At 61.1% G+C, this 112,481-nt stretch carries 105 protein-coding genes (1 of these 105 running past the window's edge); 44 read left to right on the top strand and 61 right to left on the bottom strand.

Annotated features, from left to right (window positions below):
- The 4 genes from BFQ03_RS11420 to BFQ03_RS11405 all read right to left on the bottom strand — a co-directional run.
- On the bottom strand, positions 1-187 hold the 5' portion of the coding sequence (locus tag BFQ03_RS11420; protein WP_032861341.1) for a putative quinol monooxygenase. Its footprint begins 125 nt before the window's first position; the window shows 187 of its 312 coding nt (coding positions 1-187); it begins with the start codon at positions 185-187; its stop codon lies off the left edge, out of view.
- A 127-nt stretch (positions 188-314) separates the two neighbouring features.
- Entirely contained in the window at positions 315-1,208 is an 894-nt protein-coding gene (locus BFQ03_RS11415; protein ID WP_083204833.1) for a glycine betaine ABC transporter substrate-binding protein, read from the bottom strand.
- Positions 1,209-1,242: 34 nt separating this feature from the next.
- Positions 1,243-2,124, bottom strand: coding sequence for a LysR family transcriptional regulator (locus BFQ03_RS11410; protein ID WP_065943121.1), 882 nt, complete (start codon positions 2,122-2,124; stop codon positions 1,243-1,245).
- Positions 2,125-2,159: 35 nt separating this feature from the next.
- Positions 2,160-3,332 (bottom strand): L-dopachrome tautomerase-related protein, encoded by a 1,173-nt coding sequence (locus BFQ03_RS11405; RefSeq protein ID WP_065943120.1) that lies wholly within the window; start codon positions 3,330-3,332, stop codon positions 2,160-2,162.
- 413 nt (positions 3,333-3,745) lie between these two features.
- Here BFQ03_RS11405 and BFQ03_RS11400 point away from each other — a divergent pair, with 413 nt between their 5' ends.
- Entirely contained in the window at positions 3,746-5,185 is a 1,440-nt protein-coding gene (locus BFQ03_RS11400; RefSeq protein ID WP_065943119.1) for an FAD/NAD(P)-binding protein, read from the top strand.
- On the opposite strand, the gene BFQ03_RS11395 is transcribed toward BFQ03_RS11400, so the two are convergent.
- From BFQ03_RS11395 to BFQ03_RS11380, 4 genes are read right to left on the bottom strand one after another with little or no spacing between them, the layout of a single operon-like run.
- Positions 5,182-6,450, bottom strand: coding sequence for an efflux RND transporter periplasmic adaptor subunit (locus tag BFQ03_RS11395; RefSeq protein WP_065943118.1), 1,269 nt, complete (start codon positions 6,448-6,450; stop codon positions 5,182-5,184). The genes BFQ03_RS11400 and BFQ03_RS11395 overlap by 4 nt on opposite strands.
- Positions 6,440-7,921 (bottom strand): TolC family protein, encoded by a 1,482-nt coding sequence (locus BFQ03_RS11390; protein WP_065943117.1) that lies wholly within the window; start codon positions 7,919-7,921, stop codon positions 6,440-6,442. The genes BFQ03_RS11395 and BFQ03_RS11390 overlap by 11 nt, the downstream gene beginning before the upstream one ends.
- The gene (locus BFQ03_RS11385) at positions 7,914-9,113 is read right to left on the bottom strand and encodes an ABC transporter permease (protein ID WP_065943116.1); all 1,200 of its coding nucleotides are present in this window, start codon (positions 9,111-9,113) and stop codon (positions 7,914-7,916) included. Before BFQ03_RS11385 ends, BFQ03_RS11390 begins: the two co-directional genes overlap by 8 nt.
- On the bottom strand, positions 9,110-9,817 hold the full coding sequence (locus BFQ03_RS11380) for an ABC transporter ATP-binding protein (RefSeq protein ID WP_032861329.1): 708 nt from the start codon (positions 9,815-9,817) through the stop codon (positions 9,110-9,112). The genes BFQ03_RS11385 and BFQ03_RS11380 overlap by 4 nt, the downstream gene beginning before the upstream one ends.
- A gap of 353 nt (positions 9,818-10,170) precedes the next feature.
- On the opposite strand from BFQ03_RS11380, the gene BFQ03_RS11375 reads away from it, so the two are divergent.
- Positions 10,171-10,926 (top strand): TetR/AcrR family transcriptional regulator, encoded by a 756-nt coding sequence (locus tag BFQ03_RS11375; RefSeq protein WP_032861327.1) that lies wholly within the window; start codon positions 10,171-10,173, stop codon positions 10,924-10,926.
- 202 nt (positions 10,927-11,128) lie between these two features.
- Here the strand turns inward: BFQ03_RS11375 and BFQ03_RS11370 are convergent, their stop codons facing one another.
- Positions 11,129-12,193 (bottom strand): FUSC family protein, encoded by a 1,065-nt coding sequence (locus BFQ03_RS11370; RefSeq protein ID WP_032861326.1) that lies wholly within the window; start codon positions 12,191-12,193, stop codon positions 11,129-11,131.
- 104 nt (positions 12,194-12,297) lie between these two features.
- Entirely contained in the window at positions 12,298-13,923 is a 1,626-nt protein-coding gene (locus BFQ03_RS11365) for an NADP-dependent glyceraldehyde-3-phosphate dehydrogenase (RefSeq protein ID WP_065943115.1), read from the bottom strand.
- Between the two features lie 140 nt (positions 13,924-14,063).
- Here BFQ03_RS11365 and BFQ03_RS11360 point away from each other — a divergent pair, with 140 nt between their 5' ends.
- Entirely contained in the window at positions 14,064-14,930 is an 867-nt protein-coding gene (locus tag BFQ03_RS11360) for a Dyp-type peroxidase (RefSeq protein ID WP_065943114.1), read from the top strand.
- Between the two features lie 38 nt (positions 14,931-14,968).
- On the opposite strand, the gene BFQ03_RS11355 is transcribed toward BFQ03_RS11360, so the two are convergent.
- Both BFQ03_RS11355 and BFQ03_RS11350 read right to left on the bottom strand, forming a co-directional pair.
- Complete coding sequence (locus BFQ03_RS11355) at positions 14,969-15,490, bottom strand: DUF3087 family protein (protein WP_065943113.1); 522 nt, start codon at positions 15,488-15,490, stop codon at positions 14,969-14,971.
- Between the two features lie 187 nt (positions 15,491-15,677).
- Entirely contained in the window at positions 15,678-15,920 is a 243-nt protein-coding gene (locus BFQ03_RS11350) for a DUF6555 family protein (protein WP_032861322.1), read from the bottom strand.
- A gap of 161 nt (positions 15,921-16,081) precedes the next feature.
- Here BFQ03_RS11350 and BFQ03_RS11345 point away from each other — a divergent pair, with 161 nt between their 5' ends.
- The 4 genes from BFQ03_RS11345 to BFQ03_RS11330 all read left to right on the top strand — a co-directional run bounded on the left by BFQ03_RS11345 (position 16,082) and on the right by BFQ03_RS11330 (position 20,115).
- A complete protein-coding gene (locus BFQ03_RS11345; protein WP_065943112.1) occupies positions 16,082-16,915 on the top strand; it encodes an arylamine N-acetyltransferase family protein in 834 nt (277 codons plus the stop codon).
- 145 nt (positions 16,916-17,060) lie between these two features.
- A complete protein-coding gene (locus BFQ03_RS11340) occupies positions 17,061-17,429 on the top strand; it encodes a c-type cytochrome (protein ID WP_032861319.1) in 369 nt (122 codons plus the stop codon).
- A 77-nt stretch (positions 17,430-17,506) separates the two neighbouring features.
- Positions 17,507-18,835, top strand: coding sequence for a D-arabinono-1,4-lactone oxidase (locus tag BFQ03_RS11335; protein ID WP_175403897.1), 1,329 nt, complete (start codon positions 17,507-17,509; stop codon positions 18,833-18,835).
- A 68-nt stretch (positions 18,836-18,903) separates the two neighbouring features.
- The gene (locus BFQ03_RS11330; RefSeq protein WP_162276355.1) at positions 18,904-20,115 is read left to right on the top strand and encodes a DSD1 family PLP-dependent enzyme; all 1,212 of its coding nucleotides are present in this window, start codon (positions 18,904-18,906) and stop codon (positions 20,113-20,115) included.
- Positions 20,116-20,227: 112 nt separating this feature from the next.
- On the opposite strand, the gene BFQ03_RS11325 is transcribed toward BFQ03_RS11330, so the two are convergent.
- Positions 20,228-21,166, bottom strand: coding sequence for a SphA family protein (locus BFQ03_RS11325; protein WP_065943109.1), 939 nt, complete (start codon positions 21,164-21,166; stop codon positions 20,228-20,230).
- Positions 21,167-21,383: 217 nt separating this feature from the next.
- Here BFQ03_RS11325 and BFQ03_RS11320 point away from each other — a divergent pair, with 217 nt between their 5' ends.
- On the top strand, positions 21,384-22,409 hold the full coding sequence (locus BFQ03_RS11320) for an AraC family transcriptional regulator (protein ID WP_065943108.1): 1,026 nt from the start codon (positions 21,384-21,386) through the stop codon (positions 22,407-22,409).
- Positions 22,410-22,508: 99 nt separating this feature from the next.
- Here BFQ03_RS11320 and BFQ03_RS11315 read toward each other — a convergent pair whose 3' ends face one another.
- Positions 22,509-22,847 carry a DUF6388 family protein gene (locus BFQ03_RS11315; protein ID WP_032861313.1) on the bottom strand — a complete coding sequence of 113 codons (339 nt, stop codon included), beginning with the start codon at positions 22,845-22,847 and terminating at the stop codon, positions 22,509-22,511.
- Positions 22,848-22,879: 32 nt separating this feature from the next.
- Positions 22,880-23,107 carry a hypothetical protein gene (locus BFQ03_RS11310; RefSeq protein ID WP_223232678.1) on the bottom strand — a complete coding sequence of 76 codons (228 nt, stop codon included), beginning with the start codon at positions 23,105-23,107 and terminating at the stop codon, positions 22,880-22,882.
- 408 nt (positions 23,108-23,515) lie between these two features.
- Here BFQ03_RS11310 and BFQ03_RS11305 point away from each other — a divergent pair, with 408 nt between their 5' ends.
- The 3 genes from BFQ03_RS11305 to BFQ03_RS11295 all read left to right on the top strand — a co-directional run bounded on the left by BFQ03_RS11305 (position 23,516) and on the right by BFQ03_RS11295 (position 28,398).
- Positions 23,516-25,618 (top strand): PTS sugar transporter subunit IIC/EAL domain-containing protein, encoded by a 2,103-nt coding sequence (locus tag BFQ03_RS11305; RefSeq protein ID WP_065943107.1) that lies wholly within the window; start codon positions 23,516-23,518, stop codon positions 25,616-25,618.
- 727 nt (positions 25,619-26,345) lie between these two features.
- The gene (gene praB, locus BFQ03_RS28985) at positions 26,346-26,855 is read left to right on the top strand and encodes an alkane oxidation protein activator PraB (RefSeq protein ID WP_082445623.1); all 510 of its coding nucleotides are present in this window, start codon (positions 26,346-26,348) and stop codon (positions 26,853-26,855) included.
- 100 nt (positions 26,856-26,955) lie between these two features.
- Complete coding sequence (locus BFQ03_RS11295) at positions 26,956-28,398, top strand: outer membrane protein transport protein (RefSeq protein ID WP_065943105.1); 1,443 nt, start codon at positions 26,956-26,958, stop codon at positions 28,396-28,398.
- Between the two features lie 44 nt (positions 28,399-28,442).
- Here BFQ03_RS11295 and BFQ03_RS11290 read toward each other — a convergent pair whose 3' ends face one another.
- The 11 genes from BFQ03_RS11290 to nirS all read right to left on the bottom strand — a co-directional run bounded on the left by BFQ03_RS11290 (position 28,443) and on the right by nirS (position 37,411).
- Positions 28,443-29,903: a cytochrome D1 domain-containing protein gene (locus BFQ03_RS11290; RefSeq protein WP_065943104.1), complete on the bottom strand. Its 1,461-nt coding sequence runs from the start codon at positions 29,901-29,903 to the stop codon at positions 28,443-28,445.
- Positions 29,900-30,733: a uroporphyrinogen-III C-methyltransferase gene (gene cobA, locus BFQ03_RS11285; protein WP_032861305.1), complete on the bottom strand. Its 834-nt coding sequence runs from the start codon at positions 30,731-30,733 to the stop codon at positions 29,900-29,902. Before cobA ends, BFQ03_RS11290 begins: the two co-directional genes overlap by 4 nt.
- A gap of 67 nt (positions 30,734-30,800) precedes the next feature.
- Positions 30,801-31,979, bottom strand: a complete 1,179-nt coding sequence (nirJ, locus tag BFQ03_RS11280) for a heme d1 biosynthesis radical SAM protein NirJ (protein ID WP_065943103.1) — start codon at positions 31,977-31,979, stop codon at positions 30,801-30,803.
- 96 nt (positions 31,980-32,075) lie between these two features.
- Positions 32,076-32,609, bottom strand: a complete 534-nt coding sequence (locus BFQ03_RS11275; RefSeq protein ID WP_065943102.1) for a siroheme decarboxylase subunit beta — start codon at positions 32,607-32,609, stop codon at positions 32,076-32,078.
- The gene (locus BFQ03_RS11270; protein WP_032861299.1) at positions 32,584-33,027 is read right to left on the bottom strand and encodes an Lrp/AsnC family transcriptional regulator; all 444 of its coding nucleotides are present in this window, start codon (positions 33,025-33,027) and stop codon (positions 32,584-32,586) included. The genes BFQ03_RS11275 and BFQ03_RS11270 overlap by 26 nt, the downstream gene beginning before the upstream one ends.
- On the bottom strand, positions 33,020-33,535 hold the full coding sequence (locus BFQ03_RS11265) for a siroheme decarboxylase subunit beta (RefSeq protein WP_065943101.1): 516 nt from the start codon (positions 33,533-33,535) through the stop codon (positions 33,020-33,022). Before BFQ03_RS11265 ends, BFQ03_RS11270 begins: the two co-directional genes overlap by 8 nt.
- Complete coding sequence (locus tag BFQ03_RS11260; protein WP_032861297.1) at positions 33,532-33,990, bottom strand: Lrp/AsnC family transcriptional regulator; 459 nt, start codon at positions 33,988-33,990, stop codon at positions 33,532-33,534. Before BFQ03_RS11260 ends, BFQ03_RS11265 begins: the two co-directional genes overlap by 4 nt.
- A gap of 1 nt (position 33,991) precedes the next feature.
- Complete coding sequence (locus BFQ03_RS11255; protein ID WP_032861295.1) at positions 33,992-35,164, bottom strand: cytochrome D1 domain-containing protein; 1,173 nt, start codon at positions 35,162-35,164, stop codon at positions 33,992-33,994.
- Entirely contained in the window at positions 35,161-35,487 is a 327-nt protein-coding gene (locus tag BFQ03_RS11250) for a c-type cytochrome (RefSeq protein ID WP_029291245.1), read from the bottom strand. Before BFQ03_RS11250 ends, BFQ03_RS11255 begins: the two co-directional genes overlap by 4 nt.
- Before the next feature lie 16 nt (positions 35,488-35,503).
- On the bottom strand, positions 35,504-35,818 hold the full coding sequence (locus BFQ03_RS11245) for a c-type cytochrome (RefSeq protein WP_032861294.1): 315 nt from the start codon (positions 35,816-35,818) through the stop codon (positions 35,504-35,506).
- Positions 35,819-35,842: 24 nt separating this feature from the next.
- Positions 35,843-37,411, bottom strand: coding sequence for a nitrite reductase (gene nirS, locus BFQ03_RS11240; RefSeq protein WP_223820038.1), 1,569 nt, complete (start codon positions 37,409-37,411; stop codon positions 35,843-35,845).
- A 303-nt stretch (positions 37,412-37,714) separates the two neighbouring features.
- On the opposite strand from nirS, the gene BFQ03_RS11230 reads away from it, so the two are divergent.
- From BFQ03_RS11230 to BFQ03_RS11220, 3 genes are read left to right on the top strand one after another with little or no spacing between them, the layout of a single operon-like run.
- The gene (locus BFQ03_RS11230) at positions 37,715-38,491 is read left to right on the top strand and encodes a CbbQ/NirQ/NorQ/GpvN family protein (protein ID WP_065943098.1); all 777 of its coding nucleotides are present in this window, start codon (positions 37,715-37,717) and stop codon (positions 38,489-38,491) included.
- Positions 38,475-39,041 carry a cytochrome c oxidase subunit 3 gene (locus BFQ03_RS11225; RefSeq protein ID WP_032861291.1) on the top strand — a complete coding sequence of 189 codons (567 nt, stop codon included), beginning with the start codon at positions 38,475-38,477 and terminating at the stop codon, positions 39,039-39,041. Before BFQ03_RS11230 ends, BFQ03_RS11225 begins: the two co-directional genes overlap by 17 nt.
- Before the next feature lie 20 nt (positions 39,042-39,061).
- Entirely contained in the window at positions 39,062-39,259 is a 198-nt protein-coding gene (locus tag BFQ03_RS11220; protein WP_275656696.1) for a cytochrome C oxidase subunit IV family protein, read from the top strand.
- A gap of 89 nt (positions 39,260-39,348) precedes the next feature.
- Here BFQ03_RS11220 and BFQ03_RS11215 read toward each other — a convergent pair whose 3' ends face one another.
- From BFQ03_RS11215 to BFQ03_RS11175, 9 genes are all read right to left on the bottom strand, one after another.
- The gene (locus tag BFQ03_RS11215; protein WP_065943097.1) at positions 39,349-40,671 is read right to left on the bottom strand and encodes a carbohydrate porin; all 1,323 of its coding nucleotides are present in this window, start codon (positions 40,669-40,671) and stop codon (positions 39,349-39,351) included.
- Positions 40,672-40,796: 125 nt separating this feature from the next.
- Positions 40,797-41,567: an L-rhamnose 1-dehydrogenase Lra1 gene (locus BFQ03_RS11210; protein WP_065943096.1), complete on the bottom strand. Its 771-nt coding sequence runs from the start codon at positions 41,565-41,567 to the stop codon at positions 40,797-40,799.
- 147 nt (positions 41,568-41,714) lie between these two features.
- Positions 41,715-42,773, bottom strand: a complete 1,059-nt coding sequence (gene rhaT, locus BFQ03_RS11205; protein WP_032861287.1) for an L-rhamnose/proton symporter RhaT — start codon at positions 42,771-42,773, stop codon at positions 41,715-41,717.
- A gap of 43 nt (positions 42,774-42,816) precedes the next feature.
- Positions 42,817-43,137, bottom strand: coding sequence for an L-rhamnose mutarotase (gene rhaM / locus BFQ03_RS11200; protein WP_174553283.1), 321 nt, complete (start codon positions 43,135-43,137; stop codon positions 42,817-42,819).
- Positions 43,137-44,021 (bottom strand): amidohydrolase family protein, encoded by an 885-nt coding sequence (locus tag BFQ03_RS11195; RefSeq protein ID WP_065943095.1) that lies wholly within the window; start codon positions 44,019-44,021, stop codon positions 43,137-43,139. Before BFQ03_RS11195 ends, rhaM begins: the two co-directional genes overlap by 1 nt.
- A 68-nt stretch (positions 44,022-44,089) precedes the next feature.
- Positions 44,090-45,523, bottom strand: coding sequence for an aldehyde dehydrogenase (aldA, locus tag BFQ03_RS11190; RefSeq protein WP_065943094.1), 1,434 nt, complete (start codon positions 45,521-45,523; stop codon positions 44,090-44,092).
- A 10-nt stretch (positions 45,524-45,533) separates the two neighbouring features.
- Positions 45,534-46,334, bottom strand: coding sequence for an aldolase/citrate lyase family protein (locus BFQ03_RS11185; protein ID WP_032861283.1), 801 nt, complete (start codon positions 46,332-46,334; stop codon positions 45,534-45,536).
- An 11-nt stretch (positions 46,335-46,345) separates the two neighbouring features.
- On the bottom strand, positions 46,346-47,530 hold the full coding sequence (gene rhmD / locus BFQ03_RS11180; protein WP_032861282.1) for an L-rhamnonate dehydratase: 1,185 nt from the start codon (positions 47,528-47,530) through the stop codon (positions 46,346-46,348).
- A gap of 16 nt (positions 47,531-47,546) precedes the next feature.
- Positions 47,547-48,842: an MFS transporter gene (locus BFQ03_RS11175; protein ID WP_032861281.1), complete on the bottom strand. Its 1,296-nt coding sequence runs from the start codon at positions 48,840-48,842 to the stop codon at positions 47,547-47,549.
- 122 nt (positions 48,843-48,964) lie between these two features.
- Between BFQ03_RS11175 and BFQ03_RS11170 the strand changes: the two genes are divergently transcribed.
- The 5 genes from BFQ03_RS11170 to BFQ03_RS11150 all read left to right on the top strand — a co-directional run bounded on the left by BFQ03_RS11170 (position 48,965) and on the right by BFQ03_RS11150 (position 54,385).
- Entirely contained in the window at positions 48,965-49,909 is a 945-nt protein-coding gene (locus tag BFQ03_RS11170; protein ID WP_032861280.1) for a LysR family transcriptional regulator, read from the top strand.
- Positions 49,910-50,016: 107 nt separating this feature from the next.
- Complete coding sequence (locus tag BFQ03_RS11165) at positions 50,017-50,535, top strand: sigma-70 family RNA polymerase sigma factor (protein ID WP_032861279.1); 519 nt, start codon at positions 50,017-50,019, stop codon at positions 50,533-50,535.
- Positions 50,532-51,467: a FecR domain-containing protein gene (locus BFQ03_RS11160; protein WP_065943093.1), complete on the top strand. Its 936-nt coding sequence runs from the start codon at positions 50,532-50,534 to the stop codon at positions 51,465-51,467. The genes BFQ03_RS11165 and BFQ03_RS11160 overlap by 4 nt, the downstream gene beginning before the upstream one ends.
- A 194-nt stretch (positions 51,468-51,661) precedes the next feature.
- The gene (locus BFQ03_RS11155) at positions 51,662-54,052 is read left to right on the top strand and encodes a TonB-dependent receptor (protein WP_065943092.1); all 2,391 of its coding nucleotides are present in this window, start codon (positions 51,662-51,664) and stop codon (positions 54,050-54,052) included.
- Between the two features lie 117 nt (positions 54,053-54,169).
- Positions 54,170-54,385: a TOBE domain-containing protein gene (locus BFQ03_RS11150; RefSeq protein WP_003173733.1), complete on the top strand. Its 216-nt coding sequence runs from the start codon at positions 54,170-54,172 to the stop codon at positions 54,383-54,385.
- 125 nt (positions 54,386-54,510) lie between these two features.
- Here the strand turns inward: BFQ03_RS11150 and BFQ03_RS11145 are convergent, their stop codons facing one another.
- From BFQ03_RS11145 to BFQ03_RS11135, 3 genes are read right to left on the bottom strand one after another with little or no spacing between them, the layout of a single operon-like run.
- The gene (locus BFQ03_RS11145; RefSeq protein ID WP_065943091.1) at positions 54,511-55,659 is read right to left on the bottom strand and encodes a MalY/PatB family protein; all 1,149 of its coding nucleotides are present in this window, start codon (positions 55,657-55,659) and stop codon (positions 54,511-54,513) included.
- A 49-nt stretch (positions 55,660-55,708) separates the two neighbouring features.
- Complete coding sequence (locus tag BFQ03_RS11140) at positions 55,709-56,389, bottom strand: Crp/Fnr family transcriptional regulator (RefSeq protein ID WP_065943090.1); 681 nt, start codon at positions 56,387-56,389, stop codon at positions 55,709-55,711.
- 47 nt (positions 56,390-56,436) lie between these two features.
- Complete coding sequence (locus BFQ03_RS11135; RefSeq protein WP_065943089.1) at positions 56,437-57,324, bottom strand: LysR family transcriptional regulator; 888 nt, start codon at positions 57,322-57,324, stop codon at positions 56,437-56,439.
- A gap of 113 nt (positions 57,325-57,437) precedes the next feature.
- Here BFQ03_RS11135 and BFQ03_RS11130 point away from each other — a divergent pair, with 113 nt between their 5' ends.
- A complete protein-coding gene (locus BFQ03_RS11130) occupies positions 57,438-58,298 on the top strand; it encodes a DMT family transporter (protein ID WP_050593390.1) in 861 nt (286 codons plus the stop codon).
- Positions 58,299-59,036: 738 nt separating this feature from the next.
- On the opposite strand, the gene narL is transcribed toward BFQ03_RS11130, so the two are convergent.
- Positions 59,037-59,684 (bottom strand): two-component system response regulator NarL, encoded by a 648-nt coding sequence (narL, locus tag BFQ03_RS11125; RefSeq protein ID WP_032861267.1) that lies wholly within the window; start codon positions 59,682-59,684, stop codon positions 59,037-59,039.
- A complete protein-coding gene (locus tag BFQ03_RS11120; RefSeq protein ID WP_032861266.1) occupies positions 59,681-61,486 on the bottom strand; it encodes a HAMP domain-containing protein in 1,806 nt (601 codons plus the stop codon). Before BFQ03_RS11120 ends, narL begins: the two co-directional genes overlap by 4 nt.
- Positions 61,487-61,796: 310 nt before the next feature.
- Between BFQ03_RS11120 and BFQ03_RS11115 the strand changes: the two genes are divergently transcribed.
- The 13 genes from BFQ03_RS11115 (at position 61,797) to BFQ03_RS11055 (ending at position 79,161) form a co-directional block, all read left to right on the top strand.
- Positions 61,797-63,062 (top strand): MFS transporter, encoded by a 1,266-nt coding sequence (locus BFQ03_RS11115; RefSeq protein ID WP_082445629.1) that lies wholly within the window; start codon positions 61,797-61,799, stop codon positions 63,060-63,062.
- Complete coding sequence (locus tag BFQ03_RS11110) at positions 63,059-64,456, top strand: NarK family nitrate/nitrite MFS transporter (RefSeq protein WP_065943088.1); 1,398 nt, start codon at positions 63,059-63,061, stop codon at positions 64,454-64,456. The genes BFQ03_RS11115 and BFQ03_RS11110 overlap by 4 nt, the downstream gene beginning before the upstream one ends.
- A 69-nt stretch (positions 64,457-64,525) precedes the next feature.
- Complete coding sequence (locus BFQ03_RS11105) at positions 64,526-68,299, top strand: nitrate reductase subunit alpha (protein ID WP_065943087.1); 3,774 nt, start codon at positions 64,526-64,528, stop codon at positions 68,297-68,299.
- A gap of 1 nt (position 68,300) precedes the next feature.
- Positions 68,301-69,839 (top strand): nitrate reductase subunit beta, encoded by a 1,539-nt coding sequence (narH, locus tag BFQ03_RS11100; RefSeq protein ID WP_032861258.1) that lies wholly within the window; start codon positions 68,301-68,303, stop codon positions 69,837-69,839.
- Between the two features lie 3 nt (positions 69,840-69,842).
- On the top strand, positions 69,843-70,598 hold the full coding sequence (gene narJ, locus BFQ03_RS11095) for a nitrate reductase molybdenum cofactor assembly chaperone (RefSeq protein WP_065943086.1): 756 nt from the start codon (positions 69,843-69,845) through the stop codon (positions 70,596-70,598).
- Complete coding sequence (narI, locus tag BFQ03_RS11090) at positions 70,591-71,268, top strand: respiratory nitrate reductase subunit gamma (protein ID WP_032861252.1); 678 nt, start codon at positions 70,591-70,593, stop codon at positions 71,266-71,268. The genes narJ and narI overlap by 8 nt, the downstream gene beginning before the upstream one ends.
- Before the next feature lie 10 nt (positions 71,269-71,278).
- The gene (locus BFQ03_RS11085; protein WP_065943085.1) at positions 71,279-72,190 is read left to right on the top strand and encodes a peptidylprolyl isomerase; all 912 of its coding nucleotides are present in this window, start codon (positions 71,279-71,281) and stop codon (positions 72,188-72,190) included.
- Between the two features lies 1 nt (position 72,191).
- Positions 72,192-73,178, top strand: a complete 987-nt coding sequence (moaA, locus tag BFQ03_RS11080; protein ID WP_065943084.1) for a GTP 3',8-cyclase MoaA — start codon at positions 72,192-72,194, stop codon at positions 73,176-73,178.
- Positions 73,179-73,311: 133 nt separating this feature from the next.
- The gene (locus BFQ03_RS11075; RefSeq protein ID WP_065943083.1) at positions 73,312-74,364 is read left to right on the top strand and encodes a PDDEXK nuclease domain-containing protein; all 1,053 of its coding nucleotides are present in this window, start codon (positions 73,312-73,314) and stop codon (positions 74,362-74,364) included.
- A gap of 96 nt (positions 74,365-74,460) precedes the next feature.
- On the top strand, positions 74,461-76,461 hold the full coding sequence (locus BFQ03_RS11070; protein ID WP_032861247.1) for a ribonucleoside triphosphate reductase: 2,001 nt from the start codon (positions 74,461-74,463) through the stop codon (positions 76,459-76,461).
- Between the two features lie 133 nt (positions 76,462-76,594).
- Positions 76,595-76,750, top strand: a complete 156-nt coding sequence (gene nrdD, locus BFQ03_RS11065; protein WP_038441552.1) for an anaerobic ribonucleoside-triphosphate reductase — start codon at positions 76,595-76,597, stop codon at positions 76,748-76,750.
- Positions 76,747-77,442 carry an anaerobic ribonucleoside-triphosphate reductase activating protein gene (locus BFQ03_RS11060; RefSeq protein ID WP_065943082.1) on the top strand — a complete coding sequence of 232 codons (696 nt, stop codon included), beginning with the start codon at positions 76,747-76,749 and terminating at the stop codon, positions 77,440-77,442. Before nrdD ends, BFQ03_RS11060 begins: the two co-directional genes overlap by 4 nt.
- A 99-nt stretch (positions 77,443-77,541) precedes the next feature.
- On the top strand, positions 77,542-79,161 hold the full coding sequence (locus BFQ03_RS11055; RefSeq protein ID WP_065943081.1) for a methyl-accepting chemotaxis protein: 1,620 nt from the start codon (positions 77,542-77,544) through the stop codon (positions 79,159-79,161).
- A 33-nt stretch (positions 79,162-79,194) separates the two neighbouring features.
- Here BFQ03_RS11055 and BFQ03_RS11050 read toward each other — a convergent pair whose 3' ends face one another.
- The 4 genes from BFQ03_RS11050 to BFQ03_RS11035 are packed head-to-tail and all read right to left on the bottom strand — an operon-like array spanning position 79,195 to position 82,267.
- Positions 79,195-80,520: a 4Fe-4S binding protein gene (locus tag BFQ03_RS11050; RefSeq protein WP_050593400.1), complete on the bottom strand. Its 1,326-nt coding sequence runs from the start codon at positions 80,518-80,520 to the stop codon at positions 79,195-79,197.
- 32 nt (positions 80,521-80,552) lie between these two features.
- Positions 80,553-81,395, bottom strand: coding sequence for an FTR1 family iron permease (locus BFQ03_RS11045; protein ID WP_065943080.1), 843 nt, complete (start codon positions 81,393-81,395; stop codon positions 80,553-80,555).
- Between the two features lie 17 nt (positions 81,396-81,412).
- Positions 81,413-81,736, bottom strand: coding sequence for a cupredoxin domain-containing protein (locus BFQ03_RS11040; RefSeq protein ID WP_032861236.1), 324 nt, complete (start codon positions 81,734-81,736; stop codon positions 81,413-81,415).
- The gene (locus BFQ03_RS11035) at positions 81,737-82,267 is read right to left on the bottom strand and encodes an iron transporter (RefSeq protein WP_032861235.1); all 531 of its coding nucleotides are present in this window, start codon (positions 82,265-82,267) and stop codon (positions 81,737-81,739) included. It abuts the gene before it with no gap.
- Between the two features lie 176 nt (positions 82,268-82,443).
- On the opposite strand from BFQ03_RS11035, the gene BFQ03_RS11030 reads away from it, so the two are divergent.
- On the top strand, positions 82,444-82,680 hold the full coding sequence (locus BFQ03_RS11030; RefSeq protein ID WP_065943079.1) for a DUF3079 domain-containing protein: 237 nt from the start codon (positions 82,444-82,446) through the stop codon (positions 82,678-82,680).
- A 202-nt stretch (positions 82,681-82,882) separates the two neighbouring features.
- Here BFQ03_RS11030 and BFQ03_RS11025 read toward each other — a convergent pair whose 3' ends face one another.
- A complete protein-coding gene (locus BFQ03_RS11025; RefSeq protein ID WP_065943078.1) occupies positions 82,883-83,767 on the bottom strand; it encodes an alpha/beta hydrolase in 885 nt (294 codons plus the stop codon).
- A gap of 98 nt (positions 83,768-83,865) precedes the next feature.
- Positions 83,866-85,023, bottom strand: coding sequence for a GGDEF domain-containing protein (locus BFQ03_RS11020; protein ID WP_065943077.1), 1,158 nt, complete (start codon positions 85,021-85,023; stop codon positions 83,866-83,868).
- 182 nt (positions 85,024-85,205) lie between these two features.
- On the opposite strand from BFQ03_RS11020, the gene BFQ03_RS11015 reads away from it, so the two are divergent.
- Together BFQ03_RS11015 and BFQ03_RS11010 are read left to right on the top strand one after the other, a co-directional pair.
- Entirely contained in the window at positions 85,206-85,802 is a 597-nt protein-coding gene (locus BFQ03_RS11015; RefSeq protein WP_065943076.1) for an NUDIX hydrolase, read from the top strand.
- A gap of 98 nt (positions 85,803-85,900) precedes the next feature.
- Positions 85,901-86,488 carry a LysE family translocator gene (locus BFQ03_RS11010; protein ID WP_032861230.1) on the top strand — a complete coding sequence of 196 codons (588 nt, stop codon included), beginning with the start codon at positions 85,901-85,903 and terminating at the stop codon, positions 86,486-86,488.
- 1 nt (position 86,489) lies between these two features.
- On the opposite strand, the gene BFQ03_RS11005 is transcribed toward BFQ03_RS11010, so the two are convergent.
- The 11 genes from BFQ03_RS11005 to gloB form a co-directional block, all read right to left on the bottom strand.
- Positions 86,490-87,311 (bottom strand): AraC family transcriptional regulator, encoded by an 822-nt coding sequence (locus BFQ03_RS11005; protein ID WP_065943075.1) that lies wholly within the window; start codon positions 87,309-87,311, stop codon positions 86,490-86,492.
- A gap of 91 nt (positions 87,312-87,402) precedes the next feature.
- On the bottom strand, positions 87,403-89,871 hold the full coding sequence (locus tag BFQ03_RS11000; protein WP_065943074.1) for a TonB-dependent siderophore receptor: 2,469 nt from the start codon (positions 89,869-89,871) through the stop codon (positions 87,403-87,405).
- Between the two features lie 92 nt (positions 89,872-89,963).
- Positions 89,964-90,932 (bottom strand): FecR domain-containing protein, encoded by a 969-nt coding sequence (locus tag BFQ03_RS10995; protein WP_065943073.1) that lies wholly within the window; start codon positions 90,930-90,932, stop codon positions 89,964-89,966.
- The gene (locus tag BFQ03_RS10990; protein WP_065943072.1) at positions 90,929-91,459 is read right to left on the bottom strand and encodes a sigma-70 family RNA polymerase sigma factor; all 531 of its coding nucleotides are present in this window, start codon (positions 91,457-91,459) and stop codon (positions 90,929-90,931) included. Before BFQ03_RS10990 ends, BFQ03_RS10995 begins: the two co-directional genes overlap by 4 nt.
- A 147-nt stretch (positions 91,460-91,606) precedes the next feature.
- Positions 91,607-93,229, bottom strand: coding sequence for an ABC transporter ATP-binding protein (locus BFQ03_RS10985; protein ID WP_065943071.1), 1,623 nt, complete (start codon positions 93,227-93,229; stop codon positions 91,607-91,609).
- 1 nt (position 93,230) lies between these two features.
- A complete protein-coding gene (locus BFQ03_RS10980; RefSeq protein ID WP_032861222.1) occupies positions 93,231-94,250 on the bottom strand; it encodes an ABC transporter permease in 1,020 nt (339 codons plus the stop codon).
- A gap of 1 nt (position 94,251) precedes the next feature.
- Complete coding sequence (locus BFQ03_RS10975) at positions 94,252-95,325, bottom strand: microcin C ABC transporter permease YejB (RefSeq protein ID WP_032861221.1); 1,074 nt, start codon at positions 95,323-95,325, stop codon at positions 94,252-94,254.
- A 2-nt stretch (positions 95,326-95,327) separates the two neighbouring features.
- On the bottom strand, positions 95,328-97,166 hold the full coding sequence (locus BFQ03_RS10970; RefSeq protein ID WP_032861220.1) for an extracellular solute-binding protein: 1,839 nt from the start codon (positions 97,164-97,166) through the stop codon (positions 95,328-95,330).
- Positions 97,163-98,992 (bottom strand): extracellular solute-binding protein, encoded by a 1,830-nt coding sequence (locus tag BFQ03_RS10965; protein ID WP_065943070.1) that lies wholly within the window; start codon positions 98,990-98,992, stop codon positions 97,163-97,165. Before BFQ03_RS10965 ends, BFQ03_RS10970 begins: the two co-directional genes overlap by 4 nt.
- 128 nt (positions 98,993-99,120) lie before the next feature.
- A complete protein-coding gene (locus tag BFQ03_RS10960; RefSeq protein WP_032861216.1) occupies positions 99,121-100,533 on the bottom strand; it encodes a lytic transglycosylase domain-containing protein in 1,413 nt (470 codons plus the stop codon).
- 98 nt (positions 100,534-100,631) lie between these two features.
- On the bottom strand, positions 100,632-101,399 hold the full coding sequence (gene gloB / locus BFQ03_RS10955; protein WP_032861214.1) for a hydroxyacylglutathione hydrolase: 768 nt from the start codon (positions 101,397-101,399) through the stop codon (positions 100,632-100,634).
- A gap of 65 nt (positions 101,400-101,464) precedes the next feature.
- Between gloB and BFQ03_RS10950 the strand changes: the two genes are divergently transcribed.
- Complete coding sequence (locus tag BFQ03_RS10950) at positions 101,465-102,223, top strand: class I SAM-dependent methyltransferase (protein ID WP_065943069.1); 759 nt, start codon at positions 101,465-101,467, stop codon at positions 102,221-102,223.
- 85 nt (positions 102,224-102,308) lie between these two features.
- Positions 102,309-102,761: a ribonuclease HI gene (rnhA, locus tag BFQ03_RS10945; RefSeq protein WP_010171667.1), complete on the top strand. Its 453-nt coding sequence runs from the start codon at positions 102,309-102,311 to the stop codon at positions 102,759-102,761.
- Positions 102,762-102,764: 3 nt separating this feature from the next.
- On the opposite strand, the gene BFQ03_RS10940 is transcribed toward rnhA, so the two are convergent.
- Positions 102,765-103,715: a glycerophosphodiester phosphodiesterase family protein gene (locus BFQ03_RS10940; RefSeq protein WP_065943068.1), complete on the bottom strand. Its 951-nt coding sequence runs from the start codon at positions 103,713-103,715 to the stop codon at positions 102,765-102,767.
- Positions 103,716-103,850: 135 nt separating this feature from the next.
- On the opposite strand from BFQ03_RS10940, the gene BFQ03_RS10935 reads away from it, so the two are divergent.
- The 3 genes from BFQ03_RS10935 (at position 103,851) to BFQ03_RS10925 (ending at position 106,688) form a co-directional block, all read left to right on the top strand.
- Positions 103,851-104,765 carry an AraC family transcriptional regulator gene (locus BFQ03_RS10935; RefSeq protein ID WP_065943067.1) on the top strand — a complete coding sequence of 305 codons (915 nt, stop codon included), beginning with the start codon at positions 103,851-103,853 and terminating at the stop codon, positions 104,763-104,765.
- Positions 104,766-104,906: 141 nt separating this feature from the next.
- Entirely contained in the window at positions 104,907-106,010 is a 1,104-nt protein-coding gene (locus BFQ03_RS10930; protein WP_065943066.1) for an NAD(P)-dependent alcohol dehydrogenase, read from the top strand.
- Between the two features lie 105 nt (positions 106,011-106,115).
- Positions 106,116-106,688 (top strand): nuclear transport factor 2 family protein, encoded by a 573-nt coding sequence (locus tag BFQ03_RS10925; RefSeq protein ID WP_139115675.1) that lies wholly within the window; start codon positions 106,116-106,118, stop codon positions 106,686-106,688.
- Positions 106,689-106,698: 10 nt separating this feature from the next.
- Here the strand turns inward: BFQ03_RS10925 and BFQ03_RS10920 are convergent, their stop codons facing one another.
- The gene (locus BFQ03_RS10920; RefSeq protein WP_065943065.1) at positions 106,699-107,004 is read right to left on the bottom strand and encodes a DUF2388 domain-containing protein; all 306 of its coding nucleotides are present in this window, start codon (positions 107,002-107,004) and stop codon (positions 106,699-106,701) included.
- Positions 107,005-107,207: 203 nt separating this feature from the next.
- Here BFQ03_RS10920 and dnaQ point away from each other — a divergent pair, with 203 nt between their 5' ends.
- The 3 genes from dnaQ to BFQ03_RS10905 all read left to right on the top strand — a co-directional run bounded on the left by dnaQ (position 107,208) and on the right by BFQ03_RS10905 (position 110,972).
- A complete protein-coding gene (dnaQ, locus tag BFQ03_RS10915) occupies positions 107,208-107,948 on the top strand; it encodes a DNA polymerase III subunit epsilon (RefSeq protein ID WP_175403896.1) in 741 nt (246 codons plus the stop codon).
- Between the two features lie 196 nt (positions 107,949-108,144).
- Complete coding sequence (locus BFQ03_RS10910; RefSeq protein ID WP_032861209.1) at positions 108,145-110,400, top strand: Orn/Lys/Arg family decarboxylase; 2,256 nt, start codon at positions 108,145-108,147, stop codon at positions 110,398-110,400.
- 8 nt (positions 110,401-110,408) lie between these two features.
- Complete coding sequence (locus BFQ03_RS10905; protein WP_032861208.1) at positions 110,409-110,972, top strand: GNAT family N-acetyltransferase; 564 nt, start codon at positions 110,409-110,411, stop codon at positions 110,970-110,972.
- Positions 110,973-111,050: 78 nt separating this feature from the next.
- Here BFQ03_RS10905 and BFQ03_RS10900 read toward each other — a convergent pair whose 3' ends face one another.
- Entirely contained in the window at positions 111,051-111,950 is a 900-nt protein-coding gene (locus BFQ03_RS10900) for a LysR substrate-binding domain-containing protein (protein ID WP_065943063.1), read from the bottom strand.
- A 92-nt stretch (positions 111,951-112,042) separates the two neighbouring features.
- Complete coding sequence (locus BFQ03_RS10895) at positions 112,043-112,267, bottom strand: hypothetical protein (RefSeq protein ID WP_065943062.1); 225 nt, start codon at positions 112,265-112,267, stop codon at positions 112,043-112,045.
- Between the last annotated feature and the right edge of the window lie 214 nt (positions 112,268-112,481).

The following is a 112,481-nucleotide window of genomic DNA, read 5'->3' as shown; positions in this document are numbered from 1 at the left end:
GGTCCTCGACGCTTTCCCATTGTTCGTTGAGGAAAAACTTGTCGGGGTTCTCTTCGTCCTGGTGCCACTGATAAACCACGGCCTTGTCATGCTGGCGTGTGAGCTTTTGCGAAACGGCGGCGACATCACGAAAGAATTCGGCCTGTTTGCCTGCTTTGATGGTGCCGCTGAACACTAGATAAAGCATGGTGGATTCCTCATTGGTGGGTCATTGCAGAAAGCCTGCAATACCAAGTTAATCCCCAGGAACACCGGCTTGTAGCCAGCCCGTGGCGAATTCAGAATTCGTCAAGTGCATCGAAAGACACGCCTGTTCAGGCCAGCGGCGCCAACCAGGCCCGCAACGTTTGCGGGTGTCTTGCCAGCCAGTCACTCGCCGCTTCGTCGGCCGACTGTTCGCCGCGATTGAAGGCGTCGTCGAGCTCGGCAACGATGGCGTTGGACAGGCGAATGTTGTCCAGTACCTGGATCTCGGCCGCCGTCAGCAGCGCCAGGCGATCCTCGCGAGCCAGTAGCACCGCGCGGTCGATGCTACCGAGCAAACCCTTGGGGTCCTTGAGGTCACGAATGCGGTAGCGGTGATGCAGGAACTGCGGATGCCACAGTGGCACGACGCCCCAATGCTGTTGGCGATACAGGGCTTCAAAGGCGTCAATGCAGTCATCCTGGGTGCCTGTGCGGAACTGATACCCGGCGCGGCTCAAACCGTACTCGTCCATGATCTTCAGCGAGAACCGGGTAATCCCGGCACCCGGCCCGATCCCCTGGATCAGCGGGTTCATCCGGGCGCGGACTTCGGGCTTGAGCAGGTCCTCGATGGAGGCCACTGCATGCTCGCTCACGTAGTCGGGCACCCCCCACAATGCATACGGTTGGTAATGCAGGCCCAGCTCGCGAGTGGGCGTCACCGCGTCGACCGTTTGCTTGTAGATCCCGTGGCTGAACGGAATCCAGGCCGAAGCAAGCATGTCGATCGTGCCTTCGCGCAAGCGCTTGAAGTTGTCTTCGTGCAGGGCATATTGGCGCTCCACGGTCAGGCCCATGTGTTGCATGACCTGGGCGACTACCGCAGCGGTTGCACGGTGGAACGACAGGTCAGTGACGCCCAGCCGCACAACGCGCGAACCGCTGGCGATGTTGGCCCGGGTGAAGTCTTGATGGGTCACAGAGACTTTTTTGCCCGGACGCCTTGGTGTGGTTTTACCCATGTTTTTTTCCTTCACAGTGATTGAACGGGGGAGGTCAGGCGTCGCCCTGGAATTCGGCGCTCATGAACTCGACAAAGGCGCGGGCCTTGGAGGAAATCAGGCGGGCGCTGGGGTAAATCGCCCAGATATCCCGCGTCTGCTCCAGGGTGTGGGACGGCATGATGTGCACCAGTGCGCCGCTGTCCAGCGCAGCCCTGGCGTTCCACAGGGAAATGGAGGCGATGCCCAGGCCATCGACAGCGGCAAGTCGTGCGCTTTCGCCGCAATTGACCCGCAGCGAGCCGCTGATCGCCGGGGCATCGGTGGACGGCGCGCCGATGAAGCGCCAGTGATCCTCATCGCCCAGCAGGATGCAGGCGTGCTTGATCAGGTCGGCGGGCACCACGGGCTCGCCATGGGCCTTGAGGTAAGCCGGCGCTGCACATAACACACGCTGGTCGCAGCCGATCCTGCGGGCCACCTGGGATGAGTCCTTGAGGGCCGCGATGCGGATCGCCACATCAATGCCAATCTCGGTCAGGTCCTGTAGTTCATCGGAGAGGATCAGGTCGATCTTCAGTTTTGGATTGGCGTGCAGGAATCGAGTAATCGCCGGCATCAGGCACATGCGTGTGAAGGAGCCGGGGGCCGAGACGCGCAGTATCCGCTTGGGCACATCCTCGCCCTTGACCGCCACGAAATAGGCTTCGTCCACGGCTGCCAGCACCCGGATCGCATGGGGCAGGAACACCGCGCCGTCTTCGGTCAGGCTGACCTGCCGGGTGGTGCGGTGCAGCAGGCGCATGCCCAGGTTTTCTTCAAGCTTGGCCAGTTTATGGCTGGCCACCGAGGGCGCCAGCCCCAGCTCCCTGCCGGCGGCGGTGATGTTGCCCAGCTCCGTTGAACGCATGAACAGTTTCAGCGCTTCGATGTTCATCGTGCAGCCTCGTCAGGGGGTGACTGAAACGATGTCTAGCGCGTGGGCGCGGGTGCGGCATCGATCTTCACCCGCAACAGGCTGTAGGGTTTCTGGCGCAAATCCTTGCCGGCGTGAAAGATGCCCTGGCGATGCAACTGGTTGGCCATGAAATACAGATAACCGTCGGGGCCGATCGACAAGGTGTCGGGCCAGAGCACACGCGGGTCGTGGACGATGGTCTGCCACTGCCCATCCGCCAGGCGTTTGCGCACGCTGTTGTGTTCGTAGTCGCCGGCATAGAGGGCACCGGCCGCATCGGCCTCAAGTCCATCGGAGGCGCCTTTTTCCCCAAGGTCCTGGACCGCCATGTCGAGCCGCGTTTCGCTGACCGAGGGATCACGCAGCAGCGCGGTCGGCACGGCATACAGGTGGCGGCTCGACAGTGGGCAGAAATATAAGGTCTGGCCGTCAGCCGACAGGGCGATGCCATCGGATGCCACCGAGAAAGGTCGGGTGCTGCCGTCGGCACCGCGCACCTTGAGGACCTGGCCTTCGACCTTGGGCACGAAGTGTGGGTCGACCGACGTCGAGACGGCACCACTGAGCCGGCGTATGGCCGTACCGCTGGCGATATCCATGACAATGATCGCCCCGGGGCCGGAGAGGGACGAGTCGGTGATGTAGATCACCCCCTCGTCGCCCACCCGAAAATCAAAGCGCATGTCGTTGACGTAGGTGCTGGGCAGCATGACGTTTTTCGGGAAGACCAGGGTCTTGACCACTTGATTGGTGGCCAGGTCGACGGCGACCAGCTTGGCGCCGCCAGGTGTCGGCGTCGAGAAGCCGGGTGCGGCGGTGTCCAGGATCCAGATGCGCCCGCGCCCATCAGCCACCACACTTTGCACACTGATAAAACCCTTGGCCGGGTCCTTTGGGTCGGCCTGGTTCATTGCCAGGTCAGGGTAGGGCACGACCTTGCCATCGCGCAGTTCACCGACGGTGAACGGGACTGCGTCGCCCCAACGTGGAAAGTTGACAAAAATGCGCCCGTTTTCGGCAACGCTGACGCCGGTGGGCATGGCGTCGTGGAAGGCGAACACCTGCTCGATGACGCCCAGGTTCTGCTCGCTGGGCAAGTTCGTCGGGGTGGCGGCCTGGGCGGCCTGGCTGCCGATGGCAATCGTCAAGGCAAGGGCAGACCAACTGAAAGGGTGTTTGAGGTGCATGGCAGGCTCCGGGCATCAGGTATGAATGCGTGATGCAATCCATGGTGTGCGTTCCCGGTAGGCGAAAAAAGCCACTAATGCCGCTAACAGTTTCATTGAAAACGATAAAATGCAGGGCGTTTGTGCCTTGATTTGCAACTGTTGGCCAGCCAACACTCAATCAACAGTTTGCTGGTTTATGGATGTGTGGAGTGTTCACGCGGCTATCTGAAGCTGAGGCGTTATTGGGCTTTTCAACCTTGGCGTAACTCCTGCAATGGACCAGGCCTGGCTATTTAACGAAAGAAACCGGCCACCAATCGCTCAGTGTCGATGCAAATTTTTCAGCCAGCGGAACCACCGCATGTGTCAGATACTGGGCGCGGGGCAACTGGCATGCTATTTATCCGGGTAAACGGTAAGGGCGTATTTTCATGAGTGAAACCGAACGCGGACAGGCGACTGGGGCCATTCGCAAGGCCGATGTGCTGATCATCGGTGGTGGCCTGAGCGGTACGATGCTGGCCGTGCAGTTGCTGCGTTTGCCGGGCGCCCGGCAGATTCTGCTGATCGAGCCGCGCGCAGAACTTGGGCGTGGCGAGGCCTATAGCGCGGTAGAGTTGGGGCACACCCTCAATGGCAATGCCGCGCGCATGAGTGTGGACCCGGACAATGCCGATGACTTGACCCACTGGTTGACCGAGTACATCGCCGCTGGCGGCTGGCCGGAATCGGACCAGCAACATGTGCCTGTCAGCGAGCTGTTCCCACCCCGGGGGATCTTTGGCCTGTACGCGCAACAGCGTCTGGCCCAGGCTCGGGCGGGATCGGCGTCAACGGTGGAGCATATTCGCGCCGAGGTCGTCGACGTGCAGGTGGAGCCGGCCGGTGTGCGCCTGACCCTGGATGACGGCCAACAACTGCACGGTGCCCAGGCCGTGCTGGCCACCGGCATGTTCCCGGCGGCGCGCACGCCACAAACCCAATCCAGTGGCTTGAATGCGGCGGCAGTGGACCCGTGGGATGTGCACGCCATGACGCAACTGGACCCCCAGTCGACTGTGCTGATCATCGGCTCCGGCCTGACCATGGTCGATGCCGTGGTGTCACTGGAGCAGGCTGGCCATCGCGGGCCGATCGAAATTTTTTCGCGCCATGGCCTGCTGCCCCATGTGCGCCGGCAACCACCGGCCTGGGTGGACTTTCTCGCTGAAGATCACAGCCTGCGCAGCCCGCTGCAATTACTGCGCGAAGTGCGCCGCCAATGCCAGAGCGCCCTGGCCCAGGGCATCGACTGGCAAGCGCCACTGGATACCGTACGTGCCCATATCGGCCGTTTATGGAGCCAGGCCAGCGAACGCCAGAAGCGCCAGTTCGTACGCCATGTACGGCCCTGGTGGGAGAGCCATCACCATCGCTCGCCACCCCTGAGCGCCGAGTTGGTAGCGCGGCTGCATGAGGAAGGGCGCCTGCGGATCCAGGCGGCATCGTTCCAGGGCCTTGAACCCACGGTAAACGGCGAAGTGACCCTGCGCCTGCGCCGTCGTGGCGAACAGCACACCACCCACGTCAGTGGCGCGGCGTTGATCAACTCCAGCGGGATCGAATATGACTGGCGCCGCGTGGCCCGGCCGTTGCCCCGGCAACTGCTGGCACGCGGCTTGATCAAGCCTGGGCCATTGGCCTTGGGGATTGCGACGGATGCATCGGGGGCGGTGCTGGACGAGCAGGGCGTGGTCAGTGAGCGGTTGTTTGCCATGGGCCCACCGCTGCGCGGCATGTGGTGGGAGAGTACGGCGGTGACGGATGTGGCGCTTCAAGCTAAAGCGTTGGCATCAACGTTAACGCTCCTACAAAAATGGATCTGCGTTTAATTTGGGGTCGCATCCATTTTTACGAAACCGGGCTTGAGCCCGAACACTTCCACGCCCTGCGCGGTGGACTGGCCGGTGGTGACCGTCACCCGTTCCACCGGCTTGTCCATCGCCGTCCGGTACTCCACGCTCATGGTCCCGGCATCCTGGCTGATCGCCTGGGCCGGCACGATGATCGCCTGCTCATTGTTATAGGTCACGATGGTCAGGCGGGCGCTCATGCCCAGGCGGACCCTTTGCAGCTGTTTCTCGGTCAATTTGGGAATGGACAGGGTCACCTGGAATTGCGCGCTGCCCTGGTTATCATTGGCGATCGCCAGGCCGCTGACCACACTGACTGAACCACTCAGGTGCTCGCCATCAAAACCGTCGCCCATGACCTCCACCGGCTGGCCCTGATGCAATTGGTTGATATCCAGTTCCGAGACTTTGGCGACGATCTTCAGGCGTTCGATATTGGCCAGCCCGAACAGCACCTGGCCCTGGCCGACCTTGCTCCCGGCCTGTACCGGTGGGTTGCTGTTACCGCCGCCCTGGGGGCTGTTGCTGCCTGGCGCGGGCACGACGATCCCGGAAAACGGTGCCTTGACCTCCTGGCCTTCGAGCAGTTTGCGCAGGGCCTCGTACTTGACCGTGGCATTGGTCAATTCCATGTCTGCAATCTGCCGGTACTCGCCCTTGCCCTGGTCCAGGGCCTGCTGCAGTTCGCTGCGGGCAGCGCTGAGGTCCAGTTGTTGCTGCTGGGCCTGTTGCTTGAGGTCGTCCAATTCATTGCGCGGGATGATGCCGCGCTTGAACAGGTTTTCGCTTTCAAGCAGTTTGCGCTGGGTGTTGTCAGCACTCATTTGCGAGGTGCGCAGGCTGCGCCGGGCGCGGCTGACGGTTGGGCCGGCGTCCCAGTCCTGCATTTCCTGCACGGTACGCCGGGCTTTGAGTTGTGTGGAGAGGGCTTCGCGCAGTTGCACTTCAAGGGTGGCAGGGTCCATGCGCAACAGGACCTGGCCAGCTTCGACCCGTTGGCCCTGTTCCACCAGGTTGGCTTGCACGTTGCCATCGAAGGGGGCCGTGAGGGTCATGGTGGTATCCGGTTCGATCTTGCCTACCAGACCGATCTGGTGCACCAGGGAGTCACTTTTCACCTCCAGCCATTGCTCGGCTGTGCCAGCCTGATCGGCGGCAGGCGTTGGTCGACTGAGCAGCGCGAATCCGGCAGCGCCCAGCAGTATCAGCAGTCCAGCGCCCAGCAGGGCTTTTCTAGTAGTCATTGAGGGCGATTTCCCAACTTTCCAAGGTCATGCCCAGCGTCAGGTCGAGCTGGGTCTGGGCATTCAAATAAGCAATCAGCGCATTGAGGCGGGAGTTTTCGGCACTGCGCAAGTCAGCTTCGAAACTCAGCACCTGGAAGTTGGTGGAGCGCCCGGCGCCAAGTTTTTCCCGCTCGATCTCGATCTTGCGCCGGGACAGTTCCACGGCCCGCTGGGCAATTTCATACTGGCGCCAGCGGGTGCCAAGGTCGCGCACCACGTTATTGACGCTGCGCTCCAGTTCCTGGCGCGCGTCGGTGATCAGGATGGCCTGGTTCTCCACATCGACCCGTGCGCGGACTTCAGCCTGTCGGGTACTGATATCGCCGATGGGAATACGCACCTGGACACCGGCATAACTGTCCCAACGCCGATTGCTGGTGCTGCCCGCGTCGTTATCCGTGTTGGCGCGGATCTGATTGGCCCCACCCACCAGATCGACCTGCCAGCGCCCGGAATCCTTGGCGATCACCAGGTTGAGATCAGCCTGCTGGCTGCCCAGCAGGGCCGCGAGGTATTCAGGTTGCTGGTTCTGCGCCAGGTTGAAGGCTTCGCGTTTGTCGATGTCCATGCGCGAGGCTTCCAGGGCTTCGGTGGCACGGATCGGTGTCGCCAGGTCCAGAGCCAGCAGGCGCAGCAACGACAGACGACTCATATCCAACTGGTTCTGGGCTTCCTCGACACTCAATTGCTGCGAGGCGATGTCGGCTTCGGTCTGGACGATTTCGAACTCGGCCATGCGCCCTGCATTGATCAACGCCTTGTTTACCTCCAGCAGGGTATTGGAACGCTTGAGCGCTTCCTGGGCGATGCTCAGTTGCTCCTGGGCCCGCAGCAATTCACGGTAGGTGGCGATGATCTGGCTGATGGTCTGTGCGACGTTGGCCTTGAGGTTCAAGCGGTTGGCCTGTTCGGAAAGACGCGACAAACGTAGCGGTGCAGTGGTGGCGTCCCAGCCGGCACCGCGCATCAGCGGCTGGATGACGGCCAGGTCCAGGCCGTCGCTGCGGTAGCGCCCGGCGCGGTTGGCATTGTTCAGTTGTTGGGTCCAGCCCATGCTCAGCCGGGTGCCGTATTCGCCAAGCAAGCTGGTGGTGGGTGCCAGGTTGGCATTCCGGGCGCGGTCGTCGCTGCCCTGGGTGGTGCGGTAGGCACTGTTGAGTACCAGCTTGGGGTTGAAGGCGTCTTCGGCCACCCGCAGGTCGAACTTCTGTGCCACCCGTTGCAGGTACGCGCTGCGAATCGCCGGGTTGTTGCGCAGGCCCAGGTACACCGCATCGCCCAGTGTCAGGGTGGTGAGTTGGGCATTGAGTGAGACACTGCGCTCATAGCCGCTGCGGGTGGTGGTCGGCGCCGAAGGGCGGATCACGATGTCGGCGGCCACACAGGGCAGGCTTGCCAGGGCGATCAGCAGCAGCAGGGGTTTATTCATCACGCAGGGCCTCCACTGGCTGCAAGCGTGACGCCGAAATGGCCGGGTAGATGCCGAAAAACAATCCCACCAACAACGTACTGCCCACGCCCAGGGGCAGGGCCGAGACGGCCAGGGAAAACTGCCAGCCCGATAGCCAGGCGTAGAGATAGGCTGCCCCCATGCCCATTACCGCGCCACACAGCGCGCCGACGGCGGTGAGGGTGACGGCTTCGAGCAGGAACAGGTTGCGGATATCCCGCTGGCGAGCACCCAGGGCCATGCGGATACCGATTTCCCGGCGGCGTTCCGAGACGTTCATCAGCATCACATTCATCACGCCGACCCCGCCGCCCACCAGGGAGATGGCCCCCAGGGCCAGCAATAGATAGGCGAATGTACGGCTTTGCCGGGTCATGCCGTCGATCATTTGCTGGGGGATCTGGATCTCGACGGTGTGGTCCATGAGTTGAGCGCTCAAGGCTTTGGTGGCATCGGATGCGATGCGCTCCATGTCCTGGCCTGGCGTCGCGCGCAGGACCACACTGCCGACCTGCGGCGAGGAATAGATACGGCGCATTCCCGCTGCGGGGATGAACAGTGACTCGTTGGTTTGCACTGGAATCAGCATCGAGCGCGGTTGGTTCTGCAGGATACCGATGATGAGGAACAGATAGTCGTTGACCCGTACCCGATCGCCCAGGCGTAACGGGTCACCGGGCATGCTCAACGCTTGGGCGATCTGATCGCCGACCACCGCGTAGGTTTCGCCGCTGTCGAACTCGGACAGGAAGCGACCTTCGCGCAGCGCCAGGCGCATGGCGTCCTTGAGGCCGGGGGTGCTGCCAATCAAGCCGGTGTTGGTGGTGCGACCATGAAAGACGACCGGCCCGCTAAACGAGGAAATCGCACCGATGTGGGCGATGCCTGGCACAGCCTGGCGTACGGCCTGCAGGTCCAGGGTGGTTGGCATCGGCACGGTGCTGTTGCCCTTGGGCGGGAACTGCGCCACCAGGGTATCGGTGCCCATGTCCTTGAAAATCATGGCTGCATCTTCGGCGGCGTTATGCCCGATATTGATCAGCGCGACCACCGATGAACTGCCGATGACGATCCCCAGCAAGGCCAGGATGGAGCGCTTGCCCAGGGTTCGCAGGCTGACAAACGCTTCGTGCAGCAACTGGCTCAGGCTCTGTTCGACCCGCAGGCTCATACGCACTGCGCCTCATGGACCACGCCATTGCGTACCAGGATCTGGCGATTCAGGCGTTCGGCGATATGCGGGTCGTGGGTGACGATGATCAACGTGACGCCTTGCTCGTGGTTCAGGGCCAGCAGCAGATCCATGATGTCCTGGGCGGTGTGGCTGTCGAGGTTGCCGGTGGGCTCGTCAGCCAGGATCACCGCCGGCGCGCCCACCAGGGCCCGGGCAATCGCCACCCGCTGGCGCTGGCCACCGGACAGGTCGGCGGGGCGATGATGGGCCCGTTCGGCCAGGCCTACCTGCTCCAGCATATGCAGGGCGCGCGCCACCGACTCCTGGCGCGATACGCCGCGATAACTCAGGGGCAGGGCGACATTGTCCAGGGCGCTGAGGCGTGGCAGCAGGTTGAAACTCTGGAAGACAAAGCCGATCTGCTGGTTGCGGATGGCGGCCAGTTGATCCGGCGTGGCGTTGAAAATGTCATGGCCGGCGAAGCGATAGGCGCCGCAGTCGGGCAGGTCCAGCAGGCCGAGGATATTGAGCAGGGTACTTTTGCCGGAACCGGAGGCGCCGAGGATGCCGCAGCTTTCTCCGCGTGCGATGGACAGGTTGACATCATTGAGAATGGCCAGGTGCTGTCCGGCCAATTGATAGCTTTTACCGATGCCTTGCAGAGAAATAAAGCCTGGGAGCGTTGGGGTATCTGTCATCATGACTACGCCTTGCGCTTTGGCAATCCGGCGCATCCTGAAAATATTTGTAACATCTTCAGGGCCTGCGGTGTGGCTGCCAACAGCTGGTTTTTATTCTTTTTTTAAAAACATTGTTTGAATAGTAACTGTGATCCAGCGGCTTCGCCAGCTACAGACATAGAGCGGTTTTTCCCGTGGCAGAGCCGATGCCAACCGCTGGAAAACGCCTGGGCCTACTCTTTGGAAACCGTTTAAAGGGCGACCAGCAATGCGTTTGGATAGTAGGGTGCAGTGTCACTGCTTGCTTTCGCGCACCCGCCCCGGTATAAAAAATCAAATTTTGTTTTAAAACATATTTCCCCCGTGGAACTTATATGGTCGCGAAGAAACTCAGCGCTCCAAATGTAACCAAGACTCGACTGCTGGATGCGACAGAGGCTCTTTTCATCAAGTACGGCTACGACGCCGTGTTGTTGCGGCAAATCACCGAGAAGGCTCAGGTCAACCTCGCCGCGGTAAATTATCATTTCGGGGACAAGGACTCCCTGATGAAAACATTACTGATGCAACGCCTGGAGCCGCTCAACGAGCAGCGCCTGGAGTTGCTTGCCCGCTGCGAGGCCGAGTCTGACGGCCCGCTCGATTGCGATACTTTGCTCGGTGTTCTGTTCGCCCCGGCCATGGGCCTGGAGCGCAGTGATCCGGCCAGCGGTGAAGGGCGCTCCTTCATCCGCTTCCTCGGCCGGGTCTACAGCGATACTTCGCCGTTCATCCAGGAATACCTCAAGGTCCACTACCAGCCGGTGTTCCAGCGCTTCTTCGAAGCCTTCGCCCTGGCGTTGCCCGACCTGCCGCGCAATGAGCTGGGGGTGCGTCTGCAATTTGCCCTGAAGGCGATTTCCGGGGTGATGGCGGGCACTGAACTGCGCCTGCTGATGAACTCCATGAGCCTGGGGCGCCCGGCCACGGACGCGGAAGTCATGGCCAAGCTGATCACACTGGTCTCGGCGGCCATTCGTGTGCCGCAGCAAAGCCCTGAAGCCGAAACCGCGCTGGCGCGGGTACTCGATACCCAGCGCGCAATTCGCGAACAGTCCACCATGCCGGCCAGCAGTAAAGCCGCGCGCTGATCCATTCAACACAAGCAAGTACGGGAGCAGGACAGCTCCCGTGCGGCTTATCAAATCGCGCGCAAAAAAAAGCCCGCTGGGGCGGCGGGCTTGATGTGCAACGTTTGTAACGGATGAGGCTTCACACTACGTCTGCGGATGTGAATAAATCGTGAAAAAAATGTAAGAGAAAATGTAGGAATACGTTTTTGTGTAAAAGGCTTCAGATCTTCCACGCCTTGGCGCTTTTCGCCAATCGTGCGTGCATCGCGTCGACATTGGCCGCCAACTGCGCGGTCAATAACCGATAGCCATCTAACGCGCTGTGCACGGGAGCTTCCAGGGCGGCTTGCGTAACCGGCACCGCCTGGCCGGGGCGCTCCAACCGCTGTGTGGCGCCTGATTGCAGGGCCCGCGCCATCCCGATCAGCTGCACGCGAATCTGCCGATGTTGTGTCTTGAGCGCCAACTGCACGCGCGCCATGGCCTGCTCATCCCGTGGATCAGGGCGGGTATTGCCAAGAATTTCCAGCGTGCTGATGCACAGGCGCAGATGCCGTTGGATCGCGTCCAGCTCGGTCATGGAGATCCGCACTTCCTTGGACACCGATGGCATCAGCGAACGCAATTGCAGCATCGCCGCATTCAGGCGATTGAGCAGCTTGAGATGCTCATCATCGGTAACCGACTGGCCGCTGATGATCCGGCTGTAGAGCGTGGCGCAATCACGCAGGGCGCTGGCCAGGTTATAGCGCCAGGAATACACCGCATACAGCGGCAGGGCGAAGGAAAACGCCAGGGCCAGGGCGATGCCGATCAAGATGTCGACGGTGCGCCACAGGCCGTCGGACAGTGGGTTGTCCCCGTGGCCGGCGACGATAAACACGGTGATCCCTGATAGCAGCGCGGTGTACCCACCCTTGCCGATGGCGTGATAGGAAAAGAAGCCGCATACCACTGACATCAACAGGTAGGTCAACAATGGTTGGCCGAGGTAAGCCTGCTGCGCCACCAGCAGCAGGCCAACGCTGGCACCGATCAGCGTGCCATAGGCCCGCTCCACGGCTTTCTTGCCGATATTGCCGTGATGCTGCAAGCCGCCAATCACTACCAGCATGGTCACCGACGCCCATTCACCGTGGGGCAGGTTGATACCGGTGGTCAGCAGAATGGTTGCGAGCAGGCCGATGGAAACCCGTATGGCGTGGATCAGCTTGGCGTGACGATAACGACGATAGGGATCGAGCAGTGGCCGCAACAGGCGGCGGGCGAAGGGCGGCAGATTCATCGGGATTAAGAGGGCCTCATCTGGATGTGGGAGCTGGCTTGCCTGCGATGACATCACCTGCACTGAGGTGCCTGCATCGCGGGCAAGCCCGCTCCCATAGGGGGTTAGAAAATATAGTCGGTGGTCAGGAAGCTCGACGCCCGGTCACGAATGATATCGCTGATCAGCGCCTTATTGCTGTCCTGGAACTTGGTTGCCACCAGGGTGCGGATTGAAAACACCCGCAAGGCGTCATGCACCGACAGTGTGCCCTCGGCCGAGTTCTTGCGGCCATTGAACGGGAACGTATCGGGGCCGCGCTGGCATTGGGCGTTGATGTTGATCCGGCCCACCTGGTTGGCGAAGGTGTCCACCAGGCGCCCGACCTGTGCCGGGTCGGTGCCGAAGATACTCAGTTGTTGGCCGAAATCCGATTCCAGGACGTAGTCGATCACCGTATCGAGGTCGCGGTAGGGCACGATGGGCACCACCGGGCCGAACTGTTCCTCGTGATACACACGCATCTGCGGGTTCACCGGGTACAGCACCGCCGGGTAGAAGAACGAGCCACGGCTGACACCGCCATTGGTGTTCACCACCCTGGCCCCGTGTTGCGCGGCATCGGCCACCAAGCCGTTGAGGTAGTCGACCTTGCCTATCTCCGGCAACGGTGTCAGCGATACACCGTCCTCCCAGGGCATGCCCGGTTTGAGGGTGGCGAGTTTGTGGTTGAACTTCTCGATGAAACGCTCGACCACGGCTTCATGCACAAACAGGATTTTCAGCGCGGTGCAGCGCTGGCCGTTGAAGGACAGCGAGCCGGTGACGGCTTCGTTGACCGCGTTATCCAGATCGACCTCCGGCAGTACAATGCCGGGATTTTTCGCATCCAGTCCCAGTGCTGCACGCAGGCGGTGTGGGCGCGGGTGCAGTTTTTTCAAATCACTGGCGGCCTTGTTGGTGCCGATAAACGCAAAAATATCCACCTTGCCGCTGGCCATCAGCGCACTGACCGTCTCACGGCCGCTGCCATAGATGACGTTGATGACACCGGCCGGGAAGCTGTCGCGGAAGGCCTCCAGTAATGGACGGATCAGCAGCACACCGAGCTTGGCGGGCTTGAACACCACGGTGTTGCCCATGATCAGGGCCGGGATCAGCGTGGTGAAGGTTTCATTGAGCGGGTAGTTGTAGGGGCCCATGCACAGCGCCACGCCCATGGGTACGCGGCGGATTTGCCCCAGGGTGTCCTGCTCCAGTTCAAAGCGGCTGGAGCGACGGTCCAGTTCCTTGAGGGCATTGATGGTGTCGGTGATGTAGTCGCAGGTGCGGTCGAATTCTTTCTGGGAGTCCTTGAGGTTCTTGCCGATTTCCCACATCAGCAGTTTCACCACGGCATCGCGCTGTTCGCGCATGCGCCGCAAAAACGCCTCGACGTGCTGGATACGCTCGACCACGCGCAGGGTTGGCCATTGGCCCTGGCCACGGTCATAGGCGCGCACTGCGGCGTCGAGGGCGAGCAGGGCGGTCTCGGCATCCAGCAGCGGCGTGCTGCCGATAATGACCGCCGTGTCGCCGTCAGCGCCCGCCAGTTGGACTGGGCTGCGGACCTGGGCCAAGGGGCCATCCCAGATATGCAATTGGCCGTCGACCAGGTAGTCGCGTTGCTCGATGGGGGCGGCGAGGCGAAATTGTTCGGGAATGTCATCGGCGGTGGGAAACAGATTGGCAAGCAGGTGATTGGTGGTCATGTCGCTACCCCTGGAGTGGTTGCACAGCTTGGGTCAGAGATTCCTCCATCCGAGGGCTCTGTTGCAAGGCTTACACGTATTTCCCTACGCACAGTGGGGCTGTGCCGGGTAAACTACGCGGCTTTCTTGAAGGAGTTCATATGAGTCAGTACCAGCCGGGCATTCTTGCCGCACCGGTGCCGTTGCAGGCACGCCATCTGTTTTTTACCGTCGAGTCCATCGACGCTGTGCCGGCAGCGCTCGACGCATTGGTGCAGTTGGTCGACTCGGCAGTGGTGGTGGGTTTGGGTGAGCCGCTGGTCAAGGCACTCGGCGCGCACATCGAAGGGCTGCGCAGCTTCCCGCATACCTCGGGGCCGGGCGCCAACAACCCATCGACCCAGCAGGCCTTATGGTGCTGGCTGCATGGCGAAGACCGGGGTGAATTGCTGCTGCGCAGCCGGGCCTTTGAAAAAGCCCTGGCGCCGGCATTTCGCCTGGTGCAGATGACGGAAGGTTTCCGCTACAAGACCGGCTTCGACCTGACCGACTACGAAGATGGCACCGAAAACCCCCACGACGATGCGGCAGTCGAAGCTGCAGTCGCAGGCAGCGGCGCCAGTTTTGCCGCGATCCAGCAATGGCAGCACGACCTGGACGGTTTCGCCGCCTTGCCGGCCCAGGAGCGCGACCACATCATCGGTCGTCGCCATGGCGATAACGAAGAACTGGACGACGCCCCCGAGTCCGCCCACGTCAAGCGCACCGCCCAGGAGAGCTTCAGCCCCGAAGCCTTTGTGGTGCGCCGCTCCATGCCTTGGGCGGAAAATGGCCAGGCGGGGTTAATGTTCCTCGCGTTCGGTCACTCTTTCGACGCCTTTGAGGCCCAATTGCGCCGCATGAGCGGCCTGGAAGACGGGATTGTCGATGGCCTGTACCGCATCAGTACGCCGTTGACCGGTGGCTACTACTGGTGCCCGCCGCTCAAGGATGGGCATCTGGACCTGAGCGCGATCGCCGCCGTCTGATCCCTCCTGTAGGAGTCCGCAAGCGGGCTCCTACAAGATCAACTGTCCTTCATGGCCTCCAGCCACGCCGGGTCCAAGCGCGTTTGCTCTGCCTTGATCCCCAGCGCCTTCATCTGCGCCTTATGTTGTTCGATCTCGCTGACCAGTTGCACCTGTGCGCTGGAATTGGCATCCAGGTCGTGCATCTGCGTCAGTCCCAAGTGATAGAACCGCAGCAGCTTCATCGCTGTCGGATCGTTGGCCTGTGCCCGCTCGGTCACCTTGTGCATGACGTTCGTCACCCGCATCAGGTTGCGCTTGAGCTGCCAGCCATAGATCGCCGGCGCCAGCCAGGCCTTTGACCAGAGCGGGCCACGCACCAGGGCAATGGTCAGCACGACGCCAGCCACCACACCACCGACATTAAAGCGAAAGTTGTCGCCGCCGGGCTCGCCAAACAGCATCACGGCCAGGCTCGACAGCAGCATGGCCAGGGCAATGAAGATGACTGCGACGATCAATGTGCTGCGGCGGGTCTGCTGACGATAGGTTTGCGGATCGACAGGTTTGATCTCAAACATGCGGGGGGCAGTCTCCATGAGCCAAGTAGGGGTATTGCGCGGGGCGGCATCTTCTCATGGTTTGTGGTTGGGCGTGGGAAAGTTGAACGATAGTGGTCGTGTATCCAGCGTAGGCGCTGGTTTGCCAGCGATGGGGCTCTTGAGTCCGGCGTATCCGCCGAGATCGTCATCGCCGGCAAGCCGGTTCCTACAGGTGCTTGGGTGCGATCCAGGTAACCTCGGTGATGCCGTACTTTTCCGCCCATGGACGGGTGGTTTTCTTGGTGCGCTCATGGCCAGGCCGGCCAATACGCCCGACGTGGGCCACCCCGGCGTCACAGCTGGCCCAGTGCCATGCTTCGGCGTTATTCATCACCTCCGCCCGCACCACAAAGGATTTGGGTTCGCCATGCAGCCTGTATTGGATGGTGTAGATCGTTGCCGTGCTCATATCGCCTCCCTGTTTTGATATGGAGTTGATGCAATCAGGCTCACAAAGGTTCAGAAAGTTTGTGCCGCATTCCTACGCTCGGTTGCTCCAGATCTGTATTGGCAGCGACCACGGTTAAGGGTATTAGTGAACCCCTTCGCCTCGCGTCCAAGGATCGCGCCATGTCCCAGGAATCTCCTCGCCTGACCCACAGCCGCCTGTACCTGCAACGCCTGGGGTATGACACCCCGCCAGCGGCCACGCTGGAGACCTTGGCGCAGTTGCAATTGCGCCATGTCACGACCTTCGCTTTCGAAAACCTCTCGGTTCTGTCGCGGCTGCCGGTGTCCCTTGATTTGGCCAGGATCGAGGAAAAAGTCCTGTTCGAGGGGCGGGGCGGTTATTGCTATGAACTGAACCAGATGTTCCTGGCGTTGTTGCAAGAGCTGGGCTTCGATGCGCGGGGAATCACTGGCCGGGTGGTGATAGGCGGGCCGCCTGATGCACACACCGCGCGCACCCATCGCCTGAGCCTGGTGACCCTTGAAGGTGTGCGCTACATCACCGATGTCGCATTTGGTGGCATGGTGCCGACCAGCCCCTTGCAACTGGACAATCAGGCGCCCCAGGCCACGACCCACGAACCCTACCGCCTGACCTTGAGCGAGGGTAGCTACACCCTGTGGGCCCAGGTTGCGCAAGAGTGGCGCGGGCTGTACGTGTTCGACCTGCAGTCGCAGTCGCATTTCGACTATGAAATCGGCAATTGGTATGTCTCGACTCATCCCGACTCACCGTTCATCCAACAGTTGAAAGTGGCGCTGATCGGGCCTGGCCTACGGCGCACGTTAAACAATGGCAACTACGCAGTTCATCATTTGGGCCGTGACAGCGACAAGCGCACGATCACGGATGTCGAGGAACTGTTGGCACTGCTGCAAGAATCGTTTGGCTTGCGCGTGCCCGAACACCCACAACTACGCCCGCGACTGGTGCAATTATTGGCCGATACCTGATGGAGCGGCTCCAGAACCTTCGATGAAAGGGCGGGCCCATCCTGTCCGCCCAAGCCCCCTTTGTGTCCCCCAATACCCTCAACGCCATGCCGCTGCTGACTTAGTGTGAACCCAGCTCTTCACACACAAAACAGAGAGGGTGGCTATGTGGTCTACGACCCCCCGCCGCATTGGTCTGTTGCTGGCCTTGCTCGGCCTGCTAGCAGCCTGTGACGACAAATCGCAACATCCCCCACAGCGTGCGGTAGTGAGCAACGCGATGCCTTCCGATCCGGCCCTGGCCCAGCTCTACGACAGCAGTTGCAAGCTCTGTCATGCCAACCCGGCCTCCGGTGCGCCGCTGACGGGTGATAGCCATGCCTGGAGCCCGCGTGTCGCACAGGGCGCGGACACGCTGCTGGACCATACCCTCAACGGCTACAACGGTATGCCGCCGATGGGCCTGTGCATGCAGTGCTCGCAGGAGCAGTTCCTGGGGCTGATCAGTTTCATGGCCGGTGTTCACATCCAATAAGAATAATGGGGTAGGTGATGGTGCTTTCACGCAGGCAACTGTTACAGCGCTCGGCCGTGGCCGGTGCGTTCATGGCAATGAGCAGTAACCCGGCACTGGCCCAGTTGGCCCGGGCGCCGCGGTTGATACCCTGGCGCAACTGGTCGGGGGCACAGAGTTGCCTGCCCCTTGAGCGGCTGGCACCCAAGGACCTGGGAGAGTTGGTGCAGGTCATTCGCCAGGCTCCGGGCAAGATACGCCCGGTGGGTTCGGGGCATTCGTTCAGTGCCTTGGTGCCGACAGATGGCACGTTACTGTCGCTGAGTTTTTTCAATGGGTTGCTCGACCATGATGCCAGCACCCTGCAAGCCACCTTCGCCGCTGGCACGCCCATGTCGCGCATGGGCCCGGCACTCAAGGCAATCGGCCAGGCGCTGCCGAACATGGCGGACATCGACTACCAGACCCTGGCGGGTGCCATCGCCACCTCGACCCATGGCACCGGGGTTGGGTTTACCTCGTATTCCGCCGGTGTCACTGGCCTGCAACTGGTCACGGCCCAGGGCGAGGTGCTGGACTGCGACGCCGAGCGTGAGCGCGAGCTGTTCAATGCGGCTCGGGTGTCACTGGGCGCGCTCGGGGTGACCACCCGGGTGCGTTTGCAAAACCGCGAACCTTACCGCCTGCGGGAGCGCCAATGGATCGCCAAGACTGAAGAGCTGCTGGAGGATGTGGCGAAAAACACGCGGGAGAACCAGCACTGGGAAATGCTGGTGGTGACGCATTCCGACTACGCCTTGTCCATCGCCCTCAACGAGACCAGCGACGCTCCAACCCCGCCGATCGACCCGGCAGAGGAGGGTGGCAATGAGTTTGTATCGATTATTGAAAACCTCGACAAATATGTCAGCGACTTTCCCGAAACGCGCCGTACGTTGCTCAACAGCCTGCGTTATTTCGCCAGTTTCCAGGAGCGTGTGGCGGAGTCGTTCGAAATCTACGCCAACGTGCGCAATGTGCGTTTCAACGAGATGGAGTATTCGGTGCCTGCTGAGCACGGCCCGGCCTGCCTGCGGGAAATCCTCAAGCTGATCCGCGACAAGGACCTGCGGACCTGGTTTCCCATCGAGTACCGCTACGTCAAGGCTGACGATATTCCCCTGAGCATGTTTGAAGGTCGCGACAGTTGCTCTATCTCGGTGCACCAGCACTACACCATGGATCATCACAATTTTTTTGCCGCCGTCGAGCCGATCTTCTGGAAATACGCCGGGCGGCCACACTGGGGCAAATTGCATACCCTCAACGCCCGCACGTTGCAGACCCTGTATCCGCGCTGGAATGAGTTCACTCGGGTGCGCCAGGCCCTGGATCCCGATGGCAAATTCCTCAATGCACACCTGTCATCTATCCTGGGAGTTGCCTGATGAATCGCAGAAACTTCATGGCCGGCACCCTGGGCGCCGGTGCCTTGCTGGTGGCGGGCGCGGCGTTGCTGCGCCCGACTGACCGGGGGTCGCCCTACAGTGAGTATTTTCGCCAGTTGAACCAGCAGCTCAAAGCCCATGGGCCGATGCGCCCGGTGCTGTTGGTCGACCTGGATTGCCTGGACCACAACATCGACATCGTGATGCAATCGGTCCGGCGGGGCGGCAAGCACCTGCGCCTGGTGGAAAAATCCCTGCCCGCACCGGGCTTGCTGGCCTACATTGCCAAGCGTGCGGGTACCCAACGTCTGATGTCTTTTCACCAACCCTTTCTCAACCACGACGCGCAGGTGTTTCAAGGCGCCGATATTCTGCTGGGCAAGCCGTTGCCGGTGCGTTCTGCCGAGCTGTTCTATCAACGCCACCAGGGGCCATTCGATCCTGCCCGGCAATTGCAATGGCTGCTGGACACGCCGCAGCGCCTGCAACAATACCTGGCGCTGGCCCAGGGGCTGGGGACACGGCTGCGGATCAATATCGAGCTGGATGTGGGCCTGCATCGCGGCGGTATCAGCGATAACGCGGTGCTGGGGCAGATGCTCGGGCTGATCCAGGCGCACCCGCAGCACCTGGAGTTTGCCGGCTTCATGGGCTATGACCCGTTTGTCGGCATGGGCGTGCCGGGCATCCTTGGCTCGCCCCAGGCGTTGTTCGATAAGGTCATGCTGCGTTACAACGCCTTTGTCGACTTCACCCGCCAGCAGTTTGCAGGCCTGTGGCATGACGGCCTGACACTCAATACGGCAGGCAGCCCCAGCTATCGGATACATGAGCAGGAGCAATTAAGCAGCGAAGTCTCGGTGGGCACAGCCATGCTCAAGCCCACGCATTACGATTTGCCATCCCTGGGCGAGCATGTGCCAGCGGCCTATATCGCTACGCCGGTCCTCAAAAGCACGGGGGCGGTCAATATTCCTGCACTGGACGACAAGTCCCGGCTGTTGTCCTGGTGGGATCGCAACCAGCGCGCCACGTTCTTTATCTATGGCGGTAACTGGATGGCCGAGTTCGAGTCACCCTCGGGGCTGCAAAGCAATGGGTTGTACGGCCGCAGCTCCAACCAGGAGATGGTCAATGGCTCGCCGCAGGTGGGCTTGAACGTCGACGACCAGGTGTTCTTGCGCCCGACCCAGACTGAGTCGGTGCTCCTGCAGTTTGGCGACCTGCTGGCGGTGCGTGACGGCAAAATTGTCGAAAGCTGGCCGGTATACACCGGATAACGTCACGCATCCCAGGCAGGAGCCGGCTTGCTGGCGATGACAGCCGTTAGAACACCGCAGGGTGTCAGGTACCCAACGTCATCGTTAACGGCCATCGCGGGCAAGCCCGCTCCTACAATGCAAACGGAATCGTCAGCTTGGCCCACAACATGTCGCCTTCCGGGCGGTTCTCGACATCAAACTCCTTGGCCCAACGGATCTCCCCGCTGGCGTACTTGAGAAAGGTGAAGTACACCGCAGGTCCAATCGCAAATACCTGGCCGCGTACCCCGTCGTCGACCGCTTCGCCGTAGATATTGGTGACGGTGCGTCCGTACTGCTTATCGTCAGTCGTCTGCTTGAGGTAGTAGCCATTGATGCCCAGGCTCACGTTGTCGGTCACTTTGTAGCTGGCCGAATAATCAAAGTGGAAAATCTGCCCGGAGCGGTAGTCCGTAGCGTGGTTTTCCTTGTTGAAACTGTAGGTGGTCTTGATCGACAGTTCCGTGCGCTCGTTTGGCAGCCACGTTGCCGAAACCAGCGGCTTGTAGGTGTAGAAGTTGTTGCTGGTGTTGGCCAGGCGTGAAGCATCGTATTCCCCAGTAGGCACCGTGATCTCCACGGCGGCGGCCAAGGTCAGGTTTTTGCCCATGTCCCACAGGATAATCGGCGCGATAGTTGTGTCACCCATGCTTTCACGTTGGTCAGACATGCCAAACAGCGCCACTTGTTGCTTGAGGTACGGCTGGGCGATGTAGCCGCCCAGCCGCCCGCCCAACACCCGCAACGGGCTCAGGTAGTCCAGGCGCGGAATGATCGCGTCCGAGCGGATCTTCACCTGTGGCACCTTGCCCCCGAGCGAGCTGATATCCAGCTTCGTGGCTTCATAGTGGTTGTAGTAGAGGTTGAAGGCGAACATGTGGTCCGGCAGGTGATCGACATCCAGTGGCAGGATGTAGAAGCCGTCGGTACCTGTACCGATATTGTCCACGCCGCCTTCTGTGGCCAGGGTCGACAGGCTGATAAGGGCCAGGGCAAGGGGGAAGGGGGCAAGCGCGCGGGTCGGGTTCATGTCTGGGCTCATTATTATTGTTAGAGGGCCGGCCCTCATTGGAGCCGTGCCCATAGAAATAAGCCCTTGGCGCCCCAGAGGGCAGGGTATTGGCGGCCACATAGGGGGGCTTTGCCGGACACTGTTCATTCAGAGTGCGGCGAAGCTTGCAAGCACCTATGATTATCAGGATGTTTCTAAAACAATAACCGGGCATAGAGTCGGGAATCGCAGATCCATGCACAGCAAAACCGTTGATCCACACTACGAATTGGCGCTGGTGTCACCGTTTCTCCTGCAAACCCTGGGGCAAGTCGTCGCACAAAAGGGCGCCAGTGCCGAGCATCTGTGCCGTGGCCTGGGGTTTACCCTGGCGGACCTGGACGATCCGGCACTGCGAATTTCCTATCGCCAGGCCGTGGCGATGATCCAGCGCGCACTCAAGGTCCTGCCTGACCAGGGGTTGGGCCTGTGTGTCGGCAATCAGAATGTGCTGGGCACCCTGGGCCTGCTGGGGCATGTCATCTCGTTGTGCAAGACCCTGCGCGATGCGTTTGCCGTGGGCGAGCGGCACCAACACACCTCCGGCGGTATCGCCACCTCACGGACCCATGAAAGCGCCCAGGAGGTCATGGTCGAGGTTGAATGTCTGTTGCCTTATGCCGAGGTTCAGGTGTTTGCCGCCGAGGAGTTCTTTGCCAGCCTCATGGTCTACGGCCGCACACTGGTGGGCAGCGAATTCAAGCCATTGCGCATGGAGTTCATGCACGCGCCGCCGTTGTATGCCGCCGAGTATCAACGTTTGTTCGGTGACGATGTGCGCTTTGGCTGCCTGCACAACCGTATGGTCCTGGAGGCACGCTGGCTGGACGTGTCCCTGCCGAATCACCATGCCCTGGCATTGCGTCAGGCCCTTGGCCTGCTTGAGTTGGAAAGTGCCCAGCTACACCGGAAAATGGACCTGATCCAGGCGGTAGAGCGCGCTATTTCCCGCGACTTGCAGGGCAGTCAATTGGAAAAGGTCGCCAGTGACCTGAACATGAGCGGGCGCACACTGCGCCGACGCCTGACCGACCACGGGCTGACATTCGAGGCGTTGCTGGAACAGGCTCGTCGCGCCCGGACCATGGGGTTGTTGAGTAACCCTGGCCTGTCCATCGAGCGTATTACCCAAGAGGTGGGCTACAGTGACGTACGCAGCTTTCGCCGGGCGTTCAAGCGGTGGACAGGGCTCAGTCCCAGTGCGTTTCGCAGTGTGGGGTGAGGCCCAGTGTCAAACCCTGGACCATCACTACTGACCCGTTGCAAGCGGCAATTCAGTGTGAACACTCTGTGGTGGGACACCGGTTCACTGACCGCGCGGTTAAGGAGAACCGTCAGCCAGGCCATGGAGCTGACAGTATTCATCCCACGCCAGGCCTGCCATTTGGGCCACTTCCTTATGCACTTCCAGGCGGTTGGCCTCGAACTCCTGTGGCGACTGGCTGATCAGTTGCAGCGTCAACTCCCAGGCAAACAGGTTCTGGGACTCTGCCTGCGCCTCGAAGGCTTCGTGCAGACGTTCGGCACGGTATTGCGCCATGGTTTCGCGCTTGGCCTGGGCGGCCAGAGGGTTCAGCGTATCCAGTTCGGCGCGCAACTCGGGATGCTGGCTCAAGAAGATGTCCAGGGCCAGCCGATGGTTTTCGCCAGGTTCAGACAAGGGGTTACTCCCGGAGCATAGGTTGCGCGACCTCAGGATGAGGTTTGTTCGTAACGGCTTTTACGTCGGGCGCGTTTACGCAGCCGATTGGCAGTCCACTGTTGCAGGGGATCCAGCAAGAAAAAAAACAGGTAGGCGGCGAGTACCAGGGTCAAGTCGACCCAAGTCTTGCTGATAGGTCCTTCCACCGCTTCGACGGCGGCTTTGATAGAGAACAGTACGGCGACCCCACACAGCCAGAGCACTGTCGTGAAAGCCAAAGGTCGTGCGCGATTTGAAAGCCTGCCTTGCATGTCGAATACATCTCCCTGAGAACGCTGGGTCAGTTGGTGTGCCGAGACCTGCGGGGTAACGGTGGTCTGCGGATCTACCAGCCTGTGGGTTGGTAGACCTGTCCAGCTCATGACCTTTGTGGGTCGCTGTTGGTTCCGAAAACCAGCGGTTCGCCCCTGGGCAGTACAACCCTGACGCGCGCTATTGTTTCAAAAAGTGCAGGATACTACACCCTCGCCAACGTATCTGCGGGTACTTTAAGGCGATTTATCGCGGTCCGGCGGGGCAAAAACCTTTCACTCTCTGAGCCTGGGCGTGTAGCGTTAACCCCTGTTGAAGGCCGCCCCTCCGGTGCGACGGCCAAGGGCCAGGAAACGCGGGGCAGGGAGACAATCATGGCGCAAACGCTGTTCAAGCTCTTCTTCACCCAGCGCCTGGCTGCCCTGGCAAGCACAGAGTCGTTGCGGGCCATCCGTGAAGGCCTGTTATGGATCTTGCCGTGCCTGCTGGTCTCGGCAGGTTTTCTGCTGTTGTCCGAATGCGCTCGGGTCCTGAATTTTCCGTCGCCGCTTGTGGCATTCCTGGCGGGTCTGCATGCCAAGATCAGTTCTGTCATCCCGTTGCTGGTAGCAGCCTCCATCGGCTATATGCTGGCGATCCAGCACCGATTGCCACAGCTACCAGTGGCCTTCCTGTGCCTGGCGCACGTGGTCATTGCCACTTTTGTCCTGCGGGACTATCCACGTGCGTCGGCGACCTTTGTGTTGTTTATTGCCATCGCTTCGCCGCTGATCAATGTCCCGGCGATTGCCAGGTTGCATCGGTATCGCTGGACCCGCCTGGTCAACGAAGACCTGGTGGGGCACAACCTCAAGGGCACCATCAACATGGTCGTGCCGGGGGCAATCACCGCACTGCTGCTGGTGGTGACGTTGTCTCTGCTGTTGCAGGTTCCTCATGTGGTGCAGTTCCAGGGGCCTGATATGCTCGATGCGCTTCAGTCGCCTTATGGCAGCGGGGTGTTTGTCACGGCGATCAATTCGCTGCTGTGGTTTTTTGGCATTCATGGCGTGTATGCGATCCAGCCGCTGTTTGACGCATTGGACCAGGCGGTGGTACTCAACGGTGCGGCGCTGGCGGCGGGAGAGCCCATTCAATACGTGTTGAATGCCGGCCTGCTGGGGTGCTTTGCCTTTATTGGTGGGTCTGGCGGTTCCCTGTGTCTGTTGCTGGCGATTCTGCTGTTTTCCAAGAGCCAGTCCATGCGTTTGCTGGCGGTGGCCAGCCTGCCGCTGTCGTTGTTCAACGTCAGCGAGGTGTTGTTGTTCGGCTTGCCGATCATCCTCAATCCGCGCCTGTTTATTCCCTTTTTAGCCGTCCCGGTGATCAACACTCTGCTGGCGTTGATCGTGGTGCAGGCTGGCTGGGTCTCGCCGGCGGTCGCCAGTGTGCCCTTTACCGCGCCGGTGCTGCTCAATGCCTACCTGAGTACCCAGGGGGATTTGGCGGCGGTGGCGTTGCAACTGGTGCTGCTGGGGTTGGGGACGCTGATCTATGCACCCTATGTCCGTGCAATCCACCGGCAGGCCGTGGAGGGCGGTACGGTTTACCTCAAGTCTTTCGACACGACCTTTCGCGGGCTTGAGGAAAAAGGCCGTCTGCTGGAAATGGATCCGGTGCTGACGTCGCACAAGGCGCTGGCACGACAGGCTCTTGAGTTGAGCAGGATCCAGCAGATCAGCGACTACGAGTTCTACCTGGAATTTCAGCCCCAGGTGTCCTCCTTGACTGGCTTGTGCACGGGTTGCGAGGCGCTGATGCGGGCACGGGATGGCGAAGGCAAGGTGCACTCGCCATGGGAGTTCCTCCAGTGGCTGGCTCAAGCCCGGTTGATGCCGGACGTAGACTTGTGGGTTGCCTCCCAGGCCGTGCGCCAATACCAGAAATGGCAGAAAACCGGCTTTGCACTGCCAATCACCATCAATGTCTCCAGCGCCACCCTGACGACCCCGGCGTATGGCAGGCAACTGGTGCAGATCCTGTCCCAGGCCAACGGTCATGTGTCGGTGGAGATCACCGAGGATGCGCTGGTGGGTGATATCCAGGTGACGCGGCAGATGATCGAAAAGCTGCAGGCCATTGGTGCCAAGGTGTACATCGACGACTTCGGCACCGGGTTTTCTGCGTTGAGTTACTTGCACCAGTTCCCGGTGGACTTCATCAAGATCGACCGCAGTTTTGTGGTTGCCCAGCAAGACCCCAAGGGGGCGCAGGTATTGACCGGCATGCTGCGCTTTTGTGAAGCGCTGAACCTGGGGGTAGTGGTGGAGGGCGTGGAAACGGCTGAGCAATTGGCGTTTCTTCAGTCGGGCCGGGGACACTCGGGGGCAGAACTGATCATTCAGGGTTGGTATTTCAGTAAAGCGTTGCCCGGTGACGCGGTGCAAGGGTTTGTTCGTGAGCGAGCGGTCAAAGTGAATGATGAGGCGGGTGCTTAGCCACTTCTATAATGACATCGTATTGTTCCTACAGATAAATCCTTCAAATAATTCCGCTATATATTGAGCCTCTACTTCCCATGTGCTGGCGCTGCTGCTGGAGTAGCTCAGTATTTCTAATTGTTTATATTTTCTGCGGGTATAAAGCTGTTACGTAGGATTTCTCGCAAATAAATAATGTCCTCTGGCGCAATTGGTGTTTTCAGGTAGATTGTTTAATACAGATTGTGAAGAAAAAGACTTTGGTTGCGGGGGTATGCGTGTGGTTGTTTTGCCTGCGTTGATCAAAGCGCCATTACGCAGTGAGTTTCTTAGTGCGTGCTGGAAGTTTACTCAATATGGATGCTGTTCTATGTCCATGCTTAATTATGAATAGCGTCAGCGTATAGATAATCAAGTTTGGCACTATTGCTTGAAGAATCTTCAGTCAATGCCAACCCAGTAGGAAGCCCGGAAATATTAGGCGGGCTGCGTTATCAGTATCACCTGGCTTGATCTAAATGTTGTAGGGAGTTCGGAGTCTATGTGGCTCGCAGACCTTTATTGCCTGAGATTTGTCTGTTCGGACTTTTGTAAGTTCAATAAGTCTATCGGGTAAATAGGCGGGTTAATGCGGTTAATTGAGTTGATATTTGGCTTGAGAGGGAGGTGTCGCAACTTTGTTGTGAACTTCTGTTGAAGGCCATTGCCCTGGCGAAATAGTTCGCCATACATGTGAGGAAAAATAATGAAAAGTTTGAAAGCCCTCGTTTGTGTAAGTTCATTTGCTCTGTTGTTCGGTGCGGCTTCCATGGCCAGCGCCGTGTCGATTACCCCGGAAGGTCCGTTTACCACTGAGGCAGGCACCATTGTTGTAACGTCGCCATCTTCGGCTGGGGTTCCCATTACCTGTGGCATCACTTTCGGCGGCAATGTCTCCGCAGGCGTAGCCACCATCACTTCGGCAACACTTACCGGCGGTGGCCTGTGTAATTTGCCGAAGCTGAAAAACGTTCCGGCTCCGGGGTGGGTGCTGACTGCGACCAGCTTTAACGCGAGCACCGGAATCGGCAACGGTACCGTGTCAAATGTGGGCTGGACGGTGGCTTTCCCACCCTCCAACTGCGGCGCGGGTACCGTCAGTGGCGAGTGGAACCAGGCGACTCGCACCCTGACCGGTAAAAACCAGCCGCTGTCCGGCAACTGTGCCGTCCAATCCCTGACCGTCAAAGTACCGAACCTGAGCGTGGTGCCTTGAGCTGTCCCGCTCCCTAGTGCAAAGGGCTGATCACCCATGAAAGACAGGTGCCTCACTAGAGGTACCTGTTGGGCTGGGTAACAATGAGACGGAGTGGAGCATGCGACACAACAAGCAGCAGGCCCTGGCATTCCTTGCCCTGGCGGTGTTGGGTGGGCTGACGGTCGTGGCCTGCCCAGTCCAGGCCGGCGGGTTCATGACGCCGACCGCCAATACCGCAGGCTGGGGCCGGGCGTTCGGTGGTGGTTCGATGTTCAAGAACGATCCGTCGGCGGCCTTCAACAACCCGGCGGCCATGGCCTTTATCGACAAGAGCGTTTCGCAGTTCACCCTCAACTACGCCAATATCGACATCAAGTACAAAGGTGCTGCGTATGACTACGCAGGCAATCCCGCGTCCAGTACGGTCCTCGATCCAGACACCGGCCTCCCTACCTCGACACCCCGCACGGGTGGCGGTGGTCAGGGCGGGTTTGAGGCATGGGCACCAACGGGCTTCATGGTTACGCCGATCAACGATCGCTTGGCCTTCGGCCTGAGCCAGGTGGTGCCCATGGGCGCCCGCACGACATGGGATGAGGACTGGAAAGGCCGTGACTTTGCGGTAGACACTAAAGTTGAAACCGTGGGCCTGACCGGCTCGCTGTCGTTCAAAGTCAATGATCAGTTTTCCATTGGTGGTGGTGTCATTGTGCAGCACACCAAAGGCTTCGTGAGCCAGAACGTTGACCTGTATGCCGCCGCCGCACAGTCGCCGGACCTGGGCTACATTCCATTTCCCGCAGGCCAGGGTTTGGCCTTGATGCGGGTCAAGGTCGACAACACCTCCCTGGGCTGGTTTGCCGGCATGGCCTGGAAACCGACGTTGCAAGACACCTTCGGCCTGAACTACCACGCCAAAATCAACAACAAGCTGGAGGGTAAATACAATATCCACGCCGATACACTTTCCAGAGACCTGATGACCACCCCGGTGTTCGATGGCAAGACCCTGGTCGAACTGGCCTACCCCGACCTGCACCTGTATCCCGGCGGTGCAAATGCCTCGGCGCAGATGGATATCCCGGCCAATGCGTCCCTGGACTGGGTACACCAGTTCTCTGATCGCTTGACCCTGGGCCTGAGTGCTACGTGGACCCAATGGTCATCGTTCAAGGCGCTGACCTTGAAGTCGGATGGCAGCACCCTGGTATCGATTCCCTATAACTACAAGAACACCTGGATGTACTCCCTCGGCGGTGACTACAAACTCACGGATGACTTGACCGTGCGCACGGGGGTGGCCTTTGACCAGACGCCAACCCCCAACTCCACCCGTGACCCGCGGATCCCGGATGGTGATCGGGTATTTGCGTCCCTGGGCTTTGGCTACAACATCCGGGCGATTCCAGGCTTGAGTATCGACGGCGCCTATTCGCGACAGTTTGTGGAAACCGTCAAGCTCAAGACCAAGAACATTGATCGTCTTGGCGCAGCATCGCTGGAGGGTAAAACCGAGATCAAGGGAGAAGTGATCAGTCTGGGTGCGACCTACGCCTTCTGATTGATCCCTGCATTGATGAGATCCCCTGTGGGAGCGGGCTTGCATCAATGCGAAGTCCCCTCCGCAAACTCGATCTTATTCCCCACGTTGTATTTACCCGAAGGCTTGTTCATAGGAATGCGCTTGACCTCCTGCAACGTCTGGCTGTCATAGACGATCAACGCACCTTCGCGATCCCAAATGCTCAACAGCAGATAGCGCCCATCCCGGGTGAACTCCACGTGCGCCGCCGTTTTGCCCGGCATGGGCCGCAGCGTATGGGCGATCTCCAGGGTCTGCTTGTCGATCAAGTGGATCGCGTCATTGTCCGGGCCAAAAAACACATCACTCCACACATAGCGCGAGTTGCTGTGGCTGCGCATAAAGAACCCCGGCCCGAGGGTAGGGATCTGTTTGATCAGCTTCCAGGTCTTGAGGTCGAGTACCGAAATTTGCCCCTTGCTGATATTCGGCGTGGCAAACACCCACTGCCCGTTGCGTTGCCAGTAAGTCCCCGAACCCAGGTGGGGCATGCCCGCCAGCGCGATGTTGGTGACCACCTGCCCGGAATCGAGGTCGATCACTTGCCCGCCGCCGGCCTTGCGCGAGGTGGCGAGCAGTTGGCGGTAGTCGGGGGAAAAGGAAAAGTCATCCAGCACATCCTGGGCCTGGATGCGCCGGGGCTCGAAGTTCGGGAGGGCTGGCGCGTAGGACAACTCCCAGACCTCATTCACATCCTTGAGGGCGACGATAAAACTCTGGCGCGGCGGCGCCGTATACACCGCGCTGACCCGCGAGCCCGTAGGCAGGGTCTTGACCAGCGACAGGTCGCGCGCATCCAGCACCACCAGGTTGCCCGGCAGGTAATTGCCCACCAGCACCCAGCGCCCGTCCTTGCTCACCGCCAGGTTGCGGGTATTGAGGCCGGCGCGGATCTCGGCGATCAGCTTGAGGTTGTGCAGGTCGTACAGGCTGATCCAGCCGTCGCGCGAAGCAAAGTACACAAAGCGCCCGTCCGGGGAAAACTTCGGCCCGCCGTGTACGGCAAAGTGCGAGGCAAAGCGATCGAGCACTTCAAAGCGATCACCGTCGAGAATGTCGATGTGATGGTCGCCGGACTCCACCACCACAAACAGGTTCAGCGGGTCGGCACGATGTTGTGGGGTGCTGGGCAGTTGACTGAGGTCGGCTAACTGGCGGTGGCTGCTGCGCATATCCTGCTCGTTCCAGGTCGCGGGCGTGGCGGGCGGCTGTTGCAGGAAACTCACCAGGCCGTCGATCTGTTGCGCTGTCAGCAGCGGAGCGAATGCGGCCATCTGGCTGGCCGGGCGGCCTTGTTCGATCACCTGGCGAATCTCGGCCGGCTTGATCCGCCCCAGGCTCTCGGGCAACAACGCCGGGCCGCTGCTGCCGACCCGGTTGACGCCGTGACAGCTTTGGCAATGCTGCTGGTAATCGGCGGCGGCATCCGGTGCGCCGTGGGCCGCGCTGGCCCACAACAGCGGCAGCAACCACAGGCGTTTCATACCGCCACCCTGGACACTGACAAGTGACCGGGGGCGAGGCTGGCGGGGTAGTGCAGGGCCGCATCGGCAAACAGATCGACCACATGCCCGATCACCGTCAAGGTCGGCACACCGGGCTCGCACATCAAGGCCAGGGCGGGCAGCAGGCGCAGGGTGCCGCGATGCACCTGCTGGTCGGTGCGGGCGCCATTGCAGATCAACGCCGCCGGGGTGTCTGCGGGTAGGCCGGCATCGATCAGGCGTTCGGCGATCATCGCCAGGTTCGACAGGCCCATGTAGAACACCAGGGTCTGGCTGCTGTCGGCGAGGCTGTCCCACGGCAACTTCAATTCGCCGTCGCGCTGCAAATGCCCGGTGACGAAGCGACACGAGTTGACCAGGTCACGGTGGGTCAGCGGGATACCCGCATAGGCACTGCAGCCGGAGGCCGCCGTGATGCCCGGTACCACCTGGCACGACACACCTTGCGCCAGCAGGTATTCCAGCTCTTCGGCACCGCGGCCAAAGACGAATGGATCGCCGCCTTTGAGCCGCACCACCCGCTGCCCCTGTTGGGCCAGTGCAGCCAGCAACTCGTTGATCTGATCCTGAGGCAGGCTGTGATAACCGCTGGCCTTGCCCACGTAATGCCGGGCACAGGTCAGTGGGATCAGGGTCAGCAATTCAGCGCTGATCAGGCGGTCGAACACCACGGCATCGGCCTGCATCAGCAGGCTCCAGGCGCGCAGGGTCAATAGTCGTGGGTCACCGGGGCCGGCGCCAACCAAGGCGACTTCGCCGGGGTGGAAAGGGCTGTGCAGCACCGAGGGTAACGCGTGGGATGAGTGCATGAGACTTCCTTGGTTCATCATCAGGTTGGCGGCCCCCGGTTGTTTCACCAGGTGACCGGCCGGTGGTTCAGCGTGCCGAGCAAGGAATCAAAGTGGGCGGCGAATGGGCGATTTCTGCGTCGCTGAGGTAACAACCGGGGTCCGGGCCCCAGAGGTCGCCGCCGGCCCAGGCGCGGGTGCGCGTGTTGCCGTTGCAGATGCCCAGCCAGTGGCACTCGGTGCAACGGCCACCGATCTCGCGTGGGTGTTGGCGCAGGCGCAGTAGCAGTGGATCGGGGCGCTCTAGCCAGATTTCGCGAAACGAGGTGCGGCGCACATTGCCCACCGAGTGTTGCCACCAGTACGTGTCCGGGTGTACTTCGCCGGTGTTGTCGATATTGGCGATACCGCTGCCCGAGGCATTGCCGCCCCAGGCATGCAGCAGGTGTTCGAGTTGCGGGTAGTGTTCCGGCAAGTGCTGGTGCACCCATTGCAGCAACAACACGGCGTCGGCGTCGTTGTTGCCGCTGACAAAATCGCTGGGTACGCCGTTCTGGATGTCGCTCCAGGCCTGCTGGAAAATCATCAGCATGGCGTCGCGGCTCATCTGCTGATGGGCGTCCAGTTGCCGGCTGCGCTTGCCGCGTCCGCTGTAGTTGAGGTGTGAGAGGTAGAACTTCTGCACATCGTATTCACGCATTAAAGCCAGCAGTTGCGGTAGCTGTGCATGGTTTTCCTGGGTCAGGGTGGTGCGCAGGCCCACGCGGATCCCTGCCTGGCGGCACAGGCTGATAGCATGCATCGAGCGCTCGAAACTGCCCTCGCTCTGGCGGAAGGCATCGTGGGTCGCCTTCAAGCCATCGATACTGATGCCCACATAGTCAAAACGTGCGGCGGCGATCTGCTGGATATTGCCTTCATCAATCAGCGTGCCATTGCTCGACAGCGCCACGAAAAAGCCCTTGGCGCGGGCATAGGCGCTGAGTTGGAACAGGTCTTCGCGCAGCAGTGGCTCGCCGCCCGAGAGGATCAACACCTTGACCCCGGCCTCGTGCAGATCATCAATCACCTTCAGCGCTGCCTCGGTGTCCAGTTCATCGCGGAACACACTGTCGGCGCTGGTGGCATAGCAGTGCTTGCAGGTCAGGTTGCAGCGGCGCAGCAGGTTCCAGATCACCACCGGCGCGCGCGGGCTGCCCGGTTTGGCGCTGCGCGGTGGTGGGCATTGGCCGGCCAGGGTGCGCAGGTAATGACTGATCCTAAGCATAAGATGTTCCTTGTTGTAGGAGCGAGCTTGTCTCTGGGCGGCGTTCCGACGAAAAACGCCCCGGCGACACGTTCATCCAGGATGCCCGCGTTATCGTTAACGATCTTCGCTGGCAAGCCAGCTCCTACAGGAGCGAGGAGGGGCCAAGCGCAGGCCGGTTTTTTTCAGGATGCGACTGCTCACCAGCATCTCGTCCGCCCGGCTGGCATCGCCCAGCAAGAAACGCAGGTGTTCACGGTAACTGTCGATTTCTTCACGACTGCGGCCATGCACCATGGCGAACAGGTTGTAGGGCCAATCCCCGCGCCGGGGCCGGCGATAGCAGTGGCTGACAAATGGCTGGGCGCCGATCAGCTCACCCAGGCGCGGCATCTGTTCATCGCACACATCCCACACGGTCATGCCGTTGTGGCGGTAGCCCAGGCGATAGTGATTGGGCACGGCGGCGATCCGGCGGATCGCGCCTTCGCCCTGTAAGCGCTTGAGCAGGTCGAGGGTGGATTCGACGCTGATGCCCAGTTGTTCGGCGAGCCAGGTCCAGGGATCTTCAACCAGGGGCAGGCCGGCCTCGGTCAAATGAATCAAGCGCTGGGCCAGGGTCTCGTCAAACCGGGAAGTACAGACCGACATGGTAGGTTTGCTCCTTGGGCAGGTTAAGCACCTCAAGCCCGGTAATGGTGTGGATATGCGACAGGGTCTGGTCGAGGTCCTCGCCGGTAGCGCAGGCCAGGACAAACCACATGTTCCAGTGATGCTCGCGTCGGTAGTTGTGGGCCACTTGCGGCAGATCGTTGAGTTGCGCTGCCACTTGTTCAAAGCGTGATTCGGGCACTGCCAGGGCGGCCAGGGTGAACGCGCCGCCCAGGCGCTCGATATCGAACATCGGCCCGAAGCGCGTGAGCACGCCGTCTTCGAGCAGCAGGTGCAGGCGGTCGAGCAGCTCGTCGGGCGTGCTGTGCAGCTCGCCAGCCACCGCCTGCCATGGGTGACGCACCAGAGGCAGGCCGCGTTGCAGGCGGTTGATCAACTGCCGGTCGAGTTCATCCATGGGCCCATACCTGTGACGGCGGCGGCGCAAAACGTCCGCCGCATTGCTTGAACATGCGTGTGCTGAATAGCAGGTGGTGGGGCAGGTCGCTGAGCAGATGCTGCTCCAGCAGCGCCTGGATCTGCGCCTGTACCGCTTCGCGCTCACGGGCGTGGACCATGCAGAACAGGTTGTAGCGCCAGTGCGGCAGGCGCCGTGGCCGCTGATAGCAGAGCGTGATCCCCGGTGCGCGGCCCAGGCGCTGGCCGACTTCATCGATCAGTGCGTCGGGCACATCCAGCACCAGCATCGCATTGGCGACAAAACCCAGGGCGCGGTGGTTGAGCACCAGGCCCACGCGGCGAAACAGGCCTTGCTCCTGCCACTGTTGCATCTGTTGCAACACCTGCAGGTGATGGGCGCCGATCTGCTCTGCGAGGTTTTCATAGGGGCGCGAAACGAGCGGCAGCCCGCGCTCCAGGCACTGGCGCAGGTCGAGCAATTGTTCATGGTTCAGCGGGGCGATCACGGATGGACTCCCAGGGCAAAACCCAGGTCAATGCGGTAAGCGGTGAGCATCGGCAGGTCCAGGGGGATCAGGCCGGTGTCCTTCTCCAACTCGTCGAGAATCTGTTCCAGATGGCGACGATTGGGCCCGGTCAGCACAAACCACAGGTTGTAGTGATGCTCGCGGGCGTAGTTGTGATTGACCTCGGGGTAGCGGCTGATGCGCGCCGCCACCTGCTCCAGACGTTCGGCGGGCACCGCCAGGGCGGCGAGGGTACTGGCGCCGGCACGGCAGTGATCGAACACCGGTCCGATCCGCGACAGCGCCCCCGCCAGTTCCAGGCGTTGCAGGCAGGCCATCAGCTCGCGCTCGCTGCAACCCAGGTCTTGCGCCATTTCCACATAAGGCTCGGCGCACAGTGGCATGCCGTGTTGATAGCGGTCGATCAGGCGTGCGGTCAGTTCATCAAGTTCCATCTCAGTACCCCATTTTTTGTGCGCGGTTGCTGAAGAAGATGCCGCTGGGGCTGTCGGCCGGCAGGGTCTTGAGCAAGGTCAGGCGATAAGGGTCCCAGACCTGCACCTGCTGGCCGTCGCGAACCGACAACCACAGCTGCTCACCGCGCCCTGTGAATTCCATGTGCAGCACACCGGGGCCGGGGCGCAGGTCGGCGACCACCCGGTGGGTTTCACTGTCGAGTACCTGCACCCGGTCGTTGTCCGGGTAGGCAAAGTTGACCCACAACTGGCGCCCGTCAGGCCGTGCGGTGACAAAAATCGGTTGGCCGGCCACGGTGATGGCAGCGGTCTGTTGCCAGGTGCGCGCGTCCATCACCAGCACCTGGTGGCGGCCCACGGCGGGCACGAAGGCCTGGTTGTCAGCCACGGCCCAGCCTTCCAGGTGCGGCATCTTGTACACCGGCAGTTTTTCCTGGCCGCGCCCGTAGTCGGCGAGCACGCGCTTGACCCCATGCTCGGGGTGCCACAGGTCGAGCTGGGCCATGCCATCCTCGCCAAACAGACCGGCCATGTAGTAGCGGCCATCGGCAGTGATCAAGGCGTCATAGGGCTGGCGGCCAATGCCGGTGAAGCGGGTGATGGCCGGGGTATTGCCCTGGCTGAAATCAGCGCTCCAGATCTCGTCGGTATCGAACAGGCTGAACACAAAGCGCTGCCCCGGCGCATCCACCAGTCCCACCACCCGCGAGCGCTTGCCATTGGCCAGGGGCGTGGCCGGGATGTCCGCCACTTGGCGCAGGGTCACGGCGTCGAACACCTTGACCCCGCCGGGCTGGTAGTTGGACACGGCAATCAAGCGCCCATCCTGGCTGATCGCACCGCCGATGCTATTGCCGCCCTGGATCAGGCGTTTGTCGATGCGCTGGGTCAGCAGGTCAACCTTGGTCAGCCCGCCGTCACGGCCAAACAGGTAGGCGTAGCGCTGGTCGCGGGAAAACACCGCCGAGGCATGGGACAAGTCACCCAGTCCCTCGACCCGGCCCAGCCGGGCCTGATGGCTGCTGTCGATAATCAGCAGGCTGCCGGTGGCACGTTCCACCACCAGGCCCAGGTCGCCGGTACCCCGTAACGGTGGTTGGGCACAAGCCGTGAGCAACAGGCTGGCAATACAGGCAAGCAGGGGACGGATCATGGCGCAGGGGTTCCTTGCAGGAGGCGGTCCACCAGCCAGGCAATCTCGCCGGCATTGAGCAATGGCGCCCAGCCAGGCATCGCCAGGGCAGGGCGGCCATACGTCACGGTGGCAATCAGGGTGTCGCGGGTCTGCCCGGCCAGGGCTTGCGGGGTCAGCGCCGGTCCCAGGCCGCCGGTCAGGTGCAGGCCGTGGCAGGCCCCGCAGTCCTGGGTCAGCAGGTGTTCCAGCTGGACCTGGCGTGCAGGCGCCGGTGCTCCATGCACCGGCGCAGGAATGAGGAAAAGCAGCGCCATGGCCGAACCGATCATCGAGACTTGCATGGCGTGCTCCTTGTGCTTATTTGAGGCTCAACACCCATTGGGCGAGGGTCAGGGCTTGTGCATCGGTGACTTGGTTTGGAGGCATCGGGATCGGTCCCCAGTTACCCTGGGTGCCGTTCTTGATGTGGTCGGCCAGAGTCTTGTCTGCGTCCTTGACCCCGGCGTTCTTCGCTGCGACTTCCTTGAGCGCCGGCCCCACCATCTTGCTGTCGATGGTGTGGCAGGCGGCGCAGGGTTTGCTCTTGAACAGCGCCGCGCCGTCGTCGGCGATTGCGCTGGACAGGCTCAATGCCGAGCCCAGGGCGATCAGTGCGAGCAGGATATTTTTCATTCGGTTGCCTCTTGTTGATGAAGCTCAATAAATGTCGAATTGGGTGTTGTAGACATTGAACTTGCCGGTCGGGGTAATCAGGCGCTTGTCCTTGATCACGTTCTTGAGCTTGAGGGTCTTGTCATCGACCACCACCAGCGCGGATTCCTCTTCCTGGCCGTTCCACACCGAGAACCACACTTCATCGCCGGCCTTGTTGTATTCCGGCTGCACCACGCGTAGGGCGCCTTGCTTGATGCCCGACCACTGGGCAATCGGCAGCACGGTGTAGCCGGCGTCGAGCTTGTCGATGTTGAACACGGCTACCGACTGGCTGAGCTTGGTGTCGGGGTTGAGGGTGGTGTCGACGTACAGGTGCCGCGAGTTGGGGTGGGTCTTGATAAACAGCGAGCCACCGCCCTGGCCGTTGAGCGATTCCACTTGCTTCCAGGCGTACTGCGGATGCTTGACCGGGTCGGTGCCAATCACCGAAATACCGCCGTCACCCAAGTGACTGGTGGCCCACACCGGACCGTATTGCGGGTGTACAAAGTTGGCGCCACGGCCGGGGTGCGGGGTTTTGCCCACATCCACCAAGGCGGTGAGCTTGCGCTCCTTGGAGTCGATTACCGCGACCTTGTTGGAGTTGTTCGCCGCCGTCATGAAATAACGGTGGGTGCTGTCCCAGCCACCGTCATGCAGGAACGGTGCGGCGTCGATGGTGGTGATGGTGAGGTTCTTGATGTCCTGGTAGTTGACCAGCATGACCTTGCCGGTTTCCTTGACGTTGACGATGAACTCTGGCCATTCGTGGGAAGCAATGATCGCCGCCACACGCGGCTCCGGGTGGTACTCCTGCTTGTCCACGGTCATGCCACGGGTGGACACGATCTGCTTGGGCTCCAGGGTTTCGCCGTCCATGATGGTGAACTGCGGCGGCCAGTAGGAACCGGCGATCGCGTACTTGTCTTCATAGCCCTTGAACTTGGAGGTCTCGACCGAGCGGGCTTCGATGCCCACCTTGATCTCGGCGACTTTGGTCGGCTCGACGGGCCACAGGTCAATCATGTCGATCTTGGCGTCACGGCCGATCACCAGCAGGTAGCGGCCCGAAGCGGAAATCCGCGAGATATGCACGGCGTAGCCGGTGTCGATGAGCTTGACGATTTTCTTGCTGTCGCCGTCGATCAGGGCGATTTTGCCGTCGTCACGCAGGGTGACGGAGAACAGGTTTTCCAGGTTGAGCGTGTTCAGTTGCTTCTTCGGACGGTCTTCGGGCTTGACCAGTACCTTCCAGGTCTTGAGGGTCTCGGCCATGCCCCATTCCGGCGGCGTTGGCGCAGTGTGCTGGATGAAGGTCGCCATGCTGGTGATCTGCGCCTTGGTCAGCGCATTGGAGGTGCCCCAGTTTGGCATGCCGGCGGGGGAGCCATAGGTGATCAAGGCCTCCAGATACGCCTGGCCCCGGGCCTGGGTGATGTCCGGGGTCAGCGGCTTGCCGGTGGCGCCCTTGCGCAACACACCGTGGCAACCGGCACAGCGCTCAAAGTAGATCTGCTTCGAGGCATCGAACTCGGCTTGGCTCAAGTCGGGCGCGCCGGGGCTCTTGACCATGGCTGTAGCCGGTGCGGGTGCAGCCGCGAAGGCCTGGGTTGAGAGGGCCAGGGCCAGCGCGCAGCTGAGCCTGGCCAGCGTCAGTACGAAGGGTGTTTTGTTGCGAGTCAGCATTCCATTATCTCCTCAGGCAAGACCTTTGCGATCCGGGTAGAGCGCAGGTTCTTAGTGCCAGCAGAGACTATGTCGGGGTGGGTGAATGACCGCTTGACGGCGATCAAGTTTGCCTTGAGTACGGCTTGCCAGGTTGTCGCAGGTCCCCGTAGCGTGGCGGTCAAACCCGCTGTCCATGCAAGGTGTGCCATGACTGAACCCTTCTACCAAGCCGTCAACAACGAACACGAGTTGTTCGAAAACGCCTGGCGCCACCGCATGCCGGTGCTGATCAAGGGCCCCACCGGTTGCGGCAAGACCCGTTTCGTCCAGCACATGGCCCACCGTCTGCAATTGCCGCTGTACACCGTGGCCTGCCACGACGACCTCAGCGCCGCCGACCTGATTGGCCGCCACCTGATCGGCGCCCAGGGCACCTGGTGGCAGGATGGCCCGTTGACCCGGGCGGTGCGTGAAGGGGGCATTTGCTACCTGGATGAAGTGGTCGAGGCACGGCAGGACACTGCCGTGGTCCTGCACCCGGTGGCCGATGACCGTCGCGAGTTGTTCCTGGAGCGCACCGGCGAAGTCCTCAAGGCGCCGCCGTCGTTCATGTTGGTGGTGTCCTACAACCCCGGTTACCAGAACCTGCTCAAGGGCATGAAACCCAGCACCCGCCAGCGTTTTGTGGCGATGCGCTTTGGTTATCCATCAACAGTGGAAGAAGAGCGCATCGTCGCCCGCGAAGCCCAGGTGGATAGCGCTTTGGCGGCCCAGGTGGTGCGTCTGGGGCAAGCCTTGCGCCGGCTTGACCAGCATGACCTGGAAGAAGTGGCATCCACCCGCTTGCTGATCTTCACCGCCCGTCTGATTGCCGCCGGCATGCCCCCGCGCGAAGCCTGCATGGCTTGCCTGGCAGAAGCGCTGAGCGATGACCCGCAAACCGTCGCGGCCCTGATGGACGTGGTCGATGTTCATTTCAGTTGAGCGGCGCCTACCGGGTGACCTGGCGATGTGGTTCTTTATCCTCGCCGAACTCTCGGTGTTTGCGATTCTGATCCTTGCCTTTGCTGTGACCCAGGCGCTACGACCCGAGGCCTTTGCCGAGGGCCGCGCACAGCTGGACACCTCCACTGGCCTGGCGATGACCTTGAGCCTGCTGACCGCAGGACTGCTGGCGGCGTTGGCGCAGCAACAGGTACTTGCCGGCCGCTCGCGGTGGGCGGCCGGGTTGTTAGTGCTGGGGTTGTTGGTGGCGCTTGTCTATGTGTGGATCAAACTCAGCGAGTACGGACACCTGGCCGCTGCCGGGCTGGGCCTGGAGCACAGCACGTTCTTTACCTTGTACTGGATTTTGACCGGATTTCATTTTTTGCATGTGCTGTTGGGCATGCTGATTCTGGCGTGGCTGGCGTTGCGCTGCTGGCAGCGGGCCTATGGTCCGGGGCGTCAGTCGGGGTTTGAGTCCGGGGCGTTGTATTGGCATATGGTGGATCTGGTGTGGGTGGTGCTGTTTCCGTTGGTGTACGTGTTGTGAGGCTGCTGGCGTGCTGGGTCGTGCTGCTACTGCTGAGTGTGGGCACCGTCATGTCCGGCGCTGCGGGATGGTGGTGGGTGGTGGTGTTGGCAGCGGTGGCCAAGGCCTGGGTGATTGCCGATGGGTTTATGGAACTGCGGCACGCGCCCTGGGGATGGCGTGCGGCGATGTTGGCGTGGCCGGTGGTGTTGGTGGGAACGATTGTGGCAATGCGTTGATGGTCCGAATTCCCCCAACCTGGAGAGGCCTGCCAGCGGAGCGCAAAATGCTTGAGCACCGCTGGCCGGGCACCACGTTCTGAGCGGGCTCAGAAGTCCGCAATAAACTGCACGCCGCCCACCACTGCACCACTGGTTTGAGTTAGGCCACCGGGGTATTTCACGTATTGCAGGTTGGGCCGCACCATCAGCCATTTTGTGGCCTGTACGCCGTAGTTGATCTCGTAGCTGTATTCGCGCCGTTGCTCAGGTACATACAGCGGATCATCCATGCCAGCCACACCATTGCGCGCGTTTAGCGCCTGGGTGTTGTCGGTGTAGCGGTCGCTGACCTGCAACTTCGATGCACCGATGCCAAAGGTGTCATCCGGCCGTACGTCAAAGGGCCCCCGGTAGATCACGCCCACTTGGATCAGGCTCTTGATCACGCTCTTGTCTGGATCGTTCATGGTCAGGTTGGCAAACACGTTAAGCCCACGTTTGTTGTTGCCATCGACCGTGGTCAGTTGCTGTTGGCCCGACAACCACCAGCCGGCATTGCTCGAATACATCCGGTAGGGTTTCTGGCTGCTGGCCGCGTAGTTGCCGTCGGCGTCCTTGAGCATGTCCTTGGTGTCGGCATTGGCGTAGTAGTAACCGGCGTGGTACTCCGAACTCAGTCCGCCGATCCGTCCCTTCCAGATGGCTTCGATGGGGAAACTGGTGCCTTGGGAGCCACTGATAAACGGCTTGAAGCCATTGCTCGCCTCGGCGTTTCCAGGATTTTTGTCATAGGCCCCCACCTGCATTGCGAACTCATCGGTGAACTGATACTTGGCGCGCACCGCCCACTGGCTGATGGGGAAACTGTTCCACACGCCATTCCAGTTGCCCTCCTGGGAGCCGCACAGGGTGACGTTCTGGAACTCGCAAGGGAACTGGTCAAAGTCTTCACCATGGCCGAAGCGCCCCAGTTTCACGGCCAGCTTGCGCTCGAAGAACTTCTGCTCGTACCAGAACTGCGACAGGCGCCAGGCATTGCCGCCGCCGAACACTTCCATGGTAGACGTCAGGCCGGTGGCGTCGGGGTGATGCACGCGGTCGTTGGTGATGTCTTTGCCATGGCGTTCGCCGATACCGATGCGAAAGCTCGCATCCTGCCAGCCCCAGAGTTTTTGCAGGTCCATGGTTACGCCGAGGATCAACTGATCGCTCCAGCGGGCGGTCATATGGGAGTCGTAGCCGCCGCCGAGGTTGGAGCCCACTTCGCCGACGTATTTGAGGGTGAAGTCATAGCCTTGCTCGGCAAGTTGCGGGCGTAGGCCGTTCCAGTCGCCGAGCATGGCGGGGGAGTTGGGGGCGAGCAGGCCGGCGCTCAGGGTGCAGGTGGAAACCGTGCAGCACAGCAGGGCCAGGGGGAGGTTGATGCGCATGGGTGCTCCTTGGGTCTTATTGTTTTTATCAGGGGTAAAACACAAATTTCAGGCACACAGAGACCCCTTGTGGGAGCGAGCAAGCCCGCTCCCACACTGGATCAGTGGCGTGTGGGCGGGCGGAGTTACTGCAAGTTGACGAACAACCCGCCGTCCACCAGCAACGACGCGCCGGTTACATAGCGCGCCATGTCCGAGGCCAGGAACACGATCGGCTCGGCGACGTCGTCCGGTTCGCCCAAACGGCCCAGGGGTGTGCGCGAGGTCATGTAGGCGAGTTTTTCCTCGTCAGCCAGGTCTTCCTTGTTGATGTCGGTGGCGATGGTCCCCGGCAATACCGAGTTGCAGCGAATGCCATACGGCCCGAGGGCGATGGCGCAGGACTGCATCAACGAATGCAGGCCGGCCTTGGTCGGCGTGTAGTGGGTCTGCATGCCGCCGCCCACCAGGGCGCTGATGGAACTGACGGCAATGATTGCACCGCCACGGCCCTGGTTCTTCATCTGGTTGGCGGCTGCCTGCACGGCGAAGTACGCGCCATTGAGGTTGGTATTGACCGTCTTCAGGTACACCTCGCGCGGCATGTCGAGGAACGAGTGGAACGGGCAGATACCGGCGTTATTGACGAACACATCGACACTGCCAAAGGCCTTGACCGCAGCGGCCACCAACGTGTCGCCGGTGTCCGGGTCGGCGGCATCGCCACCCACTTCAATGGCCTGGCCGCCGAAGGCGCGGATCTCTTCGATCAACGACAGAGCGGCTTGGGTGCCTTGCTCGCTGGCGCTATGGCCGATCACCACGCGGGCGCCCTGGCGCGCACATTCGCGGGCGGCGGCGCGGCCGATGCCACGGGAGGCGCCGGTGATGATCACGGTTTTATCTGCTAGCAACATGGGAAATCTCCTGAAAAAAATGTAACGCTGTTGTAGGAGCGAGCTTGCTCGCGAAAAACGTCAACGATAACGCGGGCTTAGCGGCTAAACGCGGCGCCCTCAGGTTCTTCGCGAGCAAGCTCGCTCCTACCAAAAAGCATTGCGGCCTCAGCCGAGGTAATTACCGTAGCCAACCATCGCGATGGCGCCGAGGATCACCGCGATCCCGGCCATCAGCACGCCTTTGTTGGCCGCGCTGGTGCCGTGCCATTCGCGCAAATACAGGCCCCAGCAATTGGACACAATGATGATGAAGGACATGTGCAGCACCCACGAACTGGCGTCGTTCTGCAGGCGGCTTTCGCCCATGCCGTAGAAGAAAAATTGTAGGAACCACAGGGTCCCGGCGCACGCCACCAGCAGGTAATTGCGCAACAGCGGGGTGCTGCGGTCGGTGTAGTTATGGAACGTGCGGTTGCGCCAGTTCAGCCACAGGCACCAGATACCGTTGGTGGTCAGGCCGCCCCACATGATCACCATGAACGTCACGTTGTTCTGGAACAGGCTGTTGGCGCCATGTTCCACCGCTGCTGCGGCCAGTGGGCGCCCGGCGGAAATGCCGTAGCTGAAGCACGCGCTCAACACCCCGGAAATCACCGCCACTAGCATGCCCTTGCCCAGGGCAAACTCGCTGACGCTGGCGAACTTCACTGCCTGGGACACTTCCCGTTCCTTGATCAACCCGGCCTTGCCGCACACCGCAATACCGATCAGCGACACCGCCACACCCCACAGCACCCAGTGCCCGCCTTGTGAAGCAAGCATCGAAGTCAGGGTGCCCTCTGTCTCGTGGGTGAACAGGTCGCGGTACAAGGCTGGCATCAAGGCGCCAAGGGCCGAGGTCAGGCCCATGATCAGCGACATACCCAGGGACAGCCCCAGGTAGCGCATGGTCAGGCCGAACGTCAGCCCGCCAATACCCCACAGCACACCGAACAGATAGGTCCAGAGCAGGGTGCTGGTGTCGGCGTTGCGCAGGATCTCGATCCAGCCGGGCACGGTCAGTTGCGCGGCAATCAACGGTACGATCAACCATGACACCAGGCCGCCGGTGATCCAGTAGCTTTCCCAGGCCCAGCCACCGACCTTTTTGTAGGGGATGTAGAAACTGCCGGAGGCGAAGCCACCGATGAAATGCAGAATCACACCGAGGAGAATGATTTCCACGTGTTCGAATCCTTTTTATTGTTGTGGTGAAGGGGCCAATGGCTCAGTCGGGCGTGAGGCTGAACATCGGTTCAAGATCCACGCTGACCGGCGAGTTATCCGGGTGGCTGGGCATGATGTCTTGCATGTACTGCCACCAGCGTTGCATCAGCGCGGTGCCGGGCAGGGCATCCAGGCCATGCTTGTCTGTATGGGTCAACACCGCGAACAGCGCATGGGTGGACTCGTCGAGGAAGATCCGATAGTCCAGCACGCCGGCATCGCGCAGGGCCTGGGCCAGTTCCGGCCAGATCTGTGCATGGCGCCGGCGGTACTCGGCGGCCATGCCGGGGTTGAGGTTCATGCGAAAGGCACGGGTCGGCATCAGAGGCCTCCAGGGGGCAGTGTCGGGCTGTAGATGCGCACGGCGTTATGCAGGAAGAATTTGTCCTGGACGGCCTGTGGCTGATCAGCCATGCAGCGTTTGACCAGGCCCAGGGTGGCGGCGAAATCGGCGAGGTGATCGCTGTTGGGCCAGTCGCTGCCAAAGAAGCAGCGGTCTTCGCCAAAGGCCTCCCACAGCACGGCCAGGCGGTCGTTGTAGAACGCGGTGTCGACGATCAAACCGGCAGGTCCGTGCTGTGGGATTTCTGCCAGCTTGGCGAACACATTGGGCCGTTCAGCCAGGCGCAACAGGTCGGCGTGGTAGGCCGCTTCCAGGCCCGCAGGGACCTGGGCGTTGGGCAGGTGATCGACAATGATGCGCAACTCGGGCAGGGCATCGCTCAGGTGCAGCAGGCCCTTGACCAACCGTGGGTCGGGGTTGGCGCTGTCCAGGCAGCGGCCGCAATCGGCGAGCTGGCGCAGGCCGTCGATAAACCCGGGGCGCGTTTGGTCCTCCAGCAAATCACGCTGCCACAGGTTGCCGTAGCGCAGCCCAAGGAACAGCGGTTCGTAGGCGAGCGCTGCAAGGTCGACGGCAAACTGCGGGTGCAACGGGTCGAGATTGCCGACAAAACCGAGCATGCGCGCATCGCTGCGCAGGGTTTCCAGCAACCAATGGTTGTCGTCGCGCCAGGGGCTGGCTTCCACGGCAATCGCGCCGATCACCTGGTGTTCGGCTGCCAGTGCCCAGTAATCCTGGGGTAAATGCGCGGCATACAGGCGGTTGCCCGGTTCGGGCCACGGGATGCCCTGGGGGCGGCGTGGGTCGAACAGGTGCAGGTGGCTGTCGATGATCGGTCCGTTGTAGAGGTTGGCAATGCTCATTGCGCAATCCTTGTTGGCAGGGTTGTTGTAAGGGGCGGCACTCGCGTGCCAGCGCCCGTTGCACCACTTCAGCCCTGCAGGTACACCACGTGGGTATGGGTGTACTCGTACAGGCCGTGCTTGCCATCGGCACCGCCGATTCCGGACTTGCGCACGCCGGCATGGAAGCCCTGCATCGCCTCGAAGTTCTCGCGGTTGACGTAGGTTTCGCCAAAGTCCAGCTCGCGCACCGCATGCATGGCCTTGCTCAGGTCGCGGGTATAGATCGAGGAGGTCAGGCCATAGTCGCAGTCGTTGGCCAGGGCGATGGCTTCGTCGAGGTCGTCGATAATCTGGATTGGCAGCACCGGGCCGAAAATTTCTTCGCGCATGATATCCATGTCGGCGCGACCACCGGCCAATACCGTGGGCTGGAAGTGAAAGCCTGCGCCGAGGTCGGCAATCTGCCCGCCCGTGACCAGGGTTGCGCCCTGGGCGAGGGCGGTGCGCACCTTGCGGTTGACGCTGTCCAGGCCCTGGCGGTTGACCAGCGGGCCCATCTCTACATCGGCCTGGGCCAGTGGGTCGCCGTAGCGGGTGGCGGCCATCGCCGCGCTGATGCGCTCGATAAACTGGTCGGCGACGCTGCGTTGCACATACACCCGCTCGGCGCAGTTGCACACCTGGCCGCTGTTGATGATCCGCGAATCACGGATGGCCTTGACCGCCAGTGTTAGGTCGGCATCGGCCAGGACAATCGCCGGCGCCTTGCCGCCCAGTTCCAGGTTGAGCTTGGTGATATTTGGTGCCGCCGCGGTCATGATCCGCGAGCCGGTCGCGACACTGCCGGTGAAGCTGATCATGTCCACGCCCTTGTGGGCGGTGAGGGCCGCGCCGACCTGGCCGTCGCCGCAGACCACGTTGAACACCCCGGCCGGCAGGTCGGTCTCGGCCACCAGGCGGGCGAATTCAAAGCAGTTGTTCGGCGTTTCTTCGCTGGGCTTGATCACGATGGTGTTGCCGGTCAACAGCGCCGGGGCCATCTTGCGTGCGATGAGGAAGAACGGGAAATTCCACGGCAGGATCCCCGCCACTACGCCCAGGGGCTTGCGGAACAGGAAGATGTTTTCGTTGGGCCGGTCGCTGGTGATGATTTCGCCTTCAATGCGGCGCGCCCATTCGGCCATGTAGTCGAGGTAGTCGGCGGTGAAGTTGACTTCAACCTCAGCCAGGCTGCTGATCTTGCCCTGTTCCAGGGTAATGGTGCGGGCCAGGTGGGCGACGTTTTCCCGCAGTTTGGCGGCGATCCGGCGCAAGTGCCCGGCGCGCTCGATGGCCGGCTTGCGTGCCCAGCCCTGTTGCGCGGCACGGGCGGCGGCCAGGGCCTGGTCGACATCCTCGGCGGTGGCGGCCGGCACCTTGGACAGCAGCGCACCGGTGGCCGGGTTGAACACGTCGATATGGGCGCTGCTTGGGGTGAAGCGGCCGTTGATAAAGTTCTGGTAAACCGGAACGGATGACATGGCAGGCTCCTCAGTAAGTGCGCGACGGCGCTTTCGCGTCGGCGGCAGGGCGGTAGCGGGCGAGGGTGCTCAGGGCGCTCTGGCGCAGCAGGCTGATATCAATCGCCACTGCAATGAAGCGGCAGCCCCAGGCCTGGTAGCGGCGTGCATCCTCTTCATTGGGCGCGAGGATGCCGCAAGCCTTACCCGCCGCGAGGGTGGCGTTGACCGCGTGCTGGATACGCTCCTGCACTTCGGGGTGGCTGGGGTTGCCCGCATGGCCGAGGCCGATGGACAGGTCGGCGGGGCCGATAAAGACCGCGTCCACCCCTTCGACGGCAGCGATGGCCTCGACGTTGTCCACACCCAGGCGCGACTCCACCTGCACGATCAGGCACAGCTCTTGATGGGCCGTATTGAGATAGTTGTCCACGCCATCCCAGCGCGTGGCGCGGGTCAGGCCGCCACCCACGCCACGGATGCCATGGGGTGGATAACGCATGGCGCGCACCAGGGCCTGGGCCTGCTCGGCGGTTTCGACCATGGGGATCATCAGGGTCTGCGCGCCGATATCCAGCAGTTGCTTGATCAGGTTGGCATCGCCGTTGACCGCGCGTACCACGGGCGCGGTGCTATAGGGCGCTACCGCCTGCAATTGGTTGAGCACACTGGGCACGGTATTGGGTGCGTGCTCGCCGTCGATCAACATCCAGTCGTAACCGGTGCTGGCGACGATTTCCGCAGCGTAGCCGGTGGCGAAGCCGGCCCAGATCCCGTATTGGCTGGCGCCCTGGCGCAGGCCGGCCTTGAACGCGTTATGAGGCATTTGCATGGCGAGACTCCTTAGCGGTTATACGGACGATGCAGTTGGCAATCGGGGTTCAGGTCCACGCCGAAGCCTGGCTTGTCCAGCACTGACAGGCGCATGCGACCATTGACCGGTACCGGCTCGCCCAGCAGTTGCGGGTGGAACATCGGCACCACTTCGTCGGCCTTGGGCGCCATCATCAGGAATTCGGCAAACGGGCTGTTCTGCCGGGTGGCGACGAAGTGGTAGCTGTAGACCGAGGAGCCATGTGGCACCACCATGGCGTTGTGCGCATCGGCCAGGGCGGAGATTTTCACCAGTTCGGTCAAGCCGCCGCACCAGCCGACATCCGGCTGGATAATGTCGCAGCAGCCCATTTCCAGGAGCATACGGAAACCCCAGCGAGTGGCTTCGTGTTCGCCGGTGGTGACCAGCATGCCTTTGGGTACGTTGTTGCGCAGGGCTGCGTAACCCCAGTAATCATCGGGGGACAGTGCTTCTTCAATCCATTTCAAGCCGTGTTCATGGGCGCCAATCGCCAGTTTGGTGGCGTAGTTGAGGTCCAGGCTCATCCAGCAGTCGAGCATCAGCCAGAAGTCCGGGCCGACCCGTTCACGCATGGTCGCCAGCTCTTCAAGGTTCTTGCGCAATCCTTCTTCACCTTCGGCGGGGCCGTGGTGCAGGGGCATCTTGCCGCCGATAAAACCCATCTTCTGCGCCAGGTCCGGGCGCGCGCCGGTGGCGTAGAACTGCAATTCATCGCGCACCGCACCGCCGAGCAATTGGTGCACCGGTTCCTGGCGGATCTTGCCGAGCAGGTCCCACAGCGCCAGGTCCACCCCGGAAATGGTGTTGATCACCAAACCCTTGCGCCCGTAATACAGGGTGGACTGGTACATCTGGTCCCAGATCTTCTCGATATCGGTGACTCGTGCACCTTCAAGGAAGCGCGCCAAGTGTTTCTCGACGATATAGGCAGCAGGCTCGCCTCCGGTGGTGACGGCAAAACCGACGGTGCCGTCGCTGGCTTCAATCTCTACCACCAGGGTGCCGAGCACATTGATCCCGAAGCTGCGGCGGCTCTGGCGGTACTCGGGGTATTTGCTCATGGGCGTGGAAATATGGTCGTCGATCCAGTGGCCGTCGGGCTGGTCGTGATAATCCGCGCCGCCGCCACGCAAGACAAAAGCGCGCACGTGTTTGATGGTGATGTTGCCCATGGTGTAACTCCTGGAGTTAAACAGTGGCCGGCGTGTTCGACGCTTTTTGGCCGGGAGAATGGATACCCAGCACCAGCAACGCAGCCAGTACCGTGGTGGCGGACAGCAGGTACAGGCCGGCTGCCGGGGAGTGGAAGGCGTTTTCCGCCCAGTTTTTCAGGACCGGCGCGATAAACCCGCCGAGTGCGCCAAAGGAGTTGATCAAGGCGATGCCGGCCGCCGCCGCGCTGCCCGCCAGGTAGCTGGAGGGAAAGGTCCAGAACACTGGCTGCACGGCGATGAAACCGGAGGCGGCGAAGCACAGGGCGAGCATGCCCAGCCACGGGTTGGCGAAGGTGACCGAGCAGGCGATGCCGGCGGCGGCCATCAACAGGGTCAAGGAAGCAGTGCGCCGGCGCTCGCCGCTGCGGTCGGAATAACCGGGGATCCACCACGCGGCGAACAGCGCGCACACCCAGGGAATCGCCGAGACCAGCCCGACCATCAGCCCGACCTTGGTGCCGAGCAGGCCACCGACCTGGGTTGGCAGGTAAAACACCACGCCGTAGACACTGGCCTGGATCAGCAGGTAGACCAGGCACAGATACAGCACCGACGGCTGGCACAGCACGCTGAGCAGGCTGCGGCCATGGGAGCCTTTGTGCTGGTCTTCGGCATCGAGCAGGTCCTGGATCTGGCGGCGCTCTTCAACGCTCAGCCACTTGGCGTCGGCGGGGCGATTGTCCAGGTACCAATAAGCCCAGATGCCCACCGCCGAAGCCATCAGGCCTTCCACGGCGAACAGCCATTGCCAGCCATGCAGGCCGACGAAGCCGTCCATTTCCAGGAGCAGGCCAGACAGCGGGCTACCGAAAATAAAGGCCAGGGGGGCGCCAAAGTAGAAGAATCCCATGGCCTTGCCACGCGCGGCCTGGGGAAACCAATAGGTGAGGTAAAGAATCACGCCGGGGAAGAACCCGGCTTCGGCCACGCCCAGCAGAAAGCGCAGGATGTAGAAGCTGGTTTCGTTGTGGGCAAACACCATTGCCGCTGAAACCAGGCCCCAACTGACCATGATCCGGCACATCCACAGACGGGCGCCGACGCGATGCAAGATCAGGTTGCTTGGCACTTCCAGCAACGCATAGCCGACGAAAAACACCCCGGCGCCAAAGGCGAAGGCGGCATCGCTCAGGCCAGTGTCGGCCTGGAAGGCTTGTTTGGCGAACCCGACGTTGGCGCGGTCGAGGAAGGCCATGATGTACATCAGCAGCAGGAAGGGCAGCAGTCGCCAGGAAATCTTGGCGAGCAGGGGCGCGGGCAGTGTGGTCATCTCGAAATCCTTTTGTAAGGCTTTGTTCTTATGGGCCGGACTGTACGGCGGCCGAGCAATGCGCTACAAATCGAATCTCGCTTACAGCCGATACCCTCAAGGTATCGATAACAAGGAAAAAAATGAGTAGTCCGCTGATCTCCCGCAGCCTGTTCAACCGCCTGCGCTACAAGCATTTGCATATGCTGGTGGCCTTGAGTTCCAGTCAGAATCTGCACCGCGCCTCCCAGGCCTTGAACATGTCGCAACCGGCGGCCACCCGCATGCTGCGCGAAATCGAGGACATGTTTGCCTGCGACCTGTTCGAGCGCCTGCCCCGTGGCATGCGCCCCACGGCGCTGGGCAAGGAGTTGATCCGCTTTGCCGAATCGGCCCTCAGCGGCCTGGACCGCTGCGCCGAAGACCTGATGGCGCGCCAGCAGGGCGGTTATGGCTACCTGGCAATCGGTACCATCATGGGCGCTGCGCCGGACCTGGTGATGGACTCGATTGCGCAGATCAAATCCCTCAACCCGCAACTGCGCATCCGCATCATGGGCGACACCAGTGACCAGGTGATCCAACTGCTGGAGCAAGGACGCATCGACCTGGCCATCGCTCGGCGTAACGCCGCAACCGACAGTGAGCACTACAGCTTCGAGCCGCTGGGCAACGAGCGCTTGCTGGTGGTGGTGCATGCCGGGCACCCGCTGGCGCAGCGCGCAAGCTTGCCGTTGGCCGAACTGGTCAGCGACTGGCCGTGGATCCTGCAACCGCAAAGCAGCCCCGCGCGCATAGGCTTTGACGAAGCGTTGCAACACCAGGCCTTGCCCCTGCCGGCGGACATCATCGAATGCAGTTCGGTGTATTCCATGCAGCAGTTGATTCAACTGACTGACGCGATCATGGTCCTCTCCGAAAGCGCGCTGCGCGATTACTTGAAAATGGGCCTGGTGGTGGCGTTGCCGGTGGAGCTGGAGGTGACGCTTGCGCCATTTGGCATCTTGCTGCGCAAGGGCGAACCGGTGAGCCGGGAGTTGGGGTTGTTTATCGATTTGCTGCGACGCAAGGTCAGGACGCTTGATTAACAGCCTCCGCCCGTCTACCTGACAAAAAGAACATGGTGTGTCTCAGGGATATTAAATAGAATGAATCTCATTTGAGACTCACTCGCGCCGCCCAGGGTTCGCTTGCCATGAATGATGCAGTATTGCCAACGACCACCTCCGAACCCAGCCTGAAAACCTTGTACCGCGACCATCGCAGTTGGCTGGAAAGCTGGTTGCGCCGGCGCCTGGGCAATGCCTGGGATGCCGCCGACCTGAGCCAGGATACGTTCCTGCGGGTGCTGGCCAGTGCCCAGCCAGTGGCGCAACTGCAGGAACCACGGGCCTACCTGGTGACGGTGGGCAAGCGTTTGCTGGTCAACTTTCATCAGCGGCGCAGTCTGGAGCAGGCCTACCTCAATGCCCTGGCACGCTTGCCCGAAGACTGCGTGCCCTCTCCGGAGCAGCGCTGGTTGCTGCTGGAAACCCTGCAGGCCCTGGATGAACTGCTCGACGGCTTACTGCCGGTGGTGCGCCGGGCGTTTCTCTGGAGCCAGCTCGAAGGCCTGGGCTACCGGGAGATTGCCGAGCGGCTCAAGGTCTCGGAGCGCACGGTCAAACGCTATATGGCCCAGGCCTATGAACATTGCCTGCTGGTGGAACTGTGAGCGGCACCGCACCGGATGTGGCGCGGGCGGCGGCGCAATGGCTGGCGCTGCTGGAATCCGGCACGGCCGGCGAGCGCGACCACACCGGCTTGCAGCAATGGCGCGATAGTCACCCCCAGCATGAGCAGGCCTGGCAAAAAGCGCAGTTGCTGCGCCAGCGTTTTGCCGAGTTGCCATCCTCCCTGGCCATGGCCAGCCTTGATCGCCCGCAACCGGGTCGGCGTGCCGTGCTCAAGCGCGCCCTGGGCGTGGCAGCACTGGTGCCGGCGGCATGGTTGCTCAGTCGCCAGTTACCCATCGACGTGTGGCGCGCCGACCTGCACACCGCCACGGGCGAGCGCAAACAGCTGCCGCTGGCCGATGGCAGCGCCCTGCAACTGAACACCGCCAGCGCGGTGGATGTGGATCTTGCTCGGCGGCGCCTGACCCTGCTCGATGGGGAAATGGCACTGAGCGTGCCAGGGGCAACTGCGCTGACCGTCCACACCCGTTATGGCCAGGTCATTGCCCGCCAGGCCGAGGTCTGTGTGCGTCAGTTGGCGGACGCTTGTCGGGTATCGGTACTCAAGGGCCAGGTACAGGTGCTTGACATGCACGGTCGAACCACCTTGATGCACGCTGGGCAACAAGCACGGCTAGAAGCCTTGGGGCTTGCTGCACCGAGTCCTTTCGACATCTTGCAGTTGGGCTGGCGTGACGGTGTGTTGACGGCGCAGAACCAGTTGTTGGGTGATTTCCTGCGCGAGCTTGATCGCTATCGCCCGGGTGTCCTGCGCTGGGACCCGAGCCTGGAAGCCTTGCGTGTCACCGGCAGTTTCCGTCTGGATGACACCGATCGCATCCTCAGCCTGCTGGCCACCACCCATGGGCTGCAGGTGCAGTTGCGCACGCGTTATTGGGTCACGCTGGCACCGCGCAAAACCCTCAGTTGATGGCGGTCCATTGGTAGGAGCGAGCTTGCTCGCGAAGGACGTCAACGATGACGCAGTACTTCAGGTTTATCGCGGCGTTCTCAAGTTTTTCGCGAGCAAGCTCGCTCCTACAAAAAATCAGCATTTTTTCTCTGTCCCTTTTTTTCGGCTCGCCTGTCATCCAAGGCAAGTGAACGAAAACAGAGAGCCTTTTAATGCCCGTCGTCCCGCCATCGTTACTGCGCCTGAGTCTGGTGCTGAGCCTGAGTGCCAGCCCGTTGTTTATTCCTGTGAGCTGGGCCGAGGACGCCGCCCGGCGCAGTTATCAGGTGCCTGCCGGCAGCCTGGGCAGTGCCTTGACGCGCTTTGCCGGGCTGGCCGGGGTCAACCTGTCGGTAGACCCGGCCCTGGTTGGCGGCCAACAAAGCGCCGGGATTTCCGGCGAGTTTGCCGTCGAAGAAGGCTTCGCGCGCCTGCTGCAAGGCTCGGGCCTGCAATTGCTGGCGGTGGGGGAAGGCGCCTATACCCTGATCCCCGCGCCACAGGGCGGTGCCTACCAGTTGCCGGCCACCTCGATCCTGGGGGCTGCGGCCCTACCTGTCGCCGACACTTACGCCGGTGAGCAGGTCACGCGCAAAGGCGCCCAGGGCCTGTTGGGCGATAACGACTTTATGGACACGCCCTTCAACCTCACGTCCTACACCGCCAAGGCAGTGAAAAACCTCCAGGCCCGGACTCTCGGCGAAATGGTCGCCAGTGACCCCTCGGTGCGCATCACCAACCCTTCCGGCGGGCGTTTCGAGCAGTTTTCGGTGCGCGGCTTCAGCCTGTTCAATAGCGACGTGTCCTACGGCGGCCTGTATGGCGTGTTGCCGACCTACGCCATCGACATGGAAATGGTCGAGCGCGTCGATATTCTCAAGGGCCCCGGCGCCTTGCTTGGCGGTATCGCACCTCGGGGCAGTGTTGGCGGCGGGATCAATATCGAGCCCAAGCGCGCTGCGCAGATACCGCTCACCGAGTTCACCGGTAGCTACGCCTCGGCCGGGCAGTTTGGTGGTGCGGTGGATATCGGTCGGCGCTTTGGCGACGAGCAGCAGTTTGGCGTGCGCTTCAATGGGGTGAAGCAGTCCGGCGATACCGAGTGGGATCACCAGGAGGTTGACCGGGAAATGACGGTGATCGGGCTCGACTATCGCAAGGAGCGGGTGCGCCTGTCCCTTGACCTTGGTCGCCAGGAACGCACCGCCGATGCCCCCCAGGAGCGCGTGGAAGTCGCCAGGGGCAGCGTGATGCCCAAGGCCCGGGATATCCGCGACAATTTCGCCCAGTCCTGGACTTACTCCCATACCAAGGACACCTTTGGTGCCGTACGCGGTGAGTTTGATATCAGCGATTCGTTGATGGTCTACGCCGCTGCCGGTGCACGCAAAGGCAACTATGGCTTCCTGCGTCATGGTGTGCAGGCGACCCAGAGCAATGGCGACTTCACCGTGGTGCCGCGCAGTTTTCGCCGTGACGAAGACGTGAAGACCGTCACCGTCGGCGCTCGCAGCTGGTTCGATACCGGCCCGGTGGGGCACACCCTCAACGTCAGCCTCAATCAGTTCAATATGGATTTCGACAACGCCGGCGAGCGCTACACGCCGGGCAAGAGCAACCTCTACAACCCGGTGGTCTTGCCCCGTCCAGGCAAGGCCGTGCGCTGGGATACCAGCACCCACACCGAGAACCGCTTCACCAGCCTGGCGCTGGCTGACACCCTCAGCTTTTTCGATGAACGCGTGCTGTTGACCTTGGGCGCACGTCTGCAAAAGGTCCAGGTGACGTCATGGAGCAATGGTGTAAAAGACCAGCCTGAGTACGACGAGCAAGCCACATCGCCGGCCCTCGGCCTGGTGGTCAAGGTGACTGATCAATTGTCCCTGTACACCAACTACATGGAAGGTTTGAGCCAGGGCGAAACCGCGCCTTCCAGCGGAGTGCGCAACGAAAACGCGATCTTCCCGCCGACCAAGAGCAAGCAGGTGGAAGTGGGTGCCAAGTACGACATGGGCAGCTTTGGCATGACTGCCAGCCTGTTCCGGATCAAGCAGCCGTCCTACGGTATAGACACCCAGGGCTTCTTCAAACCCAATGGTGAGTTGCGTAACCAGGGTGTGGAATTGAACGTGTTTGGCGAGCCTGTATCGGGCGTACGCCTGCTTGGCGGGGTGATGCTGCTCGACAGCGAGCAGACCAAGACTGCCCAGGGGCTCACGGACGGCAAGCGCGGTACTGGCGCGCCGATTGCCAACGTCAATCTGGGCGCCGAATGGGATATACCACGCCTGCAAGGCCTGACCCTGACCGCCCGCGCGATCCATACCGGTGCGCAGTACCTGGATGCCGCCAACCAACAGAAGATCGACAATTGGGAACGCTATGACCTGGGCGCGCGCTACACCTTCAAGGTCAAGGACAATCCCGTAACCCTGCGCGCCACCGTGGAGAACGTGCTGGACACTACGTATTGGGCATCGGCTGCGACCTCCAGCGACAGCGCGCCAGGCTTGACCCTGTCTACGCCGCGTACGTGGCTGGTATCGGCAACAGTTGGATTTTGATATGCAATTAAGGAATAAATAAATAGTTATTTATTCCTTTTGTTGTTTGTGTGAAAGGCGCATTTTGAGGGCCTGCGCATTCGTGCGGATTGACCCAACAGTGAAAGGAAAGCCGACATGACCATCAAAGCGATCAACGTGCGCAACCAGTTCAAGGGCGTGATCAAGGAAATCCTGCTCGGCGAAGTGGTGTCCGAGATCGACGTGCAAACCGCCTCCGGGATTGTCACCTCGGTGATCACCACCCGCTCGGTGCGCGACCTGGAATTGAAGGTGGGCAGCGAAGTGATTGCCTTCGTCAAATCCACCGAAGTGTCCATCGCCAAGCTCTGATACCAATCCTGCACACCTTTGTAGGAGCCGGCTTGCCGGCGAAAAACCTGAGAACGCTGCGGGGTATCAGATAATCCGCGTCATCGTTGACGATTTTCGCTGGCAAGCCAGCTCCTACAAAGTGTTCAGCGGTTATTCAGGCTGCGCTCCAGGCGTGAAATACCTTCTTCCAGCAATGCCCGCGGGCAGCCGAAGTTCAAGCGGACGAACTGTTGGCTGTCATCGCCAAATTCAATGCCGGCACTTAACCCGACCTTGGCCTGCTCCAGGAAGAACCGCTGCGGATCATCCAGGCCCAGGGCGCTGCAATCGAGCCATGCCAGGTAGGTGCCTTGAGGGGCATGCATGACCATGCCGGGCAGGCGTTTTTGCACCGCGTCCAGCAGGTAGTCGCGGTTGCCTTGCAGGTACGTGACCAACGCTTCCAACCATTCACCACATTGGCTATACGCCGCCCAGGTGGCTTCCAGGCCCAAGGGGCTGACGCTGTCGACCATGCCGCAGCGCGCCTTGTTGAAGCGCTCGCGGATGAGCGGGTCCTGGACAATTGCAAAGCAGGTCTTCAGGCCGGCGACGTTGTAGGCCTTGCTGGCGGACATCAGGGTAATGGTGCGCCGGGCGATTTCTGCACTCAGCGAGGCGGTGGGGATATGCCGGCGCCCGTCAAAGCACAGCTCGGCATGGATTTCATCGGAGATGATCAGCGCACCCGTATCCAGGCACGGGTTGGCCACGGCCAGCAACTCTTCGCGGGCGAATACCTTGCCCAGCGGGTTGTGGGGGTTGCTCAACAGCAGTGCGCCGGCGCCCTGCAAGGCCTGGCGCAAAGCGGGCAGGGGGGTGAGATATTCGCCGTGGGCGCTCAGTTCAAACGGCACTTCGATCTTCGGCAGGTTCCAGTTGCCCGCCGCATGGCGCAGCGGTGCGTAGTTGGGGGTTTGCAAGACCACCGGCTGGCCCGGTTGCACAAAGGCGTGCAAGGCCATGTTGAAGCCCGGTTCGACGCCCGGCAGGAACAGCAATTCATCGGGCTGCACGCGCCAGGCGTACTTGTCCCACAGGTCGCGGATGATCGCCTCGCGCACTTGCGGGCGGGCGACGCTGTAGCCAAGCATCTGCTGGTCCAGGCGCGCGTGCAGGGCCTTGAGGATCGCCGGCGGGGCGGCGATATCCATGTCGGCAATCCACATCGGCAAGACGTCTTCGGGGTAGCGGCTCCACTTGGTACTGCCGGTGCCGAGTCGAGGGTGGATCGTGTCGAAATCAAAGCTCATGGGGGCGCTCGTGTCAGGAAGGCGGGCGAGGAATGGCGTCGATTCTAAGTCAGCCGGCCTGATAGGTCATCAATTGCTCCTCGCACAGAATCCGGATCGTACGCCGTTGTACCTCGATCAAGCCGGCGTCCACCAACCGGTGCAGGATCCGCGAAAACGTCTCCGGCTGAATCCCCAGTTTTGACGCCACCAGACGCTTGGGCACCTGCAGCACCACGTCGCCGCTGACGGCATCGCGCTCCTGGATCAGAAAGTTGATGACCCGGCGGCTGGCATTGGCCAGGGTCAGGGTGTCGATGTCCTTGAGGCGTTGATGCAAGTGCAGGCTCATGGTGCCGAGGATCGCCAGGCAGATCTGCGGCTGGTCCTCCAGGGCCTTGCGGTAGTGATGCCCCTCGATGCTCACCAGCACGCTGTCCTTGAGCGCCGTGGCACTCACCGGATACGCCTTGGCCTGGCTGAACAGCAGGGCTTCGGCAAAGGTCTGGCCGGGGCGGATGACTTCCACCAGGTGCTCCTGGCCTTCGCCGGTGACCCGGTGCAACTTGACCTGGCCACTGACCAGCAGGAAAAACCGATCGGCAGGATCGCCCTGATGCATCAAGGTCGCGTGCCCGGGCAGGCGCTTGAGATTGGCCAGGGTGCAGACATCCTGGAAAATCTTCTCCGGCAACGGGCTGAACAGATGATGTCGGCGCAGGGTTAAAACGATGGATGGATGGGTCAGCATGGCGTACCTCCGCTCCCGTCCATGGTAGAGCGTGAGGCCGGTGGGGCCTATGCCTCGTTGGAGGTAACCCCGTGGAGGCAGTGGCCCTGCAGCAGTGCCGAAAATGCGTCCCGCGCCGGATGGCAGCCTGCGTTGGCATGCCAGTAAAACAGGTTGTCGATGCGCGTCAGTTCCGCGAACTCGTGGCCTTGCCAGTTGGCGCCCTGACGATATTGCTCGTAGATCCCACGCGGGACCAGCGCGGCGCCGTTGCCGGCGCTGACGCAGCCGATAATCGTGCCGTAGCTGGCGATGCTGATGATTGACGCGGCCTGGTCGTGACGTGACAACCATTGCTCCAGGGCCAGGCGATATGGGCAGCCTGTCGGCCACATAAACAGGGTCAGGTCCTGCAGGTCCGTCACGCTGCGCACCGGCCCCAGGGACTTGGGGGCGATCAGCACCAGGTCTTCGCTATACAGCAGCGTGCTTTCCAGCCCTGGGCGTTGCACATCCACGGCGACAATCGCCGCGTCAAGCCGATGATGCTGGATATCATCGAGCAACTGCGACCAGGTGCCGGTGCTTAACTCCAATGATACCTGGGGATATAGCGCGTGATAGCGCGCCAGCAACTGCGGCAAGCGCCCGGTTGCACTCGACTCGATAGCACCGATACGCAAACGCCCATGGGGCGCGCCACCGGGTGCGACGGCACGCCGGGAGGCTTCGGTCAGGTCGAGAATTTTCGTCGCGTATTCGATAAACACTTCGCCGGCGGGGCTGACCCTCAGGCCCCGGCCTTCTCGAACAAACAATGCGATACCGAGTTCTTGCTCCAGGGACTTGAGCCTTGCTGTGATATTGGACGGTACGCAATGCAACTGTTCGGCAGCACGGGCAATGCTGCCCAACTCGTAGACCGTCTTGAACATGCGCAGCTGGGACAGTTCCATGATTCACCTGGAGTGAAGGGTGGGCTCAGTTTAAGTCACTTTTTTCAGGGCTTGGGTTTTCTCATACTTTTGCCAGGCAGTGCCTGTGTGCTGCCACGTTCTTGAGAACCCTCATGTCCCGCGCAAAAGTTGTCCTGGCAACCGGTTTCGTCATCCTCTGCTGGGCGTATTCGCCTGTCGGCATCCATATCGCCTTGCAGGCTTATGCTCCCGATAACCTGGCATTACTGCGGTTTGTGATTGCTTCGATTTTTATGGCCGGGGTGGCTGGGTTCAAGGGTGTTTCACGGCCTCGGGTCCGGGATTTCCCTATGTTTACCGTGCTGGGGCTGTTTGCGGTGACACTGCACCACATCGCCCTCAACTACGGCCAGCGCGGTGTGAGTGCCGGGGCGGCGAGTGTGCTGGCGCAATCTACGCCTTTGTTCAGCGCGTTGCTTGCCAGCACGGTGTTCAGGGAGCGGATCAGCACCTGGCAATGGGGCTGTGTGCTCGGTGGCCTGCTCGGTGCGGGGGTAGTAGCGGTTGGGGATCGCGGTTTTGGCGAGCTGGATGGGCACGGCTTGTTGATCCTGCTGGCAGCGGCATCCTGGAGCCTGTATTTCGCCCTGCAAAAGCGATATGCCCAGCGTTATGACGGGCTGACGATGGTGTGCTTCACCCTATGGTCAGGTACGGCGTTGCTGCTGGTGTATCTGCCCGGATTACCGGAGGAATTGGCCCAGGCTCCGGTGTCGGTGAACCTGGCAGTACTGGTGCTGGGCATCTTTCCCAGTGCGCTGGCATACCTGGCCTGGGCGTATGTGCTGACACACAGTACAGTCAGTCGGGCAGCGATTTCGCTTTATCTCATACCGCCGGTTGCAATGGTCTTGGCCTGGGTTTTATTGGCGCAGCGGCCTTCGGTGATGGTGATCGTGGGGACGGTTATTGTTTTGGCGAGTGTGGGGGCGTTGACGGTGAAAGTACGGTAATTGGGATTACGGCCAGCGTGGTTTAACGGGGCGCCCAAGATCAAAAGCAGAGCAACAGCAACGCCAGAGCGCGCAGCTGCATTCCCCTGTAGGAGCTGGCTTGAACTGCGATCACGCCAGTAAGAACACCTCGGGGTGTCAGATACCCAACGTCATCGTTAACGACCATCGCAGGCAAGCCAGCTCCTACAGGGGATCTTTGCCGGGCACAAATTTGCGTCACACCGACAATCAAATGTGGGAGCTGGCTTGCCTGCGATAGCCGGAGACCAGCCACCCAAGACAATGACTGAACCACCGCTTTCGCAGGCAAGCCAGCTCTCACAGGGGTACGCGCACGCTTCGACGATCAGGTCGGCTATCAGGCCGCCTCGCTTTGCTTGTGATTTTGATCTTAGGCGCCCCGTTAAACCACGCTGGCCGTCATCCGATATTGATTTGGGGGGTAAACCGGCAGGACGCCGGTTTAGCCGCGCTGGGCCATGGATGGCCCATCGCGGCGGCCCCCCAAATCAATGTCGGATGACGGGCACACCGAGCCTAGGCGAGGTGCCGAGTGGTGGGGCAAGAGCGTTTTGCTTACTTTTGCGCTCTTCAAAAGTGAGCCGCCGTAAGGGCGGAACCCATAGCCGCCATGACCGCAGCAACGGATATGTACACATACCAAGAAGCTTGTGTAGATACCCATGGCCATCGCAGGCAAGCCAAACTCCCACAGGCAATACACACAATCAAACCCTACCCAGCCTGGCGCAAGTGCTCCATCGCCCATACCGCGGCTTCCACCCGCGAGCGCAAGCCCAGCTTGTGCAGCAGGTTCTTCACATGCACCTTCACCGTGCCCTCGGTAATCCCCAGCTTGTGCCCGATCACTTTGTTGCTGTAGCCACCCGCAATGGTCTTCAACACCTGTCGCTCGCGCTCGGTCAATTCCACCGCCGCATGGGGCTGGGGCGAGCGCAGTGCCTGGGCCAGTACGCGCGTCAGGCCGGGGCTGATCACCAGCGCACCGTGCAGTGCATCGCGGATGTACTGGATCAACAACTCAGGCTCCATGTCCTTGAGCAGATAACCATTGGCATCCAGGCGCAGGGCATCGCGGATGTCGTCTTCGGCATCGGACACGGTAAACAGTAATACCTTGCCGGCGTATTGCATCGCTCGCAGGCGGCGCAGGGTTTCCAGGCCGTTCATCTGCGGCATGTTGTTGTCCAGCAGCACCAGGTCCGGTTGCAGCGATTCGATCAAGCCCAGCGCTTCCTCACCATTGCCCGCTTCGCCCACGACGTGCAGGTCGTCTTCCAGTTCAAGCATCTGGCGCATGCCGTGGCGCATCATCGGGTGGTCGTCGACGAGCAGGATGCCGTGGCGCAGTGAGGTGTTCATGACAAGCTACCTTCTGGTAAAGAGTGCCCGAGGAATTCCGGGCGAAACAGCAAGTGCACCCGCGTGCCCTGGGGCTCGCGGGAAGAGATTTCGAGCTGGCCGTGCAGGCTGCGGGCGCGTTCGTCCATGATCGTCAGGCCGTGGTGTTCGCGTTGGTCCACCGGCTCGCTGAAGCCGCGGCCGTCATCTTCAATGCTCAGGCTCACGGTTTCGCCGTGTTGGCGCAGTTGCAGCCAGGCATTCTGCGCATGGGCGTGGCGCAGGCAGTTGGACAGCGCTTCACGGGTGACTTGCAGCAGGTGGATCTGCTCACTGGCCGACAGCTGAAAGGCCAGCGCATCTACATGCAAATGCACCTGGAACTCGCCACGCCGGGAGAACTCCTCGGCCGTGTCCTTGAGTTCCTGTACCAGCCCTGCGTCGTGGATTTGCAGGCGGAACGTGGTGAGCAACTCGCGCAATTGCCGGTAGGCGTTGTTCAAGCCTTCGCGCAGTTCGCCGGTGACGGTTTCCAGGGTGGCCTTGGGCTCGTCGCGGCGCAGCAGGGTCTGCATGCGGCTGACTTGCAGCTTCATATAGGACAAGGCCTGGGCCAGGGAGTCATGCAGCTCGCGGGCGATGATGGTGCGTTCGTCCAGCAGCAGCAGGCGGTGGTCCTGCTCACGCTGGCGCTTGAGTGAAAGCGAGGTGCCGATCAGGTTGGCCAGGGCCTGGATCAACTGCTGTTCCCAGTCCTGGGGGGCATGGCCGTCGACAAAATGCGCCTTGAGTTCGCCCAGTTCCGCGCCCTGGTTACTGATGCTGAACACCTGTGGCGGGGCGACGTGATGGCGCTCGCAGGTCGCACAATCACCGATGGCGCAGACGTTACGGCTGTTTTCGCCATGCAGCGCGAGCATCTGTTGCGCCGGGGCGAGGAAGTGCCCTTGCAGGCACAGTGACAGGCGCAGGCCCGGCAGGCGGTTCTGGAAGCGGCGTATCAGCTCGTCAAGGCCTTCGGCATTGGCCAGGCGCGAGGCCAGGCTACGGCTGCTCTCATAGAGCAATTCCAGGGCGGCGTTGGCCTGTTGCAGGTTGAGAGTCTTGTGCTGCACCTGGCTTTCCAGGGTGTGGTGGGACTGTTCGATGGTTTCGGCCAGGGTGTTGAAGCTCAGGGCCAGTTGCCCCAACTCGTCTTGGGAGCGGTGGTTGACCCGCGCCGTGTAGTCGCCATCGCGAAAGCGCCGGGTGGCGTCCACCAGTTCCTTCAGCGGCGTGACCACGCCGTACTGCAACTCATAGAGCCCAATCAACAGGATGATCAGCGTACTGAACAGCGCCAGGCCCTGGATCAACTGTTGCCAGCCTTGTTTGTGCTCGCTCTGTTGCTGCAACAGGCTGACGAACTGGTTGAGTTGCTCGACAAAGGCTGGCGCGCGTTCACGGAAGAAGGTGCCGTCGCCACGTTCGATGGCGGGGAGCAGGTCCTGGTTCCAGTGTTGCTGGATCTGCCGATAGCTCTGTTGCAGGGCGCTGTGCGGGCCGTCTTCGAGCACGGCTTTCAACGACTGGCTATCCAGGCGCCGTTGCAGGCTTTGGGTGATGGCCTGGATTTCATCAATCGGGGCATGGTCGGCGAGCTTCCAACTGAGGTGGTAGGTCTCCATGCGCACCGAGCCTGCGGTGTTGATGGCCGCGCCGTCGCCCTGGCTGAACCAGGCAATCAAACCGGCGCTCAGGGAGCTGGCCAGGGCCAGGATCGCAATCAGGATCACCGCGACACCGGCCCGCGCGGGCAGGGAGCTGCGCAGCCAGTTAAACATCACGGCGTAATCGAAGGGGTAAGGACAGCAGCATGGCGGCACCTGGCATAGGAAACAGTATTGAATTCTGCATTCCCTGGCGCACTACCTCTAAAGAGTTGCCGGCGCACCCTCCCACGGGAAAAAGCCGGCACAAGAGATCAATCCATTGATAAATAAAGACTTTCTCTTGTTATTTGACCTACCTCCTTAGAGGTAGATGGGCCAAGCATAGGCCAATACCCCCCAGGTGGACGTTGATCTGGGTCAAGTTCTGCGAGGACGTCGCCCCTAACCTGCGCTCATGGATTCATTTCTGGGAGCGCAAAACGTGACTCAACCCCGTGTAAGACAAGGCCTGGTGCTGGGCATGAGTACGCTGGCCTTCACCGTGTGCTTTATGGTCTGGATGATGTTCGCCGTGCTCGGCGTGCCGATCAAAGAGCTGCTGCAACTCAACGAAACCCAATTCGGCCTGCTGGCTGCCACCCCGGTGCTGACTGGCTCTCTGGTACGCCTGCCCCTGGGCCTGCTGACCGACCGCTTCGGCGGGCGCATCGTGTTCTTTGTGCTGATGCTCACCTGCGTGCTGCCGCTGTACCTGATCACCTACGCCACCGCCTTCTGGCAGTTCCTGGTGCTGGGGCTGTTTGTCGGCCTGGCCGGCGGCTCGTTCTCGGTGGGCATCGCCTATGTCGCCAAATGGTTCGACAAGGACAACCAGGGCTTTGCCATGGGCGTGTTCGGCGCCGGTAACGCGGGGGCGGCAGTCACCAAGTTCCTCGCGCCGGCCTTGATTGCCCTGGGCACCTGGCACTTGGTGCCCAAGGTGTTCAGCGCGATCCTGTTCATCACCGCGCTGCTGTTCTGGTTCCTGACCAGCGAAAACAAGGCCCACCGCAGCGCCGGCGGCGCCACCTTGCGCGAGCAGTTGCTGTGCCTCAAGGACCCGGCCGTGTGGCGCTACTGCCAGTACTACTCGATTGTCTTCGGTGGCTACGTGGCCCTGGCGCTGTGGGCGACCAAGTACTACGTGCAGGAATACGGCTTCAGCTTGCAAAGCGCCGCGCTGCTGGCCGCCTGCTTTTCCCTGCCGGGTGGGGTGCTGCGCGCCGTAGGCGGCTGGATGTCCGACCGCTGGGGCGCACAAAGCGTGACCTGGTGGGTGCTGTGGGTGAGCTGGATCTGCCTGTTCCTGCTCAGCTATCCGCAGACGCAATTGCAGGTGCAGACCGTCAACGGCCCGTTGGATTTGCATATCGGCCTCAACGCCACCGTCTTCACCATCCTGCTGTTTGTGATGGGCATCGCCTTCGCCTTCGGCAAGGCCTCGGTGTTCAAGTACATCGCCAATGACTACCCACAAAACATGGGCGCGGTGTCCGGCATCGTCGGCCTGGCGGGCGGCCTGGGTGGCTTCGTGCTGCCGATCATGTTCGGCGCCCTGGTGGACCTCACCGGCGTGCGCTCCTCCTGCTTCATGTTGATGTACGGCGTGGTCTGGGTATCCCTGACCTGGATGTACTTCAGCGAAATCCGCAAGCAACCGCTGCTCGGTAAAGCGGCGGCCCAGCCTCTCCAAGGAGAATCCGCATGACTATCGCGCAAAAGCCCAACTCGGGCCCGGTGATCCACGACTGGCGCCCTGAAGACCCGGCGTTCTGGGGCGCCAGCGGCAAGCAGACCGCGACCCGTAACCTGTGGATCTCGATTCCGGCACTGCTGTTGGCCTTCGCTGTATGGATGGTGTGGAGCACGGTGATCGTGCGCCTGAATGCCATCGGCTTCAGCTTCACCACTGACCAACTGTTCTGGCTGGCGGCCTTGCCCGGTTTGTCCGGCGCCACCTTGCGCGTGTTCTATTCGTTCATGGTGCCAATCTTCGGTGGTCGTCGCTGGACCGCCCTGAGCACCGCGTCGCTGCTGATTCCATCACTGTGGATGGGGTTTGCGGTGCAAGACCCGAGTACCTCCTACAGCGTGTTTGTATTGATCGCGCTGCTCTGCGGTTTTGGTGGCGGCAACTTCGCCTCCAGCATGTCCAACATCAGCTTCTTCTACCCCAAGTCCCAACAAGGCACGGCCCTGGGCCTGAACGCCGGCCTGGGTAACCTGGGTGTGTCGGTGATGCAGTTCTGCGTGCCGCTGGTGATTACTTTCGGCGTGTTCGGCCTGCTCGGTGGCCAGCCGCAGACCCTGGAAGACGGTAGCCAGTTGTGGCTGCAGAACGCCGGCTTTATCTGGGTACCGTTCATCATCACCGTGACCCTGTTCGCCTGGTTCGGCATGAACGACCTGTCCAGCGCCCGCGCTTCGTTCAGCGAGCAGGCGGTGATCTTCAAGCGCAAGCACAACTGGCTGATGTGCTGGTTGTACCTGGCGACCTTCGGTTCCTTCATTGGCTTCTCGGCCGCCTTCCCGATGCTGATCAAGACCTCGTTTCCCGACGTCAACGCCCTGAAATTCGCCTTCCTCGGCCCACTGGTAGGCGCCCTGGTACGCCCATTGGGCGGCTGGCTGGCCGACAAACTGGGCGGTGCGCGGGTGACCCTGTGGAACTTCGTGCTGATGATCGTGATGGTGTTTGGCGTCTTGCACTTTCTGCCACTGAACGGCGAGGGCGGCAGCTTCTACGGCTTCCTCGGCATGTTCATGCTGCTGTTCATCACCACCGGTATTGGCAACGGCTCCACCTTCCGCATGATCCCGGTGATCTTCCGCACCCAGCATGAAAAAGCCAGCGCCGGCAAACCCATCGCCGTGCGTGAGCAAGCCCTCAAGGATGCCAGCAAGGAATCAGCGGCAGTCCTGGGCTTCAGCTCGGCCATGGGCGCCTTCGGTGCGTTCTTCATTCCCAAGACCTTTGGCTCGTCCATGGCCTACACCGGCAGCCCGGCATTGGCTTTCTACATGTTTGTCGGCTTCTACCTGAGCTGCATCGTCGTGACGTGGTGGTGGTATGCGCGCAAAGGCGCCGAGACCCCCTGCTGAGTCGACCCCAATTCACACCTTGCGTGGGCGGGGCACAGAACCCCGCAGCAAGCCTCTGAGGAAAGCACCATGAGTCATTTACTGGATCAACTGCGGTTCTTCAATCGCAAGCAAGACGAGTTTTCTGACGGTCACGGCGAGACCCGCAAAGAGTCCCGCGACTGGGAAAACGTCTACCGTTCGCGCTGGCAGTACGACAAGATCGTGCGCTCCACCCACGGGGTGAACTGCACCGGCTCGTGCTCGTGGAAGATCTACGTGAAGAACGGCCTGATCACCTGGGAAACCCAGCAGACGGACTACCCGCGCACCCGCAACGACTTGCCCAATCATGAGCCGCGCGGCTGCCCCCGCGGCGCGAGCTACAGCTGGTACATCTACAGCGCCAACCGCTTGAAGTACCCGAAGATCCGCAAGCCATTGCTCAAACTGTGGCGCGAGGCGCGCCTGACCCTGTCGCCGGTCGAGGCCTGGGCGAGCATTGTCGAGGACAAGGTCAAGGCCGACTCCTATAAAAGCAAACGCGGCATGGGCGGCTTCATCCGTTCCAACTGGGATGAAGTCAACGAGATCATCGCCGCGTCCAACGTCTACACCATCAAGCAATATGGCCCGGACCGCATCGTCGGCTTCTCGCCGATCCCGGCCATGTCCATGGTCAGCTACGCCGCAGGTTCGCGTTACCTGTCGCTGATCGGCGGCGTGTGCCTGAGCTTCTACGACTGGTACTGCGACCTGCCGCCAGCCTCGCCGATGGTCTGGGGTGAGCAGACCGACGTGCCGGAATCGGCCGACTGGTACAACTCCAACTACATCATTGCCTGGGGCTCCAACGTCCCGCAGACCCGTACCCCGGACGCACACTTCTTCACCGAGGTGCGCTACAAGGGCACCAAGACCGTGGCCATCACTCCTGACTATTCGGAAGTGGCCAAGCTCACCGACCTGTGGCTCAACCCCAAGCAGGGCACCGACGCCGCGCTGGCCCAGGCGTTCAACCATGTGATCTTCAAGGAATTTCACCTGGATAAGCCGAGCGCGTATTTCACTGAATATGCCAAGCGCTACACCGACTTGCCGGTGCTGGTGATGCTCAAACCCATGACCGGCTTTGCTCCGGGCGCAGGCTTCCAGCCCGATCGCTTTTTGCGCGCGTCGGACCTGGTGGACAACCTCGGCCAGGACAACAACCCGGAATGGAAAACCATCGCCCTCGACGAGAGCGGCGAACTGGTCTCGCCACAAGGCGCCATCGGCTATCGCTGGGGTGAGAAGGGCAAGTGGAACATCCTCGCCAAAGAGGGCGGTGAAGGTCGCGAGATCGACCTGAAACTGAGCCTGATCGGCGATGACGTCGCCGAAGTGGCGTTCCCGTACTTTGCCGGTGAAGCCCACGACTATTTCCAGCACGTGGCTGGCGATGCCGTGCAGTTCCGTCGGGTGCCGGTCCACAGCGTGACCCTGGCCGACGGTACCGTAGCCAAAGTGGCAACGGTGTTCGACCTGTCTGCCGCCAACCTCGCCATCGACCGTGGCCTGGGCGGCAGCAACGTGGCCAAGGACTACAACGACGCCAGCGTGCCGGGTACGCCGGCCTGGCAGGAAGCAATCACCGGCGTCAGCCGTGAGAAGGCGATCCAGATCGCCCGTGAGTTTGCCGACAACGCCGACAAGACCCGTGGTCGCTCGATGATCATCGTCGGTGCGGCGATGAACCACTGGTACCACATGGACATGAACTACCGCGGGCTGATCAATATGCTCATGCTCTGCGGTTGCGTCGGCCAGACCGGTGGCGGTTGGGCGCACTACGTGGGCCAGGAAAAACTGCGTCCGCAGTGCGGTTGGTTGCCCCTGGCATTCGGCCTGGACTGGAACCGTCCGCCACGCCAGATGAACGGTACCAGCTTCTTCTACGGCCACAGCTCGCAATGGCGCCACGAGAAGATGAGCATGCACGACATCCTCTCGCCGCTGGCCGACAAGTCGCAATTCCCCGAGCACGCCCTGGACTACAACATCCGCGCCGAACGTGCCGGCTGGTTGCCCAGCGCGCCACAACTCAACACCAACCCGCTGCATATCTGCCGTGACGCCGCAGCCGCTGGCATGGACCCGAAAGACTACGTGGTCAAGTCCTGGCAGGACGGTACCTTGCGCTTTGCCTGCGAGCAGCCGGACAGCCCGGTGAACTTCCCGCGCAACATGTTCATCTGGCGCTCCAACTTGCTGGGTTCGTCGGGCAAGGGTCACGAGTACATGCTCAAGTACCTGCTGGGTACCAAGAACGGGGTGATGAACGAAGACATCGGTCACAGCAGCGAATGCAAGCCGACCGAGGCCGAATGGGCCGAAGACGGCGCCATTGGCAAGCTGGATCTGGTGACCACCCTGGACTTCCGGATGTCCTCCACCTGCGTCTATTCCGACATCGTGTTGCCAACCGCAACCTGGTACGAAAAAGACGACATGAACACCTCGGACATGCACCCGTTCATTCACCCGCTGTCGGCGGCGATCGATCCGGCGTGGGAATCGCGTTCGGACTGGGAAATCTACAAAGGCATTGCCAAGGCGTTCTCGGCCATGTCCGTCGGCCACTTGGGTGTGGAACAAGACCTGGTCACCGTGCCGCTGATGCATGACAGCGTCGGCGAACTGGCCCAGCCGTTTGGCGGCACCGACTGGAAAAGCGCCGGTGTGGCGCCGGTACCGGGCAAGAACGCGCCGAACATGGCGGTGGTGGAACGGGACTACCCGAACATCTACAAGAAGTTCTCGTCCCTCGGCCCGTTGCTGGAAAAACTCGGCAACGGCGGCAAGGGCATCAACTGGAACACTGATGAAGAGGTCGAGTTCCTCGGTGAACTCAACCACCATGAAGGCGACGCGGGCATCAGCCATGGCCGGCCGAAAATCGACACGGCAATCGACGCTGCCGAGGTGATCCTGTCCCTGGCCCCGGAAACCAACGGCAAGGTCGCCCTGAAAGCCTGGGCCGCGTTGTCGGAGTTCACCGGTATCGACCACAGCCACCTGGCGATTTCCAAGGCCCACGAAGCAATCCGCTTCCGCGATATCCAGGCACAACCGCGCAAGATCATCTCCAGCCCTACCTGGTCGGGCCTCGAAGACGAGCATGTGAGCTACAACGCCGGCTACACCAACGTCCATGAAAACATCCCATGGCGCACCATCACCGGCCGCCAGCAGTTCTACCAGGATCACCCGTGGATGCAGGCCTTCGGCGAGCAATTGATGAGCTATCGGCCACCGGTCAACACCCGCACCATCGAAGGCGTGAAGGACAAACGCAGCAATGGCGAGACCGAAATCGTCCTGAACTGGATCACCCCGCACCAGAAGTGGGGGATCCACAGCACCTACAGCGACAACCTGCTGATGCTCACCCTGAGCCGTGGCGGCCCGATTGTGTGGCTCTCGGAAATCGACGCCAAGCGTGCCGGGATCGAGGACAACGACTGGATCGAGTGCTTCAACGTCAACGGCGCCCTGACCGCCCGTGCGGTGGTCAGCCAGCGGGTCAAGGAAGGCATGGTGATGATGTACCACGCCCAGGAACGCATCGTGAACGTGCCCGGCTCGGAGACCACCAAGACCCGTGGCGGCCACCACAACTCGGTGACCCGCGTGGTGCTCAAGCCGACACACATGATCGGCGGCTATGCCCAGCAGGCCTACGGTTTCAACTATTACGGCACGGTCGGCTGCAACCGCGATGAATTCGTGGTGGTGCGCAAGATGGTCAAGGTCGATTGGCTCGATGGTTCCAGCGGTGATGATCTGCCGCGTCCATTGCCGACCGATATCGAGGAGAACTGAGATGAAGATTCGCTCACAAATCGGCATGGTCCTGAACCTGGACAAATGCATCGGCTGCCACACCTGCTCCATCACCTGCAAAAACGTCTGGACCAGCCGTGAAGGCATGGAATACGCCTGGTTCAACAACGTTGAATCCAAGCCGGGCATTGGCTACCCCAAGGAGTGGGAGAACCAGGACAAGTGGAAGGGCGGCTGGGTCCGTAACGCCAACGGCTCGATCAACCCACGTATCGGCGGCAAGTTCCGCGTGTTGGCGAATATCTTCGCCAACCCCGACCTGCCGAGCCTGGACGACTACTACGAGCCGTTCGACTTCGATTACCAGCACCTGCACACCGCGCCCCTGGGCGAGCACCAACCCACTGCGCGCCCGCGCTCGGTGGTGTCGGGCAAACGCATGGAAAAGATCGAGTGGGGCCCCAACTGGGAAGAAATCCTTGGCACCGAATTTGCCAAGCGCCGCAAGGACAAGAACTTCGACCAGATCCAGGCCGACATTTATGGCGAGTACGAAAACACCTTCATGATGTACCTGCCGCGCCTGTGCGAGCACTGCCTGAACCCGGCGTGCGCGGCGTCGTGCCCCAGCGGCGCGATCTACAAGCGTGAAGAGGATGGCATCGTCCTGATCGACCAGGAAAAGTGCCGCGGCTGGCGCATGTGCATCAGCGGCTGCCCGTACAAGAAAATCTACTTCAACTGGAAAAGCGGCAAATCCGAGAAGTGCATCTTCTGCTACCCACGGATCGAAGCGGGCATGCCCACCGTCTGCGCCGAAACCTGCGTCGGGCGAATCCGCTACCTCGGCGTGCTGCTGTATGACGCCGACCGCATCAGCGAAGTGGCCAGCACTGCCAACGAGCATGACCTGTACGAGAAGCAGCTGGAAATTTTCCTCGACCCGAATGACCCGGCGGTGATTCGCCAGGCCCTGGCCGATGGTGTACCGCAGTCGGTGATCGACTCGGCCCAGCGTTCGCCGGTGTACAAAATGGCCGTGGACTGGAAGCTGGCATTGCCGCTGCACCCGGAATACCGCACCTTGCCGATGGTCTGGTACGTGCCGCCACTCTCGCCGATCCAGAACGCGGCGGCTGCGGGCACCGTGGGTATGAACGGGGTGATCCCGGATGTCGACAGCCTGCGGATTCCGTTGCGCTACCTGGCGAACATGCTGACTGCCGGTGACGAAAAACCGGTCAAGCGTGCGCTTAAACGTCTGTTGGCCATGCGCGCCTTCAAGCGCTCCCAGCAAGTGGATGGCGTCGAGGACCTGCAAGTGTTGGCCGACGTGGACCTGAGCGTGACCCAGGTCGAAGAGATGTACCGCTACCTGGCGATTGCCAACTACGAAGACCGTTTTGTGGTGCCCAGCGCCCACCGTGAAGACGCGATGAGCGATGCGTTTGCCGAGCGCTCAGGCTGTGGTTTCAGCTTCGGCAGCGGCTGCAGTGGCAGCTCCGACACCAATATGTTCGGGGCGAAGAAGGCCAACCGCCGTGACGTACTGAAAACCGTACAGATCTGGGAGGACTGAGCCATGCGTATTCTTAAAGTGATTTCGCTGTTACTGGACTATCCCACCGAGACCCTGGTGAGCGGCCGCGATGAATTGGAGCAGGCGATTATCGAATCGCGGGAAATCAGCCCCAAGCAACGCGGTGCATTGTTCGAGTTGCTGGAGCTGATCTGCAGCAATGACCTGATGGATGGCCAGGAGCACTACGGTGCGTTGTTTGGCCGGGGCCGTTCGCTGTCGTTGCTGTTGTTCGAACATGTACATGGCGAGTCGCGGGACCGTGGCCAGGCCATGGTCGACATGATGGCCCAATACCAGGAGGCGGGCTTCGCTATCGGCGTCAAGGAGCTGCCGGACTACATCCCGCTGTACCTGGAGTTCTTGTCCACCCGCGAAGACATCGAGGCCCGCGAGGGCCTGGCGGATGTGGCGCACCTGCTGGCCTTGCTGGCGGCGCGCCTGGACGAGCGCGAAAGCGCCTACGCCAGTTGCTTCCGTGCGCTGTTGCAGATCAGCGGCGCCGAGCCGCACCAGGCGATTGCCGAGTTGCGTGCCCAGGTTGCCGCCGAAGTGCGCGACGACTCCCTCGAAGCCCTGGACAAGGTCTGGGAAGAGGAGGCCGTGGACTTTATGCAGGCCGAGCAGCAGGACCGTTGCAGCGCCATGCCCAGTGCACCGGGCAAGGCCCGCGAAGAAAGTGCGGTGCCGTTGCACTGGGTGGATTTTCAGCACGAAGGGCTGGCCGCCGCGCCAGCCAAGGAGGTGGGTAATGTCTAAGTGGAATTTGCTGGTATTTGGCGTGTATCCGTATGTCGCCCTGGCGATCTGCCTGTTGGGCAGTTGGGCACGCTTTGACCTGTCGCAGTACACCTGGAAGGCCGGCTCCAGCCAGATGCTCAATAACCGTGGCATGCGCGTGGCGAGCAATTTCTTCCATATCGGTGTGCTGTTTGTGCTGGCCGGGCATTTTGTCGGGCTGCTCACGCCGGCGTCGGTCTACCACCATGTGATCAGTACCGAAAACAAGCAATTGCTGGCGATGGTTTCCGGTGGTTTCTTCGGCCTGCTGTGTCTGGTGGGCCTGGTGATGCTGGTCAAGCGCCGCCTCACCGATCCACGGGTACGGGCCACATCAAGCCCGTCGGACATCCTGATCTTGCTGGTGTTGCTGGCGCAGTTGGTCCTGGGTTTGCTGACTATCGTTGCGTCGACCGGGCATATGGACGGTTCGGTGATGGTGATGCTCGCGGACTGGGCGCAGAACGTGGTGTTGCTGCGGCCGGTGGAAGCGGCGGCGGCGATTGCCCCGGTGAGCCTGATCTACAAGGCACACGTGGCGCTGGGCCTGACCCTGTTTGTACTGTTCCCGTTTACCCGTCTGGTGCATATGGTCAGCGCGCCGATCTGGTACCTGGGCCGTCGTTATCAAATCGTGCGGCAAAAGTGAGGAGAACGTCATGACTACAGGATGCGGATGTGGTGGCGGTGCTGGCGGTGGCGGTTGCAGTTCTTCGGCCAAGGCTGTGGACATGGTGGTGCCCGAGGTCGAGGTGGCGGTTGAGCCGCAACTGATCGCCAGCAGCGAGCAGGAATGGCCGATTGTCAGCGTCAACGGGGTGGTGATCACCCCGGAAAATATGGCCCAGGAGTTGCAATATCACCCGGCAGAAAGCCGCGAGGAGGCGGTGTTCCTCGCCGCCCGTGCCTTGGTGATCCGCGAGCTGTTACAGCAGCGGATTCGCGAATTGGGTGTGCAGTTGGAAATCGGCGCCGGCGAGAACGAAGAAGAGGCGGCGACTCGCCTGTTGCTGGAGCGTGAAGTCAAGGTGCCGGAGTGTGACGAAGCCACCTGTGTACGCTACTTCGAAAGCAATCGAGGGCGCTTTCACAGCGCGCCGTTGCTGGCGGTACGGCACATTTTGCTGGAGTGTGCGCCGGACGATGCCGAGGCACGCCATCAGGCACTGTCCCAGGCCGAAGTGCTGTTACTGAGCCTGGAGGAGGCGCCCGGCGCCTTCGCTGAACTGGCGCTGAAGTACTCGGCGTGCCCGTCCAAGGCCCAGGGCGGCTCGCTCGGGCAAGTCAGCAAGGGCCAGACCGTGCCGGAGCTGGAGCGCCAGTTGTTTACCCTGGCGCCAGGCCTGGCCAGTAAACCTCTGGAAAGCCGCTACGGCTGGCATGTGATCTGCGTCGATCAACGTATCGAAGGCCAGCCGTTGCCGTACGAGGTGGTAGCCACGGCGATTCGCACTCAGTTGCAGCAAGGGGTGTGGCAGAAGGCACTGGTGCAATACCTGCAAACCCTGGTCGGCGCGGCCGATGTGCGCGGTATCGCGTTGCAGGGCGCCGACTCGCCGTTGGTGCAGTGATATGAGCCTGGTGGATGGAGTGGGCCGTTCCATTGACTACCTGCGGCTGTCGGTGACTGATCGTTGTGATTTTCGCTGTGTGTATTGCATGGCAAAAAACATGACCTTCCTGCCGCGCCAGCAAGTATTGACCTTGGAGGAGCTGCAACGGCTGGCGACGGTGTTCGTCAGCCAGGGCGTGCGCAAGATTCGCCTGACGGGCGGTGAGCCGCTGATCCGCCCGGGCATTGTCGAGCTGTGCCGCCATATCGCCGCATTGCCCGGTCTGCGCGAGCTGGTGATGACCAGCAATGGTTCGCAACTGGGCCGGTTGGCGCGGCCTCTGGTAGAGGCCGGGGTCAAGCGCATGAACATCAGCCTGGACAGCCTCGACCCCGAACGCTTTCGCGCGATTACCCGCAACGGCGACCTGCGCCAGGTGCTGGGCGGTATCGAGGCGGCACGGGATGCCGGGTTCGAGCGGGTCAAGCTCAACTGCGTGGTGATGAAGGGGCGCAACTTCGATGAAGTCCCGGCGCTGGTGCAGTACGCCATCGACCAGGGCATCGATATCAGCTTTATCGAAGAGATGCCCCTGGGGGATGTGGGGCGCTCGCGTGGTGAAACCTTCTGTTCCAGCGAGCAGGTGCGTGCATTGATTGCCGAGCACCACGCTTTACTCGACAGCACCGAAAACAGCGGCGGCCCGGCACGTTACGTACGCCTGGCCCGGCATCCGCAGACGCGCATCGGCTTTATCTCGCCCAATTCCCATAACTTCTGTGCCAGTTGCAACCGGGTACGGATGACGGTGGAGGGGCAGTTGCTGCTGTGCCTGGGGCAGGACAACGCGGTGGATTTCCGTGCGTTGGTGCGCCGCTATCCGTTGGATGACCGGCCGTTGGTGGAGGCGCTGCACAAGGCGTTGCGGGGTAAACCGTTACGCCATGACTTTACCGGGGAGGGCGAGGTGCAGGTGGTGCGGTTTATGAACATGAGTGGGGGGTGAGGAAGTGCCGGAGCCCTGTCGAACAGTAGTTCCCGTTGTTTTGTATCAAGGGCATTCCGCTGGCCCGCGTGGCTTTTTTCCGTCGTTACCATTGCTCGTTTCTACAACGCGCAATATCGACAAGGAACCCGGAATGAATCGATCCGCTGACGGCTTCACTACACCCCCTGAGGGATATGGCGACTGGTTGAAGGAGCTGAAAAACCGCATCCACTCTGCCCAGCAACGTGCATCTCTGGCGGTAAACCGTGAGCTTGTGCTGCTGTACTGGCAGATTGGCCAGGACATCTTGACCCGACAGGCGCAACAGGGGTGGGGAGCAAAAGTCATTGAGCGTCTGGCGCGGGATTTGCGTTCAGCTTTTCCTGATATGAAAGGTTTTTCGCCGCGTAACCTCAAGTACATGCGCGCATTTGCTGAGGCTTGGCCGGAACCTGAGTTTGTGCAAGCGGTGCTTGCACAATTGCCTTGGTATCACCAAATAGCACTGCTCGATAAACTGCCCGGCCCCGAAACCCGCTGCTGGTACGCCGCCCAAGCCATTGAACACAACTGGTCACGCAACATTCTGGTCATGCAAATCGAGACCCGTTTGCTGGAGCGCAGTGGCAATGCTGTCAGCAACTTTGAAATCCTGCTGCCCAAACCCCAGTCGGACTTGGCCCGCGAGTCGCTGAAAGATCCCTATCGTTTCGATTTTCTGGGGCTGACCCTGGACGCGCAGGAGCGTGAGATCGAAGGCGCATTGATCAGGCATGTCACCGACTTTCTGCTGGAGTTGGGGGCAGGCTTTGCTTTTGTCGGCAAGCAGGTCCTGCTCGATGTGGGCGGCGAGGAGTTCTTCATTGACCTGCTGTTTTATCACCTGAATCTGCGCTGTTACGTCGCTATTGAACTCAAGGCCGGCAAGTTCAAGCCAGAGCATCTGGGGCAGTTGGGTTTTTACCTCGCAGCAGTGGACGCCCAACTCAAGCACCCACAAGACAGCCCCACCATTGGTTTGCTGCTGTGCAAAAGCAAAAACAAGATAGTGGCTGAATATGCCTTGCGTGACAGCGCTCGACCCATCGGGGTTGCGGAGTACCAGCTGGTCGGCTCCCTCCCGACAGAACTTCAAACCAGCTTACCCAGCATCGAACAGATTGAACGTGAACTGGCCTGTGACGATACCTCTGCGCAAACTTGACCCTGGTCAATTGCAACCTACCTTTCACTGCGTACCATCACTGCATCTTGTGTCTATATGAACTATTAAATCTATATGTAGTGTTTTGGAGCCCCCATGCAGATCACCTCAAGCCCGCTGGTCAGTACCCGTCTACACAAGCGCGATGGCACTCTCGTAGCCTTTGACGCCGAGAAAATCCGCCAGGCGATGATCGCCGCGGGTAACGCCACCGGCGAGTATCAGGACGCCGAGGTCGATCTGTTGTTAGGGGCGGTGCTCGCCAGGTTGCGCGGGATCACCCGGTTGGATGTGGAGCAGATCCAGGACAGTGTCGAGCGGGTGCTGATGGACGCCGGGTACTTTTTGGCGATGCGTGCCTATATCGTCTACCGCGAGCAACACGGGCGCCTGCGCCGTGATCGCAAGACCCTGGTGGAAGTCGCCACCTCGATGAACGAGTACCTCGACCGTGAAGACTGGCGCGTGCAGGCCAATGCCAACCAGGGTTATTCCCTGGGCGGGCTGGTACTCAACGTGTCGGGCAAGGTCACCGCCAATTACTGGCTGGACGAGGTCTACAGCCAGGAGATCGGCCAGGCCCACCGCGAGGCGGATTTGCATATCCATGACCTGGACATGCTCGCGGGCTATTGCGCCGGCTGGTCCCTGCGCACGTTGCTGCACGAAGGGCTCAATGGCGTTCCCGGCCGCGTCGAAGCCGGGCCGCCCAAGCACCTGGGCAGTGCCCTGGGGCAGATGGTCAATTTCCTTGGCACCCTGCAGAACGAGTGGGCCGGTGCCCAGGCTTTCAGTTCGTTCGACACCTACCTGGCGCCCTTTGTGCGCAAGGACCAACTGTCGTTTCCCGAGATTCGCCAGGCGGTGCAGGAGTTCATCTACAACCTCAACGTGCCATCGCGCTGGGGCACGCAAACGCCGTTTACCAACCTGACGTTCGACTGGGTTTGCCCCGAAGACCTGCGCGAGCAGATCCCGATTATCGGCGGCGAAGAGATGCCGTTTGCCTACGGCGACCTGCAAGCAGAAATGGAGCTGATCAACCGTGCCTATATCGAAGTGATGCAGGCGGGTGACGCCAAGGGGCGGGTGTTTACCTTCCCGATCCCCACCTACAACATTACCCATGACTTCCCGTGGGACAGCGAAAACGCCGACCGCCTGTTCGAGATGACCGCGCGCTACGGCCTGCCGTACTTCCAGAACTTCCTCAACTCCGATATGCAGCCCAATCAGGTGCGCTCGATGTGCTGCCGCTTGCAGTTGGACGTGCGCGAATTGCTCAAGCGTGGCGGCGGGTTGTTCGGTTCGGCAGAGCAGACCGGCTCATTGGGCGTGGTGACCATCAACTGCGCGCGCCTGGGGTATCTGTTCAAGGGCGATACCAGTGGCCTGTTGCAACGCCTGGACCACCTGATGGAGTTGGCGATGGAAAGCCTGGAGGTCAAGCGCAAAGTCATCCAGCACCATATGGATGCCGGTTTGTACCCCTACACCAAGCGCTACCTGGGCACCTTGCGCAATCATTTCTCCACCATCGGCCTGAACGGCATGCACGAGATGCTGCGCAATTTCACCGCCGACGAGGAGGGTACCCATACCGCCCGTGGGCGCGAGTTTGCGTTGCAGGTGCTGGATCATGTGCGCGCTACGTTGCTGCGGTTCCAGGAAGAAACCGGGCATTTGTACAACCTGGAAGCCACGCCGGCTGAAGGCACCACCTACCGGTTCGCCAAGGAAGACCTCAAGCGTTTCCCCACGATCCTCCAGGCCGGCAGCCTTGACGCGCCGTATTACACCAACTCCTCGCAACTGCCGGTGGGCTTCACCGAAGACCCATTCGAAGCCCTGGAGCTGCAAGACGAACTGCAATGCAAATACACCGGCGGCACGGTGCTGCATTTGTATATGGCCGAGCAGATTTCCTCGGCCCAGGCCTGCAAGCAATTGGTGCGCAAGGCCCTGGGACGCTTCCGCCTGCCGTACCTGACGGTGACACCGACGTTCTCCATCTGCCCGGTGCACGGCTACCTGGCGGGCGAACATGAATTCTGTCCCAAGTGCGACGAGATCCTGGCCCTTAACGCCACCCTGTAGGAGCGAGCTTGCTCGCGAAAAACATCAACGATAACGCGGGCATCCAGATTTAGCGCGGCGCCCTCTGGTTCTTCGCGAACAAGTTCGCTCCTACCTAGGAGCCAACCGTTTTCAAACCCCAAGGAGATTCACCATGCAAACCTCCCAGCCACAACGTCAACGCTGTGAAGTCTGGACCCGTGTCATGGGTTACCACCGACCGGTTTCGGCCTTTAACCCCGGCAAACAATCGGAGCACCGTGAGCGCGCGCACTTTACCGAAAGTGCCGCTGCGGCCGGGCGCCAATGAGTCGAGCGCTACGGGTCGGGGGCCTGGTGCCCCTGACCACCCTCGACTACCCCGGCATGCTCGCCTGCGTGCTGTTTTGCCAGGGCTGTGCCTGGCGTTGTCGGTACTGCCATAACCCGGACCTGATTCCCCCACGCGGCAGCGATGAGGTGGATTGGCGCCGGGTTTTGCTGTTTCTGCAACGGCGCCAGGACCTGCTGGACGCCGTGGTGTTCAGCGGTGGCGAACCCACTTTGCAGGAAGGCTTGTCTGGCGCTATGGATGAAGTGCGCCAGATGGGTTTTCGCATCGGCCTGCACAGCGCCGGTATCAAGCCTGCAGCGTTCGCCCATGCCCTGGAGCATGCCGACTGGGTTGGTTTCGACGTCAAGGCCCTGGCCGAAGATTGCCAATTGATCACCCAGGTCAAGGGCAGCGGCACCGCCAATTGGCGCAGCCTCGACCTGCTGCTGCACAGCGGCGTGGACTACGAGTGCCGCACCACCGTGCATTGGCACCTGATCGACCCGCAACGCCTGTTGCTGCTGGCCCAGCGTTTGCACGAACGAGGTGTCAAGCGCTTCGCCGTGCAGTTGGTACGCACGGCACGCATGCTCGATGAGCAACTGCCGAGTGTTTCGGCACAGGCCTTGCTGCCTGAACTATGGGAGAAAATGCGGGCACTGTTCCCGGCATTTGTTTTACGGGGTTGATCCCTTCGCGGAGCCCTTTCAAGCGTGGCGATTGAACTCCCACCGGATTATCAAAGATGTTGCCCCTTGTGGGCAGGTATTCATCAGGGAGCTTATGACATGACTCGATTAACCACTGCCCGCCGTATCGCGATCGGCTTTGCTATCGCACCTTTGGCCCTGGCCGGCATGGCGTTCTACGCCTTGCACGACCTGGGCACCCTCAAGGAACAGTCGGAGCTGATCGTGCAGCAGGACTGGCCGAAAATTGCCCCGATCATGGTGATTGCCACAGGTGTGCGCGACAACGGCCGCAACACCCGTGACTTGCTGATCGACCAGGACAACCAGGCGACCCAGCAGGCCATCAGCACCACCCGCCAACGCATCACCGACGCCTTTACTCAGTTGGAGCCATTGTTCGATACGGCCACCGGCCAGGCGGCCTTTGCCGACCTGAAGAAGCACCGCGAAGCCTATGTCAGCGCCTTCACCCAGGTGCAGGCGCTGATCCGCCAGGGCGCCCATGCGCAAGGCGTGGCACAGCTCAAGCAGAACGTGCAACCGGCCGAGCAGGCGGTGTTCAAGAGCCTGGAGGCGATGATGGCCTTGCAGGGGCAGATTTTTGCCGAGCGCGAGCACGCGGCGCAAACCCTGTATCGCGAAGCGCGGCGCAATATGCTCGGGTTGTTCCTGCTGTGCGTGGCCCTGGTGGTAACGGCTGCGGTCATTGTCACCCGCAGCGTCACCCGGCCCCTGGGCGGTGAGCCCGATGAGGCCGCGCGGGTGTTGAGCCAGATTGCCCAGGGCGACCTGACCACCGTGGTGCCAACTGCGGGCAGCGCCGACGGCAGCGTGATGCAGAACATGCAGCAAATGCAGCACAACCTTAACGAAATGGTGCGCCAGATCGCCACGTCGGTGGACCGGGTGGCCAGTTCTTCCGAGGAGTTGAGTGCCGTCAGTAGCCAGACCAGCAGCAGCCTGCAGTTGCAAGGCATGGAAATCGAGCAGGCCGCCACGGCCGTCAACGAGATGACGGCGGCCGTGGATGAGGTGGCGCGTAATGCGGTGAGCACCAGTGAAGCTTCACGTTTGTCTGCACAGACGGCCCAATTGGGGCGTGATCAGGTGCAGGAAACAGTCGCCTCGATCAACACCCTGGCAGACGGCGTCAGTGGCACTTCGGTACGGATCCAACAACTGGCCGGGCGCGTGCAGGACATCAGCGGCGTGCTGGAAGTGATCCGCAGCATCGCCGACCAGACCAACCTGCTGGCGCTCAACGCTGCCATCGAAGCGGCCCGGGCCGGGGATGCCGGCCGTGGGTTTGCGGTGGTGGCTGATGAAGTGCGGGCCCTGGCCCATCGTACTCAGGCCTCGACCCAGGAGATCGAGCAGATGATTGGCAATATCCGCCTGGACACCGAGCAGGCTGTGACTGCGATGCAGGACAGCAGCGACCTGGTGCGCACCACCTTGAGCGTGGCGCAGCGTTCGGGCGAGGCACTGGAAGCGATTACCCAGTCGATCTCGCAGATCAACGAGCGCAACCTGATGATTGCCAGCGCCACCGAAGAGCAGGCATTGGTGGCGCGGGAGGTGGATCGCAACCTGGTGGGGATTCGCAATCTGTCGGAGCAGGTGTTGCTGGGGGCCCGGCATACCGATACGGCGGGGCATGAACTGGCGCAGATGGCTGGGGAGTTGCACCTGACGGTTGCCAGGTTCCGCGTCTAACCTCAATACCTGTAGGCGCCGGCTTGCCGGCTCCTACAGGTTCCAGCCCCAGAATTGTAGCCACCAGCCATATCCCACCCATCCATTACCCAGCAGCAGGCAAGTCCAGGCAGCGCAACGTTGGGCCAGTGGTGTGTCGGCCAGCTGTTTCCACGCCAGCCACAAACACCAGCCAACAGCCCCGACCAGCAATATGCCGCGCGCCGGTTGTACCCATTCCAGCAACAATCCCTCATAGCGCAACAACTTCACCGTGGTTGCCGACAACCCCAGGAACAGTCCTGCACCGCCAAGGGGCGTAAAGGTCAAGGCCAGGGCCCAATAGCGTGCACGCTCACCGCTCAACCTGGCTGCCAGGCGCACCAGCCCCATCAAGGTTCCGCCGAGCAGCAGGCTGCTGGCGCCCAGATACGCAACGATGCAAAAACCATCCAGCCAACTGAAGCTGTCGTTGGCCTGGGGATAGTGGGTCAACAGCCACCAGGGCGCGCTGTCCTGCAACGGCCACAGCCAATCGTATTCCACCAGCCACTGCGCGAGATACTGTTTGAACGTGATAAACCACGGGCTGACGGTCCACTGGAAGGCGCCCATCGCCAGGCCGATCACACCAAACAGCAACAAGCGTGCATCCCACACCAAAGCGGGCTTGCGCGGGGCCTGGAGGATTTCGCTATTGCATGAACGGGCAATCAATTGCACCGCGCCGCGTTGCCCACTGCAGCGTCCGCAGGCGTGGCAATCGCTGGCGCCTTGCAGGCGGCGAATGTCCAGCAGTGGCGCGCAGTTGGGCAACGGCAGGCGCGGGCCATCGTTGGCTTTCCAGCGTTGTTCGTTGACCTGGAAATGCACCGGCGCCAGGCGTGCGAGCAGGGCGAAGACGCCGCTGACCGGGCACAGGTAACGGCACCAGACCCGTTTGCCGCGCACAAACAGCAGCCCTACCAGCACTGCGGCGACGGTCGAGCCGCCGAGGATCAGCAGGGCGGCCTGGGCGTAGTCGTACACACTGATCAACTGGCCGTAGAGGGTGGTCAGGCAGAAGCCCACGGTGGGCCAGCCGCTCCAGCGGATCCAGTTCGGAATACCCAGCCCGCGACCATGCCGGCTGGCCCATTCGCTCAAGGAGCCTTCGGGGCAGAGCACGCCGCACCACACGCGGCCGAATAACACGATCGACAGCACCACGAACGGCCACCACAGGCCCCAGAACAGGAACTGTGCCAGCAGCGTCAGGTTGTCCAGCAGGCGCGCCTGGCTGTCGGGCAGCGGCAGCCAGGCGGGCACTACCAGTAATCCTGCGTAGAACAACACCACGGCCCATTGCACGCCACGAATCAGCCGCGCATGGCGGCGCATGCCATCCCCCAGGCGTTGCAGCCAGGGGCTGTTCACAGCGACGCTCGCTGGACGCGATACAGCCCTCGGCCCACCAGCAGCCAATAGCCGGCCAGTACCAGCAGGGTCACCGTGCTGGGCGTCGCGCGGTACCCGGCGAAGCCCGCGAGTACTGCGCCCAGGCCGTGGCTGTCACTGAGCAGGGCGCTGCTGTCCCACCAGGCTTCGCCCACCAGGGTGTAGACCCAGTCGGGCATGTCCATGGCCAACAGTTGCCCGCCGATGCGTTCCATGGCGGCGACCAGCAAGGCGGCGGCCAACAGCAGTAACAGCACCTCACTGAGGGCGAAAAAACGTGACCAGGAAATCAACCGTCGCGTGCTGCGCAGCAGCATCACGGTCAGGCCGGCCAACACCAGGCCCAGCGCGCCGCCAATGGCGAACAGGCCCAGCGCCGGGCCGTGCAGATGGGCACCGGCGCCGTACAGAAAGACCACGGTCTCGCTGCCTTCGCGGCTGACCGCCAACAGCGCCAGCAACAGCAGGCCCAATCCGCCCTGGCGTGCCGCACGCTGGTCGGCGTCGCGCAGCAGGGTTTGGCGCAGGCCCGGCCCGTGGCGGTGCATCCAGAACACCATCTGCACCATCAGCAGGCTTGCCACCAGGGTCATGCCGGCCTGGAACCATTCCCCGGCGGGGCCGCTCATGGCCTCGCCGGCCCACAGCATCAAACCGGCCAACGCGGCAGAGCACAGCAGGCCCAGAACCACGCCGGCCCATAGGAAGCGACCCAGGCGCGAGCCCTCGGACTGCTGGCTGATCCAGGCCTGGAGGATGCCGATCACCAGCAACGCCTCGACGCTTTCGCGCCAGACGATAAACATCGATTGATTCATCAAATGCTCCCGGGCCGTTATTCGGCGAGGATGCTGCCCTCGGGCAACTGTGAGTTGAATTCGTCGAAAAACGGATAGGCACCCGGCTTGAGCGGGTGGATCACGACAAAGGTGGTCACCCCAGGCGACAACACTTTTTCCACGCGCAGTGGCGTGCTCTCGAATTCGGCCGGGCCCTGGCCGATATTTTTCAGCACGATCTTGAAGCGCTGGCCGGCCGGCACCTTGAGTTGCGCCGGGTTGAAGTGGCCGTCCTGCAGGGTCAGTTCATAGGTGGGCAAGGGCGCTGCCAGGGCCGCGCCACACACCAGCAGGGCACAGAGGGCTAGGGGGCGGTGCATTCAGTAGCCGCCTTTCTTGCCAATCCCTGCATAGACGAATTCGTAGTGCACTTCACAGCGTTCGAACCAGGGTGCGACTCCGGTTTCCTTGTCGGTATGCCGGCCCAGTGAGCCGTGACCGCTGGGTGGCATCACGGTAAAAGTCAGTTGGTATTTGCCGGGGCCCAGCAGCTTGACGTTGTCGCCGTAGTGCGGGCCGTCGTTGGCCACCATGGCATGGAACTCACCGATGATCGGGCTGGCACCGCCTTGCTTTTGCAAGCGGAACGATACGTTGAGGTAGGGCACGAAACTGCCTTCCTGAAAGCCCTGCTGGTTGTCGGCTGTAGCGCGGATATCCGCCTCCAGATGCACATCCGAATCGGCAGTGGCGCGCATCATGCCGGGCGGCGCCATCTCGATCGGTTGCAGATAGACCGCACCCACTTCCAGGCCGGGACACATTTGTGGCTCGCCGATGGGATATTCCTTGGCGACGGCGGCGCCAGTCGATAACAGCAGGGCCAGTGACAGCATGAAGGGGATACGCATGGGTGCTTCCTGACAGGGGAAATGAGAACCCGAGTCTAGAAAGCTTCGCTGTAAATAATAATGATTCCTGTCAAGTTTCCAGGGATATAGACATAACCAATCTTGACGTTGGTCAAGGCTGTGGGCGGACAGCGGCCGTAGGATCAAATCACTGCCCACCGCTGTGGAGCCTGCTCATGGCCAAGCCGTTCCCGCTCAACCCCAAACACCCCGAGCGTATCTGCTGGGGCTGTGACCGTTACTGCGCGAGCACGGCACTGGCCTGCGGCAACGGTGCCGGCCGCACCATGCACCCGGCCGAAATGATCGGTGAGGATTGGTACCTGCATGGCGATTGGGGCATTGAATTGCCGATTGCCACGGATAAGCTGCCCGAGGCGATTGCCGAGGAAAAGGTCGGCGCCAACCGATGAACCTTCAATGTAAAAAAATCGTTTAAATGCAAAAAGAGTTGTCCACGAAAACCGTGGGTATCTCTGTGGATAACCTTGCGTGAGCCCGGCAGGTATGGCGATTCAACCCGCGGTCAATATTTGATCAAGATCGTCTGCAAGCCTTTTGGCGTGCGGCGTGCGCTTGACACGCGGCGTTGAAGTCGGTGCCGGATCCGGCGTTCTACAGCAATCCCTCCAGTGCCTGGCGATAGTTGCGACCGCCCAGGCTCAGGCTGTTGTTGTGGCTGGCCCCAGGCACCAACAGCAAGTGCTTGGGCTCTTGGGCGGCGTCAAACAATTGCTGGCTGAAACGCGGTGGCACATAACGGTCGTCGAGGCCGTGCACCACCAGCAACGGCATGTGGATGTCGGCGATCTTGTCGATGGAGTCAAACTTCTGCGACAACACCCAACGCACCGGCAATGAGGTGTTGGCCATTGCCGTGGCAACATCGGCCAGGGAGGTGAAGGTGGACTCGATTACCAGCCCACGCACGGGGGGTGGCAACTGTTTGGCCGCCGCCCGCTGGCCCAATTCTGCTGCCAGGTCGATGGCCACTGCGCCGCCCAGGGAGTGCCCGTAGATCAGGCGTTTGGCCGGGACCGGTTGCAGGATCTGGAAGCGCTCCCAGGCAACGCGCGCGTCTTCATAGACACTGGTTTCGGACGGCAAGTCGCCCCGGCTCTGGCCGAAGCCGCGATAGTCGATAGCCAGTACCGAGTAGCCCTGGGCATGCAGTTGTTCGATGCGAAACAGCTGGCCGGTGAGGTTCCAGCGTACGCCGTGCAGGTAAAGAATCGCCGGTGCATCTTTTTTCGCGGCGGGCCACCACCAGCCATGGAGGCTCTGCCCGGACTTGAAACTGGCGGGCTTGAGTTCGAACTCCTGCACATCCTTGGGCAGGCCGCGATACCAACTGGCGGTACCGGGCTCGATGCGAAACACCAGTTCGCGCTCCTTGTGTTGCAGGACACCGCAGCCCACGGGCAGACCCAGGACCAGTACGGCCATGCACAGTAACGCAAACCAATGCAGGCGCAGGCGTGTGAAAAAACGTTCGGACATGGAGGTTCCAGGGCAGGAGCGAAGCAGGTTTTTTAGCAGATGCCTTGCCCATGAAGGGAATATTAAGACCGCCGTGATCGGTGATTGCTTGCAAAGTGTTACAGCGCTGCGCAAATCGCCGTCTGCACGCGGTTGCGTCCCTGGTCCTTGGCGCGATACAGCGCCTGGTCAGCCTGGGACAGCAGGCGCGACAGGTCGTGGCAGGTCGGTGTGGTCGTGACGATGCCAATGCTCACGCTCAAGAACCCCGGCGCCAGCAAATCGAGGCTGGCAAACCCTTGGCGAATGCGCTCGGCGACCTGGATGGCGCCTTGCTCATCGGTGCCCTGCAGCAGGCAGGCAAACTCTTCGCCGCCGATGCGTGCAAACAGATCGTGCTTGCGCAACAGCGTCGCCGTCAGTTGGCTGAAGGCAATCAGGGCCTGGTCGCCCATGGGATGGCCGAAGCTGTCGTTGAGGCGCTTGAAGTAATCAAGGTCACACAACAGCAGAGCGGTGGTTTGCCCGCGCTGCCTGCTGTCGGCCAACAATTGTTCGCCATGGAGCATGAACGCCCGGCGATTGCCGATGCCCGTCAATACATCGCTGAAGGCCGCGGCCTTGAACTTGAGTTCGGCCCGCTCCTTGACCATCGCCAGGGTGACGTAGGCGATACCAATGGCATACAGCATGGACTCGAACAGCATGAACGAGAAAAACGGCACGCTTTCGCCCATCAGTGCATTTTCATTCTTGATCGGCATGCCGGGATCGATCACTGCGCGCACACAGTAAAATGTCGTATGAAATACCATCAGGCCCATGGCTGGCAGATAGGCCACTTCCAGGTGCTGGCGATGGCGCCACAGCTCCAGCGCCGACAACACCCCATAACCCGCTGCCAGGAGCGAGTACAGGGACACGCGGCTGGACATCGAGCCATAAAACTGCGGGATCAGGCACATCAACAGCCACAGGGCCGGGCCTGCGAGAATGCCCGGCAAGTACGGCTTGCCCTGGACAAATACGCGCATGGCGGTCCAGTTCATCGCGGCGCTCAACAGCAGCACCACGTTGCCGAGGATCAGTGCGACAAAATCCATGCCTATACCGCGTACCACAATCAACGCGGTGCCCAGGGAGGCGAGCAACAGCATCACCCCCAGATAGCCCAGGGTTGGCTCACGCACACGGCGCCAGGCGTGGACGGTGAGCAGTCCCATCAGGCAAAAAACGAATACCGCGACCATCAATAGCGTCGGTATGTGCAGCATCATGTCCTTGACCCCGCAAGATGCACTGTCGAGTAACCCCGTCAGACACACGCTTGTGCGGTCATCAGGTGCAGAAAGGGCGCAATTGTAGCTGGATAACGTGCAGCAATGCTGGCCCATGGACAGCTTGACGCTGGCAGGACGTCACCGACATGCTGCGCCCCTTGCGATCAAAAGGATCTTCCATGGACAACAGCCCTGTACGCATCACCTCTGAAGAGCTGCTCTCGGACAACTGGTACCTGCTGAAAAAATACAGCTTCGACCTGCGCCGCCGGGACGGTAGCTGGCAAGCCCAGACCCGTGAGGTGTATGACCGCGGCAACGGTGCGACCATCCTGTTGTACAACACCTTGCAGCGCACGGTCTTGCTGATTCGCCAGTTCCGCATGCCGACCTTCGTCAATGGCCATGACGGCTACCTGATCGAAACCGCTGCCGGGCTGCTGGACAACGCCAGCCCCGAGGAGCGTATCCGCCTGGAAGCCGAGGAAGAGACCGGCTACCGCATCGGCCATGTCGAAAAAGTCTACTCGGCATTCATGAGCCCGGGTTCGGTGACCGAGCGCATTCATTTCTTTATCGGTGAGTATCAGCCCGGCGACCGCGTGGGCGAGGGCGGTGGCCTGGAGGATGAAGGTGAAGATATCCAGGTACTGGAACTGGGCTTCGACGAGGCCATCGCCATGGTCACGCGCGGTGAGATTGTCGATGGCAAGACCATCATGCTCCTGCAATACCTGGAACTGCGGTTGCTCAAGGTAGCCATGACGGTTTTGTAGGTGCCGGCGCGGCAAGGGGCATTTTCTTCAATACGCACTGCCTGCAGGAACGTAGCGTACAGGCCTCGTCCACCTGTCATTACAAAAAGGGAAGTGCAATGAGTTTGATCATGTCCATGGCTGCCTTCGCCCTGGCGACCTCCATCACACCCGGCCCGGTCAATGTGGTTGCCCTTGGTTCCGGGGCGCGTTTCGGCTTTGCCGCCAGCCAGAAACACGTGGCTGGCGCGGCGCTGGGGTTTACCTTGCTGCTGGTGCTGATCGGCCTGGGGCTGCATGAGGTGCTGGTGCGCTGGCCGATATTGACCCAGGGCATCCAGTGGGGCGGGGTCGTATTCCTGTTGTACATGGCCTACAAACTGACGATGGATGACGGCCGGTTGGATGCGCAAGACGCGGCTGTTGCGCCATCCATGCTCTATGGCGCGATCATGCAATGGCTCAACCCCAAGGCCTGGCTGGCGTGTGTGGCCGGTATGGGGCTGTTTGCGGCTGACGGCGACGCCGTACGCGTCTGGCAACTGGCAGCGGTGTACCTGGTGATTTGCTACCTGTCGGTGGCGTGCTGGTCGTATGTGGGTACGTTCTTTCGTCGTTACCTGAGCAATGCCCGGGGCATGCGCCTGTTCAACCGGGCGATGGCGCTGCTGCTGGTGATCAGCGTGGCGTACCTGTTGCTGGCCTGATTCAGCCGCGATATTGCCCCGGCGTGGCTGCCAGGTGTTGCTTGAAGGTGCGCTGGAAATGCGCCTGGTCGGCAAAACCTGCGGCCAGTGCCACATCGGCAATCAACTGGCCGCTGCGCAGTTGGTTGCGGGCGAACTGGATCCGCTGGTTGACCAGGAATGCATGGGGCGTCATCCGGTAATACTGCTTGAACGCACGGATCAGGTACGACGGCGACAATTGCACGGCCTGGCAGATATCTTCCAGTTTCAGTGCCTCGGTGCAATGCGCGCGGATGTACTCGGCGGCGCGCTCCAGCTTGTGATTGACCTCCCGTTCGACTGTGGCCGCAGGGTTCAGGCGCAATTGCACCTCACTGAAAAAACTCACCACGGCGCTGTGTTTGTGCAGGTGCTCGGCGTGTTCGTCGGTCAGCACGCAATACAGTTCGAGCAGCCCGGCAAACAGCAACGGGTCATCGGTATGGGTGGTGGTGAAGCGGCGAAAGTCCAGCTCGTGGGCAAACCCCAGTTGGTGTTGCAGGTCGGTCAGCCATGCCGTTTCGATGTAGAGCATGTGATACGACCAGGGCTGGTCGTTGATGGGGTTGCAGGCGTGCACATCGCCGGGGTTCATCAGCACCACGGTGCCGGTGTGGATGTGGAACGTGTCTGCACCATGGATATACAGGCTTTGCCCGGCAGTGATCGCGCCAATCGAGAAATGATCGTGAGCATGCCGGGTGTAGCAGACCTTGCGCCCATCATCGATGGTGCGCGCCTCGATAAACGGCAAGCTGGCATCACGCCAGAAGCGGGGGGCGGCCAGGTCGGGCAGCGACATGATGCAATCTCCGGGGACCTTGTAGGGCCCCGATGATTGCACATAAATACGCCGTCGACCTTATGTGGTGTATCCAAGTACGCCCCTGGAGTTAGAAGTCCCAGCGCGTGGCCAGTTGCAGGCTGCGCGGCTCGCCGTAGAAGCCGGTGCCGAAGTTGCCCAGGCCCGTGTAGTACTTTTTGTCGAAGGCGTTCTTCACGTTCAACGTGGTGCTCAAGTGTTCGTTGAAGCGATAGCGCGCCATCAGGTCCACCAGGTAGTAGCTGTCCTGGGTGATGCGTGAGTATTGGCCGAAGTTGACCGTGTCATTCGGGTTGGGCTGGAACACATTGCCGAAGAACTCGCTCTGCCAGTTGACCCCGGCACCGATCGTCACCTTGTCCAGCGCACCGGGCAGGCGGTAGGAGTTGAACAGGCGCACCACCTGCTGTGGCGTGGTGGTTTGCAGGACTGAACTGTAGACATAGTCGTCATTGGCATCGCGGGTGTGCTGGTAGGTATAGCCGGCCGAGACATTCCAGCCGTCGAGTACTTCGCCGGCCAGTTCCACTTCAAAGCCCTTGGTCGTGGCACCGGCAATCGGGCGGTAGATCGAGTCGCTTTCAAAGCCCGAGACGTATTGCGCGACATTGTCCTGTTCAATACGGAAGGCGGCAAAGCTGGCATTCAGGCGGCCGTCGAAAAAGGCGGCCTTGAGCCCGGCTTCGTAAGTGTCGCCTTCAATCGCGTCAAGCAACTTGCGGTCGGCGTCCTTGGTGTTCTGCGGCCGGTAGATCTTGGTGTAGCTGCTGTACACCGACCAGATATCGTTGAGGTCGTAGACCACTCCGGCATAGGGCGTCACCACGCCGGTCTGTTTGTAACTGGTGCGCGCGTCGGTGGCGGTCGGATCGTAGAAATCAGTGGTGTCGTTATTGCTGAAATTGCTCACGCGGGTGCCGAGGATCACCGACAGGTCATCGGTAGGTTTCAGGCGGGTCGCCAGGTAGGCGCCGGTCTGGCGTTGCACAATATCGTTCTGGCCGCTGCGTGGGATATCCGGCTTGGGGTACTCGCCACGCCAGTCATAGATGCTGCCACCCACTGGTGGGTAGATCGAACCGTAGACCGGCACGTCCTGTTTCGAGCGGGTCGCCATAAAGCCCATGATCAACTCATGCTCGCGGCCAAACAGGCTGAACGGGCCGTTGAGGTTGACGTCGAGGGTGTTCTGTACCTGATCGCCCTTGTACTTGCCCATGAACATGTACATGCCTTCGCCGGTTGCCTGGTCCGGGTTGCCGCCGCTGGCGGAGGCGAGCAGGGTGTCGTGCTGGCTGCGCTTGCGGTCCAGGCTGACTTTCAGCGACCAGTCGTTGGCCAGCTTTTGCTGGACCGAGGCGAAGATCGTCTGGTTCTGGAAGTCGCGGCGGCTCCAGTCGGCGGCCGGGTTGAACGAGCGCGAGAAGTTCGTGCGATTGCCGTTGCTGAAGTACATCGGGAACCCGGTCCAGCTGGCGCCACGGGAGCGGGTATCCTGCTGGTCGATGCCGAAGGTCAGCAGGGTGTCGGGGGTGAGGTCGGCTTCGAGGATGCCGTAGGCAATGTCCTTGGTGTGCTGGTAGTGATCGAGGTAGGACGAGCGGTCCTGGTACACGCCGACAAAGCGCCCGCGCACATTACCCGACTCGGTCAGCGGCCCGGAGATATCACCTTCGGTGCGGTAGTTGTCCCAGGAGCCCACGGTGCCGGTAACCGAGGTTTTGAATTCCTTGGTGGGCTTTTTGCGGATCAGGTTGACCGTGGCCGAGGGGTCGCCGGAACCGCTCATCAGGCCCGATGAGCCCTTGATGATTTCCAGGTGGTCGTACACCGCCATGTCGGTGCTGGTGGTGCCGTAGTCATACACGCCGTCATAGGTGGAGTTGACGCCGTCGTACTGGAAATTGGTGATCGGCAGGCCACGGCTGGAGAACTCCCAACGCTCGCTGTCGTAGTTCTGCACACTGACGCCGGGGGCACGACGCAGGGTGTCGGCGATGCTGTTGGAGCCCTGGTCATCCATTTGCTGGCGGGTGATCACGGTAACCGACTGTGGCGTCTCGCGGATCGACAGTGGCAGCCCCGTGGCCGAGGCCATCGAGCCGGTGGTGTAGGAGTGGCTGTCTTCGGTAGTGGCGCCCAGGGCCACGCCGGAAATGGTGGTGGCACCCAGTTCCAGTTCGCCGGTATTGAGCGGGGCCAGCTCCAGCACATAGCCATTGTTGCCCTGGGGCTGGGCCTGCAAGCCGCTGCCTTGCAACAGGCGCTGCAAGCCGGCGGCCGGGGTGTAGCTGCCGCTCAGGCCCGGGCTGGTCTTGCCTGCTGCCAGGCTGTTGTGGCCGGCGATGAAAATGCCCGACTGCTCGGCAAAACGGTTCAGCACACTGACCAGCGATCCTGCGCCAATGCTGTAGCTGCGGGTGGTTTCCTGGACCGCGGGCGTTTCGACCGCCTGCACAGTGAGCGGGCTCATGCAGAGCAGGGTAGCGGTGATGGCCAGCGCCAGGGGGCGCACAGTGAAAGCAGCAGGTTGCGGCATGGAAGGTTCCCTACGGATTCGGCAAAGATGAAAGCGTCTGCTGGGTTAACCGAACGAACGTTGAAAAGGGGAACTGGCGGGATGAAAAAAATTTACAGGGCAGTATTTTTCGGGCCAACGCTGATCCACCACGGCATGACTCGGTCTACCTTGATGGGTAGCGCCGCTTCCAGCAGCCGCAACGCATGCTCGCTGTCCTTGAGCGGGAATGAACCCATTACGGGTAAGTGGGCCACCGCCGGGTCACAACCCAAATGGCCTGGGCGGTAGCGGTTCAGTTCGCCAATCAATTGGCCCAGGGGTAGGTTGTCGGCCAGCAGCACCCCGCGGCTCCAGGCTTCACGGCTGGCGGAGGCTTGCGCGGTGTTGTGGATGGCTGCGCGATTGAACACGGCTTGTTGTCCCGCCTCCACAATGCGTACTTGCTGGCTTTGGGCGGTGCGCACTTCGACCCGTCCATCAAATACGTTGAGTGTGGTGCTGCCATCACCCTGCAGCACACTGAAGCGGGTGCCGAGGGCACGCATCCGTCCGTGTTCGGTATCGACCAGGAACGGTCGGCTGAGGTCCTTGGCGGTATCGATCAGCACTTCGCCAAAGCGCAGGTGCAGCAGGCGCTGGTGCGCGTCGAAGCGCACGTCCATGGCGCTCAGGGCGTTTAGCCAGATATGCGTGCCGTCGTCGAGCAATGCATCGCGGATTTCACCGCTGGCCGTGGCGTAGTCGGCACTCCAGCCGGCCACCACACGGGGCAGGACGGTGCTGCGCCAGGTGCCCCAGGCCAGGGCTGAACCGGCACCCAACACCATCAGCGTCTTGAGGGTTTGCCTGCGCGTGCTGCGCAGGGCCCGTCCGGCGCTGACGGGTTCATCGCTCAGGGGAGCAAAGCGTTGGCTGACGCGTTCGACGTACCGCCAGGCGGCCTGATGCTCGGGGCTCTGCCCGAGCCATGTTTGCCAATGTTGCTGCGCCTGGCTGCCGCCTTGCGGGTCCTGGAGGCGCACATACCATTGGGCTGCCTGTTGCAGGCTGGCATGGCTGAGTTTTGCGCTGGGGTTCATTCCACCAGCAATCCGTCGAGTTCGGCTTCGAGCACCGCGCAGTGCAACAGCGCCTGGGCCATGTATTTTTTCACCATGCGCTCACAGACCCCTAGTTGCATGGCGATCTGCTTGTAGGTCATGCCATGCAGTTGCGCCAGCAGAAACGTCTCGCGAACCTTGTGCGGCAGCCGCGCGAGCATGGCGTCGACCTCGTACAGGGTTTCGACGATGATCGCCCGCTGCTCCAGCGATGGCTGCACCGCTTGTGGGCGATCGGCGAGGCTTTGCAGCCAGGCCTGCTCCAGTTGGCGACGGCGCCAGTGGTCAATGCACAGGCCGCGGGCGATGGTCGCCAGGTATGAACGCTCGCGCACCGGGTCGGCCTGGTTGGGCGGGCGTTTCAGCACGCGGATGAAGGTGTCCTGCGCCAGGTCGGCGGCATCCCAGCGGTTGCTCAGACGTCGGCGCAACAGGCCGAGCAGCCAGGAATGGTGGCTACCGTAGAGCTGACTGAACGAAGTGGGGGAGGTCGACACAATATCCATCCGGCGCTGATGCCATGACGTGAATAGGAATTGGTCGCGATTAAAGCAAAGGCCTGTGGGCAGCGCAAATGATATTGGTTTGCTTTTGCGAAAGGTGGCGATCACCCGGCTGGTGAAGATCGAATGTAGGAGCTGGCAAGCCAGCTCCTACAGGGATTGGTGGTGGATGTTTGTGGGCACCAGGAACGCGGCCTCCAGCAACTGCCGGGTATAGGCATGCTGCGGATCGGCGAAGATGGCTTTGGCATCGCCCTGTTCCACTACCTGGCCCTGCTTGACCACCATCAATTGGTGGCTCAGTGCCTTGACCACCGCCAGGTCATGGCTGATGAACAAGTAGGTCAGGTTGTACTTGGCCTGCAGGTTACGCAACAGCTCCACTACCTGGCGCTGTACCGTACGGTCCAGGGCCGAGGTTGGTTCATCCAGCAGGATCAAGCGTGGCTTGAGCACCAGCGCGCGGGCGATAGCAATGCGCTGGCGCTGGCCGCCGGAGAACTCATGGGGGTAGCGGTGGCGGGTCTGCGGATCCAGCCCGACTTCCTTGAGCGCTGCGATAATCGCCTCTTCCTGCTCGGCTGCCGTGCCGATCTTGTGAATGCGCAAGCCTTCGCCAACGATCTCGCTGACGCACATGCGTGGGCTCAGGCTGCCAAATGGGTCCTGGAACACCACCTGCATTTCCCGGCGCAATGGCCGCACCTGTTGTTGGGTCAGTTGGTCCAGTTGCTGGCCTTCAAAACGGATCCCGCCCTTGCTGCCGATCAAGCGCAGGATCGCCAGGCCGAGGGTGGATTTGCCGGAGCCACTTTCGCCGACGATGCCCAGGGTCTGCCCCTGGGGCAGGCTGAAGTGGATACCGTCCACCGCCTTGACGTAATCGACGGTGCTGCGCAAAAAGCCTTTCTTGATCGGGAACCAGACCTTCAGGTCGTCGACTTCCAGCAGCGGTGGGCCGATGGCGTTGGTGGCCGGTCCACCGCTGGGCTCGGCGGCCAGCAGTTCCTGGGTATAGGGGTGCTGGGGGGCGCGGAACAGTTCCTCGCAGGAGGCCTGTTCGACAATGCAACCGCGCTGCATCACACACACACGGTGGGCAATGCGCCGTACCAGGTTCAAGTCATGACTGATCAGCAGCAACGCCATGCCCAGGCGCGCCTGCAGTTCCTTGAGCAGTTCGAGGATCTTCAACTGCACGGTGACGTCCAGGGCCGTGGTCGGCTCATCGGCGATCAGCAGCTCCGGCTCGTTGGCCAGGGCCATGGCGATCATCACCCGCTGGCGCTGGCCGCCGGACAGTTCATGGGGCAGGGCCTTGAGACGTTTGTGCGGCTCGGGAATGCCCACCAGCTCCAGCAGTTCCAGGGTGCGCAGGGTCGCGGCCTTGCCGGTCAGGCCCTTGTGCAGGCCCAGCACTTCGTTGATCTGCTTTTCGATGGAGTGCAGCGGGTTCAGCGAGGTCATCGGTTCCTGGAAGATCATCGCAATGCGGTTGCCACGGATCTGGCGCAAGGGTTTTTCTTTCATGGTCAGCAGATCTTGCCCGGCATACCCGATCGTGCCGGACGGATGCCGCGCCAGGGGGTAGGGCAGCAGGCGCAGGATCGAGTGGGCAGTCACCGATTTGCCGGAGCCGCTTTCGCCGACCAGGGCCAGGGTTTCCCCACGGCGAATATCGAAGCTGATGTTTTCCACCACGCGCTGATGCTGCTGGCCGGTGACGAACTCGACACTGAGGTCGCGGACTTCGATCAGATTGTCCTGATTCATCTCATTTCCTCGGGTCGAAGGCATCGCGAGCGGACTCGCCGATAAACACCAGCAAACTCAACATGATCGCCAGTACCGCGAACGCGCTGATGCCCAGCCACGGCGCCTGTAGGTTGGATTTGCCCTGGGCCACCAGTTCGCCCAGGGACGGCGAGCCGGCGGGCAGGCCGAAGCCGAGGAAGTCCAGGGCGGTCAGGGTGCCGATGGCGCCGGTCAAGATGAAGGGCATGAAGGTCATGGTCGAGACCATGGCGTTGGGCAGGATATGGCGGAACATGATCGCACCGTTCTGCATGCCCAGCGCCCGCGCCGCACGCACATATTCCAGGTTGCGCCCGCGTAGGAATTCGGCGCGCACCACGTCCACCAGGCTCATCCACGAAAACAGCAGCATGATCCCCAGCAGCCACCAGAAGTTGGGCTGCACGAAGCTGGCGAGGATGATCAGCAGGTACAGCACCGGCAAGCCCGACCAGATTTCCAGGAAGCGCTGGCCGGCCAGGTCGACCCAGCCGCCATAGAAGCCCTGCAAGGCGCCGGCCGCCACACCGATGATCGAGCTTAATACGGTGAGGGTCAGGGCAAACAGCACCGAGACCCGAAAGCCATAGATCACCCGCGCCAGCACATCGCGGCCCTGGTCATCGGTGCCCAGCAGGTTATCGGCCGAAGGCGGTGCCGGTGCCGGGACTTTCAGGTCGTAGTTGATGCTCTGGTAGCTGTAGGGGATCGGCGCCCAGAGCGTCCAGGCATCCTTGGCCTTGAGCAGTTCGCGGATGTACGGGCTTTTGTAGTTGGCTTCCAGGGGGAACTCACCGCCGAAGGCGGTTTCCGGGTAACGCTTGAGTGCCGGGAAGTACCAGTCGCCGTCGTAATGCACCGCCAGCGGCTTGTCATTGGCGATCAACTCGGCGCCCAGGCTCAGGCCAAACAGGATCAGGAACAGCCACAGCGACCACCAGCCGCGCTTGTTGGCCTTGAAACGTTCGAAACGGCGGCGATTGAGGGGGGATAGATTCATCTCAATGCTCCCGGCTTTCGAAGTCGATGCGTGGGTCGACCAGGGTGTAGGTCAAATCACCAATCAGTTTCACCACCAACCCCAGCAGGGTGAAGATAAACAGGGTGCCGAACACCACCGGGTAATCGCGGTTGATCGCGGCTTCAAAGCTCATCAGGCCCAGGCCGTCGAGGGAGAAAATCACTTCCACCAGCAGCGAGCCGGTAAAGAAGATCCCGATAAACGCCGAAGGGAAGCCTGCGATGACCAACAACATGGCATTGCGGAATACGTGGCCGTAGAGCACGCGGTGATTGGTCAGGCCCTTGGCCTTGGCGGTGATCACGTACTGTTTGTTGATTTCATCGAGAAAGCTGTTCTTGGTCAGTAACGTCATGGTGGCGAAGTTACCGATCACCAGGGCCGTGACCGGCAGTGCCAGGTGCCAGAAGTAGTCGAGGATCTTGCCGCCCCAGCTCAGTTCGTCAAAGTTGTTGGATGTCAGCCCGCGCAGGGGAAACCAGTCGAAATAACTGCCGCCGGCAAACACCACGATCAACAGGATGGCAAACAGGAACGCCGGGATCGCATAGCCGACGATGATCGCCGAACTGGTCCACACATCAAAGTGGCTGCCATGTCGGGTGGCCTTGGCGATCCCCAGGGGGATCGAGACCAGGTACATGATCAGGGTGCTCCATAACCCGAGGGAAATGGACACCGGCATCTTCTCCTTGATCAGGTCGATGACCTTGGCATCACGAAAGAAGCTGTCGCCAAAGTCCAGCCGGGCGTAGTTCTTGACCATGATCCACAAGCGTTCCGGCGCCGACTTGTCGAAGCCGTACATCTTCTCGATTTCCTTGATCAGCGTCGGGTCCAGGCCCTGGGCACCACGGTAGCTGGAGCCGGCCACCGAGACTTCGGCGCCGCCACCGGCGATGCGGCTGGTGGCACCTTCAAAGCCTTCGAGCTTGGCGATCATTTGCTCCACCGGGCCGCCGGGCGCGGCCTGGATGATGACAAAGTTGATCAGCAAGATGCCGAACAGCGTCGGAATGATCAGCAGCAACCTGCGAAAAATATAAGCCAGCATGGTCAGTCGCCTCCGCTCGCCGGGTCGGCGCTGGTGTCTGTGGGCGGCGTCATTGCCGGCGGCGTGTGGGGTTTGATCCACCAGGTATTGATGCCCACGTCATAGCGCGGTGGGACTTTGGGGTGGCCAAGGTGATTCCAGTAGGCCACGCGGTAGGTCTTGATATGCCAGTTGGGGATCACGTAGTAGCCAAACTGCAGTACCCGGTCCAGGGCCTTGGCGTGGGCCACCAGGCTGTTGCGTGAGTCGGCGTTGATCAACTGTTCCACCAATTCGTCGATGGCCGGATCCCTGAGGCCGATGTAGTTGCGGCTGCCGGGGTTGTCGGCACTGCTCGTTTGCCAGAATTCACGCTGTTCGTTACCCGGTGAGGAGGACTGCGGGAAACTGCCGACCATCATGTCGAAATCCCGCGAGCGTACGCGATTGACGTACTGCGAGACGTCGACCCGGCGGATCACCAACTCGATACCCAGGTCTGCCAGGTTGCGCTTGAAGGGCAGCAGGATGCGCTCGAAGTCGGTCTGGAACAGCATGAATTCGATGCTCACCGGTTTGCCGTTGGTGTCGACCATCTTGTCGTCGACGATGCGCCAGCCGGCTTCCTGCAACAGTTGGTAGGCTTCGCGCTGCTGGGTGCGGATCATGCCGCTGGCATCGGTTTTGGGCGGTGCGAAGGCTTCGGTGAACGCTTGCGGCGGGATTCGGCCGCGCAGCGGTTCGAGAATCGCCAGTTCGGCGGGGCCGGGCAGGCCGGTGGCAGCCATGTCCGAGTTTTCGAAGTAGCTACGGGTGCGGGTGTAGGCGCCGTTGAACAGTTGCTTGTTGCTCCATTCAAAGTCCAGCAGCAGGCTGATGGCCTTGCGCACCCGCACATCCTGGAACATCGGCTTGCGGATATTGAACACAAAACCCTGCATCCCGGTGGGATTGCCGTTGGGCAGTTCTTCCTTGATCAACCGCCCCTCGGCGACGGCCGGGACGTTGTAGGCATTGGCCCAGTTCTTGGCCGTGGTTTCCTGCCAGTAGTCGAACTGCCCGGCCTTGAGGGCTTCCAGGGCCACGGTGTTGTCGCGATAGTAATCGCTGATGCGGTAATCGAAGTTGTACAGGCCCTTGTTGATCGGCAGGTCCTTGGCCCAGTAATCCTTGACCCGCTCGTAGCGGATCGAACGCCCCGGCTTGACCTCGGCCACCTTGTACGGACCGCTGCCCAGGGGAATCTCCAGGCTGCTTTTGGCAAAGTCGCGCCCGGCCCACCAATGCTTGGGCAGTACGGGCAACTGGCCGAGGATCAGCGGCAGCTCACGGTTGCTGGTGTGTTTGAACTTGAACAGCACCCGCAGCGGGTCTTCGGCCACCACTTCGGCGACGTCAGCGTAGTAGGTGCGGTAGATGGGGCTGCCTTGCTTGATCAGGGTTTCAAAGGTGAACACCACGTCTTCGGCGTGTACCGGATGGCCATCGTGGAAGCGCGCTTCGGGCCGCAGGTAAAAGCGTACCCAGCTGTTATCGGGGGCTTTTTCGATCTTGCCGGCGATCAGGCCGTACTCGGTGATGGGCTCGTCCAGGCCTTGCTGGGCCAGGGTGTCGAAGACCAGGCCAATATTGTCGGCGGGCACGCCTTTGCTGATAAACGGGTTGAGGCTGTCGAAGCTACCCATGGCCGACTCGCGAAAAGTGCCGCCCTTGGGCGCGTCGGGATTGACGTAGTCGACATGCTTGAAATTGGCCGGGTACTTGGGCGGCTCGTCATACAGGGTCAAGGCATGTTGAGGGGCAGCAACAGCCTGGGTGCACAACAACAGGCCACTGATAATCGCAGTACGCAAAGCCATCATTGGGGTTTCTCCGAAGCTTTCAGCCACCACGCGCTCAGGCCCAGGCTATAGGGCGGCGTGGTGACGAAGGCGAACCGGTTACGGTACGCCAGGCGATGATAGTTGAGATACCAATTGGGAATACTGTAGTGCTGCCACAGCAGGACCCGGTCCAGGGCCCGGCCGGCGGCGACTTGCTGGTCGCGGGTCTGCGCGGCGAGCAATTGTTCCAGCAGGTGGTCGACCACCGGGTTGGCGATGCCCGCGTAATTCTTGCTGCCCTTGATCCCGGCCTGGCTGGAGTGGAAGTACTGCCACTGTTCAAGGCCGGGGCTGAGAGTCTGGTTGAGGGTCATCAGGATCATGTCGAAGTCGAACTGGTCGAGGCGCTGCTTGTACTGCGCACGATCCACAGTGCGTAAGCGCGCATCGATGCCGATGCTGCGCAGGTTTTCGACATAAGGTTGCAGAATCCGCTCCAGGTTCGGATTGACCAGCAGGATCTCGAAACGCAGCGGCTGCCCGTCGCTATTGAGCAGGCGCTGACCGGAAAGTTTCCAGCCGCCTTCTGCCAACAAGCCGAGGGCGCGGCGCAAGGTCTCCCTGGGGATGCCTCGGCCATCGGTCTGCGGCAGGCTGAAGGCCTGGGTAAACAGATTGGCCGGCAGTTGATCGCGATAGGGCGAGAGCATCAGCCATTCATGGCCCACCGGCAGGCCGCTGGCCGAGAACTCGCTGTTGGGGTAGTAGCTCAAGGTGCGTTTATAGGCGCCGCTGAACAGGGTGCGGTTGGTCCACTCGAAATCGAACATCAGCCCCAGTGCTTCACGCACCTTGGCCTGGCTGAACGTGGCGCGGCGGCTGTTCATGAACAGGCCCTGGCTCTGGGTCGGGATCTGGTGGGCGATCTGCGCCTTGATCACCTCGCCACGGTTGACTGCCGGGAAGTTGTAGCCATTGGCCCAGTTCTTGGCTTGGTGCTCGATATAGATATCGAATTCGCCAGCCTTGAACGCTTCGAAGGCCACGTCGCTGTCGCGGTAGAACTCCACCTCGACCTTGTCGTAGTTGTAGAACCCGCGATTGACCGGCAGGTCCTTGCCCCAATAATCCTTGACCCGTTCGAACACCAGTTGCCGGCCTGGCTGGACCTGGCTGATCCGATACGGCCCGCTGCCCAGTGGCGGTTCGAAGGTGGTGGCCTTGAAGTCGCGGTTCTTCCAGTAATGCTGGGGCAGCACCGGCAACTCGCCCAGGCGCAGGATCAACAGTGGGTTGCCGGCGCGCTTGAACACGAAGCGGATGCGGTGGGGGGTGAGTACGTCCACCCGGGCCACTTCCTGCAAATTGGTGCGGTATTGCGGATGGCCTTCGGTCAGCAATGTGCGATAGGAAAACGCTACATCGTCGGCGGTGATGGGCTTGCCGTCATGGAAGCGCGCTTGCGGGCGCAGGTTGAACACCACCCAACTGCGATCCTCGCTGTATTCCACCGATTGGGCTATCAGGCCATAACTGGACGTGGGCTCGTCGCCGGAAGGGGCGTACTGCCCGGTGCCGACCATCAACGGCTCGTTGAGCTCATTGACTCCGTATTGCAGGAAGTTGGCGGTGGAGACCGGGCTTGAGCCCTTGAATGTGTAGGGATTGATGGTGTCAAACGTGCCAAAGGCCATGACCCGCAAGGTGCCGCCCTTGGGCGCTGCGGGGTTTACCCAATCGAAGTGGGTGAATTTGGCCGGGTACTTGAGCGTACCGAACTGCGCATAACCGTGGTTCTCGGTAATGGTCGCGTTCGCACTAAAGCTCAAGGCCAGACTTATTAGTAGAAGGAGGGGACGCTTCAAGTCAGAGATCCGATCCAGGCGGCTTGGGCTTTATGATCGGTACAGTAACAGCTTGTTCCACTTGGAAAAAGGCTGTTGAAAATGACAAAAATCAATGTGGGAGCGAGCAAGCCCGCTCCCACAAGGGATCAGCGCGGCCCGGACACCACCAGCATCTGCCCCGGCTTCAGCGCCTGGCCAGTGCGTGGGTTCCAACGCTTGAGATGTTGCATCTCGACGTTGAAGCGCTTGGCAACCATGTACAGCGAGTCACCTTTCTTGACCTTGTACTGCACCGGCTTCTTGCCGCCAGCCTTGGCCACGACTTTGCGGGTGTCCTGCATCACCAGGGTCTGGCCGACTTTCAAGGCCTGGCCATTGAGCTTGTTCCAGCGCTGCAGGTCATGCACGTCGACCTTGTTGGCCTTGGCAATCAGCGTCAGGTTGTCACCGCTCTTGACCTTGTAGCTGCGCGAGCGGCCGGCCACGGCCTTGTGCTCAACCTCGTCGAACACCGGCTTTTTCGGGCGCAGGCTCAACAACTCCTCGGGATTCATCGAGGACAGGCTACTGGCCAACAATTGCGCCTTGGAGGTGGGCACCAGCAGATGCTGGGGGCCGTCCAGGGTAGTGCGTTGCTTGAAGGCCGGGTTGAGCTGGAACAGTTCGTCTTCGTCGATCTCAGCCAGCGCAGCGACCCGGGACAGGTCCATGCTTTGCTTGACTTCAACCATCTCGAAGTACGGCGCGTTGGCAATCGGGTTCAGGTTGACGCCGTAGGCCTCGGGAGCCAGCACCACTTGGGACAGCGCCAAGAACTTGGGCACGTAGTCCTTGGTTTCCTGGGGCAGTGGCAGGTTCCAGTAGTCGGTGGGCAGACCGAGCTTTTCGTTACGTTCGATGGCCCGGCTGACCGTGCCTTCACCCGCGTTATAGGCCGCCAGGGCCAGCAACCAGTCGCCGTTGAACATATCATGCAGACGTGTCAGATAGTCCAGGGCAGCAGTGGTGGAGGCGGTGATATCGCGACGGCCATCGTAGGCGCGGGTCTGGCGCAGGTTGAAGTAGCGCCCGGTGGAGGGAATGAACTGCCACAGGCCAACCGCATCGCTGCGTGAATAGGCCATTGGGTTGTAGGCACTTTCAATGACTGGCAGCAGCGCCAGCTCCAGGGGCATGTTGCGCTCTTCAAGGCGCTCGACGATGTAATGAATATAGAGACTGCCGCGTTCGCCGGCGTTCTCCAGGAAAGAGGGGTTGCTGGCGAACCATAGGCGTTGTTGCTCGATACGCGGGTTGACGCCGACGCCGTCCTGCAATTGGAACCCCTGGCGCATGCGCTCCCAGACATCCTGGGGCACCTGTGGGCTTGGCTTCTCTGAGAGCCAAAGGGGTTTTTGCTTGATCTTGGCAGTTAAGACAGGTTTGGGTTGCACGGTGGATTGTGCAGCGTAATTGGTGGTTTGGCAGCCCGCCAGAGTTGCGGATACAGCCACCGCAATGGCTTGAGCCAGGCGGGTCAATGCGTCTGAATGGTTGGATTTACGAATAGATGACGACATTGGCTGGAAGTTAGTTCCGGGCAAAAATGTCGGGCGATTCTAGAAAGCGCTTCGGTTCCGGTCAACCACTCAGAAATTTTGTATCAGAACCTGTCTGCTTAGAACGTATCTTTCCAAGCGCGCAAGCTAGCAAACACCTCGCTCCCAGAGCGGTTATCGCGGCCATTCCGCTCGTCCGCTTTTTGTTTAACGGATGTTTCAGCGGTGCGCAAAAAAGGGTTGGTCAGTTTTTCCAGGGCTAGGGTCGAGGGCAGAGTCATCTTGCCGCCTGCCCGGAGTTGGCTGACTTTTGCCACCCGTTCGGCGATATCGGTGTTATCCGGTTCCACGGCCTGGGCAAAACGCAGGTTACTTTGTGTGTATTCGTGGGTGCAGTAGACCAGCGTGTCGGCCGGCAGGGCGGCCAGGCGCTCAAGGGAGTTGTACATCTGCTCCGGTGTGCCTTCGAACAAGCGTCCGCAACCGGCGGCGAACAGTGTATCGCCGCAGAACAGCAAGCCATGATGATAAAAGGCTATATGGCCGAGGGTATGGCCCGGTACGGCGAGCACGTCGAAGTCCCAGCCCAGCACCTCGATCTGGTCGTTATCGTTGAGCGCAACGTCACGGGCCGGGATCTTTTCGTTGGCCGGGCCATAGACCTTGGCGCCTGAGACTTGCTTGAGCTGTTCGACCCCGCCCACGTGGTCAGGATGATGGTGAGTCACCAGGATGTCGCTGAGGGACCAGTCCGGGTGCTGTGCAAGCCACGCCAGCACGGGCGCGGCATCGCCGGGATCGACCACCGCGCAACGATGGCTGCGATGGTCTTGTAACAACCAGATGTAGTTATCGGTGAAGGCGGGCAGGGCACTGATCTGTATCATTCTTCTATTCGCCAAGCTGAACACATTGGTGCATCTTAGAACGTCTTGGCGAGTTGGAGAATGCAATGACTGATAAAGCGTTCGCCCAGGCCGATCCCGAATGGCTGGCCTTGATCAGCGCAGCCCGTGAATGGCTGTCCGGGCCGATCGGGCAATTTCTGCTGGAACAAGAGCGGTTGATGCTTGAAGAAGAGCTGGAGCGCTTCTTCGGTGGCTACCTGGTGCATTACGGCCCATCGGCCCAGACACCGCCGCCCGCGCGCCAGGTGCAGCGCAATGTACGCCTGGGCGCGCCGTTGCCCGGGGTCGAGATTGTGTGCGAGGAACAGGCCTGGCCCTTGAGCGAGCACGCGGCCGATGTGGTGGTGATGCAGCATGGCCTGGATTTCTGCCTGTCACCCCATGGGTTGCTGCGTGAGGCGGCCAGCGCCGTGCGTCCTGGCGGCCATTTATTGATCGTCGGCATCAACCCCTGGAGTTCATGGGGCCTGCGGCACGTCTTTGCCCATGACGCATTGAGCCAGGCCCGCTGCATCTCACCCTCGCGGGTCAGCGACTGGTTGAACCTGCTGGGTTTCGCGCTGGAGAAACGCCGCTTCGGGTGCTATCGTCCGCCGCTTGCCTCGCCCAAGTGGCAGGGCCGTTTGGCTGGCTGGGAGCGCCGGGCCGGCGCATGGCAGTTGTCCGGTGGCGGTTTCTACCTGCTGGTGGCCCGCAAGATCGTGGTCGGGCTGCGGCCGGTGAGCCAGGTCCGGCGTGAGCCCATGGGTAAACTGGTGCCGATGCCCCTGGCCAAGGTCAACCGTCGCTCCAGCGAGCCATAAATCATTTTTCTGGAATTTTGGTCGTAGTGTTCGACCTCGGGAGCTGCCGGTCGATTGCCGGCAACCCGCTTTGATGGATAGCGTAATGACCGATAGCGTAGAACTCTTTACCGACGGCGCCTGCAAGGGCAATCCTGGTCCGGGCGGCTGGGGCGCCTTGCTGGTGTGCAAGGGCGTGGAGAAGGAGTTGTGGGGCGGCGAAGCCAATACCACCAACAACCGCATGGAGCTGATGGGCGCCATTCGTGGTCTCGAAGAGCTCAAGCGCCGTTGTGACGTGTTGCTGGTGACCGACTCGCAGTACGTCATGAAAGGTATCAATGAGTGGATGGTCAACTGGAAGAAGCGTGGCTGGAAGACTGCGGCGAAGGAGCCGGTGAAGAATGCCGATCTGTGGCAGTTGCTCGACGAGCAGTGCAATCGCCATAACATCACCTGGAAGTGGGTGCGCGGGCACATCGGCCATCCCGGCAACGAACGGGCTGACCAGTTGGCCAACCGTGGGGTGGATGACGTGCGCGGTTACAAGCAGAGCTGACGCTCAGTTACACCGCAGCGGCCGTTCGAGCCGCTGCTTCACATCCCGCATCGTGCGCGGCGAGTCAACCAGTACCGCATCGACCTTCAAGCAAGCGGCAGCCCGATAATCGTCTTCGCTGTTGATCCCGATCGCCAAAATGCTCAATTTGCCCTTGGATTGGAAGCAGTTGATGGCCTGGGGTGTCCACAGTTTGGCATTCACCGGTGAACGGGCTTCACCCAGGGTGAAGGTTTCCACCAGTTCAACCTTACGCTGATATTCAAACGCCACCCAGCTACCGGCTTGCGGTGCCGGGTTGCAGCTGTGCGCCAGGGCGACGTTTGCCAAACGGTCACGCGTCCCGTCCCGGGATTCGAACAGCCGGGCCTGGGGGTATTGAGAGAACGCTTGCTGGTAGCTGGCATCGGTGGAGTAGATCAGCACTCGGCTCCAGGCGTGGTTTTGCGCCAGTATCCGGGCGACAGCCTTGGCCTGTGGGGCGGCCGGCAGGGCTTTCATGTCGAGGATAATGGGGGTTGTGGCAGGAATGACGTTCAGCGCCTGTTGCAATGAGGGTAGCGATACGGTTTGGGTACGGTAGGGATACGTCACCTGGCCATCGGCTGCTGTTTGCTTGAACTGCCAGCCCGCGTTGAGTTGTTGCAACTGGGCCCAGGTTTTCCCGGCTACCGCGCCTGAGCCCTGGGTGTTGGCGCTCAGGTCAGTCGGCCGATATAACACGGGGACATCGTCACTGCTCAGTTGTACGGTGAGCCAGAGCATGTCGACGTTATTGCGCAAGGCATTGTTGATTGCCAGCAGCGTGTTCTCCGGAAAGTCCGCCGTGCCACCCCGGTGTGCCACGATCAGCGGCAGGTGCTCGCCCGAAGTGTTGGAGGCTGGCAGGGAGGCGCACCCGCTCAGGAGGAGGCTGGAGATGAGCAGTGCGCTGGCATATCGAGTTTCAATCATTGGGGTTCGCGTTCTCTGGGGTATGCCCGGCATACTGTCCGGGCAGGGAAAATGGCGTAATGACTGGCCTGACTGATAAACTAAAGTAGCGGCCATTTAATTAATACCTTACCGAATTCCACCCGGGAGCGCTGGATGTCCTCTTCACCCCATGCCGATGTTCAGGCGTTTCTCGACGAAGCGGTGGAGAGCGAGCCCGAAGGCCTGACGTACACGCCGCCGGGGATTTCGCAAATGATCCACCGTGCGCTGCCGCCCTGGGGCGCTATCGAGTGCGTGCAGGTGGCGCATCGTCCTCACCAGTTTGAAATGCGCCGCCAACAGCACCAGTTTGTGCTTTATCGGCAAGGTTCGGTCAGTGATGGCGAGGTCAGTATCGACGGCTTGCGGCAAGCCGGTGCCCGGGCTCTGGATCAGGTCATTGACTTTATTCCGGCCGGGTCATTGTTCGAAGGCTGGACTGGGGCGCGCGCCAGGATTGGCTATGTACTGGTGTCGGTTGATGAGGATCAATTGGCCGAGGTCTGTCCGACCTATCGCGCCCAAAAGGATCTCAGGCCGCTGATCAGCTGTCATGACGGATTCCTGCGAGGGCTGCTCAAGCGCCTGGATCAGGTGGTACGTGACGGCAAGACCGATACGTTGTACCTGGAAACGTTGGTCATGCTGTTGATGCAGGAAGTGCGAGCACTGCAGCAGTTGCCCGATACCTCGCCGAGCAACACGGGTGAGTTGGGTCTGGTGCAACGCCAGCGCTTGACCGAATACATTGAAGCGTCCCTGGCCAATGAGGTGCGCCTGGCCGACTTGTCGAACATCGTTAACCTCAGCCCCTACCATTTTTCCCGAGTATTCCGACGCACCTTCGGGATGTCACCGTACCAGTACCTGTTGCTGTGTCGGGTCAACCGGGCCAAGCACTTGATTACCACCACTGACCGCAGCCTGCTGGACATTGCCCTGGACACCGGGTTTGCCGGTGCCAGTCAATTTTCTCGAGCGTTTCGCCGGGTTGTCGGGCAGTCCGCCAGTGAGCTGCGTCGTCCCTAGACGCCGCTCATTGCGCAAGAAGCGTCAATACAACAGCAGGTAAGGTAAAGCTGCCGGTGGATCTGCCCGTTAGTCTGGCTTCAACGACTGGTTACTCCGGTAACCAGTGTCAAGCCACTGACGTTGCAGAGAAAAAACGCCATGAGAATCCTGGCTGCCGTTACCGAAGGCAAAGGCCCACTGTTTGACCTGCGCCAGTTGCAACTGGACACACCACGCAGCGGCGAAGTCCGGGTCAAAATCATCGCCACCGGCATCTGCCACACCGACCTCGCCGTACGTGACCAACAGATCGCGGTCGCGATGCCCGTTGTGCTCGGTCATGAAGGTGCCGGTATCGTCGAGCACGTCGGACCGAATGTCAGCCATGTGCAGGTGGGTGACAAGGTCATCCTGTCCCTGGGCTTCTGTGGTCAATGCGGCCACTGCGCCAGTGGCCTGCCGACGTACTGCGATGAGCATTTTGACTACAACTGGAAAGCCTCTCGTGCTGATGGCTCGGTGTCATTGCATGACAATGGGCGGCCGGTGCACAGCCACTTTTTCGGCCAGTCTTCGTTCGCCAGCTACGCGGTGGTAACCGCCAGCAGCCTCGTCAAGGTTGCAGATGACGCGCCACTGGAGTTTTTGGGGCCCTTTGCCTGCGGCGTGATGACCGGCGCCGGGGCGGTGATGAATACCCTGAAACCGGCGCCTGGTACTGCCATCGCTGTGTTTGGCATGGGTGCGGTGGGCCTGAGTGCGGTCATGGCGGCGCGGGCTATCGGTTGCAACCCGATCATCGCGGTAGACACGCAAGCGTCACGCCTGGCGGTTGCCCAAGAGATGGGGGCGACTCACCTGATTGATGCGAGTCAGGGTGACTCGGTGCAACAGATCATGGCGCTGACCGCCGGCAAGGGCGTGAAATACGCCGTCGAATGCGCCGGTCATGTTGGCGTGATGACCAGCGCTGTCAACGTCCTGGAAGAGGGTGGGGAGGCCGTGCTGACCGGCGTGGTCGCACCCGGGACCCAACTGTCTCTGGATGTCATGCAACTGATCCGGGGCCGAGTGGTGCGCGGCAGCATCATGGGCGACGCGGCACCTTCAGTCTTCCTGCCTCGACTGGTGGCGTTGTTCCAGCAAGGGCGTTTCCCGGTAGACAAAATGATCCGCTTTTACGATCTGGCGCAGATCAACCAGGCGATCGCGGATATCCATTGCGGCGAAACCATCAAGGCCGTCCTGCGCATGCCCCATTGAGCCACACCTTGCCCCCGTGCTGTCAGGCCATGACCGCATCGGGAAAGTTGCGCCCGCAATAAAGCCGAATCAACCCGTTAGTCAATCGAGAGTGAGGTAATAAACATGATGAGTCTTCGTGGATGGTTACTGGGTGTGCTGGTCACCACGGCAGTCTTTGCCGCCGGGGTTAACGCTCAACCCAAAGCAGCAATCAAGGAACAGGGCGGCTTTTACTACCTGTCGCCGGGGTACACCAAGGCCGACGTGGCTGACTTCTACTGGCGTAGCCTGGATGGATGGTCGGAGCATCCGGCCGAAATGGCCAAGTACTACGCAAAGGATGGCACTTACGAGCTGACCTATGCGCCAGTGGATGACTTCCCGAATGCGGGCTTCAAACGCGTGAACAAGGGCCGCCAGGAGATGACCGATTACTTCACCAACTTCAGTAAGCAAATGGGCAACTTGAGGTACAGCGACCCTAAGACCTGGACCTTGCTTGAGACCACTGAAAAGGGCACTTATGTCTTTGAATACACCAGCGACGGTGTGATTCGCTCCAGTGGCAAGCCCTACCATCAGACCTTCATCGCCATTTTGCACATGGCCAAGGACGGGCAGATCCAGTCCGTACGTGAATACTGGAACCCCTACGTGGCCCTGCGGGATTTTGACCTGATCAAAAAGACCCGGTAATCGACATCGGTCACAGGATCAGGATTGCACGGGCGAGTTGCTCGTCCGTGCACTGTAAGTCCACCAGGGTGTGGCGAATGTGCTGGAATGCCGATTCCAACTGGACGCCGCGTATTTCACCTTGGCTTGCGACAAACGAGGCGGCGTCAGCCTTGGCCGCCAGCACCACTTTGTCGTCCTTGAAGCTGCTGCTGGTGCCTTTGGTGGCACTCATCGACAGGCTGACCAGGGCGTCAGTCGTCATGACAAAGCTGGTGGCCTGCACACTGGCGGCGCTGAACAGGCACAACGTGAACAGCCATTTTATGTTGAACATGAACCTGAGTATTCCGCATCAGAGAGAGGCACGCAGGCTAGCAACGACGCGTGTAGCAAACAGCAGCAGGTTTGCTAAACCTTGTAAAAAACTGTTGGGTGCGCGCCCATGGGCTTCTGCCATGGGTCGCTTCGGTTATAGAGCGTGCTAATATCTCGCCCCTTGAAATGCACCGAACCGTTGAGAGCTGAACCCTGATGGCCATCCGATCTGTTGTACTCGATACCGAAACCACCGGCATGCCGGTGACCGATGGTCACCGGATCATTGAAATCGGTTGTGTCGAGTTGATGGGCCGCCGTCTCACCGGTCGGCATTTCCACGTGTATCTGCAGCCCGACCGGGAAAGTGACGAAGGTGCGATTGGCGTCCACGGTATCACCAACGAATTCCTGGTGGGCAAGCCGCGCTTTGCGGAAGTTGCCGATGAGTTTTTCGAGTTCATCAACGGCGCGCAACTGATCATCCATAACGCGGCGTTCGACGTTGGCTTCATCAACAACGAATTCGCCCTGATGGGCCAGGCGGATCGCGCGGACATCACCCGTCACTGCTCGATCCTCGACACCCTGATGATGGCCCGTGAGCGCCACCCGGGCCAGCGCAACAGTCTCGATGCCTTGTGCAAGCGTTATGGGGTCGACAACTCCGGCCGTGAATTGCACGGCGCCTTGCTCGACTCGGAGATCCTGGCGGACGTCTACCTGACCATGACCGGTGGGCAGACCAGCCTGTCCCTGGCGGGTAACGCCTCCGATGGCAACGGTTCGGCAGAAGGCTCGGGCAACCGGCCTTCGGAAATCCGCCGCCTGCCGGCTGATCGCAAAGCCACCACCATCATCCGCGCCAGCGAGCAGGACATGGCCGAGCACGTGGCACGCCTGGAAGCCATCGCCAAATCGGCGGGTGCGCCGGCGTTGTGGACTCAACTGACCCAGCACTAAATTGCGGTCAAAAATGTAGGAGCGGGCTTGCCCGCGATTGCGGTGTGACAGTCAGCGCATTCGTTACTGGCCCACCGCTATCGCGAGCAAGCCCGCTCCCACACAAGCCCATTCCTACATTAGTTATTATCTTCATTCGCCACATTCGCTCCCAGCTTCTACCCTGAGTACATCGCCCTCAGGACGCCAAGCCCTCATGTACAAAGACCTGAAGTTCCCCATCCTGATCGTGCACCGCGACATCAAGGCTGACACCGTTGCAGGTGATCGGGTCCGAGGAATCGCCCGGGAATTGGAGCAAGAGGGTTTCAGCATTTTCTCCGCCATGGATTACGCCGAAGGCCGGTTGGTGGCCTCGACCCATCATGGCCTGGCATGCATGTTGATCGCCGCTGAAGGCGCCGGGGAAAATACCCATCTGCTGCAAAATATGGTGGAGCTGATCCGCCTGGCGCGCCTGCGTGCGCCCAACCTGCCGATCTTTGCCCTGGGTGAGCAAGTCACTCTGGAAAATGCCCCGGCCGATGCCATGAGCGAGCTCAACCAACTGCGTGGCATTCTCTACCTGTTCGAAGATACGGTGCCGTTCCTGGCCCGGCAGGTGGCCCGCGCGGCGCGTACTTATCTCGATGGCCTGTTGCCGCCATTCTTCAAGGCCCTGGTGCAGCACACGGCCGATTCCAATTATTCCTGGCACACCCCGGGGCACGGTGGTGGCGTTGCCTATCGCAAAAGCCCGGTGGGGCAGGCGTTTCATCAGTTCTTCGGGGAGAACACCCTGCGCTCTGACTTGTCAGTGTCGGTGCCGGAGCTGGGCTCGCTGCTGGATCACACCGGCCCCTTGGCCGAAGCCGAAGCCCGCGCGGCCCGAAACTTTGGTGCTGACCACACGTTCTTCGTGATCAATGGCACGTCTACCGCGAACAAAATTGTCTGGCACTCCATGGTCGGGCGCGATGATCTGGTGCTGGTGGATCGCAATTGCCATAAGTCGGTGTTGCACTCGATCATCATGACCGGGGCGATCCCGCTGTACTTGTGCCCGGAGCGCAATGAGCTGGGAATCATCGGCCCGATTCCACTCACGGAATTCAGCCGCGAGTCGATTCGCGCGAAGATCCAGGCCAGCCCCTTGACCCGTGGCCGCGAGCCCAAGGTCAAGCTGGCGGTGGTGACCAACTCGACCTATGACGGCCTGTGTTACAACGCCGAGTTGATCAAGCAGCAATTGGGCAACAGTGTCGAAGTGCTGCACTTTGACGAGGCCTGGTACGCCTATGCCGCCTTCCACGAGTTTTTCGCCGGGCGCTATGGCATGGGCACTTCGCGTACGCCCGACAGCCCGCTGGTGTTCACAACGCACTCGACGCACAAATTGTTGGCGGCATTCAGCCAGGCCTCGATGATCCATGTACAGGACGGTGGGGCGCGGCAATTGGATCGTGATCGCTTCAATGAGGCGTTCATGATGCATATCTCCACCTCGCCGCAGTACAGCATCATCGCCTCGCTTGATGTGGCATCGGCCATGATGGAAGGCCCGGCAGGGCGTTCGTTGCTCCAGGAAATGTTCGATGAGGCCCTGAGCTTTCGCCGGGCCCTGGCCAATCTGCGCCAGCATATCGCCGCCGATGATTGGTGGTTTTCCATCTGGCAACCGCCTTCGGTGGCCGGTATCGACCGGGTCGCGACGGCTGACTGGTTGTTGCAGCCGGAAGCCGACTGGCACGGCTTTGGGGATATCGCCGAAGACTATGTGTTGCTCGACCCGATCAAGGTCACCCTGGTCATGCCTGGCCTGACAGCGGGTGGCGCCTTGAGTGACTGCGGGATTCCGGCGGCGGTGGTCAGCAAATTCCTTTGGGAACGTGGCCTGGTCGTAGAAAAGACCGGGCTGTATTCGTTCCTGGTGCTGTTCTCCATGGGTATTACCAAAGGTAAGTGGAGTACCCTGCTGACGGAATTGCTGGAGTTCAAGCGCAGTTACGACGCCAATACCAGCCTGGCCAGTTGCCTACCGTCGGTATTCCAGCAAGGGCCGGCACGCTATCAGGGCCTGGGTTTGCAGGATTTGTGCGACCAGTTGCACGGCTGCTATCGCAGCAATGCCACAGCCAAGCACCTCAAGCGCATGTACACCGTTTTACCTGAAATCGCGATGAAACCGGCCGATGCCTATGACCAACTGGTCCGTGGCGAGGTCGAGGCGGTTTCCATCGACGCCTTGCCAGGGCGTATCGCTGCCGTGATGCTGGTGCCTTATCCGCCGGGCATTCCGCTGATCATGCCGGGGGAGCGCTTTACTGAATCGACGCGTTCGATCATCGACTACCTGGCCTTTGCCCGGGAGTTCGATAGCAGTTTCCCCGGGTTTGTCGCCGATGTGCATGGGTTACAACACGAAGACGACGGCAGCGGTCGTTGTTACACCGTCGATTGCATCAAGTGTTAAGGAAGGTTATGCAAGCTGTAGTGAATCCGAAGTACCCGGGGCTCAGTGTGCGAGTCGCCGACGAGGGATTTGACGCCTACGTATGGGGTAATGATTTCAGCTTTGAGGTGTGCGTGTATGGCACGCCAGAGCTGGGCAAGCCTGTCGATCAATGGGCGGTGGAGCAGATCCTGCCATATCGCAAATGCTACGGTATCGATCCCGAGGAATTCGCCAGCTACCGCGATGCCGCCGACAGTGCGGTGTTCATGGCTTACCTGGATGATCGTCCGGTTGGCCATATCGTCGTCAGTACCAACTGGAACGGGTATGCCCATGTTGATGAGCTGGCGGTGGTACTGCCGGCCCGCCGACATGGTGTGGCCAAGGCCTTGCTTGATGTGGCGCAATTCTGGAGCCGCAAGAAAAACCTGCCGGGGATGATGCTGGAGACCCAGAACAACAACCTGGGCGCGTGCCGGCTATACGAGCGCAGCGGCTATGTGATGGGTGGCATCGACCACCTGCGTTATCGCGGGATTGACCCGCAGACGCGGGAAGTGGCGATTTTCTGGTATCGCTTGTTCAACTGAGTTGCAGCTGTGGCAAGGGCCCTGTAGGAGCGAGCAAGCTCGCTCCTACACGGTAGCAAGGCCACTGTGAGTGCGTGCTTAGCCGATCGGGGACAACAGGGCTTGTGCCTTCTGCGTGACAATCTCCAGCAACGCATTGAGCGCAGGGCTCGGGCTGCTGTCCTTGACCGTCAGTCCATACAGGCTCACCAGGATCGGCGGCGACAGCGGGCAAGTATCTAGGCCTGCCTCCCGCGCGCCGCTGGCGGTGAATGGATCGACCACCGCCAACCCTTCGCCGGCCTCGACCATGCTGCGCATCATCTGGTAGGTCTGCACCCGTGTCTGGATCACCGGCAACGGTCGCAGGGCCTGTAGCTTGCTGTCCAGCCACTGGCTCAACGGGTCTTGCCCCTCCAGGCCGATCATCGACTGGCCGGCCAGTTCTTGCAGGGCGATGTATTTCTGCCGGGGCTTGAGCCAGCCATGGGGTGCCAACAACTGCAACTTGCCCTGGGCCAGCACGGTACTGGTGATTTGCGGGTGCTCAGGGTCATGCAGGCTCAGGCCGAGGTCGGCCTCATGCAGCAGCAGGCTCCTGACGATGTCGCGTGTCGGTTGGCTGGACAGGTTGCAGGGGGTGTCCTGGAAACGTCGGCGCAACAACGCAATGCTTTGCGGCAGCAGTTGGTTGGCCAACGGCGGTGTACAGAGCGTGCGCAGCGGTGGGGCATGATGGTGCTTGAGGCTGCTGGCCAGGCGCTGTATAGGCTCCAGGGCTTCGTAGAGATGGGCGATCTGCGCCTGCATGGCCATGGTTTCACGGGTGGCCTGCAACCGCCCGCGGACGCTGGCGAACAGCATGAATCCCAACTGCTGTTCAGCGTCCTTGAGGGTGGCGTCCACATCGGACACAGCCAGTTGCAACCATTCGGCGGCAGTGCCGAGGTGTCCGGTCTGCAAAATGGCTTGAATCACTTCGATATGACGTAAACGCATGCATGAAGTCCATGTTCAGCAGGTAAGGGATTCACCGGGTGAATCCTAACCCAAGTCCACTCATATGACTTCTGCCTGGAGGCACAGCCTTATCAAATAGGCGTGTTTTCGGGTTCGCGGGTCAGGGAGACCTGCGATTGAACCAATACAAAGGTGTTGTCATCGACCTTGTTGACCCGGTCACCAATCGCCAGCTTGTAGGAAATTACCGGTTCTGAACCGCCGTCTGACGAGGTGGACTCCTGAAATTCATGCACTGAATAAACGCGGCCTTCCGCGTCGCGGGCATGGAATTGTCCGACAAGTACTGCTGCCATCTGTTTAGAACCTCTGGAGAAAAACACCGATTTGCGGTTCTGTAGACCGTCATTAAGGCGGGTAGTTTACCTACATAGGAAAAATACTATTCGCTGATGTTCTGCTTATTTTTCCTATAGGCAGATCTCGGCGCAAAACAACCGCCAGTTGGGCAAAACCCGCTGGTGATAGGCCGGCGAAGGCTCTATAACTACAGGCTCCTTTAGTCAGATG

Source organism: Pseudomonas sp. 25 R 14 (assembly GCF_900004755.1).
GTDB lineage: Bacteria > Pseudomonadota > Gammaproteobacteria > Pseudomonadales > Pseudomonadaceae > Aquipseudomonas > Aquipseudomonas brenneri.
The sequence above is the reverse complement of the archived record's forward strand: the minus strand, read 5'-3'. Positions and strand labels throughout refer to the sequence as shown.

Excerpts from the sequence above, each read along its gene's own strand:
- BFQ03_RS11415 (WP_083204833.1), bottom strand. The coding sequence starts at position 1,208 with ATGGGTAAAACCACACCAAGGCGTCCGGGCAAAAAAGTCTCTGTGACC.
- BFQ03_RS11410 (WP_065943121.1), bottom strand. The coding sequence starts at position 2,124 with ATGAACATCGAAGCGCTGAAACTGTTCATGCGTTCAACGGAGCTGGGC.
- BFQ03_RS11405 (WP_065943120.1), bottom strand. The coding sequence starts at position 3,332 with ATGCACCTCAAACACCCTTTCAGTTGGTCTGCCCTTGCCTTGACGATT.
- BFQ03_RS11400 (WP_065943119.1), top strand. The coding sequence starts at position 3,746 with ATGAGTGAAACCGAACGCGGACAGGCGACTGGGGCCATTCGCAAGGCC.
- BFQ03_RS11395 (WP_065943118.1), bottom strand. The coding sequence starts at position 6,450 with ATGACTACTAGAAAAGCCCTGCTGGGCGCTGGACTGCTGATACTGCTG.
- BFQ03_RS11390 (WP_065943117.1), bottom strand. The coding sequence starts at position 7,921 with ATGAATAAACCCCTGCTGCTGCTGATCGCCCTGGCAAGCCTGCCCTGT.
- BFQ03_RS11385 (WP_065943116.1), bottom strand. The coding sequence starts at position 9,113 with ATGAGCCTGCGGGTCGAACAGAGCCTGAGCCAGTTGCTGCACGAAGCG.
- BFQ03_RS11380 (WP_032861329.1), bottom strand. The coding sequence starts at position 9,817 with ATGATGACAGATACCCCAACGCTCCCAGGCTTTATTTCTCTGCAAGGC.
- BFQ03_RS11375 (WP_032861327.1), top strand. The coding sequence starts at position 10,171 with ATGGTCGCGAAGAAACTCAGCGCTCCAAATGTAACCAAGACTCGACTG.
- BFQ03_RS11370 (WP_032861326.1), bottom strand. The coding sequence starts at position 12,193 with ATGAATCTGCCGCCCTTCGCCCGCCGCCTGTTGCGGCCACTGCTCGAT.
- BFQ03_RS11365 (WP_065943115.1), bottom strand. The coding sequence starts at position 13,923 with ATGACCACCAATCACCTGCTTGCCAATCTGTTTCCCACCGCCGATGAC.
- BFQ03_RS11360 (WP_065943114.1), top strand. The coding sequence starts at position 14,064 with ATGAGTCAGTACCAGCCGGGCATTCTTGCCGCACCGGTGCCGTTGCAG.
- BFQ03_RS11355 (WP_065943113.1), bottom strand. The coding sequence starts at position 15,490 with ATGTTTGAGATCAAACCTGTCGATCCGCAAACCTATCGTCAGCAGACC.
- BFQ03_RS11350 (WP_032861322.1), bottom strand. The coding sequence starts at position 15,920 with ATGAGCACGGCAACGATCTACACCATCCAATACAGGCTGCATGGCGAA.
- BFQ03_RS11345 (WP_065943112.1), top strand. The coding sequence starts at position 16,082 with ATGTCCCAGGAATCTCCTCGCCTGACCCACAGCCGCCTGTACCTGCAA.
- BFQ03_RS11340 (WP_032861319.1), top strand. The coding sequence starts at position 17,061 with ATGTGGTCTACGACCCCCCGCCGCATTGGTCTGTTGCTGGCCTTGCTC.
- BFQ03_RS11335 (WP_175403897.1), top strand. The coding sequence starts at position 17,507 with ATGAGCAGTAACCCGGCACTGGCCCAGTTGGCCCGGGCGCCGCGGTTG.
- BFQ03_RS11325 (WP_065943109.1), bottom strand. The coding sequence starts at position 21,166 with ATGAACCCGACCCGCGCGCTTGCCCCCTTCCCCCTTGCCCTGGCCCTT.
- BFQ03_RS11320 (WP_065943108.1), top strand. The coding sequence starts at position 21,384 with ATGCACAGCAAAACCGTTGATCCACACTACGAATTGGCGCTGGTGTCA.
- BFQ03_RS11305 (WP_065943107.1), top strand. The coding sequence starts at position 23,516 with ATGGCGCAAACGCTGTTCAAGCTCTTCTTCACCCAGCGCCTGGCTGCC.
- praB (WP_082445623.1), top strand. The coding sequence starts at position 26,346 with ATGAAAAGTTTGAAAGCCCTCGTTTGTGTAAGTTCATTTGCTCTGTTG.
- BFQ03_RS11295 (WP_065943105.1), top strand. The coding sequence starts at position 26,956 with ATGCGACACAACAAGCAGCAGGCCCTGGCATTCCTTGCCCTGGCGGTG.
- BFQ03_RS11290 (WP_065943104.1), bottom strand. The coding sequence starts at position 29,903 with ATGAAACGCCTGTGGTTGCTGCCGCTGTTGTGGGCCAGCGCGGCCCAC.
- cobA (WP_032861305.1), bottom strand. The coding sequence starts at position 30,733 with ATGCACTCATCCCACGCGTTACCCTCGGTGCTGCACAGCCCTTTCCAC.
- nirJ (WP_065943103.1), bottom strand. The coding sequence starts at position 31,979 with ATGCTTAGGATCAGTCATTACCTGCGCACCCTGGCCGGCCAATGCCCA.
- BFQ03_RS11275 (WP_065943102.1), bottom strand. The coding sequence starts at position 32,609 with ATGTCGGTCTGTACTTCCCGGTTTGACGAGACCCTGGCCCAGCGCTTG.
- BFQ03_RS11270 (WP_032861299.1), bottom strand. The coding sequence starts at position 33,027 with ATGGATGAACTCGACCGGCAGTTGATCAACCGCCTGCAACGCGGCCTG.
- BFQ03_RS11260 (WP_032861297.1), bottom strand. The coding sequence starts at position 33,990 with ATGGAACTTGATGAACTGACCGCACGCCTGATCGACCGCTATCAACAC.
- BFQ03_RS11255 (WP_032861295.1), bottom strand. The coding sequence starts at position 35,164 with ATGATCCGTCCCCTGCTTGCCTGTATTGCCAGCCTGTTGCTCACGGCT.
- BFQ03_RS11250 (WP_029291245.1), bottom strand. The coding sequence starts at position 35,487 with ATGCAAGTCTCGATGATCGGTTCGGCCATGGCGCTGCTTTTCCTCATT.
- BFQ03_RS11245 (WP_032861294.1), bottom strand. The coding sequence starts at position 35,818 with ATGAAAAATATCCTGCTCGCACTGATCGCCCTGGGCTCGGCATTGAGC.
- nirS (WP_223820038.1), bottom strand. The coding sequence starts at position 37,411 with ATGGTCAAGAGCCCCGGCGCGCCCGACTTGAGCCAAGCCGAGTTCGAT.
- BFQ03_RS11230 (WP_065943098.1), top strand. The coding sequence starts at position 37,715 with ATGACTGAACCCTTCTACCAAGCCGTCAACAACGAACACGAGTTGTTC.
- BFQ03_RS11225 (WP_032861291.1), top strand. The coding sequence starts at position 38,475 with ATGTTCATTTCAGTTGAGCGGCGCCTACCGGGTGACCTGGCGATGTGG.
- BFQ03_RS11215 (WP_065943097.1), bottom strand. The coding sequence starts at position 40,671 with ATGCGCATCAACCTCCCCCTGGCCCTGCTGTGCTGCACGGTTTCCACC.
- BFQ03_RS11210 (WP_065943096.1), bottom strand. The coding sequence starts at position 41,567 with ATGTTGCTAGCAGATAAAACCGTGATCATCACCGGCGCCTCCCGTGGC.
- rhaM (WP_174553283.1), bottom strand. The coding sequence starts at position 43,137 with ATGCCGACCCGTGCCTTTCGCATGAACCTCAACCCCGGCATGGCCGCC.
- BFQ03_RS11195 (WP_065943095.1), bottom strand. The coding sequence starts at position 44,021 with ATGAGCATTGCCAACCTCTACAACGGACCGATCATCGACAGCCACCTG.
- aldA (WP_065943094.1), bottom strand. The coding sequence starts at position 45,523 with ATGTCATCCGTTCCGGTTTACCAGAACTTTATCAACGGCCGCTTCACC.
- BFQ03_RS11185 (WP_032861283.1), bottom strand. The coding sequence starts at position 46,334 with ATGCAAATGCCTCATAACGCGTTCAAGGCCGGCCTGCGCCAGGGCGCC.
- rhmD (WP_032861282.1), bottom strand. The coding sequence starts at position 47,530 with ATGGGCAACATCACCATCAAACACGTGCGCGCTTTTGTCTTGCGTGGC.
- BFQ03_RS11175 (WP_032861281.1), bottom strand. The coding sequence starts at position 48,842 with ATGACCACACTGCCCGCGCCCCTGCTCGCCAAGATTTCCTGGCGACTG.
- BFQ03_RS11170 (WP_032861280.1), top strand. The coding sequence starts at position 48,965 with ATGAGTAGTCCGCTGATCTCCCGCAGCCTGTTCAACCGCCTGCGCTAC.
- BFQ03_RS11165 (WP_032861279.1), top strand. The coding sequence starts at position 50,017 with ATGAATGATGCAGTATTGCCAACGACCACCTCCGAACCCAGCCTGAAA.
- BFQ03_RS11155 (WP_065943092.1), top strand. The coding sequence starts at position 51,662 with ATGCCCGTCGTCCCGCCATCGTTACTGCGCCTGAGTCTGGTGCTGAGC.
- BFQ03_RS11150 (WP_003173733.1), top strand. The coding sequence starts at position 54,170 with ATGACCATCAAAGCGATCAACGTGCGCAACCAGTTCAAGGGCGTGATC.
- BFQ03_RS11145 (WP_065943091.1), bottom strand. The coding sequence starts at position 55,659 with ATGAGCTTTGATTTCGACACGATCCACCCTCGACTCGGCACCGGCAGT.
- BFQ03_RS11140 (WP_065943090.1), bottom strand. The coding sequence starts at position 56,389 with ATGCTGACCCATCCATCCATCGTTTTAACCCTGCGCCGACATCATCTG.
- BFQ03_RS11135 (WP_065943089.1), bottom strand. The coding sequence starts at position 57,324 with ATGGAACTGTCCCAGCTGCGCATGTTCAAGACGGTCTACGAGTTGGGC.
- BFQ03_RS11130 (WP_050593390.1), top strand. The coding sequence starts at position 57,438 with ATGTCCCGCGCAAAAGTTGTCCTGGCAACCGGTTTCGTCATCCTCTGC.
- narL (WP_032861267.1), bottom strand. The coding sequence starts at position 59,684 with ATGAACACCTCACTGCGCCACGGCATCCTGCTCGTCGACGACCACCCG.
- BFQ03_RS11120 (WP_032861266.1), bottom strand. The coding sequence starts at position 61,486 with ATGTTTAACTGGCTGCGCAGCTCCCTGCCCGCGCGGGCCGGTGTCGCG.
- BFQ03_RS11110 (WP_065943088.1), top strand. The coding sequence starts at position 63,059 with ATGACTATCGCGCAAAAGCCCAACTCGGGCCCGGTGATCCACGACTGG.
- BFQ03_RS11105 (WP_065943087.1), top strand. The coding sequence starts at position 64,526 with ATGAGTCATTTACTGGATCAACTGCGGTTCTTCAATCGCAAGCAAGAC.
- narH (WP_032861258.1), top strand. The coding sequence starts at position 68,301 with ATGAAGATTCGCTCACAAATCGGCATGGTCCTGAACCTGGACAAATGC.
- narJ (WP_065943086.1), top strand. The coding sequence starts at position 69,843 with ATGCGTATTCTTAAAGTGATTTCGCTGTTACTGGACTATCCCACCGAG.
- narI (WP_032861252.1), top strand. The coding sequence starts at position 70,591 with ATGTCTAAGTGGAATTTGCTGGTATTTGGCGTGTATCCGTATGTCGCC.
- BFQ03_RS11085 (WP_065943085.1), top strand. The coding sequence starts at position 71,279 with ATGACTACAGGATGCGGATGTGGTGGCGGTGCTGGCGGTGGCGGTTGC.
- moaA (WP_065943084.1), top strand. The coding sequence starts at position 72,192 with ATGAGCCTGGTGGATGGAGTGGGCCGTTCCATTGACTACCTGCGGCTG.
- BFQ03_RS11075 (WP_065943083.1), top strand. The coding sequence starts at position 73,312 with ATGAATCGATCCGCTGACGGCTTCACTACACCCCCTGAGGGATATGGC.
- BFQ03_RS11070 (WP_032861247.1), top strand. The coding sequence starts at position 74,461 with ATGCAGATCACCTCAAGCCCGCTGGTCAGTACCCGTCTACACAAGCGC.
- nrdD (WP_038441552.1), top strand. The coding sequence starts at position 76,595 with ATGCAAACCTCCCAGCCACAACGTCAACGCTGTGAAGTCTGGACCCGT.
- BFQ03_RS11060 (WP_065943082.1), top strand. The coding sequence starts at position 76,747 with ATGAGTCGAGCGCTACGGGTCGGGGGCCTGGTGCCCCTGACCACCCTC.
- BFQ03_RS11055 (WP_065943081.1), top strand. The coding sequence starts at position 77,542 with ATGACTCGATTAACCACTGCCCGCCGTATCGCGATCGGCTTTGCTATC.
- BFQ03_RS11050 (WP_050593400.1), bottom strand. The coding sequence starts at position 80,520 with ATGCGCCGCCATGCGCGGCTGATTCGTGGCGTGCAATGGGCCGTGGTG.
- BFQ03_RS11045 (WP_065943080.1), bottom strand. The coding sequence starts at position 81,395 with ATGAATCAATCGATGTTTATCGTCTGGCGCGAAAGCGTCGAGGCGTTG.
- BFQ03_RS11040 (WP_032861236.1), bottom strand. The coding sequence starts at position 81,736 with ATGCACCGCCCCCTAGCCCTCTGTGCCCTGCTGGTGTGTGGCGCGGCC.
- BFQ03_RS11035 (WP_032861235.1), bottom strand. The coding sequence starts at position 82,267 with ATGCGTATCCCCTTCATGCTGTCACTGGCCCTGCTGTTATCGACTGGC.
- BFQ03_RS11030 (WP_065943079.1), top strand. The coding sequence starts at position 82,444 with ATGGCCAAGCCGTTCCCGCTCAACCCCAAACACCCCGAGCGTATCTGC.
- BFQ03_RS11025 (WP_065943078.1), bottom strand. The coding sequence starts at position 83,767 with ATGTCCGAACGTTTTTTCACACGCCTGCGCCTGCATTGGTTTGCGTTA.
- BFQ03_RS11020 (WP_065943077.1), bottom strand. The coding sequence starts at position 85,023 with ATGATGCTGCACATACCGACGCTATTGATGGTCGCGGTATTCGTTTTT.
- BFQ03_RS11015 (WP_065943076.1), top strand. The coding sequence starts at position 85,206 with ATGGACAACAGCCCTGTACGCATCACCTCTGAAGAGCTGCTCTCGGAC.
- BFQ03_RS11010 (WP_032861230.1), top strand. The coding sequence starts at position 85,901 with ATGAGTTTGATCATGTCCATGGCTGCCTTCGCCCTGGCGACCTCCATC.
- BFQ03_RS11005 (WP_065943075.1), bottom strand. The coding sequence starts at position 87,311 with ATGTCGCTGCCCGACCTGGCCGCCCCCCGCTTCTGGCGTGATGCCAGC.
- BFQ03_RS11000 (WP_065943074.1), bottom strand. The coding sequence starts at position 89,871 with ATGCCGCAACCTGCTGCTTTCACTGTGCGCCCCCTGGCGCTGGCCATC.
- BFQ03_RS10995 (WP_065943073.1), bottom strand. The coding sequence starts at position 90,932 with ATGAACCCCAGCGCAAAACTCAGCCATGCCAGCCTGCAACAGGCAGCC.
- BFQ03_RS10990 (WP_065943072.1), bottom strand. The coding sequence starts at position 91,459 with ATGGATATTGTGTCGACCTCCCCCACTTCGTTCAGTCAGCTCTACGGT.
- BFQ03_RS10985 (WP_065943071.1), bottom strand. The coding sequence starts at position 93,229 with ATGAATCAGGACAATCTGATCGAAGTCCGCGACCTCAGTGTCGAGTTC.
- BFQ03_RS10980 (WP_032861222.1), bottom strand. The coding sequence starts at position 94,250 with ATGAATCTATCCCCCCTCAATCGCCGCCGTTTCGAACGTTTCAAGGCC.
- BFQ03_RS10975 (WP_032861221.1), bottom strand. The coding sequence starts at position 95,325 with ATGCTGGCTTATATTTTTCGCAGGTTGCTGCTGATCATTCCGACGCTG.
- BFQ03_RS10970 (WP_032861220.1), bottom strand. The coding sequence starts at position 97,166 with ATGATGGCTTTGCGTACTGCGATTATCAGTGGCCTGTTGTTGTGCACC.
- BFQ03_RS10960 (WP_032861216.1), bottom strand. The coding sequence starts at position 100,533 with ATGTCGTCATCTATTCGTAAATCCAACCATTCAGACGCATTGACCCGC.
- gloB (WP_032861214.1), bottom strand. The coding sequence starts at position 101,399 with ATGATACAGATCAGTGCCCTGCCCGCCTTCACCGATAACTACATCTGG.
- BFQ03_RS10950 (WP_065943069.1), top strand. The coding sequence starts at position 101,465 with ATGACTGATAAAGCGTTCGCCCAGGCCGATCCCGAATGGCTGGCCTTG.
- rnhA (WP_010171667.1), top strand. The coding sequence starts at position 102,309 with ATGACCGATAGCGTAGAACTCTTTACCGACGGCGCCTGCAAGGGCAAT.
- BFQ03_RS10940 (WP_065943068.1), bottom strand. The coding sequence starts at position 103,715 with ATGATTGAAACTCGATATGCCAGCGCACTGCTCATCTCCAGCCTCCTC.
- BFQ03_RS10935 (WP_065943067.1), top strand. The coding sequence starts at position 103,851 with ATGTCCTCTTCACCCCATGCCGATGTTCAGGCGTTTCTCGACGAAGCG.
- BFQ03_RS10930 (WP_065943066.1), top strand. The coding sequence starts at position 104,907 with ATGAGAATCCTGGCTGCCGTTACCGAAGGCAAAGGCCCACTGTTTGAC.
- BFQ03_RS10925 (WP_139115675.1), top strand. The coding sequence starts at position 106,116 with ATGATGAGTCTTCGTGGATGGTTACTGGGTGTGCTGGTCACCACGGCA.
- BFQ03_RS10920 (WP_065943065.1), bottom strand. The coding sequence starts at position 107,004 with ATGTTCAACATAAAATGGCTGTTCACGTTGTGCCTGTTCAGCGCCGCC.
- BFQ03_RS10910 (WP_032861209.1), top strand. The coding sequence starts at position 108,145 with ATGTACAAAGACCTGAAGTTCCCCATCCTGATCGTGCACCGCGACATC.
- BFQ03_RS10905 (WP_032861208.1), top strand. The coding sequence starts at position 110,409 with ATGCAAGCTGTAGTGAATCCGAAGTACCCGGGGCTCAGTGTGCGAGTC.
- BFQ03_RS10900 (WP_065943063.1), bottom strand. The coding sequence starts at position 111,950 with ATGCGTTTACGTCATATCGAAGTGATTCAAGCCATTTTGCAGACCGGA.
- BFQ03_RS10895 (WP_065943062.1), bottom strand. The coding sequence starts at position 112,267 with ATGGCAGCAGTACTTGTCGGACAATTCCATGCCCGCGACGCGGAAGGC.